The organism is Streptomyces sp. NPDC045431 (assembly GCF_040646655.1).
In the GTDB taxonomy this organism is placed as follows: Bacteria; Actinomycetota; Actinomycetes; order Streptomycetales; family Streptomycetaceae; genus Streptomyces.
Window position 1 is genome coordinate 1 of the sequence record NZ_JBEZAQ010000005.1, and the last position, 104,658, is coordinate 104,658.

Here is a 104,658-nt window from a genome sequence, read left to right on the forward strand (position 1 = left end):
GGACCATACGCGCCGGCCTGCGACTTGGCATACGCCGTGCCGAAGACCGCGTCGATGCCCATGACCTCACCCGTCGAGCGCATCTCCGGGCCCAGTACGGTGTCCACACCGCGGCCGTGCACGTCGCGGAAGCGCGACCACGGCATGACGGCCTCCTTGACGGAGATCGGCGCATCCAGCGGCAGGGTGCCGCCGTCGCCCTGCTTGGGCAGCAGGCCCTCGGCGCGCAGCTCGGCGATCGTGGCACCCAGCGAGATGCGGGCGGCGGCCTTCGCCAGCGGCACCGCGGTCGCCTTGGAGGTGAAGGGGACGGTGCGGGAGGCGCGGGGGTTGGCCTCCAGGACGTAGAGGATGTCGCCGGCCATCGCGAACTGGATGTTGATCAGGCCGCGGACGCCGACACCGCGGGCGATGGCCTCGGTGGAGGCGCGCAGGCGCTTGATGTCGTGCCCGCCCAGGGTGATCGGGGGCAGGGCGCACGCCGAGTCACCGGAGTGGATACCGGCCTCCTCGATGTGCTCCATCACGCCACCGAGGTAGAGCTCGGTGCCGTCGTAGAGCGCGTCGACGTCGATCTCGATCGCGTCATCGAGGAACCGGTCCACGAGGACGGGGTGGTCGGCGATCAGCACGGCGTGCTGTTGCAGGTAGGCGGCCAGCGACGGCTCGTCGTAGACGATCTGCATGCCACGCCCGCCCAGCACGTACGAGGGCCGGAGCATCACCGGGTAGCCGATGCCGGCGGCGATCCGCGCGGCGTCGTCGAAGGAGAACGCGGTGCCGTGCTTGGGCGCCGGCAGGCCCGCCTCGGCCAGCACGCGGCCGAAGGCGCCACGGTCCTCGGCGGCGTGGATCGCCTCCGGGGAGGTGCCCACGACCGGCACGCCGTTGTCCTTCAGCGCCTGGGCCAGGCCCAGCGGGGTCTGGCCGCCCAGCTGGACCACGACACCCGCGATCGGGCCGGCCTGCTGCTCGGCGTGGACGATCTCCAGCACGTCCTCGAGCGTCAGCGGCTCGAAGTACAGACGGTCGGAGGTGTCGTAGTCGGTCGAGACCGTCTCCGGGTTGCAGTTGACCATCACCGTCTCGTAGCCCGCCTCGCTCAGCGCGAAGGAGGCATGGACACAGGAGTAGTCGAACTCGATGCCCTGACCGATACGGTTCGGACCCGACCCCAGAATGATCACCGCCGGCTTCTCACGCGGCGCGACCTCACTCTCCTCGTCGTACGAGGAGTAGAAGTACGGCGTCTTCGCCGCGAACTCCGCCGCACACGTGTCGACCGTCTTGTAAACCGGGCGCACACCGAGCGCGTGACGGACCTCGCGGACGACGTCCTCCCGCAGGCCCCGGATCTCGGCGATCTGCGCGTCGGAGAAACCATGCCGCTTCGCGTACGCGAGCAACTCCGGGGTGAGATCGCGCGCAGCCGCCAGCTCGTCGGCAATCTCCTTGATCAGGAAGAGCTGGTCGACGAACCACGGGTCGATCTTCGTCGCGTCGAAGACCTCCTCCGGGGTCGCACCCGCGCGGATCGCCTGCATGACGGTGTTGATCCGGCCGTCGGTCGGGCGGACCGCCTCACGCAGCAGCTCGGCCTTGTCCCCGACCGGGCCGGTGAAGGTGAACTGGCTGCCCTTCTTCTCCAGCGAGCGCAGCGCCTTCTGCAGCGCCTCGGTGAAGTTACGGCCGATCGCCATCGCCTCACCGACCGACTTCATCGTCGTGGTCAGCGTGGAGTCGGCCGACGGGAACTTCTCGAACGCGAACCGCGGAGCCTTGACCACCACGTAGTCGAGCGTCGGCTCGAAGGAAGCAGGCGTCTTCTCCGTGATGTCGTTCGGGATCTCGTCCAGCGTGTAGCCCACCGCCAGCTTCGCCGCGATCTTCGCGATCGGGAAACCAGTCGCCTTCGAGGCGAGCGCGGAGGAGCGCGAGACGCGCGGGTTCATCTCGATGACGATGACCCGGCCGTCGACGGGGTTGACCGCGAACTGGATGTTGCAGCCGCCGGTGTCCACGCCGACCTCGCGGATGATCGCGATACCGACATCACGCAGGATCTGGTACTCACGGTCGGTCAGCGTCATCGCCGGGGCAACCGTGATCGAGTCACCGGTGTGCACACCCATCGGGTCGAAGTTCTCGATGGAGCAGACGACCACGACGTTGTCGTGCTTGTCGCGCATCAGCTCCAGCTCGTACTCCTTCCAGCCGAGGATCGACTCCTCCAGGAGCACCTCGGTGGTCGGCGACAGCGTCAGGCCCTGACCCGCGATGCGGCGCAGCTCCTCCTCGTCGTGGGCGAAGCCGGAACCGGCGCCGCCCATCGTGAACGACGGGCGCACAACCACCGGGTAGCCGCCGAGGACCTCGACGCCCTTGAGGACGTCATCCATGGAGTGGCAGATCACCGAACGGGCCGACTCACCGTGGCCGATCTTCCTACGGACCTCTTCCACCACCCCCTTGAACAGGTCGCGGTCCTCCCCCTTGTGGATGGCCTCCACCTTCGCACCGATCAACTCCACGCCGTACTGCGCCAGTACACCCGCCTCGTGCAGCGCGATCGCCGTGTTCAATGCCGTCTGGCCACCCAGCGTCGGCAACAGGGCATCCGGCCGCTCTTTGGCGATGATCTTTTCGACGAACTCGGGGGTGATCGGCTCGACGTACGTGGCGTCGGCGATCTCCGGGTCGGTCATGATCGTCGCCGGGTTGGAGTTCACCAGGATGACCCGCAGGCCCTCGGACTTCAGGACACGGCACGCCTGGGTGCCGGAGTAGTCGAACTCGGCGGCCTGGCCGATGACGATCGGGCCGGAGCCGATGACCAGGACGGACTGGATATCGGTGCGCTTAGGCACGCTCGGCCTCCATCAGGGATACGAAGCGGTCGAAGAGGTACGCGGCGTCGTGCGGGCCGGCGGCCGCCTCGGGGTGGTACTGGACACTGAAAGCCGGCTGGTCGAGCAGCTGCAGGCCCTCCACCACGTTGTCGTTCAGACACACGTGGGAGACCTCGGCCCGGCCGAAGGGGGTGTCGGACGGCTTGTCGAGCGGCGCGTCGACGGCGAAGCCGTGGTTGTGCGCGGTGACCTCGACCTTGCCGGTCGTACGGTCCTGCACGGGCTGGTTGATGCCGCGGTGGCCGTACTTCAGCTTGTACGTGCCGAAACCGAGCGCGCGGCCCAGGATCTGGTTGCCGAAGCAGATGCCGAACAGCGGCGTCCGGCGCTCCAGGACGGCCTGCATGAGGGCGACGGGGTGGTCGGCGGTGGCCGGGTCGCCGGGGCCGTTGGAGAAGAACACGCCGTCGGGGGCGACCGCGTACACGTCCTCGGCGGTGGCGGTCGCGGGCAGCACATGCACCTCGATGCCACGCTCGGCCATCCGATGCGGAGTCATGCCCTTGATGCCCAGGTCGATCGCGGCCACCGTGAACTTCTTCTCACCGATCGCCGGGACGACGTACGGCTCGCTGGTGGCGACCTCCGCCGACAGGTTGGCGCCCTTCATCTGCGGCTGCGCCTGCACCCTGGCCAGCATCTCCGCGTCGCCGCCGATCGCGTCACCGGAGAAGATCCCGACGCGCATCGCGCCGCGCTCACGCAGGTGGCGCGTCAGGGCGCGGGTGTCGATGCCGCTGATACCGACGACGCCCTGGGCGGCCAGCTCCTCGTCCAGCGTGCGCGTGGCGCGCCAGCTCGACGGAATACGGGCAGGGTCGCGGACCACGTAGCCGGAGACCCAGATCTTCTTCGACTCGGGGTCCTCGTCGTTGACACCGGTGTTGCCGACGTGCGGCGCGGTCATCACCACGACCTGCCGGTGATACGACGGGTCGGTCAAGGTCTCCTGGTAACCGGTCATGCCGGTGGAGAAGACGGCCTCGCCGAAAGTCTCCCCCACGGCCCCATAGGCACGGCCGCGGAAGGCGCGGCCGTCCTCCAGGACGAGTACGGCGCGAGAGCCCGCCGCCATCGCCGTGCCGCCGGTCATCGGTCCAGCCCGCAGGGCACGCGTGCTCCTCGCTCCGGGGTGCACTCCAGGCGGAACTGGGCCGCTGTCCTGAGAACGGCCTTCTCCACGTCCCCGCTCGATCCGCCGCGGAACCGGAACCGAGCGCCCACGTGTTCGTACCCGCCCACCCGCGGGACGACCTGCCCCACCGCCGGGATCACGGACGCGTACGGGCCCTCCTCGGGGGTCGGCGGTTCGGGGAGCTCCCACGCCGTGACGCGGCACGGGGCCGGGACGGGCGAGGGCACGAGCAGCCAGCCGCCCGTCGCCCAGTGGGCCGGTGCGGGAAGCTCCGGGCGGCGGCCGAGCTGGATGTCGGCGGCGGCGTGCATCAGGTCGATGCCGTGCACCTCCCGCCAGATGAACGGGATCTCGGCGCCGCCGACGCGGTAGCCGGCCTCCAGGAACCGGACGGAGGGCGAGCCGTCGGCGGACGTACCGACGAAGGCCTCCAGGTGGAAGACCCACGGTTCCGGGCCGAGCGCTCTCGCCACCCGGGCCGTGAAGGTGGAGAGCGGACCGAGGAGGTGGGGGTCGTCGACCTCGACGGAGCCGAGGGCCTCGCCCTGGGTGAAGTCCACGCAGGTGTTGACGTAACGGGAGGCTCGCCAGGGGCCGAGTTCCTCGCCGGTCCACAGGCCGTCGATGTGGAAGATCTGGTCGCCGCAGAACTCCTGCACCACGCGCGGTTCCGGCGGCGAGGTGCGCAGCAGCGGCAGGTCGGCCGGGGAGTCGAGGCGTACGACGCCCCGGCTCGCGGTGCCCTTGCGCGGCTTGACCACCACGGGCCAGCCGTGGCGCTCCGCGAAGGCCAGGACGGCCTCCTCGTCGGGGGCGTCGGCGAAGGAGGGGGCCGGTATGCCCGCCTCGGCGACCACCTGGTTCATGGTGAGCTTGTCGCGGAAGCGGGCCAGTGGGCCGGGGGTCTGGCCGGCGCAGCCGAGTCGTTCGCGTACGAGCGCGGCGGTGTCGAGGTCTCCTTCGTTGAGGGCCACGACCCGTTCGGGGGCGCCGAAGTGGGTGCGCAGGTCGGTCACGGCGTGCCAGACGGCGTCGATGTCGTCGGTGGCCGGGACCACGCGGGCGGCCGCGGCGCCGACGGGGACGGAGGGGAGGGCGAGTCGGGTGGTCACGTAGGTGACCCGGTGGGTGCGGTGGTCGAGGTAGTCGTCGTACCGGGCGTGCTGGTCGCGCCAGCGGTGGATGACGATGATGTGCCGGCTCATGCCCGCTCCGTCCCGGTGGCCGCCATGTCCCGGATCCGGCCCACCGCGAAGGTCGCCGAGACCACCGCGGCGCGGGCCGAGCCGAGCGCGCCCCGCGCCGCGTCGAGGTCGCCGTCGGGGAGCTGGCCCACGATGTCGGTCGCGCAGTCGATCAGGTGGAGCGCGGCGCGGGCGAGCGGCTCGTCACCGCTGTACCGCTCCTCGACGAGCCGGCGGACGGTGTTCAGCTGGGCGACGGGGTCCGGCAGGGAGCCCTCCGCCAGGACGGGGGAAGTGATCGTGTTCATGGTGATTCCATCCCAGGAGGCGTTCAGAGGGGGTGGGGAGGCGAGGAGCGGGACGCCGTCCCCGGCGGGCCGGGCGGCCGGCCGGGCGGCGGGACCTCGGCTCGGGGTCCCGCCGCCGCCCGGCAGGGCGAACCCGCAAGGCGAGTGGGGGGCGGGGGTGGGGGTGGGGGGAAACGGCGTCCGGCGGCAGGGGGTGGCGTCAGCTCGTCTTGAAGCGGATCCGGTCGTTGACGGCCTCGCACTTGGCGACCGCGTCGTCGGCGTCGCGCCCGGAGGCGATGACGTACCCGGAGACGCAGTCGGCGACGGTCAGCAGCGGGGGCACCGTCTCGCCGACGTCCTTGCCGATCACCGCCGCCACCTCGGTGTCCATGAACTCGTCCAGGTACGGCAGGAAGACGTAGAGCTTCTCGCCCTTGGGGACGCGGCGGATCTCGTCGGCCGCGTCGTCGTCGACCTCGATGGCGTCGATGGTGCCCGGCTCGGGGGTGAAGAACCGGACCGCCGCTCCGCCCAGCGGCTCGGGTGAGGTCTGCGGCAGTTCGTCGATGCCGAGCGGGACGGTGAGGAACATCCGGTTGAGGTTCAGCCCGAAGGCGCGGCGTACGAGCTCGGGCGCGCCGCTGCCGGCCAGCCGGGCGTGCGACTCGAGGACGCGCGGGCCCTTCGGGGTGAGGACGAACTCGCTGTGCGAGGGCCCCTCGGTGAGGCCGACGGCGTCCAGCAGCTTCGGGGTGAGGTCGCGGAGTTCGGCGAGCCACGGCAGGGCGTAGCGGCTGGGGGTGGAGACCTCCCACTCGACGTACCGGTCGTTCATGCGGTACTCGGAGTAGCCGATGGTGAGGTGGCGGCCCCCGTACGAGAAGGAGTCCACGCTGACGACGGGGCCGTCCAGGTACTCCTCGGCGATGACCTTGGAGATGCCGGCCTCGCGCAGTGCCTCCCAGGCCTTCCGGGCGTCCTCGGGACCGTCGACGGGGTGGATGTGGAGACTGGCCACGCCGTCCACCGGCTTGACGATGATGCGCTCGCCCACCTCGGCCCGGAACGCCGCGATCTCGTCGGCGCTGTTCACCATGCGGTAGCGCACGGGGCTGAGTCCGTGCCGGTCCAGGAGCTCCCGGGTGAGGGCCTTGTCCTTGAGGGCGCGGGCGGTGGCCTCGGTGACACCCGGCAGGCCGAGGGAGTCGACGACGAAGCCGGTGGACTCGGCGGCCGGTTCGGTGGTGGTGAGGACGCGGTCGAAGGGGCGCTCGTCGTGCAGCGGCTTCAGTACGTCGAGGATGGCCTGCCCGTCGTCGAGGGGGGCGTGCACGATGCGCTCGCAGTGCTGGGCCACGGCCACGTCATAGGCGCCCTCCTCGTGGACGAGGACGACGTCGATGCCGAGTTCCTTGGCGCCCGTGACCGGTGCCGGCCGGCCGCCGACGACTGCCACGCGGTACTTGCCCATGGGGTTCCCTTCGGGGGTGAGGTGAGCTGGACGATGGGTGGGGGGGGTGGGGCCGCTGCTCGCTCATGGGAGCTGGTGGTTGTCAGGCGGCGTAGCAGCGGCGCAGCCAGCGCGCGTTCGTGTGGGGGTGGGGCGTGAACGCCTTGCGGCGGTGCAGCACCCGGTGGTTGTCGAAGATCATGAAGTCGCCCGTCTCCAGCACCAGGTCGGCCGACGGGACGGTCTTCAGGGCGGCGGACCAGCGCTCCAGCGCGTCCTGCGCGGCGGGCGTGACGCCGGTCGTCGTCCCGCGGTCGTAGCGGGCGCGGTGGCGGCCGTCCGGCGCGGTCTCCAGGACGGCGGTCTTCACCAGCGGGCCGATGGCCTCGCCGTCGTTGGAGTCGGGTGCGCCGACCTGGAACTCCGGGGCCATGAGGCCGGCCAGGGTCTCGTCGTCGAGCCGTACGACCACGTCGTCGAGCGCCGCGATCTCGGTGGGTACCCGCTCCTCGTTGCGTATGGCGAAGAAGGTGAGGTAGGCCGGGGTGTACAGCCGGGGATCGGAGCCGGGCGGTCCGAACGGCTGGTGCGGATTGTCGGTGTGCCAGAAGAACTCCGAGTCGGCACCCCAGGAGCTGGTGGTTCCGGAGGCCGCCGGGTTGGGCACCACGTTGCGGATGAGCCGGCCGTCGTTCTCGTAGCTGACGGCGAACGGGGTGCATCCGAGGATCCGGATCAGCCCGAGGTGGATCGCGTTGGTGACGGCGAGTCCGGCCTCGTCGGCGAATCCGCTGACCGGCGTGGCCGGGAACTCCTGTGCCGGCAGGTTGGACAGGAGCAACGCGTGGGAGCCCGCCGCCGTGAACACCTGGATTCCCTGCAGGATGTCGCCGGGCAGATGGCGCCGCAGGGCGTACGCGCCGATGCCGCCGAGGATCGCGTCGTCGAGGTCGGAGTCCAGGCTGGTCTCCGACACCCGCGCCGAGATCTCCTTGGTCACCAGGTCCCGGGCACTGTCCTCGAGACGGTACCGGGCGAACTGGAGCAGGCTGGTCATCGTTGTCTCCGTTCAGTCGGTTGCACGCCTTGGTGCGCCACTCAGCGAGCCGGTGACGGGGTCGGCGGGTTCCAGTACGTGTCCGCGCGCCGTTCCCAGCGGCGGGCGAGGGGGTCGTTGACGACGCGGCTCAGCAGGCCGTAGGGCGTCACGACGAGGTAGTAGACGAGGAGGAGCAGGAAGGTGCGCATGAACGTTCCGTTTCTGTCGGCGGGCGGCGGGCGGGACTTTCCGGACACGGCCTAGTCCAGGGGGATTTCCTCGCGCCAGTCGGACGTCTCGGTCCACGCGGGCTGTTCGTGCTTCTCCAGCAGGAAGTTGCCGAGCGCCAGCATGTCGATGTTGGTGCGCATGAAGCAGGTGTAGGCCTCGTGGGGCGAGTTCACGATGGGTTCGCCGCGCACGTTGAAGGAGGTGTTGACCAGGACCGGGCAGCCCGTCAGGGACTTGAAGGCGGTCAGCAGCCGGTGGTAGGGCGGGTTGCTGTGCTCCGTCACCGTCTGCACGCGCGCCGAGTAGTCGACGTGGGTGACGGCGGGGATGGTGGAGCGCTGCACCTTGAGCAGGTCCAGCCCGGAGGCGCCGTGCTCCTGGGCCTCCAGCCGCTGGGCGGCGGCGACCTGGGAGACCACGAGCATGTACGGGCTCTCCTGCGGCAGGTCGAAGTAGTCCTTGGCGTCCTCGGCCAGCACGGCGGGGGCGAAGGGGCGGAACGACTCGCGGAACTTGATCTTCAGGTTCATCGCCGACTGCATGTCCGGGTTGCGCGGGTCGCCGATGATGGACCGGGCGCCGAGCGCCCGCGGGCCGAACTCCATGCGCCCCTGGAACCAGCCGACGATCTTGCCCTGGGCCAGCCCGTCCGCGACCTGCTCGGCCAGGCTTGCGCTGTCCAGCCGCCGGTGCGGGATGCCCCGCGACTCCAGGTACGCGGCGATCTCGTCGTCGTCGTACGCGGGGCCGAGCAGGGAGCCGCTCATCGCGTCGCGGCCGGTGCGCGGGTGGTCGCGCCGCACGCCCCGTTCCATGGCGACGGCCTGGGCCGCGCCGAGGGCGCCTCCGGCGTCGCCGGCGGCGGGCTGGATCCACACCTCGTCGAAGATTCCGGCGTCGATCACCTTGCCGTTGGCCACGCAGTTGAGCGCGACGCCGCCGGCCATGCAGAGCCTGGTCGCGCCGGTGCGCTCGCGCGCCGTCTTGGCGAGGCGGAGCACGGCCTTCTCGGTCACGGCCTGCACCGAGGCCGCCAGGTCGAACTCCCGCTCCGTGAGCGGACTTTCGGGGGCGCGCCGGGGGCCGCCGAAGAGCTTCTCGAAGCCGCGCCCGGTCATCACCTGACCGCGCAGGTACTCGAAGTAGCGCATGTCCAGGCGGAAGGACCCGTCCGGCTTGAGGTCGATGAGCTGGTCCTCGATGAGGTGCGCGTACCGCGGCTTGCCGTAGGGCGCCAGGCCCATGAGCTTGTACTCGCCGGAGTCGACCTTGAAGCCGCAGAAGTACGTGAACGCCGAGTACAGCAGCCCGAGCGAGTGCGGGAACCGCAGCTCCGCCACGGGCCGCAGCTCGGTGCCCCGGCCGTGCCACATCGTGGTCGTGGCCCATTCGCCGACGCCGTCGATGCACAGCACGGCCGCCGACTCGTAGGGGCTCGGGAAGAAGGCGGACACCGCGTGCGACTCGTGGTGGCGGCGTACGGAGACCTCCGGTACCCGGCCCCGGCGCAGCGCCGCGAGTTCGGCGCGCACGGTGTCGTCGGTGCGCAGCTTGCCGCCGCGGCCCAGCCAGGCGGGCAGGGTGTCGCGGAAGGAGGCGAAGCCGGTGGGCGCGGCGCCCGCGAAGGTCGCCATGACCCGCCGGAACTTCAGCCGGGGGTCCTCGTAGTAGGCGACGGTGGAGACGTCGTCCAGGCTCACGCCCTGCTCGTCGAGGCAGTACTCGACCGCCCGCGAGGGGAACGAGGAGTCGTGCCGACGCCTGGTGAAACGTTCCTCTTGGGCCGCTGCGACGGGCACGCCGTCGGCGATCAGCGCGGCCGCGCTGTCGTGGTAGAAGGCTGAGACTCCGAGAATCAGGTCAGACACCGCTGCATTCCTCCGCCTTGGGTCGGTGACCACGCCCGCGCGTGGCCGGGTGCGTCAGTACGTCGCCGCATCGCGGGCTCCCGGGGCGCCTCACCGGCGCCGGCCGGAGAGGCGGCTGCGGCGGGCGGCCAGCCGCGCGCCCATGCCGCTCGGCGGGTTGAGCGAGCGGTAGCCGACGCGGACGCGCTCCCACACGTCCGCCCTGCCACCGGGGCCGGGCGTGTCGGGCAGCGAGGCCAGCAGGGTGTCCACGGCATCGGCGGCCCAGGCGGAATGCCCGGTGGCGACGTTGTCGATGGTGTTGTGGATGTCCACGAAGCGGGTGCTGAAGCCGTACGACTTCAGCGCCAGCCGTGCCCTGCGGTACGTGCCGCCCACGCCCGACAACTCCATGGCCAGGTTGAGCCCCAGGACCTCCGGCAGGAAGGTCCGCGGGAAGCGGCCCACGCACAGCCAGTACACCGGCAGCTCCAGGGACTCCTCACGGAAGCCGGACCACCGCGCGAACGCGGCCGAAGCCGTCGGCGGCAGCTCCACGCCCATCTCCTTGAGCACGTCGCGGTAGATGAGCGGGTGGTTGAGGTGCGGCTCGCCGTTGCCGAGCTCGTCCCAGTACGTCTCGAAGAGGGAGTGCCCGATCGCGGACGACGCCTGCTCGTAGTCGGTGAACCCCTGGAGCCAGCTGCCGTCGATCAGGGTCAGCGGCGCCGTCTGCACGGTGTCGTCGACAACGGCCTCCCGGGACGGCAGCGGGATCGCCGCGTTCTCCTCGAACTCCGCTCCGTGCCGGTCGTGCTGGGCCTGCAGCCAGGGCCGCAGCCCTTCGTGTCCCCAGCGCTCGGGGAGCGGCATGTTCGTACGGTCCATGCCGTGCCGGGAGCGCGCGAGCCAGCCGGCCACGTACTCCATGGCCCAGGAGCGCAGCGCCGGGGTGTCGGTGCGGTTCATCAGCAGGTGGTACGCCTCGCGCAGGCCCGAGGGCGCGCGGCCCGGGGAACGGGCTCCCGCGCGCAGCGCGCCGGCGACGGCCGCCAGGGGTTCTGCGGTGCCGGGGGTGGCCGCCCGGGCCGGGGAGCTCTGCGGAGAGGTCACCGGTGCCGCGGGCGCGGCTCCGGCTGTGTCCGCCGCGTCGGCGGGCGGCTTGGCGGGGAGGGAGTCGATCCAGCGGCGCAGGACGACCAGGTCCTCCGGCGAGAAGACCCGGAACATCGGCCCCCGCTCCCCCACCAGCCCCCGGACGAGGGAACTGGCACCCGAGCGGCCGGGTTTGACCAGCTTGCTGCGCGCCAGGACGTCGAGCAGCGGCCCCGGGTCGGTCCGGCACTCCGCCAGCCAGGTGGCCAGCGACTTGCCCTCCAGCATGAACTGGTGGTGGTAGACGGCGCCTTCCCGGGACCGCAGGCGCATCAGCTCCGCCATGTCGAACGCGGGGTCCCCGGCCGCCACCAGCTCCGCATGCAGCGCCTCGGACCACTCGCGCAGGGCGGCCAGCGCCCAGTGGAAGCCCGCACGCACCGCGTCCGCGGCCCGGTCGCCCTCCTCCGCCAGCAGCTCGTCCACTGCGGTGCGGCACTGCTCGGCGGGTGACGGGCCCTCGGGGTCGCGCCGGTGGGCCGGATCGATGGCGTCCCAGTCCGCCTCCGCCGGCAGCGCCGCCCGGACCATCGCCAGGGCGGGCAGCAGCCCGACCGCACGCAGACACAGGTCGGCTCCGAGGATCTCCGCGCGGAAGTCGTCCGGCCGTCTGCTCATCGCCAGCAGCAGCGCCGGGAGGCGGAACGCGCCCTCCGTGATGCGCTGGTCGCCGGTGAGCCGCACCGCCGGTGCCGCGTTCTCCGCGAGCCGCAGCCTGCGCAGCAGTTCGAGGTACGCACTGCCCCGGGAGGCCGCCGGGTGGCCCGCGCCGACGTCGGCGGCGTACAGCGCGAGGATCCTCAGCACGAGGGGGGCGTCCGCGTTCCCGGGGGCGCTCAGCCACTGGAGCCAGGCGCCGGACATGAGGGACAGGGGGGCGCAGCCGAGGACGGCCCGCCGGACGAGCACCTGGCGGTGTCCTTCGGGGCGGTCGGCCGGCCGGGCCGGCGCCCCGCCGTGCCCACCCTCCGCGCCGCCGTCCTCGCCGTCCTCACCGAGGAGCGCCCGGAACCGCTCGCGCTCGGCGGACGCCCAGTCGGCGGCCTGGCGGAACAGCGCGTCGAGCGAGCCGTCGCCCGCCGGGGGTGCGGGGTGGTGGTGAAGCGCGGTGCGGACCTCTTCGACGAACCTGCCGTCGGGGAGGGACGCCTCCGGGTCCGCCGCGTACGCGTACACGGTGCGTGCGGAGCCACCGTCCTGCGGCAGCCCGTGCGGGCCTCCCGTCCGGTGGTGTGCGGACGGCGTCGCCGTGGCAGCTGCCTCTGGGCCTTGCATCGTTCCCCTCTCTCCCGCGTGGTCGAGCACCCGGGGCTGTGCGGTGCACGTCCGGTCAGAACATGGGGTAGATGGACGCGTCGTTCTTCGCCTTCCGCTTGCGCCCGAACAGCTTCGCGATGACTTTTCGCACGAACGACATGGCTGGATGCCCTCTCTTCTCTTCCGGTGCTGGTGCGTGGCCTTGGGCGTGGGACGTGGGGCCTCGGTGGGGGCTAGGGGGTGTCTTGCCGATCAGGCCCTAGGAGAGGCCGAGGGAGTCGGCGAGGAGGCCGGAGACGATCTCGGTACCGTGGTCGGTGAAGTGCGCGCGGTCCACGTACAGCCAGTCGTTCACCGTCACCGCCTCGGCGAGGACGGGGCTCATGTCGAGGAAGCGGACGTTCTGCGCTTCGCAGGCGGTGCGGAGCGCCTCGGCGTACCTGCGGCCGGACTCCATCGTGGCGATGTCGCCGTACAGCTCCCAGAAGTTGGAGACCTCGTCGAGCTCGCCGAAGACCGCCTTCTCCTCGGGTGATCCGGACTCCCGGACCCAGGTCGCGAGCGGCTGCAGTACGTAGGTGATCCGGGCGCCGGTCGGGGCCGCCAGCAGCTGCAGGGCGGCGAGGTGGCGGGTGGTCAGGTCGACGGCGTACTCGATCCGGTCCGCGAGAGGGGGCACCGTGTGGTGGTCGGTACCGTTCGCGCCGGGGCGCCGGCCGAAGCCGCGCTTCTGCTTGCGGTGCCGGACGCGCAGCTCCTCCATCTGGTCGAAGTACTCACCGCAGTTGAAGAACGCGCCGTGGTCGCCGCGCTGTGCGTCCGGCAGCCTGCTGAGCGCCAGGTCGTTCAGACCCGAGAAGACGACGATCTCCTCCACCTCGGGCAGCAGCTCCCGGTGCATCAGGAACAGCAGCAGTTCCTGCATCGAGTTGTGGCTGCGGCCGGCGAAATTGAGCCACGGGACCGACGGGGCGTACCGGGACCAGAGGCGCGACGCCATCGTGGCCGCGTCGCTGGTCGCGCCGATACCGAACGGCGTGGAACTGCCGGCCAGCAGCCGGACCGGGCCTTGGGGCGGGTTTTCCACCGAGCCCCGCGTGGTGGCACCGTGGGAGATCCTGAATCCCAGCCGATCGGTGTTCACCGTTGCGGAACGGTACCCCGCCCGATGGAAATACATCAGGTACGGCAGGTACCGGGTTTCCGCGCGGTCGTCGAAATCGTCGTACCGCAGCATTTGCGGTGTCAGGCGTTCACGCTGGGAGTTCACGGGTAGGACGCTCCTCGATTCCGTGCTCGTTCTTCCGATGCCGATGGATCAGCGGACCGCGGTGGAGTCGGTACCGGGCCGCCTGCGCGAGAGGGCGCACCACGAGGTGGTCGCTGTTCACGTGCTGCTCTCTTCGCATGCCGTCACGCGCCCCGTTCCCGCGCTCCGCACCCGGCTCCCGGCCCGCCGTACTCCTTGTGCCATACGCACGGGCGTTCCTCCGGTTTTCCCGCCTTTCCGGTCTCCGGCTTTTCCGGCCCCGAATTTCCGGCTCCGACTTTTCCGGTGCAGCCGATTCCTCTTTTCCGCCGGTGCCGGGATTCCGCTGGGGGCGTGCGTCGTTTCCGTACGACGAGAGTTTTGCCTGTTCTCGACTCCGACTGAACCGAGCCTCGAGGTCGGGAACGCGCAACGCGGGTTCCCGAAGGGGGGACACATGCGGCAAAGGCAGGTGACATCGGCATTTTGCGGGGCGGTCGCCGGGAGAGTCGGCCGCTGCACCGAGCGCGTGAACCAGCCGTGCCGGTGGCCGTGGCGGTGGCGGTGGCGGTGGGCGCGGAGGTGCCCCCGGCCGACGTACCGGTACCGGGCGCTTCCAACCGGTCGGCGAGGGTAGACGAGCTCGCATGGCACACACCGGACGGGTGCGGGAGACGCTCACCGCTGCTGTCCGGTCGTACGGATCCGGGACGAGCACCCCAGCCTGAAAGGGAGTAGGGAGTTATCTGATGGCACGGACAGTCGTGCGGGAGAGGACCGAGGGAGAGCCACCGGGGCGAACGGCGTGGGACCGGCCGCTGCTGTCGCCCGTGGGACGAGCCGTGGCCATGCTGCTGGCGTTCGTGGGGATGGTGGCGTTCGCGGTCCTGCTCGCACGCCTCACGTTGGAGCCCTCGGTCGCCTCGGAGTCACTGACCCACAGCAATCTGCGTCCGGGGGACTCCATCCGCGCGTACCTCGGGCAGCCGGACCTTCGGGACGCGGCCAAGCAGATCGGCGGCAACGTGCTGCTGGGCGTGCCGTTCGGCCTGCTGCTGCCGGTGCTGTTTCCCCGCGCCCGGGGGCTGGTTCGGGTGGCGGTGGTCACCGCCCTCGTGATGCTGCTGGTCGAACTGGTGCAGGGCGCCCTCATCACCGGGCGCGCCTTCGACATCGACGACGTCCTGCTCAACACCACGGGGGCGCTGCTCGGTTACCTGCTGCTGGGGCGACTGCTGGGGCGTGCCGTGCACCCTCGGCGCCGCCACTGGTGGCACCGTTTCACCGGGCGGCGGCACGCGGCCGCGGAGTGACGCACGGGACGAGAGCATGGGAAAGGGCCCCGTTGGTCGTGGAACCAGCGGGGCTTTCCTTCGCCGTCAGAGCCGACGGGCCGGGGCGAACAGGGTCAGGCCTCCCCCGGTCCCCTCACTCCTCAGCTCCGGCGACGACCTCCGCAGCCGCTCCGCGAGCGGGCCGCGCGCCAGGACCCGGTCCGGGAAGCGCGACGGCGTCTCCCCCTCGTACAGCACGGCCGAGTCCCAGTCCTCGGGGTCGCCTTCCCCCTCCCGGTCGACGATCACGGCGCGGGTCGGCACCGGAAGTGCCGTCGCCGCCGCGACCACCGCCGCCTCGACCGTGTCGGCCTGCTCGGGTGTGAGGCCGTCCAGCCACAGCGTCTGGATCTCGCAACCGAGCGGTTCATACGCGTACGCGTCCACCACGTCGACGTCGGCGGAGAACCACCAGTTCAGGGTGAGGGACGCGATGCGCAGGCCCAGCAGCCGGCCGAGTTCCTCCGGCCGCATGAGGACGCCCTCCCCCTCGACGTCGAGCACCACGGCCGCGCCGCGCACCGGGTGGACGAGCGCGATGCCGTGTGCCGCGAAGAGCTCCGTCTGCTCGGCGAAGACCGGTGTGGCCGCCGCCTCCCGGTACCACCGGATGAATCCGTCGGCCACTGCTCCGCTGGTCCCCTCCGGCGCACTGCCCCGGCCCTGCTGGTCGAACTGGTCGAACTGGTCGTCAGGACCTTAACGCACCGCACGTTCACCGCGATCGGCGCCCGGTCACCACGAGGTTGCCGTCCGGGGTGCGCCGGGCGAGGTCGCCGGTGCGGAAGTAGCCGTCGGCGGTGAAGGAGCGTGCGGTGTGGTCCGGCGCCCGGTAGTAGCCCCGCACGGTGTACGGACCGCGCGCGAGGAGCTCGCCGTACTCCCCGTCGGGTACGTCCTTGCCGTCGGCGTCGACGATGCGGATCTCGTCGTCGGGCGAGAGCGGGCGGCCCTGCGTGGTGAGCACGGTCTCGTCCGGGTCGGCGGGCCGGGTGAGGGTGAGCAGCCCCTCGGCCACGCCGAAGACCTGCTGCAGGCGGCAGCCCCATGTAGCGCCCCACCGTTCGGCGGTCTCCCGGCGCCCGGGGGTGACGCCGCCGATCTGTACGAGGCGCAGGCTGCTCACGTCGGCCCGGATCGCGGGAGGGACGTCGAGCCACGACCGGGCGGCTTCCGGCTCCAGCGACGTGAGGGTGACCCGCTCGCGTTCGATGGCCGCGAGGCATGCGGCGGGTTCCGGGTCCTCGACCAGGACGACCGTGCCGCCGACGGAGAGGGTGCCGAGGATGCCGGGGCAGCCGAAGGCGAAGTTCTCCGCGGCGGGCAGCGCGGCGAGGTACACGTCGTCCTCGGTGAGTGACACCAGTGCGGCGGCGGCCCGGGCCTGGTAGGCGTAGTCGTTGTGCGTGCGCGGAACGAGCCGGGGCGCCTCGCTCGTACCGCCGGAGAGCAGGAGGAACGCGACCTGGTCCGCGCTCTGCGCGAGCGGTGGCCCGGGTGGCGCCTCGACGGAGCTCAGGGGGAAGTAGTGGCAGCCCGACACATCGGTCGCGAGGCCGCCGTACGGGGACGGGCCGCCTGGCGCGTCCAGGGTGAACACCCTCCGCAGGAAAGGCCCTTGGGCCGCGATGTCCGCGGCCATCGCCCTGTGGTCGAATCCCCGGTACGTCGAGGGCCCGACGTACCCGACGGCCTCGGTGACACGCACGATGCGGGACACCTCGGGCGCGCGGTGGGAGACCGGGCAGAACACGGGGACCGCGCCGACGCGCATCAGCGCGAAGACGGTGACGACGAACTCGGGGACGTTCGGCAGCTGCACGACGACCCGCTGCCGGGGGCGGAGTCCGCGCAGCCGGAAGCCGGCGGCCATCCGGTCCACGCGCCGGTTCAGGTTGGCGTACGTGAGCCGGGTACCGTCCTGCACGAGCGCGGTCCGGGGCCCGTACTCCAGGGCCCAGCCGCGCAGCAGGTTGTCCAGCGTGTAGCCACGCCAGTGCCCGGCCGCCCAGTAGCGGTCGGCGAACTCCTCGGGCCAGGGCGCGCAGCCGTCGAGCATGGATCTCATTCGCGCCATCCAATCCGCCAACGCCCCTCCGGACAATGCGCTTTCCCGACCATGGGTGCCGCCTCCCCTCGGTGGAACGTCCAAGGTGCGGGGTGGCGTCGCCCGGGCGGCGCCTCGGCAGCGGGCCGTCGGGCAGCGCAGCGGTGTCGCGGAGGGGCGGGCCACGCGGGCCACGCGGGTCACGCGGGTCACGCGGGTCACGCGGGTCACGCGGGTCACGCGGTGGTCACGAGCCGCAGCAGCCGCCCGACGGAGCCTCTTCGGTCCGAGCCGGGGCGGAGACGGTGGTCGCGGCGCCGAGCTGGATGAGTTCCGGGGCGGGGGCGCAGCAGCCGTCGGCGTCGTCCCCCTGGGCGTCGGGCGCGTCGAAGAGTCCCGCTCCGCCGCACACGCCGGTCTCGGGCAGCGTGATTTCGACGCGGTCGGCGGCGTCGAGGTCGCCGGCGATGGCCGCGACGACGGAGCGGACCTGCTCGTAGCCGGTGAGCGCGAGGAACGTGGGCGCGCGCCCGTAGGACTTCATGCCGACGAGGTACACACCCTTCTCCGGGTGGGCCAGTTCGCGGTGGCCGTGCGGGTAGACGGTGCCGCAGGAGTGCTGGTTGGGGTCGATCAGCGGGGCCAGCTCCACCGGGGCCTGGAGGCGTTCGTCGAGGCGGAGGCGGATCTCGGAGAGGAAGGCCAGGTCGGGGCGGAAGCCGGTCAGCACGATCACCTCGTCGACCGGGTCGAGACGGCGGCCGTCCTCGGCCACGAGGACGAGCCGTGCGCCGTCGCGCTCGATCGCCTCGGTACGGAAGCCCGTGACCGCGTCCGCGTACCCCTGGTCGACGGCGGCCTTGGCGGCGAGGCCCAGAGCGCCGCGAGCGGGCAGCTGGTCGGCGGTGCCGCCGCCGAAGGTGGAGCCGGAGATGCCGCGGCGCAGGATCCACACCGCTTTCGTGCCCTTCCCGTCGCCGGTCTTGGCGAGGTCGGCGAGGGTGGCGAGCGCGGTGAAGGCGGAGGCTCCGGAGCCGATGACGGCGGTGCGCCTGCCGGCGTAGCGGGCGCGTACGGCCGGATCGTTCAGGTCGGGTACGCGGTAGGTGATGCGGTCGGCGGCGGCCCTCTCCCCGAGCGCGGGGAGACCCGACGCACCGGCGGGGCCGGGGGTCGTCCAGGTGCCGGAGGCGTCGATCACGGCGCGGGCGGTGATGCGGTCCTCGCGGCCGTCGGCGTACTCGACGTGGACGACGAACGGCTGGGTGTCGCGGTCGGCGTCGACGATCCGGTCGCGGCCGGCGCGGGAGACGCCGGTGACGGTGGCGCCGTAGCGGACGCGGTCGCCGAGGGCGTCGGCGAGCGGCTGGAGGTAGCGCTCGGCCCAGTCACCGCCGGTCGGGTACGTCGTGGGGTCGGGCTTCACCCAGCCGGTCGGGGCGAGCAGCTTCTCGGCCGAGGGGTCGGTGACCTCGCCCCAGGCGGAGAAGAGCCGCACGTGCGCCCAGGCGCGCACTGCCGCACCGGCGGCCGGGCCCGCTTCCAGGACGAGGGGCTCGATGCCGCGCTCGAGGAGCCGGGAGGCGGCGGCCAGACCGACGGGCCCAGCACCGATCACGAGGGTGGGCAGCTGTTCGGTGGCGGTGGCGGTCACGGCGGTTCCCCTTTGCTACTTCGACGTACGTCGATGTCCTGATGCCGCCAGGATGGCATCTGATTCGACACCCGTCAACATAGACATTCATCAAATTGAGCTGGATGGGGGAACCTTCGAGCGCGAGGACAGGCCGGAACACCGACCACCCGACCGGTACGTACGATCTCGCACTCACTCACCCAACTGGTTCGACGCGTGTCAACATAGACACATGTCGAATATCGAGGTGCTGCCCCTGCTCCAGCCCGAGGTCGAGCCCGCGGTCGAGCCGTGCTGCCCGCCGCTCACCGAGCGCCCGCTGACGGCCGAGGAAGCCGAGCACACTGCCGTCATGTTCAAGGCGCTGGGCGATCCGGTCCGTCTGCGGCTGTTCTCGGCCGTCGCCTCCCACGAGGGCGGCGAGGCGTGCGTGTGCGACATCTCCGACGTCGGCGTCTCCCAGCCGACCGTGTCCCACCACCTGAAGAAGCTCAAGGAGGCCGGGCTCCTCTCCTCCGAGCGGCGCGGCACCTGGGTCTACTACCGCGTCGAGCCCTCCGTACTCGCCGCCCTGGGGCAGCTGCTCACCAAGGCCGCCGCGGTCTGACATGCCCGCCCTCGACGTGTGACCGACCGGCCCGAGGCGCGGGTCCAGCACCCTGCGGCCGGTCTCAGGCGGCCTTCCTCCAGACCTTCATGCCCAGTTGCAGGAAGGCGGCTTCTCGTAGGGCCGTCTGCTTGACCTGGATCGTGAGCACCCCGATGTCGCCGGAGGCGTTCTTGACGCAGAGCTGGCTGCCGTCGTCCGCCGCCACGAGGGACCAGGTCCGGTAGTCGGAGCCGATGGCGCCGCTCAGGAGGTGACGGCAGACGTCGAGGGAGGCGGTCTTTCCGTTGAACAGCTGCACGAACACGCTGGTGTCGCTGCTCAGCGCGCAGTCGACGTCGCTCTCGCAGTCGAGGCGGATGTCCCCCTTACGGTCCTCGCGCAGCATCGGTTCCCGGAGACTCAGGGAGTTCTTCCCGTCCAGCCACGCGAGGGACAGCACGGCGGCTCCCGGCGCCGGGGAGGAGTCCGGGACGGGCTGCGGCCCCCGGGAGGAGCCGCCGCCCGTGGTCGGCACGGTGCTCGCAGGCGGCGCCGCGGACCGTGCGGGCTTTCTCGGCCCGGGTGTCGAGGCGGGGGTGTCCGCGGCCCGCTCGCGGAGGCCGAACCGGTCCCCGGCGAGCCACGTCAGGCCCGTCAGCAGCAGAGCGCCCGCCGTCACGGCCGCGCCCGCGATCAGTGCGGTACGCCGTCCGGGCGCCCCACCCCGTACGGGCCTCAGCGACCGCGTCGCGGCCTCGGTCGACGGAGCGGCGGGTGTGCGCACCGGGCCCGGAACGGTCGTCTCGGGCCCCGTGACCTCGCGCCACACGATCGGCCCGCCGCCCGCGTCGGCATCCGTGTCCAGTCGCCGCCGGCACCACTCGACGACCTCCGCCAACGTGGGCCGCTCCCCCGGGTCGGGCGCCAGGCACCGGGCGAACAGCGGGCGCAGCGGCGCGGGCAGCCGGGACAGATCGGGTTCCTCGTGCACGATCCGGTACAGCACGGCGGCCGCGACGCCATCCCCGTACAGCGGTTCGCCCAGCGCCGCGAAGGCCGCCGTCTGGGCCAGCGCGAAGACGTCGGTCGCCGGGGTGACAGCACCGGCGGTCGCCTGCTCGGGGGCCATGAAGTGGGGTGTGCCGACGGTGGTGCCGGTGGCGGTGTACGAGGAGAGGTCGGCGGCGGTCGCGATACCGAAGTCGATCACCCGTGGCCCGTCGGTGGCCAGCAGCACATTCGACGGCTTGAGGTCCCGGTGCACGATCCCCGCGGCGTGGATCGCCTGGAGCGCCTCGGCCACGCCGACCATCAGCCACAGCACGGCGGACACCGGCAGCGGACCGCGCCGGGCGACGGCCTCCGTCAGGGACGGCCCGGGCACGTACAACGTGGCGAGCCACGGGGGTACGCCGTCGGTGTCGGCGTCGACGAGTTCCGCGGTGTACGCGCCCCTGACCCGGCGGGCGGCCTCCACCTCCCGGCGGAACCGCCGCCGGAAGGCCGGGTCGTCGGCCAGTTCCGGCCGCACCACCTTGATCGCCACAGGGCGGCCGCCCCGGGTGTGCGACAAGTACACCCGGCCCATGCCCCCGGCGCCGAGCCGGGCCGCGAGGCGGTAACCGGCCACGACGGGAGGGTCGTCCGCCTGGAGCGGCTGGAACACCTCGGCGGTGCTGCTCATCGGACGGTCGCCCTCCCCCTGATCCCCGACCGGCCGACGGGCCGACCCCGGGACAGAAGCCTAGACGGGCCGCGTGGACCCGCTGACCTGGGATGCTCCGGCCGACCGGCGGACGTCCGGTGTGATCACTCCAGTGGTCGAGCCGGCAGTCGAGGCGACGGCAGAGGCGTACGCGCAGGATGCGTCGGGCATCACGGGCGCCGGGGCCGCTGGGGGACGGTGGGGGCCGGTGGGGCCCATCGGCGGTTGGGAGGCGGCGTGGACGAGATGCCGTAGTCCTTCTTGAGGTTCTCGGGGATGGCGTAGTGCATGACGCGCCCGCGTGTGAGGGTCGACAGCTCGAAGATGGTGGTGAGGTGACCGAGACGGTCCAAAGCCCAGGCGCCGAACGGGGAGCGGTCCTCGATGGTCTCCAGAACACCGAGGAGACGGGGAACGGCCTTGACGACGGTGTCCCAGCGCGTGCTGGGCACCCCCAGCCAGTCGGCACACGTATCCCCGATGAGGTAGCGGATGAGCGCGGAGACGATCGGGTCGAAGAGCGTGCCGGGCACGACCTCCTCGTAGAGGTCGATCAGCTGCCGGGTCAGGTGCACTCCCTCCTCGGAGGGCCCCATGTGCCGGATCATGTACAGGTCGAGGAACTGGCGGGCCTCGTCCAGGGATGGGGGGACGGCGTCCTGATCGACGCCGAGCATGGCGCCGACCACCCGCCAGGCGTAGTAGTAGGCGTCCGCACCCTCCATGGACATGTGGATGCCGAGGCGGTGCAGGCTGTCCAGGACGAGCAGTGAGAAGAACATCTGCCCGCCGATCATGTCCTCCTGGCAGATCGGCACCCCCGCCTCCGCGGTGTTCCACCGGTTCTCGCGCTTGAGGTGGTGGCGGATGGAGGCGTGCAGCAGGCGGACCTTCTGCGCGGCCGGAATGAAGCGGCTGCCGGCCTCGAAGGCGTCGGGCTGCATCAAGTAGACGGTGAACTGGCCCGTCTCCGCCATCCGCTTGGAGGGGTACTTCAGACCGTGAGTCGCCGAGAGGAGCTTGGCCACGTGGGGGACGACGTAGCAGGCGGGCATGGAGGCGAACGACAGGGCGGTGGAGATGTGCACATTGTTGTCGGCGAAGAAGAGGCGCGCCTTCTCCATCTCACCCCAGTCGACCCAGGCCGGCGGGGCGCTCGTGGCGTGAAGGTACTCACGCGCGACGTCGGGCAGGCCTTCCGGCAGTGGAGCGCCGACGGTGGAGACGTACCGCATCAGCGTGTTGAACTTCCCCACCTCCCCGCGTTCGAAGAGCGTGGCGACCGTGGCATCGGCCAGATCGTCGCCGGCCTGTCGCAGGGCGTTCATGGACGCTTCGGTGTAGGTCATGGCAGGGCTCCTTGATCTCCGTCAGGAACGGCGGACCGCTGCCGAGTGCGCCAGGGCGGTGAGAGCGGTGGCGGCGGGCGCGGGCAGGTTCAACTCGTCGAAGACGCGGAGAGCCTCCTCGACCCTCGCGTTGATCATGTTTTCGATGCGGTCAGGCGCCTTCAACCGGCGCATCACGTCGCGTACGGCCTCCACACCGTCCTCGTCGGGGTCGTCCGGGTCGTCCCGCCCGAGCAGGTGACGCAGCCGCTCGCGTTCGTCCTCCCCGGCGAGTCGCCAGGTCTCCGCGAGGAGGGCGGTGGGCCGATGGCCGCGTACGTCGTCGGCGCCGGCCTTTCCGGTGAGCACAGGGTCTCCGAACATGCCGAGCAGGTCGTCCCTCAGCTGGAACGCCTCCCCCAGCGGCACGCCGTACGCGGAGTAGCCCTCGCGCAGCCGCTCACCGGCCCCGGCGAGCGCGCCGCCGATCAGCAGTGGCTGCTCCACGGTGTACTTGGCCGTCTTGTAGCGGATGACCTTCAGCGATGCCGCCGTGTCGGGGGCCGCGCCCGTGTGCAGGATCTCCAGGCACTCCCCCGCGATGAGGTCCCTGGCCAGCGCCGCCCACAGGGGGCGGGCCCGGCCCAGGTAGGCGGCGGGCAGACCGCTGGTGATGAACAGCTGTCCGGCCAGCGACATCAGCAGATCCCCGACCAGCATGGCCAGTGACCGGGCGGCCCCGGCGGGCCGCGGATGGTGCTCCACAAGACCGCGCAGGGCCAGGTGCGCGGTCGGCCGGCCGTGCCGCAGCGGACTGTCGTCGATGAGGTCGTCGTGTACCACCGCGGCCGCGTGCACCAGCTCCATGGAGGCCGCCGCCCGCACCAGCGCGTCGCTGTCCGGCTGTCCCACCGCGCGCCAGCCCCAGTAACAGAACGCCGCCCGCAGCCGTTTGCCGGCCGCGACCGCCGCCTCCACCTCGTCGGCCACCGGGCCCAACGCCGGGTCGACCGCCGCGAGCCGGTCGGCCTCCTCCGCCACGAAACGCCGCAGCACCTCGTCGACACGCGCCTTGAACGCGCCCGGCTCCCACGACTCAGACGTCATCGTCGGCCCGCCGAGCCACCGCGTGCCGGGCGAGCACCTCGAGGTAGGCCGGAGGTGCAACCGCGTACCGGTCGAGGACCAGGCGCCCGCGCGCCATCAGGTCCCGCTCGGTCTCCGACGCCAGCTGAGAGGCGTCCGAACGTCTCAGCAGCCCCCTCACGGTGCCGAGTGCCGTTCCCAGTGCGCCCACCGCCACATCCGCCAACCCCGCGGCCAGCAGGACCGCCCGCCCGTCCCGTCCCCCACTCACTCCCGTATCCCGCGTCATGCCATCCCCTAGCCACACTGCGTCCGACGCCGTCACCGCGCTACGCGGAACAGCGTCGTGCCGAACCGGGCATCGGGGCAGGGGAACTCACCAACGAGTGATCATGTCGATCGGGCGTACGGCTCACCTGCGCGCGGCCCGGGTGTACGGCTCTGCGTCCGCATGCCAAGCAGCCCTGCCGTGACGCCCCGGACGCCTGGGGCCCGTTGGAAACGCTCCTGTGCGCCACCGGCGCGCAAGCGGTCTGCCCCCACATCACCTTCCCGCCGAAGCCGCTTTATCGACGAAGCGGCGGACGGCTCGGTAGCCGGCCTGGGCAGGGCTCTCGCGTTCTTTCCGGCCGTTCGGTCAGGGAGAGGGCACCTGTTGTTTGCCCGTTGTTTCGGGCACGGGTAGCTCTCGGGGCATGCGTGACTTAGTGCGGGAGCGGTACTACCGGCATCGTGCCCCGGTCTACGACGAGACCAGCTATCGCGGTGCCCCCGGGGTGAACGCCGGCCTGGACCGGGAAACCGCCGACATCGGGAAGCTTCTCGCCGCGCTGCCCGAAGGACGAGCTCTGGATGTGGCGTGCGGGACCGAGGTGTGGACCCGGTTCCTCCGCGGTCCGGTCGTCACCCTGGACCAGAGCGCGTCGGGGACGGCCAGCATCCTGAGGACGCGCCCGTCGGTCTCCAGGTGCACCGCGTTGTACGTGACCACGCGGCCGGCCGGTGAGAGTACGGTCACCGGCGCTTCGTGCGCGATGCGGCCCGAGGCGATGTCGACGACGGCGATCCCGCCGAGGCTGAAGACGCCGCCCCCGGCCAGGGGGTACTCCGTGATGCCCGTGCACACCATGTGGCCGCCGCCCGCGCTCACACAGGTCTGGTAGTCGACGAAGTGGCTCCTGTTCTCGGCCCGGTGCATGAGCTCGCCCTCGACCGTGAACGTGAGCACCCGCCGGGAACCCAGGTGACGGCGTGCAGCAGCCCACTGGGGCGATCGCGGACGATCCCGCCGATGTGGTCGTCGAACCGGAACGCCTCCCGTACCTCCAGGGTGTCGGGGTCCACCCGGTAGACGATGGAATGGGAGTCGGGCCGGTACTCCGCCGTCGGTACCCACAGGGATTCACCGTCGAAGTCGATACCACCGGGGTGGTACATCGTGCCCTCGCCCACGCCGACCCAGCCCACCTCCGCTCCACCGGCGTCCGTGACGAACACGTGGCCTTGCCCGCGGCCGGGAGTTCGGTCGTAACCGTCGACGGACTTGTCATGGAAGCGCGTGGCCTCGGTGATCTCCGCCATCGACACATACAGCCGGTGATCACGGCCACGCGTGACGCCTTGAGGGTGGTGAGCGGGAAAGGCCAACGGCACCTGCGCGGCCACCGTCCACGGTGTGTTCCGGGTGAGCTGCCGCACCGCCACGACGACGGCTTCATTCGAGTCGTCGCCCACACCCGTGGCCACTGCGGAATCAGAAAGGCTCATAATCCGGTGACCGAGACTTTGCCCGCTCCCGTAACGGGAGACGCTTCGCCCGTCCCCGCGGACGACGCAGCGCAGTCCGCGCTCTGCACCAAGAGGCGCATCCGCTTCGCCTTGAGCATTCTCGGCGAGCCGAGGCCGCCGTCCCGTGGATAGGCAACCACCAGCCGTCATGACGGCACTAGTTGAGCCTCAGTAACCATGCAACGAGCTCGTTAGCCGTCGAGGAGGAAGTACACCGCCATCACGGCGTGGAGGACGATCATGGCGCTGCAGCAGACGACCAGGACGGCGCCCGCGTAGGTGTTCACCAGGTGCGTGAACGGCGATGCCGGCACCAGCACGTCCGCCGGGTCCTCCGGGGGGTGGGCCACGGTGATCGTGGGGCCGGCCTCGCCGTGCACGAAGCCGCGGTACGTCCCGGTCGCGTCCGGGTAGATGTACGCCCCGCGGGACATCGTGGCCCGGGTGGCGGTCACCATGACGCCATGCCGGTACAGCCAGCGTTCCCGCCGCGCGCGGATCACCCCGTACAGGCCCATCCACAGGCCCAGCCAGGCGAAGCCGCCGACCGGGACCGTGAGGAGCACCAGGTCCCACCTGCCCAGCAAGCCGGCCACCACGCAGAGGACGACGAGCGCCAGCAGGTGCGACAGCGTGCCCCGCAGGATACGGCGGTGGAACCTGGTCCGCCAGGTGGGGGCGAGCGAGCGGACCACGGCGAACGGGGCTCCGTCGACGTCGTCGCTGTCCGTCCGGTTCGCCAGGATCGCGTTGACCCCGTCGGCGAAGGCGGTGGCCGCCGCCTCGTCCACGTCGTCGATGCGGTGCACGCGCGGCGTCGCCCCGGCCTTCGCCCGCAGTTCGATCAGGACCGAGCCGCCCTCGGCGCGTATCCGGCCCAGCCCATCGGGGGTGAAGGTGACCTGCTCGCGCGGGAGGTCGAGGACCAGTCCGAAGTCCTCGGCGGACAGGACGGCCCCGCCCCGGCCTCGGAGCACCGGGAGGGAGGAGATGGAGGTCGACATGGGCATGATCGTAGAGCGGGGTGCTGTCCCGGTCAGCCCCTCGGATCCCGACGCCGTCGGGCGCCGGGGTGTCGAGAAGGGCGGCGATGACGACCTTGGCGAAGGCGAGCGCCCCGCTCCCGTCGACATCGGCGAGCAACCGCACGACACCACGAGTTCAATCTCAGGGTGCGTGCGCGAAGGTCAGGGGGCCCATCGCCTTGTAGAGCGGTGCCTGTTCTACCGCCTCTCGGTAGACGGCGAGCAAGTCGTCATAGACGGCTTCCAGTTGGGCGTCGCTTCGTGCTGCCAGGGCGCAGCTATGGCGCCTGAAAATGTGCCATTTCGACAAGCACGGACCGGGCCCGGGCAAGGAGCTGGTGCCCGCGCAGCGTGGGGCGGCAGCCGTCGGGCAGCCGGAGGAACAGTGCCCCGCCGAGGCTCTCTTCGATTCGGCGCACCTGCGCGGTCAAGGTCGGCTGGGCCACTCCCAGTACGCGTGCCGCCTTGTGCAGGCTGCCGGCATCGGCAAGGCGGTCACCACGCGTAGATGCCGTATCTCCAGGTCCATGGGCGAGAGCAGGACGCCATTCAACATCCACCAAGAGGTTGGCGGCGAACCTGTCTCAGGTTCAACGGCGCCTTGCTACCTGATAGCACTGGCCTATCGGGCTTTAGCAGCCTCCCCAGCTGTCATTTCCGGGGCACATACTCGTCGCGCACGCACTCGGCTCGCCCCGAGTCAAAGTAGTGAGGAGACCCCCCACCATGCAGGTTCGCAAACTTCCCCTGCGCGCAGCCGCCTGCGGCGCCGGGCTTGCCGCAACGCTCGTCCTCGGCACCGTCGGTCAGGCCACGCTGCCCCCGCTCCCGTCGGCACGCCCACGCACACTGCCGCCGCGCACGCCCCCACCAGCGACCGGCAGTCCACCTCGCGGTACACGGCAACCGCCGCGTACACCGACTGGATACGGTCCGCGGCCTCCAACGGCTGCCCGGCACCCGGCACCGGGCACCGGGCACCGGGCAGGGGAACTGGCGCAGCCGCCTTGGTCCGGCACTGTGTCGTCGTCACAAGCCGTCAGGCAATCTAGTAACGCGAGTTGACATGCTCGCGCCACTCCTCTTGTTCCCCACTCTCGGGCCCCGCAGGGTCCGAGCCCCCACCCGAGAAAGGACAGTGATGGTGCACTACCTACGGTTAGGGATAGCCGGCGCCGCGGCGGGGGTACTCCTGACCGCGGTACCGGCGGCGCACGCCGCGTCCGCGGCCGAGCCCACCACGGCGAAGTACGTGGCCGCGCAGGTCACGCTCCGCTACGACGACAGCCGAGCGGGAGGCTGGGAGCAGGCGATCTCTGCCGGGGTCGCCGCATGGAACGGCAACGTCGGCAACGTCAAGCTGGTCAAGGCCGCCCCCGGCAGTCGGGCGGAAATCGTGATCGTGGCCACCACCGGCTGGCCGCAGGCCACGCTCGGACCGGTCCGGCCGGGCGGCCAGGTCCGGGTCGAACTCGGCAGCCAGGCCGTCGCCCAGGGCTACGACAAGACCCGCATCGTCGCCCACGAACTCGGCCACAACCTGGGCCTGCCGGACACCAAGCCCGGCCCCTGCTCGCAGCTGATGTCGGGCTCCAGCGCCGGTACGAGCTGCCGTAACGCAGTGCCCGACGCGGCCGAACGCCGGCGGGTCGAGAACGCGTACTCGGGCGGCGCCGCGGCACACACCCCGACCGACGGCCGCGTACTGGTGGACGCGCCCTAGTCGCTAAGGGACATCGCGACGTGACGATGCCTGACCGCAGCCATACCGCGGTCAGGCATCGTCACCTGCGCACGTGCGGCGGTGAGCCAACATCCCGCCGTGACCCTCACCTCTGCGAGGCACCGCGCGCCGCCATCGCGCACGCGGGACGATCCCTCGAAGGCGAAGGCGTACGGCGCCAACTCACCGGACCGGTCTTCCCACCTCGGCGACGGCAACAGCACCTGGCGCGTGGCCGACGCGGCCTGTGCACGGGACCTTCACCGTCTCACCCCGTGAGTGTCGACTACGCCAACAACCGCGGAACATCGGCTCGTTGTCATTGACGTGGACACATCTACGCGCGTCATCATCGGCGCATGCGAAACCCCTCACGGCTCACCCTGCCCCTCGCCGCCGCGCTGCTGTCCACCCTGTTCGTCGGACCGGCCACAGCCGCCGCACCCACCCCCACCCCCGCCGCCGTCTCCGCCCCCGCCGCCTCGGCGGTCGGCAGCATCTGCTACTCCCGCCTGCCCTCCCAGGCCCACGACACCCTCAATCTCATCGAGCGCGGCGGCCCCTACCCCTTCCCCCAGGACGGCACCGTCTTCCGCAACCGCGAAGGCATCCTGCCGAGCCGGACCACCGGCTACTACCACGAGTACACCATCATCACCCCCGGCTCCCAGACGCGCGGCGCCCGCCGCATCGTCACCGGCAACGCCCAGCAGGAGGACTACTACACCGCCGACCACTACGCGTCCTTCGACCTCGTCGACCACACCTGCTGACCACACCGTCATGCGCACCCTGTACGTGATCGAGGGCCACCGGGTCACCAGTCCGGCCGCCTTCTGGCGGGCCGTCGGCGAAGCCGTCAACGGACCCGGCGGCTACTTCGGCCACAACCGCGACGCGTTCGCCGACTGCCTCAGCGGCGGCCACGGCACCCCGGAGGACGGCGACTTCACCATCGAGTGGCGCGACCACGACCTCTCGCGCCGCACCCTCGGCCCTGCCTTCTTCGACGAGCTGGTGGAGATCATGGAGGAGCGGGCCCCTGGAGCGCTCCGGCTGCGCTGACCGCCAGGCCGTACGGACAGTCGGGGGCGCGGCAGGCAGTGCCCCGAACACCGCTTGCCCGTCCCTGCGGTATGCCCTCCAGCGTCTCCGCACGAGCCTGGCCCTCGCACCGCCCCCGTCCGGTCGCCAGTCTCAAGCGCATCATCGCCGCCAGCCTCATCGGCACGACCATCGAGTGGTACGACAACCCATCCGAGCAGAGCTACGACTTGCGGCTTTGCCGTCATTGACCGCCGGAAGTCAGCACCTGACCAGCACCGGAAAAGCGCCTGCTGAGGCGGGAACTGCAAGGACGTGAAGCCGGCGGCGAAGTGGTGCCGAAGGTGCAGTTTCCTTCGACCCGACAGCCTTGGCAGGAGCGGTGCCTCGATCCGGCCGTGGGCACGGCGATGCGCCCGGTGAGAGCGTGGGCCAGCCGACGCCGAACGGAGTCGTCGAGTTGAGCCGCGGTCCTCGACGCTGCCGGGGCCGGCGAGGCCGGCATGTTCTCGGCTACGACCCGCTCAGGTCGCCGTCCGCTGCCCCACGTGATGCCACTGGGCGGTCCGACGCCTCAGGATGTCCAGGACGGAGCGTACGAAGACCGCTTGTATGAAGGCGTCGTAGAGGAGTTCGGGGATCAGTGGCAGTGCGAGCAGGCGTGCGCGCCTGCCGTCGCGCCAGACCGTGAGGAGCCGTTCCAGGACGAACAGGGCGCCGACGGCGATCCACAGCGGATGCCAGCCCCAGGTGTTGGTGACGGCTGTGATCAGGACCAGGAGCAGGTACAGGGAGAAGGCGATGGTGCCGGCGCCGATGCCCACCTGCTGCCCCCAGTATCGCCAGGTGACCGACGTGAGGCCGTAGTGGCGCAGGTTCTCCAGCGCTCCACGCTGCCAACGCAGCCGCTGGCGCCACAAGTCCTTCCAGCTCGGCATGATCTCCGTGACGACCCGGCACTCGGGCGGCGAGACGAGATCCCATCGCAGGGTTTTCAGCGCGAGGGTGAGTTCGTTGTCCTCGGTGAGGGCCAAGGTGTCGTAGACGTGGCCCGGAGTACCGGGCAGGAGGTCGCCTCGTGCCTGCGCGACGTCCCGCAGCGCCCGCGCTCTGATGACTGAGGCCGTACCCGTGAGGACCATGACCCGGCCACCGCGGCGGGATATCTCGCGGCCGTAGCGGGTGTACTCATTGCGTTGGAACTGCCCCAGCACTCCCCCGCCCGGCGCTCCGTAGAAGACGCCGCCCACCGCGCCGAGCCGGTCCGAGCCCGCCAGGAGGCGCTCCGCCGTCGACAGGAACTCCGTGTCGATCACCGAGTCGGCATCCATGACCAGAACGGCGTCGTCGTCACCCAGCTCGGGCAGCAGCCGTGCGAGCGCCTGGTTCAGCGCGCCGGCCTTGCGCGCGCGGTTGTGCGCGGTCTCCCACACGTCCGCGCCCGCCACGCGGGCGACGTCGACGGTGTCGTCGGTGCTGTTGTCGCTGATGACCACGACACGGTCCGGCACTCGGTGCTGCGCTCGCAGTGAGTCGAGTGTTGCGGTGATCCCCGCCGCCTCGTTGTGGGCGGGAATGAGCGCGATCAGTGCCACGGGCCGGTCCTTCCGACGATCACTTGCCGTACGCGGCCGCAGGGCGGTGCGGCCGTACGGCCACCATGCGTGACGCGGGGGCGGCCATGCGTCCGGCCACGGAAGGCACGCGGCGCGCGGCATACAGCCGCCGGAGTACTCCGGCTTGTCATCCCCGGGCGGACGCGGCTCGGGCGGGCTACCGGGCACGGTGGTCCACGGTCCCGGAATACGGATAGAGGGAAGGTCATCGATGTACACAAGCGCTGCCGGCGCCTCCGGCGCCGGATTCACGGGTGCGCTCGCCACGACCGGGCTCCACGCGCTGACGTGGACGGTCGCCGCGTCGACTCTGCTGTTCGCCGCGCTGGCGCTGATGAAGATCCTGCCCCGGCGCCGCTGAGGCGGTCCCCGCGATGTACGAGACCCCTGCGGCCCGGTCAGGCGTCAGCGTGACCGGGCCGCAGGAGGCCGCTCTCGTACGCGATGACAACCAGCTGGGCACGGTCGCGGGCGGCCAGTTTGGTCAGGATGCGGCTGACGTGCGTCTTGGCGGTGAGCGGCGAAAGGTGCAGCATGGCGGCGATCTCGTCGTTGGAGTGGCCCCGGCCGACGAGGGCGAGAACCTCCCGTTCGCGGGGGCTGAGCAGGTCCAGCCCGACGGGCCCGGTGGGCGCGGCGGATTCGCGGTGGACGAATTTCTCGACGAGGTGACGGGTGCGCCGCGGCAACAGCAGGCTGTCCCCGGCGGCGACGGTCCGGATCGCCGAGAGCAATTCCCTGGGCTCGGTGTCCTTCATCATGAAGCCGCTCGCGCCCGCCTTGAGGGCGGTGAGCACGTAGTCGTCCTGCCCGAACGTCGTGAGGACCACGACCTTGGTGGCGGTCAGCGCCGGGTCCGCGCAGATCTCCCGGGTTGCTTCCAGCCCGTCCGTACCGGGCATGCGGATGTCCATCAGCACCACGTCGGGCGCCAGCGCGCGTGTCATGTCCACGGCTTGGCTGCCGTCGGCTGCCTCGCCGGCCACCTCCAGCCCCGGCTCCGATTCGATCAGGGACCGCAGGCCTCCGCGAATCAGGGCTTGGTCATCCGCCAGCAGTACCCGCACTGTCATGACGCCTCCGTCGGAATGCGCGCCGTCACCCGGAATCCCGGCGACAGCCGATCAACCCGCAGTCCCCCGCCGGCGGCCTCGACACGCTCGCGCATGCCCCGCAGGCCCAGGCCGCTGCCCCCGCCGGAGCCGCCCGTGCCCCGGCCGTCGTCCTCCACGCTCACCCGGAGCTCATGGTCCAGGAAATCCATGGACACCAGGACGCCGGTGCCGACCCCGGAGTGCTTGAGCGCGTTGGTCAGGGTCTCCTGCACGAGCCGGTAGACCGTCGTCCCGACGACCGTCGGCAGGGGCCGCACGTCTCCGCGCCGGACATGCTCGATCGTGAGTCCGGCGGCCCGCGCCCGCTCGATCAGGTCCGGGATCTCGCCGAGGCCGGGGACCGGGCCTCTCGGCGGCGCCTCGTCCTCGGCGGCACGGAGCAGCCCGAGGGTCGTGCGGATCTCCTCCAGAGCCGTGGCGCTGGTGGTCCGGATCATCTCCAGGGACTTCTCGGTGGTGGCCGGGTCCTTGTGCACCAAGTGGACGGCGACTCCGGCCTGCACGTTGATCACCGCGATGCTGTGGCCGATCACGTCGTGGAGCTCCTGGGCGATCCGCAGGCGCTCCTCGTCGACCCGGCGCCGCGCCTCGGCTTCCCGGGACTGCTCGGCCTTGCGGGCCCTCTCCTCCGCCATCTCCCTGAATTTCCGCTGGCTCTGTACCGCCACGCCGATCGCGGTGGCGGCCACGAACCAGCCCAGCTGGGTTCCGTTGCGCAGGGTGAAGGGCGGGATGTGCCTCACCAGCTGTACCTGCGTGAACACGGCGATCACCGCCACCAGGGTGCACATCGTCGAGACGCGGACGGACAGGCGCGCACCGATCGAGTACAGCGCGACCAGTACGGGTGCGCCCGCCGGAAACACCAGCTTGGTGACGTAGATGGAGGCGAGCGTGCCGGCTGTCGCGACCACGAAGGCGGTCGCGGGAAACCGGCGGCACAGCGGCAGCACCCCGCAGCTGACGGCCGCCGCGACGACCGCCGGCCACGTCGGCCCCTCGCCTTCGGTCAGTCCGGGGAGAAAGGCCACGAGTGCGAAGAGGCCCACTGTCGCCGGCCATGCCCTCAAGGCGCGTGCCATGTCCTGACCCTAAAAGAGGGTGGTGGCCTGAGCCACCGCTGCGCTTCGGGCAGGACCGGAGACGAAGCCGCGCACCCCGCTCACCATCGGAGTCGCCCATGCTCACCCTCCGCCACCAGAACGCCCGCACGGCAGGAATCGCCCTCGGAGCACTGCCCGGGTTCGACGCGGAAAGCTGCCCGTGGTGGAGGGTCACCGTACCGACCCGTAGGGCGGACGGGGCCACCGGCAACCAGACCTTCACCGTTCGTGGCCGCACCGCCCAGGCCGCTCTGGCACGCGCGGCCGTCCAGGCGAATGGGCCCGGCGCCCGGCGTCACCGCCGAGGCGCGTCGGTGGACATCGGGGCGGCCACCGCCGAGCAGATCCACACCGACTGGGAGCAGCTCGCGGCACAGGGGGGCTGGGCGTGAGGCTCGCCCACCGGCCGCCTTGCCCAGACGGTGGGCGCGCTTCGCGGGCCCTACCGCCTACCGTCTCCGCGCGCCGCTCGGCCGGTCGCTCGCTCGGTCTGGCCCCGGGCGGTGAACCCGGTGTACGACGCGTCCTTGACCTGCTGCGCAGGGAACTCGCGGAGGCGCTGACCCTCACGGGTTGCGCATGCCGCCCGACGAGGGCGGGGTATCACCTCGCATCAGGGTAGCTCTGCACGGACGGCGCGGGATCGTGAAGAATCGCGTACGACGACGCGGTGGGGGCGCTTTCAGGAGGTGCGGCACAGTGTCAGGTGGTGCTCAGCGGGTTCCCCCCGCCATGCGGCTCGTGGTGCAGGAGACGTACGGCCCCGCCGACCTGAGCGGGGACCGAATCTTCGCCGGAGGGTTCATCAACTTCGGCCATTGGGGAGCCATCGACCTGGCACTGCCGCTCGGCGAGGCGGAACGGATCCGCAGCCAGGAGGATCTCTACCGTCTTGTCCTGGACGCCCTCGGGCCACCGCGAGGAGGGAAAGGTCTGGAAGTGGGCTGCGGGCTCGGCATGGGATGCGCGGTGGCCCTGCGGGAACACGGCTTCGCCGCGATCACCGGTATGGACATTCATCCGGAGCAGCTGCGGCGGGCGCGCAGCGCGCATACCGATCTGCTTCGCGAGGAACCGGCACGGCTGCGGTTCGTCCAGGGGGCTGCGGAGAGCATGCCGTTCGAAGACGAGGAGTTCGACGCTGTCATCAGCGTGGAAGCCGCTCAGCACTTCCCGGATCTCGGCGCCTTCGCGGCCGAGACACGGAGGGTGCTGCGACCAGGTGGCCGGGTGGCTGTCGCCAGCTTCTTCACCGTGGACGACGCGCCCGGTCGGCCCGGGGAACTCGCGCGGCTGCTGGACACGTTCGCGAGCGGCCTGGACATCGCACGGCCGGTGCGGGCGCTCGCCGATGCGTTCCTGGAGGCCGGGTTCACGGATGTGGACGTGGAGTCGATCGGGCCGCATGTCTGGCCCGGGTGGGACCTCTGGCTCAGCCAGTGGTGGGCCCCGGGGACCTGGCCTCGGAACTTTCTGCGTGCCTACGAGCAACGGATCCTTGACTACTACCTCGTCACGGCAGGCTGATCGACGCCCACCCGCATGGGCGGCAACACGGCTGCACACGGCAGGCCCGGTGGAGCTGCACCGGGCCGCCGAGGCGGCCGGTACTGACCGGGGGTGGAACACCGGCGTGGAGCTGCCTGCCGGGTCACGCCCATCCGGCGGGCGAGTTCGGAGACCGTGGTGCCCTCCTCGTCGGGGGCGGCGAAGACAGCGGCCTGCCCTACGGTCACAGACTGCGCGCCCGCAGCCCGCATGCTGGCCAGCAACGCGTCCTCGAACCAGCGCTTGGCCTCCGTGAGCAACTGGGGCAGGTTCCGGGCGGGGGTGGTCATGGCTCCTCGTGGGATGGGGCTTCGAGCATAGCGACAGCGCGGGAGGGTGCTCTCCCGACGTATGTCAGGTACCTTGACGTTTATCGCTTCGCCTTGCCGGAGGTTTCCATGACCATGGAGTTCGCCCGTCGTTACCGCCCGGACTCACGCATACCCGCCGAGCCCGGAAAGCCCTACTTCATCGAGAAGGGCATGGGCGACCGCGCCCACCTGTTCACCGACCTGATCACCGTCTACGCCGGCGGCGAGCAGACCGAGAACACCTTCAACTTCTTCACTGTCGAGGGCCCCAAGGGCGATACCATCCCGGCCCATTCCCACGCCGACACCTACGAGGTCTTCTACATCACCGACGGCGCGGTGCGGATGTTCGTGGAAGACCTGGAGGGCGAGCAGTACGAGAAGCTGCTCACCGCCGGTGACTTCGGCTTCGTACCGAAGAACTGCCCGCACGCGTACCGCATCGAGCGTCACCACAGCCGGGTCGTCGGCGTGGCCGCCGGGCCGGGCGGCACGTTCGAGCGGTTCTTCGAGAATCTCGGCACCCCGACCGGGGAACTCGGCCTGCCGCGTGAGCCGTACGTGCCCGAGCCGCACAAGTTCGGGACCGTACCGCAGCAGTACGACGTGCGGTTCCTGCCCGGCCACCAGTGGCGCACCGGGAGCTGACCTCGGTGGCGTACGTCCACATGCTGCTGACCGGGGCACTGGTCGGCGCCCTGTACGCGGTGCTGCGGGTGAAGGCCCCCGCTCCCCCACTCGTCGCATTGTTCGGCCTGCTCGGCATGGTCGTCGGGCAGACCGCACTGGGAGCGCTGTGACCACCGCACGCCGGACCCGCCCGGTGGCAATCGCGCGCCGGGCCGTGATCTCCTTCGCCGCGGGGCTGGCAATGGGCGCCATGTGCTGGGCACTGAGGCTTACCGCGCCCGCACCTACCCTGCTCGGCCTGGCCGGACTGCTGGGTGTCGGTCTCGGCGAGCGTGCGGCCACGGCGCTCGGTACCCGACTGAACCGCCGCCGCACGCGTCCCGAAGCCCCGCAGCCCGACTGCGCCCAGCAGGCGGCTCCCCGAAACGCCCGCGTTCCATTGCGCCCTCATTGAGACACAAGGGCAGGATCGCGCTCACGCCGACGGCGCGACTGGATGGCCTCGATACCTTCACCCCCACCCGCAAACCGCAGCCCCGAAAGAGGCACCCATGCCGCGGACGCCCGACCTCGCCGCGTTCCTCGCCCCACCCGCCCCCGCACAGCTGCCACTTCCGCCCGCCGCACAGCCCGCCCCCGGCGTACGGCTGCTGCGCGGAGTCCCGTACGCCAACCGCGTGGGCGTGCGCCCTCTCGAACTCGATCTATGGATGCCCGACGAGCCGCCGGGCCCGCTGCCGGTCATCGTCTACATCCACGGCGGGGGCTGGCGCGCGGGCACACGTACGGACATGGGACCGCGCTTCCGCCACTGGAGCCCCAGCCCCTTCGCCCGCATCGCGCGGGCCGGGTTCGCCGTGGCGAGCCTCGACTACCGGCTCAGCGGCGAAGCCGTCTACCCGGCCCAGCTCGAGGACGTCACCGCCGCCCTCGCCTGGCTGAACGCCCGAGCCGACGAACTCGGCCTGGACACCGCCCGGACCGTCTGCTGGGGCGAATCCGCCGGCGCCCACCTCGCCGCCCTGCTCGCCCTCACCACCCCGGTCAGCGGCTGCATCGCCTGGTACGGGCCCACCGACCTGACCACCCTGCCACGCCACTCCCAGCCCGGCGCCTACGACGCCGCCGACCCCACCACCCGCGAGGCCCTGCTGATCGGGGCGCCGATCAGCGAGGCACCCGACCGCGCCCGCGCGGCCAGCCCGGTCGCCCACGTCACCGCCGGCGCGCCACCGTTCCTCATCCTCCACGGCACCGACGACACGCTCATCCCCCTCGCCCAGGGCGAGCAACTCGCCGCCGCCCTACGGGACACCGGCGGCCACGTCGACTTCCGGCCCGTCCCGGGCGCCGACCACGGGTGGGCGGGCCTGCCGGACGAGGACGTCGAGCGGCACTTCGCCGCCTCCGTGGACTTCGCCCGCACCTGCACCGCAGGCCCACGCGTACCCGCACGCCCGTAGCGAAAACCACTCGCCCGACCGAGCCCGGCGGTGGCCGCAGCCGGCTGCCGCGTCAACCGGGCGGCCGCTGCGGCGAAAGGTAAGGCGGCACGCCCTTCCGGCCGTCCACTCGTCGGTCCGCCGGTCACCGTGCCCGGCACGACCTCCAACCGGCTCCCCGGGTCCGGCCTCGAAGCCGTGATCCAGACCGCCGGGGCCACCGTGGTCGGCCACGCCTCCATCGGCGGGGCAGAGGCGTGGGGTCCAAGCCCGCCTTCCGCGCGGACGGCAAGCACATCGTGAAGGACGCGATCACCCCCTCCGGGAAGCGCTCTGCCGCATGCGCCCTCATCCCTGCGGTGGCCACGTCAGAGCCGGAGCAGGCGCTCGGCGTTGAGGTGACAGATCTTCGCGCGGTCGGTCTCGCTGATCGGTGCCGTCTCGATGAAGCGGACGGCGTCGCGGTTGCTTTCCAGGGGATAGTCGGTGGCGAACATGATGTGGTCGGCGCCGAGCGCCAGCAGGCTGCCGAGCAGAGGCGCGGGGGCGCACACTCCGCTGGTGGTGATCATCATGTTGTCGCGGATGTAGTCGGAGGGGCGGGGCTTGGCCAGGCTGATGCCGCGTCGGTCGAGGAAGTCCCAGCGGCTGTCCAGGCGCCACAGTATGCCGGGGAGCCCTTCCCCCATGTGTCCGAGGACGAGGGTGGCGGCGGGGAAGCGGTCGAAAACACCGCCGAAGAGGATGCGCAGGGCGTGGGTGGCGGTCTCCACGCCCCAGCTCCACATCGGCCCGATCAGCTCTTCGTGGCCGCGCAGGTTGTGCCACACGTCGTAGGAGTTCGCCGGGTGCAGGTAGATCGGCACACCGAGGGCCTCGGCGCGTTCCCACACCGGCCAGAACGTCGGAGCGTCCAGGTACTCACCGTGCGTGTGGCCGTTGATCAGCGCGCCGCGCAGTCCGAGTTGAGTGACCGCTCGTTCCAGCTCGGCCGCGGCACCGTCCGGGTCCTGCAGGGCGAGTGCCGCGAAGCCGGAGAAGCGGGTGGGGTGCTTGCCGATGATCTCGGCGAGGAAGTCGTTGGCCTGTGTCGCGCGCTTGGCGGCGAGGGCGGTGTCGGTCTCGGCCTGGATGCCCGGTGCGGTCAGGGACAGGACCTCCATGTCGATGCCGCACTCGTCCATCTGGGGCAGGCGTACATCGGTGAAGTCCAGCAAGTGCCGCATGGTCTCGTCCCATTGGGGCGGGTCGAACAAGGCGGCGGCGGGCAGGCTGTAGTGGGCCAGGGCGGAGGTGGTGAAGTGCTCTTCGATCGCGATTTTTCTCATGGCGGGTGTTACTCCCTCTGGTGCGCGGCAGGCTTCCGGTGAGGTGACGCCCGGCGGGAACAGACGAGACCCGGGCTTGAAGGCGTGGTGTGGCGGATGCGGGTTCAGCCTCCTGGGCCGCGCTCCGCGGAAGCGACGGGACCGATGGGTGCGGTCTGCCGGCGCGGGGCGCGGTGACCGGCGGGCCGGGCCGGGACGGCGATTGCCGCCGTGGCGCCGACGGCGGCGGTGGCGGCGAAGAAGTAGAAGTTCCATTCCAGGCCGAGCGAGGAGTCGAGGATGTGCCCGCCCAGCGAGGGGCCGGCGATGGCGCCGAGCCGGCCGACGGACAACGCCCAGCCGAGGGCCGGCACGCGCAGATGCGCCGGCATGCGGTCGATCAGGTAGGCGTTGACGAGCGCCTGGCACGCCAGCAGTCCGAAGCCGCATACGAGCAGGCACAGGTACAGCACCCAGGTGGCCGGGCTGCGGCTCATCACGAGCAGCCCGGCGGAGCCGGCGAGGAACGCGCCGGTCACCACGCGCTTGGGGCCGAGCCGGTCGGCGAGCACTCCTCCGGGCACCAGTCCCACGCCGGCGCCGATCCACGACAGACATGTCAGGGTCAGGGCAGAGCCGATGGAGAAGCCGCCGGTCTGCATGAGGGTCGGCAGCCACGTGCTGAAGCCGAAAATCAGCAGCAGACCGCAGAAGGCCATCACCCAGAACAGCAGCGTGGTGACGACCAGGGGCCGGGCAAGCAGCGGGCCGAGTCCGAGGAACCGGTCGGCCGGCTCGGAGACGGCGGGCGGTTGCGCAACCGGCAGGCCGAACCGGGCGGCGGTACGGACGGCTTCCTCAGCCCTGCCGGTACGCAGCAGGTACTGCGGGCTCTCGGGCAGGCGCAGGAAGGCCCACGGCACCACGGTGAGCAGGGCGGCCGCGCCGACGGCGTACAGCACCCGGAAGGAGACGTCAGGCAGCAGCCACGAGCCGAGAAGTGGTGCCCCGAGGGAGCCGGCGCAGGAGCCCGCCATGGTGATGGCGATGTTGCGGGCCCGTACGCGTGGTGCGGACATGTCTCCCACGACGGCTGTGAGCGTGGGCAGTACGACGCCGAGGCCGATCCCGGCGAGGAGGCGGGACGCGGCGAACACGCCGGGTCCGTCGGCCAGGGCGGAGCCGAGCATGCACAGGGAGAAGAACGACAGGCCGTTCAGGAGCAGGCGGCGGGTGCCCACGCGCCGGCCGGCGGCCCCGGCGACGCCGGCACCGACGAGCATGCCGACGGCGACGAGCGATCCGATGTCGCCGGCCTCTCCCTTGGACAGGTTCCAGCCGGGTTCATGGAGCAGGGCCGGCACGGTGGCCCCGTACACGGACAGGTCGTAGCCTTCGAACATCGCGATGAGAGCGGCCAGCAGGACGAACAGCCGTCGGTCCGCGGGGCGTTGTGGAAGGACCGGGGCCGGGCATCTTGGAGACGGCTTCGCTGTCATGGTGGCGATTCCTTTGGTCTCGGGACAGGTGCCGGAGGGGGACGCGGGAAGCACGTGCCCGGAGCCGAGCGACGGGGCGCCGTCACGATGCGGACCTCACCATGCGGACTTCACGGGTCCGAAGTCCGTTTCGATACGGTCCTTGGCATGCAGCAACGCATCGGCGAGCGCCTGCTCGCGTCCGGTGAAGCGTTGCGTCGGGGTGGGCACGCTGATGGCCGCGGCGCCCCAGGCCGCCGTGCGGATGGCGACGCCGGCCGCGGATATGCCGACGGTGTGCTCTTCGCGGTCGAAGGCGACGCCGGTACGGCGAATGACGTCGAGCTCGCGGTGCAGCGCGGGGCGGGTGGTGAGGGTGTGCGGCGTTTCGGCGGTGAGCCGGTTCGGTACGGCGTCCTCCAGCGCCGTCGCCGGGAGGGCGGCGAGGAGCGCCTTGCCCGGCGCGCAGCAGTGCAGGGGGAAACCGGCGCCGACCGCGCTGACCGCGCGCAGCCGGCGGTCGGCGATGACCTGGTCGACGAAGACCACCTGGTGGTCCTCAAGGACCGACAGGTCGACGGTTTCCTCGAGTTGGCGGGAGAGATCCTCCAGATAGGGACGCAGGTCGACGATCATGGCTGATCGCACCGAAGCGGCCATGCGGGGGATCTCCGGCCCCAGCCGGTACCGCCCGCGGGTGCCGGCCACGGTCACCAGTCCCTCCCCCTCCAGTGCACCGAGGATGCGGTGGACCGTGGACTTGGCGAGGCCGATCCGCTCGACCACCTCGGCCTGGGTCAGACCGGACGGGGCTGCCTGGAGCAGGCGCAGCACCTCCGCGGCCCGCGCAATGACCTGGATGCCGCCCGAAGTGGCCTCCCGCTTCGTCTCCTGCCCCACCGACTGGTCCGTCACCGGCATGACTGCTCCCTTCTCCCGTCGTTCTCCGGGGCCAGCCTGCCGTATCGCTTCGGGGGCGGTGAGCACGGGCCGCATGCCGGCCCACGCGGTGTGACGTGGGCGGGATCATGTCCGCTTGCCGACCCCGAACTGGGTCAGGTCGTGCCCCGAAGTGATCGTGCCGGGGTATGTCCTGCCCACGTCCCGGCGCCAGCGGTCGTCCGGGACGTCACGTGGATCGCCTGGGGTGAGGTGGCTGAGGACGACGTGGGGACGTCCGCGGACTTCGCCACACGCCCCACGTCCTGGGCGGTGGTATGGGCTTGCTCCATGTGGTCGCTGAAGCCCGGCCCGTAGCCCGTCTTGGTCTTCCGCGAACCAGTCGAGGTTGGTCGCTTCGTGGACCAGGATGTCGCTGTCCGCGGCCAGCCGGGAGACGTTGTCGGGGTGGTGGGCTCGGGTGGCACCGACGCGGAGACCGGATTCCGTGCGGTGGTCGAGGAGGCGCGGCTCGTGCACGCCGTCAGCCCGGCTGCGGCCATTCCGAACGCGCCGAGTGCGGCGCGACGGGGCCATGGTCCGCCGTGCGTACGGCCGGTGTTGTCCTGGGGCATGTCTGCTCCTGTGAGTACGAGCCGCTTGGTGAGTGGCGGCGCCACGGCGGGACGAGGACGGCAGAGCGCCCCGGGCGACGTGGCGCCGCGGCAGCCGGCGGTCAGGCAAGGGCCGGCAGACCGAGGAGCCGTTCGGTCTCCCCGACTCCGGCGACGGCCAGATCGAGATCGCGGGCGAGGGCGACCGCCCGGTCGACGAGGGGCAGGTTGCCGGGGGCGAGTTCGTCCTTGCGCAGGTGCAGGGCGTCCTCAAGACCGGCGCGGGCGTTGCCGCCGAGTGCCAGGCCCATCGCGGTGAGCGGCAGGTTGTGCCGTCCGATGGCGATGACCTGCCAGATCGCGCCGGACGGCAGTCGGCGGACCATGGAGAGGAGGTTGTCCGCCGTGGCGGCCATGCCGCCACGGACGCCGAGCACGAGGGAGAACTGCAGCGGCTCGACGAGCAGGCCGTCCTTCCACAGCCGCAGGCACGCCTCCAGGTGCCCCGTGTCGTAGATCTCCAGTTCGGGCTTGATCTCCAGTTCCCGCATGCGGGCCGCCAGCCGGCGAACGCCGCCGGGCGGATTGCGGAACTCGCCGTCACCGAAGCTCATCGAACAGGGGTTGAGGGTGGCCATGCGGGGCCGTAGCTCCACCAGCCGTTCCCGCTCCTCGAACGGCACGTCGAGCCCCACTCCCGTGGACAGCTGGATCAGGATCGGGCAGCGTTCGCGGATCAGGTCCATGGTCCTGCGCGCGATGTCCGGGTCGGCCGTCGGCCGCTGGTGCTCGTCACGCAGGTGGAGGTGGGCGACGGACGCGCCGGCCCGGTGGGCGTCGGCGACGGCGTCGGCGATCTCCTCCGGGGAGGTCGGCAGGTGGGGGTTGTCGGCCTTGGTGGCGATCGGCCCGGTGGGCGCGACGGTGATGACGACGCCCATGTCAGTCCTCCCCGGGCGGCAGCGCGATGATGACGAGCAGGGTGACGGGGCGCTTGGAGCGGTTCTCCACCGAACGGGTCTCGCCCTTGGTCAGGTGTACGGAGTCGTACCGCCGCAGCGTCTCCTCCCGGCCGTCGGCGGTGACCACCAGCTCGCCGTCGAGGACGACGTACACGGTCTCCTCCACCGTGGGCGCCACGTCCGCCGCTCCGCCGGGCAGGTAGTACGACAGTCCCGTCCAGAACCGTGCGGTCGGCCCGGCTTCGTGGCCCTGGAGCCGCAAACCGCCGACGCCGTGGTGCGACGGCGGCTGGTACGGCGGGGCTTGGTCGAGCCGGGTGACGCGCATGGGACTCATCCGCGCTCGCCCGTCTCGATCCGGTACCGGCCGGTGGGATCGACGATGGCGACCAGGCGGACGATGCAGCCGTCGCCTCCGGTCCAGCGCCAGGGGAACGTGGCGAAGGTGACCCGCTTGCCGGTGACCTTGTCCAGGTCACCGCCGACGTTCTCGAAGCCGATGATGCCCTTGGACAGGATGGCGCGGTGGCACGGCTCCCACTCGGGGAAGTCGTCGATGACCTTGCGGCCGGTCTCGGCCTCGTACTCCTCGCAGGCCCACGGCAGAAGACCGTTCGGGGAACCGGGGCCGTGCGGGCCGATGGCGGTGGCCAGCGGGTGGTCGAGCGCCTGGGTGTCAGTGCCGACGGCCTTGACGCCCTTGGCCACGAACCACTCTCCGGCCTCCTTGTAGAAGCCGGGCGAGTAGGCGTAGTAGTCGCTGTTGTCGCCGTACGTGTGATGCCAGCCGGTGTTGACGACGACGATGTCGCCGGGGCGGATCTCGGGAGTGGCCGCCTCCAGGTCGGCGGCGGTGACGATCTCCCACTTCTTCTTGGGGATCGACACGACCACACCCGTGCCGAAGAAGGAGCTGAGCGGTATCTCGTCGAGCAGCGGGGTGTTCTCCACGACGTGGCCGGGGGCGTCGATGTGCGTGCCCGAGTGCATCACGGTGGTGATCCGCTGGGTCAGCACGCGGGACTTGGACATGCTGTGCAGGCGCTCGATCTTCACGTCCTCGAAGTACGGCCAGCACGGCGTTCCGTGCCCCCACGGGTGGGAGAGGTCATAGAACTCCAGGCCCTGCTCGTTGGGGCCGAGGGGCCAGGTGAAAGAGGTCTCGGTCATGGGCGTTCACCTTTCTTGGTACGACGGCTCGGTCTGTCGGGTGATGTGCCGGGCCAGGCGTGCGGCTGCCCGCTCGCGGCTGCCCTCGGGCCAGCTGAGGAAGCCGCGGCCGCTCTTGGCGCCCAGGTCGCCCGCCGCCACCAGGTCGCTCAGCAGCGGAGACGGACTCGGGGAGTGGTTCAGGTCGGGCAGTACGGCCTCGTGGATGGCCAAGGTGAGGTCGAGCCCGACGTAGTCGGCGTTCTCCAACGGACCCATCGCGGCAAGACGTAGACCGATGGTGTTGCGTACCACCGTCTCGACCGTCTCCGCGGTGCACACTCCGTCCGCGACCAGCGCGATCGCCTCGCGCCACAGGGCGTGCTGGAGACGGTTGCCGACGAATCCCGGTACGTCCCGCTCGACGCGCACCGGCAGTTTGCCGAGGGACGTCAGCACAGCCGTGGTGCGCTCCATCGTCTCCTCGCTGGTGTGCTTGCCGCGGACGACCTCGACCACAGGGATCAGGCCGGGCGGGTTCCACCAGTGGGTGCCGACCACCCGCTCGGGGCGGGAGGTGCGTTCGGCGATGCTGCTCACCGGCAGTACGGAGGTGTTGCTTGCCAGCAGAGCGTCGGGCAACAGGCGGTCCAGTCGGGCGAACAGGTCCCGCTTGGCGTCCAGGTTCTCGGCGATGGCCTCGACGACGAGGCCGGCTCCCGTGACGGCTTCGGCCAGGTCGGTGCTGCCGTCGACGGCCCCGCCGAGTCCCCGCAGGGTGTCCGCCGCGCCGCGCAGGGCGTCGGCGTCGACATCGTGCAGACGTACGGGATGGCCCGCGCCCGCGAAGACCTCGGCTATGCCCCGGCCCATCAGTCCGGCGCCGACGACGGCCACGGTCAGCATGCGGTGTACCCGCCGTCGAGGTACAGCACCTGTCCGGTGACGAACGAGGAGGCGTCGCTGAGCAGGTAGATCAACGCCCCGGCGAAATCCTCCGGTTCGGCCAGCCGGCCCAGCGGGATACGGGCGAGCATGGCCTGACGGGTCGCGGTGGCCTTCTCGTCGTCCTCGTACATCCAGGCGGTCAGTTCCGAGCGGAACACCGTGGGAGCCAGCACGTTCACCCGGATCCCGGCACCGCCCCACTCGGCGGCGAGACTGCGGCCGAGCAGGTCGACCGCGGCCTTGGACGGACAGTACGCGGAGTACCCGGCGGCATGCCCCAGCCGGCCGCGGGTGGAGGAAACGAGCACCACGCTGCCCCCGCCGTCCTGGCCGAGCATGTGCCGCCCCGCCGCCTGGCACATCAGCCAGGAGCCGCGGACGTTCGCCGACTGGACGGCGTCGAAGTCCTCGACCTTCATCTCGGTGATCGGCGCGACGTGGTTCATGCCGGAGGCGACGAGCAGGCCGTGCGCGCCACCGTACGTGCGCACCGCCACCGACAGGATCGCCTCGGCATCGTCCGGTGTCTCCGGCCTGCGCCGGACGGTCACGACGGGCCCCGGCCCGTCCAGCTCCGCGGCCAGCGCGTCGAGCTTGTCGGCGTTGCCGCCGGCGAGGGTGAGACGAGCCCCAAGGGCGTTCAGGGCGCGTGCCGCCGCACTGCCGAGAGCGCCGGTGGCACCGGTGATGACAATCGAGCGCCCGTCAACCGTGAAGCGTGAGAGGGGAGAAGGAGTAGGAGCGAGTGCCACGAGAACCTCCTGGGTTCCGTGATGCGAATCAATCGTGCCGGAATGCGGTTCAACGTAGAGGCGGCTCAGGTCATCGTCAATGACCCGTGCGCGCTCTGTTGTTCATGGGGTCCGAGGTTCTCGACCCCCACTACGGACGTTTTGGCGTCTCGACGCGGCCGCGACCTTCTTGCACACTGACCGCCACGGCTTTTGACGAGTCGCACAGTCGGGAATCGGTGAGGGCGCCTTGAAAGACTCGCTCGCACGTGAGCCGCAGCGTCCGGGGCCCGTGCTGGGCCGCGCGCTGCAGATCCTCGGTGCGTTCAGCGCGAACTGCCCGGAGATGACGTTGAGCGAGCTGTCCCGGCGGTCCGGGCTGCCGGTGTCGACCGTGCACCGGATGCTCGGCGAGCTCATCGCCTGGGGGGCGCTGGAGCGCGGAGACAAGGGGTACTACCGCGTCGGCCTGCGGCTGTGGGAAGTCGCATCCCTTGCGCCGCGCGGACAGGGCCTGCGCGAGCGGGCCCTGCCGTTCCTGGAGGACCTCTCCCAGATCACCCGCGAGAACGTTCAGCTCGCGGTGCGCGAGGGTACAGAGGTCGTCTTCGTCGAGCGCATCGCGGGGTCCGGTGCGGTGCCCGTGCTGACGCGCGTGGGCGGGCGTTTCGCCCTCACGGCCACCGGCGTCGGGCTGGTGCTGCTCGCGCACGCCCCTGCCGAGGTGCAGGAGCAGGCGCTCGCCGGCTCCCTCGAGCGCTTCACGCCGAGCACGGTCACCGATCCGCGTGCGTTGCGGCGCATGCTGGCCGCGGCGCGGACCAATGGCTACGCGGTCAGCGACCGCCAGGTCACTATGGACGCCCTGTCGGTCGCCGCCCCGGTGCGCGGAAGCGGCGGTGCGGTGATCGCCGCCGTCTCTCTGGTGGTACGCCACGGCAGCACCTCCGCGCACGCGCTGGCCCGGCTCGTCTGTACCAGCGCCCGGGCGATCTCCCGCTCCATGATCACGCCGCAGATCTGAACCGCGCCGCTCCGCGCCTGATCCTCAGTACCGGCCCCCATGCCGCGTCGCCAAACCCCCGTCCGGGCCCTGATGCCCGTCCGCCACGGCGGCGCGGCACGCATTGCGCAGATGTTTCCCGGCATCCGGAAAGCCCCCTGGTGACCCGGCGGCGCCGACCCCACGATGGTCCGCACCGGTCGGTGCCCGGGCCCCGGTCCGCCGGGGCCGCACACGCCTGACGCGCGGAGTGCCGACGGCCACCACGCAGTCGACAACGGAGTGCTGCCATGGTTCTGCCACCCTCTTGCCCACTTCCCGGAATTCTGCGGTGACCGGCCCCTCCCTGCGCACCGCACTCGCCGAGGGGCCGATGAGCCGCTTCCAGTGGGGCGCGATCGCGGTGTGCGTACTGCTCAACCTGCTCGACGGCTTCGACGTACTCGTCATGGCCTTCACACACCGCAGACCCTCTACCTGGCCGTCAGCCTGATCTTCATCGCCGCCGCGGCCCTCCTTCTGCTGCTGCGTCCCGCCACGGCAGGGGACACAGAGCCCGCCGCGGCGGCCCCGGCCGCCGGCACCACGCACTGAACACCTCATTCCGAAGGAAACGATCATGACTGCTTTCGTACGTAATCAGTGGTACGTCGCCGCCTACGGCCGCGAGGTCCGGCGCGAGCTGCTCGGACGCACCGTACTGGGCGAGCCGATCCTGCTGTACCGCACGGAGGGCGGTCGGGCGGTGGCGATGTCGGAGCGCTGTGTGCACCGGCGCTTCCCGCTGTCGCAGGCGCCGAGCCGGCTGGAAGGCGACCGGGTGGTATGCGGCTACCACGGTTTCACCTACGGCGCCGACGGTGGCTGCGTCTTCGTGCCGGGCCAGCAGCGCATCCCGCGCACGGCGCGCCTGAAGACGTACCCGGTGGTCGAGCAGGACTCCTTCGTGTGGGTGTGGATCGGAGACCGCGAGCCCGCGGACACCCTGCCGCCCCGCGCTCCGTGGATGGACTCGACCGACTACACCGTCGTGTCGGGCATGGAGCCGATCGACGGCGACTACGGTCTGCTCGTCGACAACCTCATGGACCTGTCCCACGAGACGTACCTGCACGGCGGTTACATCGGCACCCCCGAGGTGGCCGAGACGCCCATCACCACCGAGGTCGACGACGCGGCCGGCATCGTCCACGTCAGCCGCCACATGGATGACGCGGAATGCCCTCCGTTCTACGCGAAGTCGACGGGCATCGAGGGCCGGATCACCCGCTGGCAGGACATCGAGTACCACGCGCCCTGTCTCTACTTGCTCCACTCGCGCATCGCACCCGTCGGCGCACCCGGGCCGAACCCGGACGGCAGCGACCCGCACGCCTTCCACGTGGAGGTCGTCTACGGCATCACCCCTTCAACGGAGAAGACTACGTACGACTTCTGGGCCGTGGCCCGCGACTTCGCCCTCGACGACCAGGACGTCACCGAATTCCTGCGCAGCAACAACCACACGGTGGTCATGCAGGACGTCGTGGCTCTCAACGTGCTGCAGAAGTCCCTGGACAGTGAGAAGGCCGGCTACCAGGAGCTGAGCATCAACATCGACACCGGCGGTCTCGCCGCCCGCCGCGTCCTCGCCCGCATGGCGCAGGCGGCGGCTGCGACGCAGGCCCAGGCGGTGTCCCGATGACCCCGCTCCACCCGCCCGTCCTCTCCGGCGGGGACGTCCACCGCGTCGACCTGACCCTGGTGCGCAAGGAGCCTCTCGCCGAGGGCGTTGTCCGGCTCAGCCTGGCCCACCCCCGCGGCGAGCGGCTGCCCGCATGGACCCCTGGCGCCCACGTCGACCTGCTGCTGGGCCCTGGCCTGGTACGGCAGTACTCGCTGTGCGGCGACCCGGGGGACTCCTCCCTGCTCCAGGTGGCCGTCCTGCGCGAGCCGGAGAGCCGGGGCGGCTCCCGCTACGTGCACGACACGCTGGCCGAGGGGGACACGGTCCGGGTGAGCGGCCCCCGCAACCACTTCCAGCTGGTCAACTCCCCCCGCTACCTGTTCATCGCCGGCGGCATCGGCATCACCCCGGTCCTGCCGATGATCGCCGCCGCCGAGCAGTGGGGCGCCGATTGGCGGCTGGTGTACGGCGGACGCAGACGCGCCACCATGGCCTTCGCCGGGCAGCTCACCAAGGACCACCCCGACCGGGTGGCACTGTGCCCGCAGGACGAGACCGGCCTCCTCGATCTGGACGGGCTGCTCGGCAGCCCCGCGCCCGGCACCGTCATCTACAGCTGCGGTCCCGAGCCCCTGCTCAACGCGGTGGAACGGCGGTGTGCCTCCTGGCCGGAAGGCACGCTCCACATTGAGCGGTTCGCGCCGAAGGGGCAGGAGGAGGACGCCTCTTCGACCTCCTTCGAGGTGGAACTCTCGCGGAGCGGTATCACCGTGACCGTCCCGCCGGACAAGACCGTCCTCCAGGCGGTCGAGGAGGCCGGCGTACCGGTCCTGTCCTCGTGCCAGGAGGGCACCTGTGGCACCTGCGAGACCGCGGTCCTCGGCGGCGCGGTGGACCACCGCGACTCCCTGCTCACCCCCGCCGAACAGGCCCGTAACGACACGATGTTCGTCTGCGTCTCGCGCGCCGCCTGCCCGCGCCTCGTCCTGGATCTGTGACTCGCCGACACCTCACGGGTGCGCTTCCGACCGGCTCCGCACCCTCCGAGCGCTACAGCCCCTTGCCGTCGGCCGCGATCCTGCACATCAGGCTGTCCAGGTGCGAGCGCATCACGGAGATCAAGTCGAAGGAACGCCCGCTGGCCAGCCACTGGAGCCGTAGTCCGGCGTCGAGTGCCGCGCACTCCCGGGCGATGCTCTCGTGGTTCAGGCCCGCCTTGAGTTCACCCGACTCGGCGCCGGCGCGCAGGCGGTCCGCGAGTTCCCGTACGCCCTTCTCCTGCCAGTGGGAGAAGAAGTCATGTGCCGGGTGGTCGGGAGCGGTGGCCTCAGCGCCCACCACGACGGCGAGTTCGAGGATCCCCGGCATGTTCAGTGATTCGGCGGTGTCTTCCAGGTGGCAGCGAAAGGCGTCCCGCACGGAGTCGGACACGCGTACCCACCGCTCGTCGAGCTGCTCGTGCCAGTACTGCACCACGGCCAGCAGGAGTTGCTGCTTGTCGCCGAAGTGATGGAGCAGCCCGGCGTCGGTGATTCCGGCATCCCGGGCAACGCGGGCCAGTGAGGTCTTGCGGTAACCGTCCCGGCCGAAGCGCAGCAGCGCGGCCTCAAGGATCTGGTTGCGCCTGGCCAGCCCTGTTGCGTAGCCGCCGCGCGGCCCCCGTGGTGTCGCCATACGGACAACCGTACTCGGTGCCCGCGCGCCGATCCCCAGAAGTGCGCTGCGGGCACTCGGCGTCCGATGCCCGAGGTCCGATGTGACCCAGGTCACTAATTAAACACCTAGTGATCACTAGGTATTGGCTTCATCATCGTCCGAAAGCGAGGGACCGTTTCGAGCCTGTGGCCGGATGTGAGCCCTGGGTGACGGCATGCCGTTCCGCGCACGAACCCGACCTTCCCCTGTTCGCGAAAGGAGCGGCTTCATGACACCGACGTCTGCGAGCCCCCCGCTCGACGCAGCATCGTCCGACGACACGGCGAGATGGACCCCGCGTCTGGTCGCCGTACTCATCGCGCTCATCTGGCCGACCCAGCTCCTGGCCGCCGCCGGCATTCTGGGGGCCAACGCCACCGCCAGCGTGGCGCAGAGCTTCCACACCACCCAGGTGGCCTGGTTCGGTCTGACCGTCGTCCTCGTCTCGACGCTGCTGACGCCGTTCGTGATGAAAATGGGTGACCGGTACGGCAAGAAGCGGCTCATGCTCGTGATGACCGGCCTCGGAGTGGTCGGAGACGTCATCGCCGCGATGGCGGGCAGTTTCTGGCTGCTGCTGGTCGGGCGGGCGATCGCCGGCTGTTACGGCCCGTTCGCCGCCCTGTCCTTCCCCGCCGTGCGGGACATTTTCCCACCCCGGCTGGTGAAACCGGCCAGCGCCATCCTGGGCAGCAGCGTCGGCCTGGTGGCCCTGGCAGCGCCGTTCCTGGCCGGCTGGCTGGTCGACAGCTGGGGCTACAAGGGCGTGATGTGGTTCCTCGCCGCGGCCTCCGTCGTCGGCTTCGCGCTGATCGCCGCTCTGGTGCCGCAGACCCCACGGCACGACTTCCGGCCCGGCTTCGACTGGCTCGGCGGTCTGGTCCTCGGCGGGGGCCTGACCTCGGTCGTCTACGCGGTCGGCCAGGGACAGAGCTGGGGGTGGGCCGACGCCAAAACCCTCGGCTGGCTCGCCGCCGGCCTGGCCGCACTGGTCGTCTTCCTCTTCGTGGAGCGCTCCAGCGCCCACCCGATTCTGGACCTGAAGGTGCTCCGCCGCCGCCCGGTCGCCCTGGTCCTCGTCACGGGAGGGCTCGCTCAGGCCGTCGCCTACACCATGCCGGCCATGGCGATCCTGCTTGCCCTCTACCCGCACATCCCCGGGGTCTCGGCCGGTCTCGGATGGACCGCACAGCACAACGCCGCAGTCAGCGTGAGCTGGAACGTGGTGATGTTCGGTACCGGAATGGTCGCCAGCCGCCTCCTGCGCGGGATCGATGCCCGCCTGCTCTGGTGGACAGGGCTGGCTCTGATGGCGGTCGGCTACGGCCTGGTGGGCTTCTTCCACGCGAACGAGACCGAACTCGTCCTCACCTCGTGCCTCGCCAACCTCGGCGCCGGTCTCGTCGTCGCAGTGGCTCCGGCGCTGGTCGTCGGCGTGGTGTCCAAGGACGAGCAGGGGCTGGGCAGCGGCATGCTCAACATGCTCGTCAACTTCTTCGGCGCCATCGTCACCGCCCTCTCGTTCGCCGCCCTCGCGACACACAGCACCGTCGTGGACGGCACCGCCTTCTACCAGGACGGCGGCTACGCCTGGCTCTTCTGGACCGGAGCGCTGCTCACCACGCTGACCCTGGCGATATCGCTCCTCATCCCCGCACTGAGGGACCCCGCGGAAACCGACGCCGCCCCCGCCGTCTGAGCGCCCTCCCGACCGAAGCCGCAGCCCCCCGACGACGAGAAAGTCAGACATGCCCCACACCTGGACTGCTCAGGTCATCACCCCCGCCTGGCCGGAAGAGCCGCCCGGTGACGAGGGCCGCCCCGCCGCGCTGCTGCGTGGTGTGTTCACCGTGAGCAGCCAGGTGAGACGGGCGGAGCTGCGGGTCACCGCCCTGGGGGTGTACGAGATGGAAGTCAACGGCACCGTGGTCGGTGACCACGTCCTGGCACCGGGCTGGACCAGCTACCACCACCGCCACCGCTACCAGACCTTCGACGTGACCACGCTGGTGCGGCCCGGCCCCAACGCCTGGGGCGCGCACCTCGCGGACGGCTGGTACCGGGGCCTGCTCGGATTCAACGGCGGCAACCGCGACATCTACGGCCCGCACACCGGACTGCTCGCCGAACTGACCATCGAGTACGCCGACGGCAGCCTCCAGACGGTCACGACCGGTCCCGGCTGGCGAGCGTCGGCCGGGCCGGTCACCGCCGCCGGCCTGTACGAGGGGGAGGCATACGATGCCCGCCGGGAGCTGCCGGGCTGGAGCGAACCGGGCTTCGACGACACACCCTGGCGACCGGTGCGCGTGGTGGACTTCGACACCTCGGTGCTCTTCCCGGCCGACAGCCCTCCGGTACGGCGCATCGAGTGCCTCACTCCGGTGGCCGTCACCACGTCGCCCGCCGGGCGCACCATCATGGACTTCGGACAGAACCTGGTCGGCAGACTCCGCGTCCGCGGCGAGGCGGGTCGCACAGTGACTCTGCGGCATGCCGAGGTGCTGGAGAACGGCGAGTTGTGCGTACGTCCGCTGCGCGGCGCCACGGCCACGGACCGCTACACCCTGCGCGGCGACACCGACGGCGAGCAGTGGGAGCCCCGCTTCACCTTCCACGGCTTCCGCTACGCCGAAATCGACAACTGGCCCGGCGAACTCGCCCCTGGTGACGTCACCGCTGTGGTCCTGCACAGCGACCTGCGCCGGACCGGCTGGTTCGAATCCTCCGACCCATCACTGAACCGGCTGCACGAGAACGTGGTGTGGGGGATGGGGGGCAACTTCCTCGACGTTCCCACGGACTGCCCCCAGCGCGACGAACGCCTCGGCTGGAGCGGCGACATCCAGGTCTTCGCCCCCACCGCCACGTTCCTCTACGACAGCCCGCCCCGGCCGCTGCACGAAGGGCAGCTCACCGTCGACGTCGCCGTCCCCCGGGGCACCGAAGCCACCATCGATCTGCCGGGCGCCGAGCCCACCCGAGCCGGGCCGGGCACCCACACCTTCCACACCCCCCACCGCACCACCGAGGAGCAGCAGTGACCCACCCGTACCAGGACCCCAGCCGCAGCGTCGAGGAGCGGGTGGCCGACCTGCTGCCCCGGATGACCCTGGACGAGAAGGCCGGGCTGCTCTTCCACCACGCGATAGGCATCGGAGCGAACCCCGCACCCGTCGGCCTCACCGCAGAGCAGATGATGTCCGGCCGGCTCATGTCGCACTTCAACCTGCTGGGCGCCGGCACCCCGCGCGAGATGGCCGAGCTCCACAACCGCCTGCAGGAGCAGGCCGCAGCCACCCGGCTGGGCATCCCGGTGACACTGTCCACCGACCCGCGCCACGCGTTCACCGACAATCCGGGTACCGCGATGATGGCCGGCCCGTTCTCCCAGTGGCCCGAGACCCTGGGCCTGGCCGCCGCCGATGACGTCGACCTGGTACGCCAGTACGGCGACACCGTGCGCCGCGAATACCTGGCCGTCGGGCTGCGCGTCGCCCTGCACCCACAGATCGACCTGGCCACCGAGCCGCGCTGGGCCCGTATCTCGGGCACTTTCGGAGAGGACGCCGACCTGACCTCCCGCATGGCCGCCGCGTACATCGACGGCCTGCGGGGGCCGGGCGGGCAGCTCGGCCGGGACAGCGTGGCCGCGATGGTCAAGCACTTCCCCGGCGGGGGCCCGCAGAAGGACGGCGAGGACCCGCATTTCCCCTACGGCAGGGAGCAGGTCTACCCGGGCGGCTTCTTCGACTACCACCTCAAGCCGTTCAGGGCGGCCATCGCCGCCGGGGCCACGCAGGTGATGCCGTACTACGGCATGCCGGTCGGCACCACGTACGAAGAGGTCGGATTCGGCTTCAACCACGGCATCATCACCGGGCTGTTGCGCGAGGAGCTGGGCTTCGACGGCATCGTCTGCACCGACTGGGGACTGCTCAACGACGGACCGATCATGGGCGAGATGCATGCCGCCCGCGCCTGGGGCGTGGAACACCTCACGCCCGAGGAGCGGGCGCTGAAGGTGCTGCACGCAGGCGCCGACCAGATCGGCGGCGAAGCCTGCCCCGAGCTGATCACCGGCCTGGTCCGCAACGGACGGCTGGCGGAATCCCGTCTCGACGCCTCCGTCGCCCGCCTGCTGGCCGAGAAATTCCGCCTCGGCCTGTTCGACGACCGCCGCTACGTCGACCCGGACGCCGCCGAGGAGATCGTCGGCCGCGCCGACTTCCGTACCGCCGGCGAGGCCGCCCAGCGCCGCTCACTGACGCTGCTGGAGAACCGCGCCGACGTACTGCCCCTGACCGGCCGCCCCCGACTGTACGTGGAGGGCCTCGACCCGGCCGTGGCCGCCGAGTACACGGACATCGTCACCGACCCCCGCCACGCCGATCTCGCGATGCTGCGCCTGAACACCCCCTACGAGCCTCGCCAGGGCGTGTTCGAGTCCTTCTTCCACGCCGGCCGGCTCGACTTCGGCCAAGACCGCCTCAAGCAGATCCTCGCCCTGCTCGACACGGTGCCCACCATCGTTGCCATCCACCTCGAACGGCCCGCCGTCATCCCCGAAATCGCCGACCGCTGCGCCGCCCTGCTCGCCGCCTACGGCGCCGGTGACCGGGCGCTGCTCGACGTCCTGTTCGGCCGAGCCGCCCCGCAGGGAACGCTGCCCTTCCATCTGCCCAGGTCCATGGCCGAGGTCGAGGCCGGTCGTCCCGATGTCCCGCAGGAGAGCCCCGATCCGCTCTATCCCTTCGGGCACGGACTGCGGTACGCCACCGAAACCGCAGCCGGAACACACCCCTGAACGACAAGGAGCATCGTATGAACAGATGACCACCGCCGGCGGATGCGCGGGCCCGGCTCCGTCGACCGCTTCGCCCGCTACTGCGAGGCCGTCCTCCCCATCCTGGCCGAGGGCGTCTCCTACGTGTGCACCGTCAACGAGCCCAAACCTCGCGGCGGTGACCGCCCAACTCCGGCCCCGATCCCCGGGGAGTGTGCGAACGCCTTGGCGACGGTGGCAGAGCGGCCGCGGGCCTCGTTTGCGGCTTCGTGCAGGTACCGCAAGCACCCCGGGCAGATGACGGCCCAGCCCAGTTACGGGCAACTGGAGGCGGCGGCCCGGGAGCACGCCTGGCGATACGGCCGCAGCCTGCGCTCCGTTCTGCGCAATCACGAGCTGTAGGTTCCGCAGCTCCGTGAGCATTTCCGCGTGATCACGAGCAGCGGTAACCCTCAGTAGCGGTTACGCCTGCCGTCGGATTGCGCCTGGCGGCCTGCCCGGGATGTGACCGCCTGGTGCAGTCGTTCGGCAGCGCGGCGCAGGTAGGCGATGACCTGGGGGTCCGCGTCGAGGGTGTAATCGGCGGCGTCGAGGGCGGCGAGGTGCTGGGCGATGCCGGGCAGGTAGTTGCCGGAGCAGTCGACGGTGCAGGAGTTCCCGTCGAGGGACGTGACACGGTCGGGCAGGGCTCCGGTGCGGCGGCGGACGGTCTCGGCGGGGGCCTGGACGGTGGCGACGGCGCGGTAGCGGGCCGGCGCGGTGGCGATCTTCGTGGCGACGTAGGCGGCCGGGTCGCCACCGGGGATGGGGCGGGGCGTGAAGCGGTGCCGGAGAGGCGTGGGGGCGGTGACGCGGTCGAGGCGGTAGATGCGCCAGTCGTCCTTGCCGGTGTCGTGGGCGAGGAGGTACCACGCGCCGCCGGAGGAGACGAGGTGGTGGGGTTCGACGCGGCGGGGGGCCGCGGTGGTGGCTCCGCGGGTGGTGTAGTCGAAGGCGATCATCTCGTGGTCGCGGCAGGCGACGGCGAGCAGGGCGAGCAGTTCGGGATCGATGCGCGGACCGCGGCTTTCCCAGTCGATGGCGGCGGTGGTCTGCTGCAGGGCGGCGAGCTGGGTGCGCAGCCGGGTGGGCAGGACTTGTTCGAGTTTGGCCAGGGCGCGCAGTGCGGTTTCTTCCATGCCGGTGAGGTGGCCGGCGGCGGTGCGCAGGGCGACGGCGGTGGCGGTGGCCTCGTCGTCGTCGAGGAGGAGGGGCGGCATGGCGGTGCCGGAGGCGAGCCGGTAGCCGCCGGCGTGGCCGGTGGTGCCTTCGACGGGGTAGCCCAGCTCGCGCAGGCGGTCGATGTCGCGGCGCACAGTGCGGCCGGTGACGCCGAGCCGGTCGGCGAGCTCGGCGCCCGACCACTCGCGGCGGGTCTGCAGCAGGGACAGCAGCCGGAGCATCCGGGCGGGAAGGTCACTCGTCATGCATCCAGAATGCCCGTCTTTACGGACATGGTTTGTCCTAAAAGCCCTCTAACGTGAAGGGCATGCACCAGAACCAAACCCCTCAAAACACCTTGAATGTGGCTGATCCGCGCCGGTGGGGGGCGCTGGTCGTGGTGCTGATCGCCTCGTTCATGGATGCGGTCGACGCGCCGGCTCGGCGTCGGGTCTGCCCAACACCACCACCCAGCTCGGCCAGACCGTCGGTGCCGCCCTGTCCTCGGTGGCCTTCTTCGGCCACCTGGGCCACGGCACCCCCGCCGACCAGGGCAGGAGCCGGCCCCCGCCTCCTTAACGCAGGCGTGTCACCCGGATGGCCCTGTACGGCGGCCGGGCCACCGGGCGCCGTACAGGCTCGAGCAGGACTTCTGATCACCCCGCGCTCGTCACTCCAAGCACTCATAAGGGATCTTCGATGAGTTTCATGTCTCCCGGCCAGGTCGTCTGGTTCGAAATCGGCACCGCCGGCCCCGAGACGGTCACCGGCTTCTACGGCCCGCTGCTGGGCTGGAGCTTCGAAGTCGACCCCGACTCCTCCGTCGACGGCCGCACCTACACCCGTATCCTCGCCCCCGGCGCGCCGTGGCCGATGGGTGCGATCCAGCAGGGCGACACCGACGACGAGGTGGTCAACCTGTCGATCCTCTCCGCGGACGTTCACGCGGACGTGGACAGGCTCACCGCGCTCGGCGCCACGGTCGTGGTGCCGGCCACGCAGGTGGCGGACGTGACCGTCTTCGCCCGCCTGGCCGATCCGCGCGGCAATCTGTTCTCCCTGTTCTCCCGGTCCACCTCGCAGCGGTTCGAGGAGCGGATCGCCGGTACGGAGGAGTACATGGAGCAGGCCGCCTTCACCCCGAAGCCGGGGTCAATGGGCTGGTTCGAGATCGGCACCACCGACCTGAAGGCGACCACCGACTTCTACACCGCCGCGTTCGGCTGGCGCATCGAGAAGGACGACACCGCCGGCGGCAAGCCGTACTTCAACATCTTCGGCCCCGGTGCCCCGTGGCCGTCTGGCGGCCTTTGGGACCACAGCGGCAACAACACCGAAGGGGCCGGCACCGATTACGTGATGCCCTGTTTTCTGGCCACCGACGTCGCCGCCACCACCGAAGCGGCACGGCAGAGGGGCGCCCGAGTGGAACTCGGTCCGGATTCCAATCCGGACGGCACGGTCTACGCCCGCTTGACCGACCCCCACGGACGGCACTTCGGGCTGTTCTCCCCGCCCGCCCCGTCCGCCGGCGCCTGATCCCCGGGCCGGGGCAGCGGGCTGGGCAAGCGCCCCGCGCCACCCGGCCCTCCGGTGCCGACTGCACGATCCGCGGCCCCGATACGCCGGGCCGCGGGCACAAGGAAAGGAAACCCCTCCCCATGAACACCACCACCCACAACACCGGCACCCTCGACGGCTCGGTCCTCTCGCATGCGATCTGGGCCGATGACGGGCGCCGGCTCGCCGAGTTCTACGCCGCGGCGCTGGGCAACAGCGTCGGAGAGCCCTACCCCGACGAGCACGGCAACGCGGTTGCCTACCCCGTCACCGTCGGCAACACGGCCTACATCTTCTACACCTCGGCCTCCTTCACCGCGCCCGACTGGCCGGGGCAGGACCTGCCCTTCCACATGGACCTGGCGGTCCCCGACGTGGCCGCCGCCGAGAAGCGGCTGCTGGAACTCGGAGCGACCAAACCGGACTTCCAGCCCGGCGGGGAGCACTGGACGGTCCTGCTGGACCCCTCCGGCCAGCCGGTGTGCATCAGCCAGGCCCAGCCCTCCTGAACCCAAACAAACGACAACTTCTCCAAGCCCGTTGCCTGCGGGCTTGACCACCTCGCTGTCATCCGAAAGGCAATACTGATGAAGATCGCGCTGTTGGGGACCGGTTTCGGACAGGCGCACGCCGCCGTCTACGCCACCCGCGGCGACGTGGACGTGGTGATGTTCGGCCGCGACGCGGACAAGACCGCCAAGGTGGCCGACCAGTTCGGCTTCGCCTCCTCAACCGACATGGACGCCGCCTTCGAGGACGACTCCTTCGACCTGGTGGACATCTGCCTCCCGACCCGGCTGCACGCCCAGTATGTTCTCCGCGCGCTGGGAGCGGGCAGGCACGTGCTGGTCGAACTGCCACTCGCGGACGATCTCGATGACGCGAAGCGGGTCGCCGAGGCCGCCGCGCGCAGCGACAAGCACGTGTTCGTAGACATGTTCGAGCGGTTCATCCCCGCCAACCAGGCCCTGTTCGACGCGGTACGCGAGAACACCTACGGCCGCCTGGAGCAGCTCACCTTGTGGAACCTGACCGCGCACCTGTGGCCGGGTGCCTCGCTGGGGCTGAAGGTGCTGCCGCTGGAGGCGATGCACAGCGACATGGACATCATCACCCACACCCTCGGCCTGCCGCGGAACCTCACCGTGACCACCGTGGCGCGCGACGAGGACTCCGGGGCGATCGACGCGACCTTCCACTTCGACGGCGCGGCGGCCCGCAGCTCCGTCTCCTCCCTGATGCCCAAGGCGTGGGGAGCCCGCGGCGGATACACCGCCTCCTTCGAGCGCGGGGTGCTGGACGCCTCGTCCACGATGGGCTTCGACGGCAAGCCGACCGGCACGCTCACCGCCTACACCGCCGACGGCGCCCGCCACCTCGAACTGCCGCCCGCCGACCAGTACACGGCCATGATCGGCCACGTCATGGACGTCCTTGCCGGCAAGGCCGAGAACCGGATCGCCCCCGACAGCGTGCTCGACGCTCTCCAGCTCACCCTCGACCTCGACCGGAAGGTCAACGGCCCGCGCTGAACCACCCCCGGGCCGGGGGAGAACCGCTGCGGCAGTCTCCCGGCCCGGGGACTCGGCCCACACGGCCTGCCCGACGCACCACCGAGTTCTGAACACCGTCACCGACATCGCGCCGATCATGCGGTTGCTGTTCTCCCGCCTCGGCAAGGTCGACCAGTGGAGTGCGACGGTCCAGATCTACTCCCACCCTGTCTGGCAGGAGGACCTCGTGCCCTGGATAGGGGACAGCGGCGAACTCGGCCGCGCCCTCCAGCGCGAACCGATCCCCTACGCCGCCACGCTCATCAGCACCACCACCGGCCGGCTGATCGCTGCCGGGGCCGCGTTCCTGGCCGGGTGGCTCCCGCTGCTTGCCCTCCTGGGCCCGTACGCGGCCACCTTCGCGGTCATCGTGCCCGGTGCGTTCCTCACCGTCGTGGTCGCCTGCGCCTACGTCACCACCGACGCCCTCACCCCCGCGGGCCGTACGAGCGAGGCGTACGCGTGGCTGATCCTGTCGATCGGTGCCGGCCAGTCCGCCGTCACCGCCCTCGCCGAGCACCCCTTCGCCGCCACCGCACTCCCCGCCGCCGACGCGGCGTTCACACTCACCGTCCTGCTCGCCGCGCGCCCGCACCGGACGTTTGTGCTGGGCTGCGTTTAAGGGCTGTCCCCGTAGTGAGGTTGGCCAGGATTCGGCCACGGAGGCTTCCACGAGCTGCACTCACTGCTTCGGGTGACCTCTGGCCAAGGCTGGTTGATCGCAGTTCGACTCGTAACCCCAGGTGCTCATCATGTGTGCACCTTGATGATGTCGGTGATGAGGTGCCGGGTGTGGTCCGGACTGAGTGCCTGGGCCTGCAAGTGGGCGTACATCACGTTGTATTGCTGCACATCGGACGGCTTTTCCAGGTAAAGGTCGCTGGTGAATCTCTCCAGGTACACCACTTCCTGGCGGCTGTCGGGGAACCGCAGGAGGGAGAACTGTCCCGTCAGGCCCGGGTGCGCGCCGGCGGCGTGGGGGAGAACCTGTACGGCGATATGCGGCTCGGTGCTCAGTGCGTGCAGATGCTCCAGTTGCTCGCGCATGATCTCGCGGCTGCCGACGACGCGCCGCAGGGCCGACTCATCCAGGACGACCCACAGACGAAGGCGACAGGCGGGGTCATAGATCCGGTGCTGCCGGCGAAGCCGCACCTTCAGACGCGCGGCGGCCTGCTCGACAGCGAGGTGGGGGATCGCTTCCTCGATGACCGCGGCCGCATAGGCGGGAGTCTGCAGCAGGCCGGGGATCACCATGGACTCATAGGTATGGATGGAGGCGGCCTCCGTCTCCAGGCCGACATACACGCTGTAAGGGATGTCGCCGTAGGCGTACCACCAGCCCTGCCGGCTCGACTCCCTGGCCAGTGCCATCAGGGAGTCGACGACATGCTGGTCGGTGACACCGTAGAGATTGCACAGGTCCCGCACATCGCGGGGGCTGACGGCACGGCGACCGGTCTCCATGTGGCTGACCTTGGCCTGGGAAACCAGCAGGTGCGCCGCCACCTGCGTGCCGGTCAGACCGCTGGCCTTACGGAGCCGGCGCAGCTCCGCTCCCAGCCGTCGTCTCCTGACGGTGGGGTTGTTGTTCACCGCCACGGGCGATGTACCTCCGACTCCAAACCACTGCGTACGCCGGCAGGTTGGCATGGCGCACCCGATGTTGATCACACGCCGTGCCGCCGGATCCGGTGACGGCGAAAGCGGACTGTGACCCTGTAATTTGCCGCTCGGTGATACCCCGGGCAGACCGCAAAGCCACAGATGCCCATCGGCGAGAACCCCGCGCACGCCCGGCGTCCGGCGCGGGCCCTCCGCGAGTTGTGGCCTACCCAACGACCCACCGCCTACCACACGGCCCAGCGTCCGATCTGCAACACCATGTTGAGCTCTACGCAGCGTAGTCAGCACCAAACCAGCACGGGAGTCAGTACGGCACCCCCAAACCGTGCCCGAAGAGCGCAAGGCGGACAGCCTCTTCGGCGGCCTCATTGAGGCCGCCGCGTGAGCCCGGCATCGCCCCATGGTGACCACGCGCACTCCCTGACCAAGAACTATGGTGTTCCACCACATACGCCTCTGACCTGCATATTTCTACGGTGTGGTGACACGCAAACGTCCCCGTCGAACGCCAGGAAGTGGTGCCGATGTCCTCCCCCGCGACCGCTCCACCAGCCCCGTCCAGTCTCAAGCGCATCGTCGCCGCCAGCCTCATCGGCACGACCATCGAGTGGTACGACTTCTTCCTGTACGGGTCCGCCGCCGCGCTCGTGTTCAACAAGCTGTTCTTCCCCGACTCCGACCCGCTCGTCGGCACGCTCCTGTCGTTCCTGACGTACGCCGTCGGGTTCGCCGCGCGGCCGCTCGGGGCCCTCGTGTTCGGGCACTACGGGGACCGGCTCGGGCGGAAGAAGCTGCTCGTGCTGAGTCTGCTGCTGATGGGCGGGGCGACCTTCGCCATCGGGCTGCTGCCGACGCACGCCACCATCGGGTCGGCCGCGCCGGTGCTGCTCACCGTGTTGCGGCTGGTGCAGGGGTTCGCGCTCGGAGGTGAGTGGGGCGGAGCCGTGCTGCTGGTGTCGGAGCACGGGGACGCCCAGCGGCGCGGGTTCTGGGCGTCGTGGCCGCAGACCGGGGCGCCGGCCGGGCAGTTGCTGGCGACCGGGGTGCTGTCCGCGCTCACGGCGCTGCTGTCGGACGCCGCCTTCACCTCATGGGGCTGGCGCATCCCGTTCCTGCTCTCCGGTGTGCTGGTGATCGTCGGTCTGTGGATCCGGCTGTCCGTCGACGAATCACCCGTCTTCAAGGCCGCGTTGGCCCATGCCGAGGCCCGCAGGGAGGAGTCCGGGCAGCTGGAGAAGATGCCTCTCGTCGCCGTGCTGCGGCACCACTGGCGCGATGTGCTGGTGGCGATGGGCGCCCGGATGGCGGAGAACATCAGCTACTACGTGATCACCGCCTTCATCCTGGTGTACGCGACGACGTCGGCCGGGATGAGCAAGCAGACCGCCCTCAACGCCGTACTCCTCGCCTCCGTCGTGCACTTCGCCGTGATCCCCGCCTGGGGTGCGCTGTCGGACCGCGTCGGGCGGCGGCCGGTGTACCTGATCGGCGCGGTCGGCGTGGGGCTGTGGATGTTCCCGTTCTTCGCCCTCATCGACAGCGGCAGCTCCGGCGGTCTGCTGCTCGCCGTGACCGTCGGGCTCGTCCTGCACGGGGCGATGTACGCGCCGCAGGCGGCGTTCTTCTCGGAGATGTTCGCGACGCGGATGCGGTACTCGGGCGCATCCATCGGCGCGCAGTTCTCCTCGGTGGCCGCGGGTGCGCCCGCGCCGCTCATCGCGACGGCGCTGCTCGCCGACTACGGCAGCTCCACGCCGATCGCGCTGTACGTCATCGCCGCGGCGCTGCTGACCGTGGTCGCCATCGGGTGCGCCCGGGAGACCCGCAGCCGGGACCTGGCCGAGGGGGACGAGGCGGACGAGGTCGCCGAGGTGGCCGACGACGCCCCGGGGCGCGCCACCGCGGACCGCTGAGGCACGGACGGGACCGACGGGGACCGACGGCCGGCCGCACCCGCGGCCGGCCATTTCGGTGGCCGGCCGTTTCGGTGGCCGGTCGTTTCGGTTGGTGACGGCCGTGTCAGTGAGTGACCGCGGCCGACATCGAGTGGAGCCGCAGCGCCAGCTGGATCTCCAGCGCACGGGGCGGGGACTGCCAGTCCGGGCCGAGGAGGCAGCCGATCCGGTCGAGGCGCTGCGCCACCGTGTTGACGTGGACGTGGAGCGCGTCCTTCGTGCGGGCCGGGCTCATCCCGCTGGCGAAGTACGCGCCGAGGGTGCGGACCAGGTCGGTGCCGCGGCGCCGGTCGTACGCGATGACCTGGCCGATCGTGCGGGTGACGAACCCGGCGATGTCACGCGTATCGGCGAGCAGCAGCCCCAGGAAGCCGAGGTCCTGCGCCGCGGCGCCCTCTCCGGAGCGGCCGAGCAGCCGCAGGGCCTCCAGGCAGCGGCGGGCCTCGGCGTACGCGGCGGATATCGCGCCCGGCCGGGTGGCGGGCGCGTCGACGGGTGAGGAGGCGCCGACGGTGACCGGTTCGCGGAGGGTCCCGCCGAGGTGCCTGGCCACCTGCCGGGCGAGGTCGGCGGCGGTGTCGTCGGGGCCGAGCGGCAGCAGCAGGACCGTGCCGCCGTCCCGCGCGGAGGCCAGTCCGTGCCGGGTCGCGGCCAGGTGCGAGGCGGCCGACCACAGGCGCTGCCGGTCGGCGCCGTCCCGTTCCACGCTGCCGGGCGCGGGCCGGTCGATCCGGGCGGCCAGCACCGCGTGCGGGGCGTCGAAGTCGGTACGCAGGCGGGCGGCGCGCTCCTTGAGCAGCCGCCGGTCGCGGTCGGGCGCGTCCAGCAGGTCGTCGAGGAGTTCGCCGCGTACCCGCTGTTCCGCCTCGCCGGCCGAGCGGCGGGCGAGCAGCAGCAGGGAGGTGACCATCGCGGCCCGTTCCAGGGTGCGCCGGTCGACCGGGTCGAGGTGCGGGTGGCCGTGCACGACGAGCGCGCCGAACACCTCGCCGCCCGCCGAGACGGCCGCCACCCAGTCGTCGCCGTGCCGTACGGCGTGGCCGTCGCCGTGCGCCGCCGGGAGCGGGCCTTCGGTGAACTCGACGGTTCCGCCCAGAACTTCGGCGAGAGCGGCGGCGACGTCCTGCACTCCGCCGCCGCGCAGCACCAGCTCGGTGAGCCGGTCGTGGACGTCCGAGGCGCGTTCGATCACGCCGCTGTGGGCACGGATGATCGCGTTGGCCCGCTCCAGCTCGGCCAGCGCGGTACGGGTCTCGGCGAGGAGGTTGGCGGTGTCGATGGCGACGGCGGCGTGGGCGGCGAACGAGCCGAGCAGGGCGATCTGTTCGCGCTCGAAGACCCGGGCCCGGCGGTCCGCGGCGAACAGCACGCCGATGACCTGGCTGCCCAGCATCAGCGGCACGCCCAGGATGGCGACGAGCCCTTCGTCCCGCACTCCGGAGTCGATGGCACGGGTGTGGCGGAACCGGTCGTCGTCGAAGTAGCTCTCCGTCACGTACGGGCGGGCGGTCTGGGCCACGAGCCCGCCGAGGCCCTCCCCCATGCCGAGGCGTAGTTGCTGGAAGCGCGCGGACACCGAACCCTCGGTGACGCGCATGTAGGTGTCCCCGGCGGCCGGGTCGTTGAGGCTCAGGTAGGCGACCTCGGTGCCGAGCAGGGACCGAGCGCGCTGCACGATGGCCCGCAGCACCGCGTCGAGGTCGCGCAGCCCGGCGAGGTCGTGCGCGGTCTCGAACAGCGCGGACAGCTCGGCCTCCCGGCGCCGCCGGCCCTCCAGCTCCGCGCGCACGCGCAGCGCGAGCCGCTTGGCCCGCTCCAACGCGGCCAGCGCCTCGGGGTCCGCCCCGTCGGCGCGGGCGAGCAGCACAGGGCGGTCGTAGGCCTCCCCGGCCGCGCCACGGGCGAGGAGCTCCAAGTAGGCGAGCTGCGCGGGCTCGCCGAGTCGCTCGGGGTGATGAGGCTGATGGCGCTGGCCGGGCTGGTCGGGCTGGTCGTCGGACATGGTCACAGGATTCCTGCCGTACGGGTGAGCGCACCAGCCCTGTGGACAACCCCGGGGCGCGGCGCGGGGCTCAGTGCGCGGTCCAGCCGCCGTCGAGGACGAGTGAGGTGCCGGTGACGAAGGAGGCCTGTGGTGCGCAGAGATACGCGACGGCCTCGGCGACCTCCTCGGGTTCGATGAGCCGCTTGAGCGCCGAGTCCTTCAGCAGTACGTCGGCGAGGACGCGCTCGCGCGGGATGCCGTGCGCGGCGGCCTGGTCGGCGATCTGCGCCTCGACGAGCGGGGTGCGCACATAGCCGGGGCTGACGCAGTTGGAGGTGACTCCGTGCGGGGCGCCTTCCAGGGCGGCGGTCTTGGAGAGCCCCTCCAGGCCGTGCTTGGCCGCCACATAAGCCGACTTGTAGGCGGAGGCGCGCAGCCCGTGGACGGAGGAGATGTTGACGATGCGGCCCCACCCCTGCCCGTACATGTGCGGCAGCGCGCCCCTGATCAGGCGGAAGGGTGCTTCCAGCATCACGGTGAGGACGGTGTGGAAGACGTCCGGCGGGAAGTCCTCCAACGGGCTCACGCGCTGCAGCCCGGCGTTGTTGACCAGGATGTCGGTGCCGGCGGCGGCCTCTTCGGCGGCGTCGAGGTCGGTGAGGTCCAGGAGGTGCGGGGCGACCGCGCCGGGCAGGCCGGGCGTCGCATCGGCCAGCGCGGCCAGCGCGGCGAGGCCGTCGGCGTCCCGGTCGACGGCCCTGACCTTGGCCCCGGCGGCCGCCAGCCGGAGCGCGCACGCCCGGCCGATGCCGCCCGCGGCGCCGGTGACGAGTGCGGTGCGGCCGCCGAGGTCGAGGGGGGTGACGAGGGGGTGGGGTGCGGTCATGCTCGGCACCCTATGAAGCCGGAAGTCAGCGACGTATGTGGTCCGGCTCCACACTTCGCTTTACAAAGCCGTGGTGGCGAACCATGTGGGGTCGTCCGTGAGGGCCTGCTTGATCCGGAACAGTTCTCCCTCCCGCAGTGCCGGCAGCGCGTCGAGCGGGAACCAGCCCACCTCCAGCGACTCGTCGTCGTTGACGCGCGCCTCCCCGCCGACGGCCCGGCAGCGGAAGGTCGTGTCCATGAACTGGCACTGGTCGCCGTTGGGGTACGTCACCGGCTCCCGCTGCGCCTCCACCAGGACGACCCGCTCCACCACGCACTCCACGGCGGTCTCCTCGTACACCTCCCGTACGGCGGCGACGGCCGGCTGCTCCCCCGGCTCCGGGATCCCCCCGATCAGCGACCACCGGTGGTTGTCCGCCCGTCTGGCCAGCAGGACCCGTCCCAGGTCGTCGAGGACGACGGCGGTGACGCCCGGCAGGAAGAGCAGCTGGTGGCCGGCGGTGGCCCGCAGGGCCAGGATGAAGTCAGGGGTTGCCATGCCCCTGACCTTAGGCCCATGCCCCGGGCCTCAGGCCGCGGCCGAACGGCGGATACGCCGTGCCCGGGCGGCGGCCCAGCCGAGCCCGGCTGCGGCGATCGCCACCAGGGCGGCCTCCGGGAGGGTGCCGAGGCGGGTGGCGGGGGTCAGGGAGGACCGCAGCGGCACCTCGGCGACCAGGGCGTCCGGGGTGAACATCCGGGACTCCCGGACGATGGTCCCGTCCGGCCGGATGATCGCGCTGACGCCGCTGGTGACGGGCACGACCACCGCGCGGCTGTGCTCGACGGCCCGTACGCGCGACATGGCGAGCTGCTGGTAGGTCATCTCGCTGCGCCCGAAGGTGGCGTTGTTGCTGGGCACGCTGATGAGCCGGGCGCCGTGCGTGACGGTGTCCCGTACCGCCCAGTCGAACGCCGCCTCGTAGCAGGTCGCCAGCCCCACCCGGGTCCCCGCGAGGTCGAAGACACCGACCTCGTGGCCCGGCCCGAAGTCCCGGCTGACGCGGTCGACGTCGCTGTTGAAGATCCGCACGAAGGACCGCATGGGGATGTACTCGCCGAACGGCTGCACATGCCTCTTGTCGTACGTGTCGACCGGGCCGCGCCGCGGGTCCCACGCGATGAGCGTGTTGCGCAGCGGCCCGGTCTCGGGCGTGAGGACGGCGCCGACGACGACGGGGACGCCGATGGCCTTGGCGGCGCGGTCGATCGCGTCGTGGGCGTCGCCGTTGCGGTACGGGTCGAGGTCGGAGGAGTTCTCCGGCCACAGGACGAAGTCCGGCTTGGCGGCCTTGCCGGCCGCGACGTCCGCGGCGAGCTGCTCGGTGCGGTGGACGTGGTTGTCGAGGACCTGGCGGCGCTGGGCGTTGAAGTCCAGGCCCAGGCGCGGCACGTTGCCCTGCACGGCGGCGACGGTCGCGGTACCGTCCTCGGCCGCGTCGGAGACGAGCGGCTGCGCGGCGAGGGCCGAGGTGACGGGGACGAGTACGGAGAGCATGGCCGCGGCGAGCGGACCGCGCGGCAGGGCGCCGGTGCTCCGGTAGGCGCGCAGGGCGCGGGCCGCCTCGTAGAGGCCGAAACCGCACAGGGCGACGGCGAAGCCGAGGACGGGCGTACCACCGACGGCGGCGAGCGGCAGGAACAGGCCGTCCGCCTGGCCGAAGGCGATCTTCCCCCAGGGGAAGCCGCCGAAGGGGACGCGCGCGCGTGCCGCCTCGCCCAGGACCCACACGGCGGCGGCGAACACCGGCCACGCGGGGAGCCGCGAGACGGCGGCGGTCAGCAGGCCGACGGCCGCCAGGAAGAGCGATTCGACGGCGACGAGCGCGAGCCAGGGCGCAGCGCCGACCTCCTCGCCCGTCCACACCAGGAGCGGGAGGAGGAAGCCCAGTCCGGCGAGGTAGCCGAGACCGAAGCCGGCCCTCAGGCGCCGGCCGCGCAGCGCCCATCCGAGCAGGGCGAACCCGGGCACGGCGAGCCACCACAGGGGGCGGGGCGGGAAGCTGAGGTACAGCAGGACGCCGGAGAGCGCCGCCGCCCCGGTTCTCGGCAGCCGCCGCAGGAGCCGGATGCTCCGCCGCTCCTCGGCGGCCGCGGGCGGAGGTGCGTCGTCGACGGGGGTCATGGTGGCGCTCACGAGCGGAGTCTACGGCGGCGCCCCGGAGGGACGGGAAACCGGTCCGGGCCGCCCCCCTCGCCACCTCACCGCCTCCCGCACCGTCCCTCTCACCGCCTGCCTCATCGTTTCTGCACAGGCTCTCCACATCTCGGTCCCTGTGCCCTACGGTGAGCAGCGGACCCCTCTCACCAGGGGGCCCGTCACTTTCGGGGGGTTGACGGGGATGTTTGCCATGTCGAAGCCGGTCGCGGACCGGTACCGGGGGACGGTCGTGCACCAGGTGGCCTCGAACCAGGTCGCCGCGCACCGGATGGTCTCGAAGCGGGCCGTCTCGAAGCGAGTGGTCCCGGTACGTATCGCGGACCCGGCTCCGGAGCACGTCGCGGACGGCGCTCCAGGAAGCGTGTCCGAGCAGGTCGGAGGCGTGTCCGAGCAGGTCGCGGAGGTCCGCAGGGGCTCGGACGTCGTCGGTGCCGCCCTGCTCGGTGCCTGCGCCGCCGCGGCGCTGATCAGCGCGGCCGGGCGGGACGCGCGCCCCGAGGGGGTGCTGCTCGCGGTGCTCGCCGTCGCGGCGGGGTATGCGTGCGGCCGGATCGCCGGGGCGCTGCTGCCGGTGGCCGCCGCCGCGGGTGCGGCGCTGGGCGCCGTGGGCCTGGTCCTCGCGACGTGGCCCGCGCTGCCGGGCGCGACGGCCGTCGGCCCGGTTCCGCCCGCGAGCACCGGCGCGTACGCCGCGCTGACGGCGCTGGCCGTGGGCTTCGCCTGCTGCGCCGCCGCGGCGGCCCGGCGCCCGGTACCCCGCCTGGTCCTGCGGCTGCTGGCCCTGGGGGTGGCCTGCGCCGCCTTCGCGCTGGGGTCGGTGGCCGGAGGCGTCGCGGGGCTGCTGGTGCTGCTGTGCTCGCTGGCGGCGGTACGGATACGGAGGCGGCTGCCCGCGCTGGCGGCGCTGGCCGTGGCCGCGGGGCTGCTCGCCGGGATGCCGTGGGCGGTGGCCGCCGGCGCCGTTCCGGCAGGGCCGGCCGCCTCCGTGGAGGGCCCGCTCACCTCGTACCGGACGCAGGTGTGGCGCGACGCGGTCGGTGTCGCCCGGACGGATCCGCTCTTGGGGGTGGGGCCGGGCCGTTTCGGCGCTCTGAGCGCGACGGCCCAGCAGTCGCCGCGCTCGGACGGCAAGCCGCACTCCGCGCCGCTCCAGCAGGCGGCCGAGCAGGGGCTGGTCGGCGTGGTCCTGCTGGCGGCGCTGTGCGGCTGGCTGCTGTACGGCCTATGGCGCTCGCCCCGCCCGACGCCGGTCGCCCTGTCCGCCGCCGCCGCGCTCACGGCGCTGGCCGCCTTCGCGGCCGTCGGCAGCGCGCTGAGCTTCACCCCGGTGACGACGGCCGCCGGCCTGCTGGCCGGCCTGGCGACGGCGCACGCCCCGGCGACGGTACCGAGGGGCTCCAGCGTCAGAGGTTCTCAGGGTGGTCCTCGCGGCGGCTCTCACGCCGGCTCTCCCGGTGGTGGAGGGGCAGGCGGCGGCGGATGAAGCGGACCGCGCCCTCCGCGTCGTCGACCGTCACCGTGAAGCTGCGTCCGTCCCCCAGGGTGAGGACCAGCGCCTCGCCCCGGCGCACCACCACGGCCGTGCCCTTCTCCGGGCGCCAGCGGTAGCCCCAGCCGCCCCACTGGCGCGGGGTGACGGACGGGGCGAATTCGGCGCACACCACGTGCTTCAGCGGGATGCGGCGGCGCGGCAGGCCCATGTGGCCGCAGCGCACTTCGAGGGCTTCGTGGTCGACGGTGAGCTCGACGTGGACGAAGGCGAGCGTCCCGAAGAGCACCAGCAGGCCGGCCGCGACACAGCCGATCACCGCCATCAGCAGGGCCGCGACGCCCGAGGTCCACGGGGATTCGACGGCCAGCTCGACGCCGAGGGCCACGCAGGCCGCGCCCGCGGCGGCGAGGAGCCACTGGCCGCGGTTGGTCGCGCGCCCCGTCCAGACCTCGGACACCGGGTCCGTCGGAGGGGACGGCTCGCTGCGGGGGTGGTCCCTCATGCGTAGCAGCGTACTGACGTTCCGCGTTCGCGGCCCCTCGACGGGCGCCCCTCGGAGCCCCCGGGCGGCTCGGCGGTGCCTCAGCGAGCGGGCGTGACGGCGGCCAGTACGCGGCCTTCGGCGTACGTGAGCGCCGCCTCCGGCAGCTCGGAGGGGCGGCCGCTGAGCAGCACCTCCAGGGAGGTGCTGGGCGTGGCGGTCGGGTCCGGGTCGGCTCCGATCCGGCGCAGCGCCTGGGCGGCGACCGCGTCGGCGGAGCCGTACAGGGCGACGGGCGGCAGGCCGGCCGGCTGGACGGCGGCGCGGATGCGCTCGGCGAGCAGTTCGTAATGGGTGCAGCCCAGGACGACGGCCCTTACGTCGTCGGGCGTGAGGGCGGCCGCCGCCGCGATGGCCCGGTCGATGGCGTCCTCGTCGGCGTGCTGCACGGCGTCGGCGAGCCCGGGGCACGGCACCTCCGTGACGTCGACGGAGTCGGCGAAGTCGCGGATGAGCCCGCGCTGATAGGGGCTGCCGGTGGTGGCGGGGGTCGCCCAGATCGCCACCGGGCCTCCGCCGGCCGCGGCGGGCTTGATGGCGGGGACGGTTCCGATGACGGGGATCCCGGGCTCCAGCTCGGCGCGCAGCGCCGGCAGGGCGTGCACGGAGGCGGTGTTGCAGGCCACGATGAGCGCGTCCGGCCGGTGCGCGGCGGCCGCCCGGGCGACGGCGAGCGCGTGCTCCATGAGGTAGTCCGGCGTGTGCGGTCCCCAGGGCATCCCGTCGGGGTCCGAGGAGAGGACCAGATCCGCGTCCGGCCGCAGCCGACGCACGGCGGCCGCCGCCGGCAGCAGGCCGATTCCGGAGTCCATGAGCGCGATCTTCACCCGGTCACCCTAGCCGACGGCCCTTGCGCTCCCGTCGTTGTGGGGCAGACTGCGACGAATGAGCACCATTGCGTGGATCGCGCTGGGGTCGTTGGCGGCATGGGGCTGGCTGTTGCTCGGGCAGGGCTTCTTCTGGCGGACGGATCAGCGCCTGCCCCGCCGCGAGGACCCCGCCCGCTGGCCGTCCGTCGCCGTCGTGGTGCCGGCCCGGGACGAGGCCGAGGTGCTCCCGGTGAGCCTGCCCTCGCTCCTGGTCCAGGACTACCCGGGACCCGCGTGGATCGTCCTCGTCGACGACGGCAGCAAGGACGGTACGGGCGACCTCGCCCGCGCGCTGTCCGTACGGTACGGGGGGCTGCCGCTGACGGTGGCGTCACCGGGTCCGCCGGAGGCCGGCTGGACCGGGAAGCTGTGGGCCGTGCGGCACGGCATCGCGGTGGCACGCGCGAGCGAGGCGTGGCCGGCGCCCGAGTACCTGCTGCTGACGGACGCGGACATCGCGCACGAGCCCGACAGCCTCCGCGAGCTGGTGGCCGCGGCCACCACGCAGTCCGTCGACCTCGTCTCACAGATGGCCCGGCTGCGGGTGGCGAGCGGCTGGGAGCGGCTGGTGGTGCCGGCGTTCGTCTACTTCTTCGCGCAGCTCTATCCCTTCCGCCGGGTCAACAAGGACGGTGCGCGGACGGCCGCCGCGGCGGGGGGCTGCGTACTGCTGCGTACGGAGACGGCGGACCGGGCGCGTGTGCCGGAGTCGATCCGGCACGCGGTCATCGACGACGTGTCACTGGCGCGTGCGGTGCGGAGGGCGGGCGGCCGGCTGTGGCTGGGGCTCGCCGAACGGGTGGACAGCATCCGCCCGTACCCGGGGTTGGGCAGCCTGTGGCGGATGGTGTCGCGCAGCGCGTACGCCCAGCTCCGGCACAACCCGCTGCTCCTGGCCGGCACGGTGGGCGGGCTGCTGCTGGTGTACGCGGCGCCGCCCGCCGCGCTCGCCGCGGGGCTGTTCGGGGGCGACACCGCGGCCGGGCTGCTGGGCGCCGGCGCGTGGGCGGTGATGACGGGTACGTACATCCCGATGCTCCGCTACTACCGCCAGTCGCTGTGGTCGGCCTTCCTGCTGCCGTTCACGGCGCTGCTCTATCTGTGTATGACGGTCGATTCGGCGGTGCAGCACTACCGGGGGCGCGGGGCGTCCTGGAAGGGCCGCACCTATCCGCGTCCGCGGACGGGACATTCGCGCGCCTAATCATGGACATGCCCACCCGCGCGTGCACTCCCCCGTTTCCGCCCTGTCCGCCGCCCCGAACCCTGGACTACCCCGGGAGTTTTATGTACCAACCAACGAAACCAAGGGCGGTGGGCCACCGGTAAACCCCTGCTCAGCATGGGCTTTACCAGAACAGGCGCCCCTTTTCCCCACGTTCGATCGCATTGGGTCCCGGTGGGCGCTCAGTACACGTAAAACAACCCTCTTACCGGGCTCCCCAGTAAGCACATCGTGGGCTTAACTTATGTGCCATGACCTCCCCCCGTTCCTACGGCGGCGCTTACTACGGCGTGCCGTCGTTCCCGGACACCCCCATCTACGACTCCCTGGTCGCAGAGCGGGGCACGCCTCAGATCGCCCCGATCCGAGTGCCCGCCGCGTACGACACCGGCAGCAGCCACCTGCCGGCCCTTCCCTCGGCGCTGCCCGCCCTCCCGGCAGCCCCCTCCCAGCCCGGTCCTTCCTACGGCGGCTCCTACGGTTACCCGCAACCGCAGTCGCAGCCGTACCCGCAGCCCGTCCAGGCGCAGACGCCGCAGCCCACGCCGCTGCACCAGGCGCCCGCGCCGTACATCCCCCAGCAGGCGACGGCGCCGCGCGGCTACCCCGCGCCGCAGGCCGCCCCGTACGCGCGGCCGGTCGCCACCGGCTACGAGGCGATGCGCCCGGCGGCGCCGCGCCCCGCTCCGGTGCCCGTCCAGCCCGCTCCGTACGACGACCCGTACAACCGCCCCTACCAGGGCGGGGGCTACTGACCGACCCGGCGCCCGGAGCGACTGGCAGGATGAGGCCATGCCCACTCCTGTACTGCGCTCCCTGCACATCCACCCGGTCAAGTCACTCGGCGGTTGCACCCCCGCCGAGGCGGTGGTGGAGCCGTGGGGGCTCGCCGGGGACCGCCGCTGGATGCTGATCGACACCTCGGGGAAGGCGGTCACCCAACGCCGTCACGCACGGCTGGCGTTGGCCCGGGCCGAGCGGCTCGCGGACGGGGCGCTCCAGCTGTCCGCCCCGGGGTGCGAGCCGCTCACCGTCGCCATACCGTCCGGGTCGGCGGGAACGGTCACCACGGACGTCTTCGGCACGAAGGTGGAGGCCGTACCGGCCGGCCCCACCGCCGACGCGTGGTTCGGCGGCTACCTCGGCGACGAGGTGCGGCTGACGTACATGGACGAGCCCGCGCACCGCCGCCCCATCGACCCGGACTACGCGCTGCCCGGCGAGACGGTCAGCTTCGCCGACGGCTACCCCCTGCTGGTCGCCACCACCGCCTCGCTGGACGCCCTCAACTCGCTCATCGCGCAAGGCGACCACCCGGACGAGGGCCCTCTGCCCATGGAGCGTTTCCGGCCGAACGTCGTCGTCGACGGCACCGAGGCCTGGGACGAGGACCACTGGACGCGGATCGCGATCGGCGAGGTCTCCTTCCGCGTCGCCAAGCCGTGCGGCCGCTGCATCGTGACCACCACCGACCAGCGCACGGCACAGCGCGGCAAGGAGCCGCTGCGCACCCTCGCCCGGCACCGCCTCTTCGGCAAGCGGATGGTCTTCGGTCAGAACCTCGTCCCGGAGAGCACCGGCACCCTCCGTACCGGGGACCGGGTGCAGATCCTGGAGCGCAGCTAGGGGCAACGCCGGGGCCAGCGACCGCGCCGGCCCGAAGAGGCCGGAACGGTGCGCATGGGCGGTGGTGTCACGGGAACCCGGGAGGTCCGTACGCGCGTTGACGGACACGGAAAGGGGGTGCTGGCCCGTTGCACACCGTCCTCGGGCTCTGGCGCTGGCGGCACAACCCCCTGCGCCGGACCACCGATCTCGCGGAGGCGTGGACCGCCTTCGCCGCCCTGCTGCTGATCTGTCTGGTCGCTCCCGCCGTGGGCTGGGCCTCCAGCGCGGCGACCGAAGCCTCCCTCCAGCGGACGGCGCGGATCCAACACGAACAGCGCCACCCGGTCACGGCCGAGGTGATGGGCCCCGCCCGGGGGTACGAGGGGTCACCGCGCGCCCCGGAGGCATCCGCCGAGCACCGGCTGCGCGAGCCGGTGGCGGCGCGCTGGACCGCGCAGGACGGCACGGTACGGACCGGGATCGTGACGGCCGCCCGGCACACCGTGGAGCCGGGCGACACCCTGCGTATCTGGGTCGACGACCGGGGCCGCCCGGTGGACCGACCGATGGACGCGGACACGGTCCGCGACCACGCCGTACTGGCCGGCATCGGTGTCGCGGTCGGGTTCGCCGGCCTGGTGGAAGTGGCCCGCAGAGCCGTCGTCGGGCAGCTGACGCGGCGGCGGTACGCGCGCCTGGACCAGGAGTGGGCCAGGACGGGCCCGGACTGGGGCAGGACGGGCGCGGACAGCTGAAGGGCACGAAGAGCCGCCCAGGGGAACCTCAAGCGGCCGGGAGCGGCCGAGCGCAGCCGAGTGCGACCGGGCCCCGGCCGGGCACCGCGCGGGCGACGCCGAGCCGCCCGACCGGTCAACTCGCCCTCGCCACGCGCGCTACGGTGGTGCGACCGTTTCGCAGCGACGCACGACGAGGTGGGGGGCTCAGCAGCACCATGGCACAGGGCACGGTCCAGGTGACGCACACCGGCACATCGCGGTGGCGGCGCCGCACGGGCGAGTACGCCTCCCTCGCCGCGGCCCTGGAGGCCGCCGCGGACGGCGACGTCCTGACCATCGCCCCCGGTACGTACCGGGAGAACCTGGTCCTGCGCCGCGCGGTCACCCTGCGCGGCGCCGACGGCGCGTCCGGCTCCGTGCGGATCGCCCCGGCCGACGGCGTACCGCTGACCGTACGGGCCTCCGCGACCGTGCAGGACCTCCAGGTGGAGGGCCAGGACAGCTCGGCGCCCGCCCTGCTCATCGAGGACGGTACGCCGGAGCTCTCGGACCTGCGGATCGTGACCCGTTCGGCCTCGGGGGTCGAGGTGCGCGGCGCCGCGCGGCCCACCGTACGGCGCTGCACCGTCGACAACCCGGCGGGCGTCGGCATCGGCGTACTGGACGGCGCGGGCGGCGTGTTCGAGGAGTGCGAGGTGGTCGCGGCCGGGCAGGCGGGCGTCTCGGTACGCGGCGGCGCACACCCGCGCCTGGAGCGGTGCCGGATCCACCACGCCTCCGGCGCGGGCGTGTCCGTGACCGGAGAGGGCAGCGGCCTGGAGGCGATCGGCTGCGAGGTGTACGAGATCAGGGGCAGCGGCGTCCAGGTGACCGCGCGGGCCATCGCGCACCTGACGGACTCCTCGGTCCACCGCACCACGGCCGACGGCATCACCCTGGACACGGACGCCGCGCTCACCCTCTCCGACTGCGACATCCACGACGTCCCGGAGAACGCCGTCGACCTCCGGTCGCGCGCCGTGCTGACGCTGACCCGCTCGACGGTGCGGCGGTTCGGCCGCAACGGCCTGTCCGTGTGGGACCCGGGCACCCGCGTGGACGCCAACCAGTGCGAGATCCACGACAGCACCGGCGACTACCCGGCGGTGTGGGTCTCCGACGGCGCGGCCGCCGTCCTCGACGGGTGCCGTGTGCGCGACGTACCGGACGCCCTCTTCGTCCTCGACCGCGGCTCGCGCGTGGACGTCGTCGACAGCGACCTGTCGCAGGTGCGCAACACGGCGGTCTCGGTCAGCGACGGCGCCATCGCGCAGCTGGACGACTGCCGCATCCGGGAGGCGTCGACCGGCGCCTGGTTCCGGGACCACGGCAGCGGCGGCACGCTCAGCGGCTGCACCATCGACGCCGTGCAGACCGGGGTCATCGTCACCAAGGGCGCCGATCCGACGGTCGAGCGGTGCACGGTCACCTCCCCCGCCGAGGCGGGTTTCTACGTCTCGGCGGAGGGCCGCGGCACCTTCCACGGCTGCCGGGTGACGGGCAGCGGAGGGTACGGCTTCCACGTCATGGACGGCTGCCGTACGACGCTGCGCCGGTGCCGTACGGAGCGGTGTGCGCGCGGAGGGTACGAGTCCGGCGAGGACGGCCCCGTCATGGAGGAGTGCACGAGCGACGAGAGCGGCGTCGTCCGCACGGCACCGGAGGGCGCCGCGCACGGCACCCTGCGGACGGCGGCGCAGGCGCCCGCGGGCGGTCTGCTCGGCACGGTACCGGCGCAGCTCCCCGCCCTTACGGAACGGGCCCCGGCCCCCGTCGCGGCGGCGGTCGTCCCGGTGACGCCCGACCCGCCCGTACGGGGCGCGCAGGACGTCCTCGGCGAACTGGACGCGCTGGTGGGGCTCGACAGCGTCAAGCGGGAGGTCCGCACCCTCATCAACATGATCGAGGTCGGCAGGAAGCGGCAGGAGGCGGGGCTCAAGGCCGCCTCCGCACGCCGCCATCTGGTCTTCACCGGCTCCCCCGGCACGGGCAAGACCACGGTCGCCCGCCTGTACGGCGAGATCCTGGCCTCCCTCGGGGTGCTGGAGCGCGGTCATCTCGTCGAGGTGTCGCGGGTGGACCTGGTGGGCGAGCACATCGGTTCCACCGCGATCCGCACCCAGGAGGCGTTCGACCGGGCGCGGGGCGGGGTGCTCTTCATCGACGAGGCGTACGCGCTCTCCCCCGAGGACTCGGGGCGGGACTTCGGGCGCGAGGCGATCGACACCCTGGTGAAGCTGATGGAGGACCACCGGGACGCGGTCGTGGTGATCGTGGCCGGGTACACCGCCGAGATGGAGCGGTTCCTCACCGTCAACCCCGGAGTGGCGTCCCGGTTCTCACGGACGATCACCTTCCAGGACTACGAGCCCGACGAGCTGGTGCGGATCGTCGGGCAGCAGGCCGAGGAGCACGAGTACCGCCTGGGCGCGGGCACGGGTGAGGCGCTGCTGAAGTACTTCACGGAGCTGCCGAAGGGACCCGCCTTCGGTAACGGCCGTACCGCGCGGCAGACGTTCGAGTCGATGGTCGAGCGGCACGCGGGCCGGGTCGCGGCGCTCGCCGAGACGAGCACCGACGACCTGACCCTGCTCTATCCGGAGGACATCCCGGACATGCCCTGAGCCTCGTCCGCGCGCTGCTGCGGCACGGGCAGCGGCAGTGCGGGCGGGAGCCGGTCGAGCAGGATGGCGCGCTCCTTGGCGAAGACGGGGTCCGCCCGGTAGTCGCCGTGGCCCAGGACCGGCTCGGGCAGCGGGTGTTCGGGGGTGCGGCCGTACACGACCGGGTCGCGCAGCGCCTTGTGGTCGACCTCCGGCTTGTCGCCCTCGGCGGGGAGTTTCACCGGGCCGCCGATCGGGTCGGTACGGCGCCACAGGTTGCGCCAGCAGTGCACCTCGCGGTGGAGGGCGGCCAGCGGGACCGGACCGAAGTAGGCCGGGAACCACCGTCCGTACAGCCGCTCCAGGGGGGATCCGTACGTGAGCAGGGCGACGCGGCGGCGGGTCCCCGCCGGGAGCTGCCAGACGGCCGCCGCCGCGAGCACGCTGCCCTGGGAGTGGCCGGAGATGACCAGGCGCCCGCCGGTGCGGCCGGTCCAGGACGACATCCGCCAGGCCAGGTCCGGGACGGCCCGCTCGGCGTAGCAGGGCGGCGCGAACGGATGGGCGGCGCGCGGCCAGAAGGTACCGACGTCCCACAGGATGCCGATGGTGCGCCGCGCGGAGGCGTCCCGATAGGCGCGCCGGCCCCAGGTGACGAACAGTATGAAGCCGAACCCGATCAGCCAGGAGCCGAGCGCCTGCGCGGCCTCGGCCACGCTCTCGACGAGGGGGTGCGTCCCCGCGAAGGCCTTGCCGGGCACCGTTCCGCTCGCGCGCGACCCGACGAGGGCGACCGCGCCGAGCAGCAGGGTGGCACCGGAGAGGATGCCGACGATGCCGGGCGCCGAGTCGGTGAGCGCCGCCCCCGCGCGGACGGCGGCGATGCGCCGGGTACGGACGGGGTCGGGTTTCTCGCCCTCGTACTCCGCCTCCACCACGGGGCCGAGACGGCGGGCGGTGAGCGCGGTGCGGACGGCGAGGACGAGCGCGGGGATCAGCAGCAGGAGCAGCAGCACGGGGATGACCGAGGCCTGCCAGCTGAGCAGCACCGGCGGGCCCACGATGGGGCCCTTTCCGGTGCCGGGGGTGGCGGGACCGTCGAGCCAGTCGGCGACGCGCTGCGCGATCCCGCCGCTCATCACGCCGCCGAGCGCGCACGCGAGCATGGCGACGGTGGGGCCGCCGAGCCCGTACAGGACAGTACGCGTGTGCGGGGCGCGGCGGTGGAGCCGCAGGGCGACGGCGGCGAGGGCCAGGACGAGGACGCCCTGGGCGAGGGTGATGACGCTGAAGGCCAGGTCTCCGGGGAGGGTGCGCGCGGAGCGCCAGGCGGGGCGGGACCAGGCGGCGTACGCCATCGCGAGGGCGAGCAGGGCGAGGGAGGAGCCGGGCAGCCAGCTGACGAGGGCGCGGTCGAGCCGGTTGTCCAGCCGCTTCTCACTGCGCCCGCGGCGGCACACCACCCATGTCACGACCACCGCGCCGAGCAGCAGGGCGCCTTCCAGGGCCCAGCCGAGCGCCTCGCGCGTGGTGCTCGCCGCGCCGCGGTCGTAGCGGGCCGCCGCGCCGCCGACGGCGGCGGCGATGGTGAGGAACCCGGCGGCGGTGTGGGCGGCGCGCAGACGGGCGACGAGGCGGCGTCCGTACCAGAAGCCGGGGCGGCCGAGGGCGGGGCGCGGCTGCCGGTCGGCCGCCGTGCCGTCGCCGTCCTGCTCGCCGCGGGGCGGGCGTTGGGCTTCGTACGCGCTCCAGGTGCGGTTGGACAGGTACCACAGGAGTCCGACGAGCGCGGCGGGGACCAGTGCGGCGAGCGCGAGGCGGCGGCCGGGCTGCGACCACCAGCCGCCGCCCGTGACGGAGAGGAAGCCGAGCCAGGACCGTCCGTCGGCGCAGCGGGCGGAGCCCGCGCACTGCCAGGCCGTCAGGTCCAGCGCGACCTCGCAGGCGGCGGCGGTGAGCAGCACGGTGAGGCTGAGCGCGACGAGCCGTACGAGCACGCCGTAGAGCCGGACGGCGGCGGCCCGCCCTTCGGCCGGGGGGCGCATCCAGTGCGCGAGGTTGACCACCATGAACGGCAGGAGCAGCAGCCACAGGGCGCGCGATCCGTTGCCGGAGGTGAGGTTGCACCAGCAGTACGCCTCCTGGACCGGGCCGTGGCGGAAGCGTTCGGGCTCCTTCTCGGCGTCCCGGTCGGCGGTGCGGCGGAAGATGGCGGCGGTGTTGTCTCCGGTCACCCGTACGGTACGGGGGTCGTCGAGCATCTCCTCGGGCGTGGTGCCGCCGACGCCGTGGACGAGGAGTTCGAGCGCGGCTCCGGGGCCGGCGGGCTCCGTGGTGGCTGGGTGCACTTCGGCGGCTCGCTCTCTCTGCGGGGCGGAGTGGGCGGGATGGAAAGGGGCGGAGGGGGATGGGGCGGAGGGGGGCGGGGCGAGATGGGCACGGGACGGGGGCTGAGTGGGGGCGCTTGACAAGAATCGTCCATGGGCGCGGCGATGTGTACGGCTCATTCACGCAATCTCCCCGCCGTACCGCGCCGCGCGGCGCGTGGCAGGATGAGGGATCCCTGGCGAGCGTGTCGACGACGTGGAAGGACCGGCCCCTGCGGTGAGCGACAACCAGAACCTCCTCGCGGAGCAGCGGCGCGCCTTGATCCTGGACGAGGTGCGGCGGCGCGGCGGTGTGCGGGTCAACGAACTCACCCGCAGGCTCAACGTGTCGGACATGACGGTCCGCCGCGATCTGGACGCGCTGGCCCGTCAGGGCGTCGTCGCGAAGGTGCACGGCGGGGCGGTGCCGGTGGCCGAGGCCAGCACGCACGAGCCGGGCTTCGAGGCCAAGTCGGCGCTGGAGCGGAGCGCGAAGGAGGACATCGCGCGGGCGGCCGCCGCGATGGTGGCGCCGGGCAGCGCGATCGCCCTGTCGGGCGGGACCACGACGTACGTGCTGGCGCAGCACCTGCTGGAGGTGCCGGACCTGACGGTGGTGACCAACTCGGTGCGGGTGGCGGACGTGTTCCACGCGGCGCAGGGCACGGCGTCGGGCGCCGGAGCGCCCCGGCCGGGCGCGGCGACGGTGGTGCTCACCGGCGGGGTCCGTACGCCGTCGGACTCGCTGGTCGGGCCGGTGGCCGATCAGGCCATCCGTTCGCTCCACTTCGACGTGCTGTTCCTCGGGGTGCACGGCATCTCGGTGGAGGGGGGCCTGTCCACGCCGAACCTCGCGGAGGCGGAGACCAACCGTCGTCTCGTCCGTTCCGCACGGCGGGTGGTGGTGGTCGCCGACCACACCAAGTGGGGCACGGTGGGGTTGAGTTCCTTCGCGCGCCTGGACGAGGTCGACCATCTGGTGACGGACGCGGGCCTGTCGGCCGAGGCGCGGGCGGAGATGGCGGAACACCTGCCGGGCCTGATCGTGGCGGGCGGGGACACCGGCGACACCGGCCCGGACAGGGGCGCGGACACGGGCGCCGTCCCCGACGAGGACTGATCCGAGGGTGGCCGTTTTCCGGATCGAGCGATGGGCGCCGCTGGACGCCGCCGAGGCGTGGCGGCGGGTGACGGACTGGCCGGCGCACGGAGCCCGCGTGCCGTTGACCCGGGTGGCCCCGGTGCCGGACGGGCCGACGCGGAGGGGCGGCCGGATCAACGCGCGTACCGGGATCGGACGGTTCGGCTTCGACGACCCGATGGAGGTCGTGCGCTGGGAGCCTCCGGCCCCCGGCCGGACGGTGGGCGTGTGCCGCCTGGAGAAGCGCGGACGGGTGGTCACCGGGTGGGCGGAGATCGCCGTCCACGCGACCACGGACGGCCGCACGCGTGTGACCTGGACCGAGGAGCTGCGCGTACGGGGCCTGCCGCGCGCCTGCGACGGGCTGCTGGCGCGCGCCGGGCGGCTGGTCTTCGGACGCACCCTGGCCGGGCTGCTCGAAGCCCGCTGAGCGGACGGTGCCCAGGGCCCTTCGGCGTCTACTCGGGCCAGGATCCGCTGCGCAGGAACTCGTCGATGGCGGCGCTGTACGGGGCGATGTCCAGGCCCTGTTCGGCCAGCCAGTCGTCGGAGTAGTACTTGTCCAGATAGCGCTCGCCGGGGTCGCAGATGAGCGTGACGACGCTGCCGGTGCGGCCTTGCGCCACCATCTCGGCGACGATCTTCAACGCGCTCCAGAGGCCCGTTCCGGTGGAGCCGCCCGCCTTGCGGCCGATGGCGTTCTCCAGTGCCCGTACGGCGGCGACGCTCGCCGCGTCCGGCACCTTCATCATCCGGTCGATGGCGCCGGGGACGAAGCTCGGCTCCATCCGGGGGCGGCCGATGCCCTCGATGCGGGAGCCGCAGTCACTGGCGGCCTGCGCGTTGCCGGTGGTCCACCCTTCGAAGAAGCAGGAGTTCTCCGGGTCGGGGACGCAGATGCGGGTGTCGTACTGCATGTAGCGCACGTAGCGGGCGATGGTCGCCGACGTGCCGCCCGTGCCCGCCGTGGCGACGATCCACGCCGGTTCCGGATAGCGCTCCAGGCGCAGCTGCTGGTAGATCGACTCCGCGATGTTGTTGTTGCCGCGCCAGTCGGTGGCGCGCTCCGCGTACGTGAACTGGTCCATGTAGTGGCCGCCGGTCCGGGCGGCGAGGGCCGCCGCCTCCTCGTACATCATGCGCGAGTCGTCGACGAAGTGGCACTGGGCGCCCTGGAATTCGATGAGCCGGATCTTCTCGGGGCTGGTGGTGCGCGGCATGACGGCGATGAACGGCACGCCGACGAGGCTCGCGAAGTACGCCTCGGAGACGGCCGTCGAGCCGCTGGACGCCTCGATGAGGGGCTTGTCGGGGCGGATCCAGCCGTTGCACAGCCCGTAGAGGAAGAGCGAACGCGCCAGGCGGTGCTTGAGGCTGCCGGTGGGGTGGGTGGACTCGTCCTTCAGGTAGAGGTCGATCCCCCAGCGCTCGGGCAGCGGGAAGCGCAGCAGATGCGTGTCGGCGGACCGGGTGGCGTCGGCCTGGACCTTGCGTACGGCGTCCTTGAGCCATGCGCGGTAGTCCGGGTCACTCCGGTCCACGTCGATGGTGGGCGCCGGTCGGTTCGTCCCGGCGGCCCCTGTCGTCCCGGCCTGCTCACCAGTGCCCACGCGTTGCGCTCCTCAACTGTCTCCACTGCCGTCTCTCTGTGAACATACCCCCCTCACCTGCGCAAACGTTCACTTTGATGCTCCATAGGACCGGCTTGGGGAACCGCCGGCCGACGCGCCCTGGTGTACACGCGGGTACTTGTGCAGACTGACCGGACCGACAAGCCGCACGAAGGGGGCGGGACAGTCATGGCTGGGCCTGATTTCAGTGCCACGGGCGTACGGATCGAGCGGTGGCCGCGTTCGCTGACGACGGCGGGCGAGGTCCTGATCGAGGACGGCAGGCTGGCGCTGCTCACCAGCTGCGGGCGGGTGATCGACAGTGCGCCGGTGCGCGCGGTCCGGGCGGGCAGGCCGTGGTTCGCGGGGCGCGGTGACGCGACCGTGGCGACGCTCAACGGCCACCGCTACCGGCTGACGATGGGACGGCGCGGCCGCGGCCCGGGCGGGCCCACGAATATGGCCGGGTGCTTCCTGGAGGCGGTCCGCACGGCGGGCACGGCGAAGGACCGAGCCGAGGGCCGTGCCGAGGGCCGTGCCAAGGACCGGGCAAAGGACCGCGCCGGGTAACGAGCCGGGGACCGAGCCGGCCGTTGAGCGGGCGATTGAGCCAAGGACGTTGCAGGAACCGAACCGTGATCGGTGGCCGCGAGTTGCACAACGGTCACCGCTGGTTCACGCTGGTTTGACATCACTACTCAGGGTGCACCGGCGGTGACGCTGCGATCCAGCCCGCCGGACCGAACAGCCAGCCATCTACTGGATCCGATCTCCGTCTTCTTCCGGACCTCATTTCGGGGAGTCGCAGCCGTGATCAGCCAGGCAAGCAGGCAGTGCACGGTAGAGCTCCAAGCCCTGCCGTCGCGGATCGGACAGGTCCGCAGAATCGTGTCGGCGCAACTGCGCTACTGGAATCTCGACAGTCTGATCGAGAAAGCCGCACTCGGTGTCACCGAGCTGCTGACCAACGTCCACCAGCACGCCCAACCGGACAAGGTGTGCACCGTCGAGCTCGAGCTGCTGCTCGACCGGCTGACGGTCTCGGTCCATGACCACGACCCCCGCCTCCCGACGGTCCTGACTCTCAACCCCGCCGACCCGCTCCCGACTTCGGGGCGCGGGCTGGCCCTGATAGAGGCGTTCAGCGAGAGCTGGGGCGCGCGGCCGCAGGGCGACTCCGGCAAAGTCGTCTGGTTCACCCTTCCGGCGCCCTCGGCCACTCCCCTGCCGCCGATCCCTTCGCTCCCGGTGTACGGGGCGGCCGGCGGCGCGCCGTTCACGGAACCGGTCCCCTTCGAAACGGTCGAGGCCGTGCGCGAACGCCCCCCGGCCGACCGGTCGCCCGCCGTGGCGGGCTGACGGGGCGACACCCGGCCGGTGCATGCCTGTACGGCGGCGAGGGCCCCCTCGTCGCCGTACAGGCATACGCTCGCGTCTGTACCTACTGTTATGTACAGTACGATCATGAGCACTCACGACCGGCTGATCGAGGCGACGCGGGACCTGCTGTGGGAGCGGGGTTACGTCGGCACGAGCCCCAAGGCCATCCAGCAGCGGGCGGAGGCGGGCCAGGGCAGCATGTACCACCACTTCACCGGGAAGCCCGCCCTGGCGCTCGCGGCCATCCGCCGTACCGCCGGGGAGATGCGCGCCGCCGCCGAGTCGGCCCTGGGCGGCGGCGGATCGGCGTACGCGCGGATCGAGGCCTATCTGCGGCGGGAGCGCGACGTCCTGCGCGGCTGCCCGGTCGGACGGCTGACGATGGATCCGGACGTCATCGCCGACGAGGAGCTGCGCGCACCGGTCGAGGAGACCCTGGCCTGGCTGTGCGACCGGCTCGCCGGGATCGTCCAGGAGGGGCTCGACAGCGGGGAGTTCACCGGGCCGCTGGACCCGCGGGACACGGCGGCGGCCATCGTGGCGACCGTCCAGGGCGGCTACGTACTGGCCCGCGCGTCAGGCTCCCCCGCCCCCTTCGACACCGCCGTGAACGGCCTGCTCACGCTGCTCACCGCCGCCCGCAGCGCCCGTACCGCCGCCTGAGGAGACCCGCACCGTGCATGCCATGCAGTACGAGATCACCCTGCCCGCCGACTACGACATGGACATCATCCGCCGACGGGTCGCGACGAAGGGGCACCTCCTCGACGACTTCCCCGGGCTGGGCCTGAAGGCCTACCTGATACGGGAGCGCGCCGACGGCTCCCCCGTGAACCAGTACGCCCCCTTCTACCTGTGGACGGCGCCCGAGGGCATGAACGCCTTCCTCTGGGGCCCCGGTTTCCAGGGCATCGTCCGGGACTTCGGCCGCCCGCGGGTGCAGCACTGGACGGGCCTTTCGTACGAGGAGGGGCCCGCCGCCTCGTCGGCACCGCGTTCCCTGACGCGCCGCCGGGTGCGTACGGACGAGCGCGAGAGCCCCGCCGACACCGTGGCCCGGGCCCTGGAGGAGCACCGGTCACACGCCCGCACGCAGGGCGCGGTGGCCGCCGCCCTCGCCGTGGACCCGCACCACTGGGAGCTGCTCCACGTCACGTTCTGGGCCGGGGACGCGCCACAGCCGACGGACGGCGACGTGTACCGCGTCCTGCACCTGTCGGCACCGGAACGGCACCGGCTGCGCCGGGGACGGCAGTGGTGAGGGCGCCGCGCGGCGGCGGTTCCCCGAGGACGTCTTAGGGAGCCTCCACCGCCGCCGCGGGGCGGCCGAGCGTGGCGAGCGGGTCGTCGAGGACCGGCTGCCACGCCAACTCCGCCGCTCCCACCAGGCTGTTGTGGTCCAGGGTGCAGCCCAGGATGGGCACCACGCCGCTGCGGCCCCACAGGCTGCGGTCGGCGACCACCGCGCGGAGCCGTTCCGGGTCGGCCGCGAGGAGCTCGCGGTGGAGCCCGCCGAGGATGATCCGGTCGGGGTTGAGGATGTTGACCAGGCCGGCCAGGCCGAGGCCGAGGCGGTCGATGAGCTCCTCGGTGGCGGCCCGTACGGCCGGGTCGCCGCCCTCCGTACGGAGCAGGTCGCGGGCCTGCTGGAGCAGGGACACCTCGGGTCCCGGGTCGCGCCGTGCGGCGGTGAGGAAGGCGAGCGGATCGGTCTCGACGTCGAGGCAGCCGCGGCTGCCGCAGTGGCAGGGGCGCCCGCCCTCGGGGTGGACGGTGAGGTGACCGACCTCCAGGGCGAGGCCCGAACTGCCCGTGTGCAGGCGCCCGTCCAGGACCAGGGCCCCGCCGACGCCGCGGTGGCCGGTGGCGACGCAGAGCAGGTGCTGGGCGCCGCGGCCCGCACCGTGGCGGTGTTCGGCGAGGGCGGCCAGGTTGACGTCGTTGCCGGCGAAGGCGGGGCCCTCGATGCCCGCCTCGCGCACCTGTGCGGCGAAGATGTCGCGGACGGGTGCCCCGGCCGGCCAGGCGACGTGCAGCGGGTTGAGGGCGGTCCCTTCCGGTTCGGCGACCGCGGACGGGACGGCGAGCCCGGCGCCCACGCAGCGGCGCCCGCTCTCGCGCAGCAGCCGGGCGCCCTCCTCGACGACGGCCGCGAGCACCTGGGCCGGATCGGCCGTGACGGTCACGCAGCCGGGGGCGGTGGCCACGATGCGGCCGCCGAGGCCCACGAGCGCGGCGCGGAAGCCGTCGGCGTGGACCTGCGCGGCGAGGGCGACGGGGCCGTTCTCGTCGACGATGAGCCGGTGCGAGGGACGGCCCTGGGAGCCGGCGGCCGCGCCGGGGCGGGAGTCGACGCGGATCAGCCCGAGCGCTTCGAGTTCGGCGGCGACGGCGCCGGCGGTGGCCCGGGTGACGCCGAGCTCGGCGGTGAGCACGGCGCGGGTGGGCGCCCGACCGGTGTGCACCAGTTCGAGCGCGGGGCCGAGTGCGCTGCGGCCCCTGTCCAGCCGTGATCGGGTCATGGTCGCCTTGCCGTTCATGGGGGCGAGTCTCCCATGATCCAGCATGCGGACGGTCGGCCCGGTCTTGTCCAGTGCCGGTCCGCACACCGCCGCCCGCACGGTTCCGCGCACTGTTTCGGCCGGTCGTGGACGGGTACTGCGGGTGGCTGACGCACGCTGCGCGGGCGGCGCGAGGCGGGAGGTCCCATGTCACGCTCCGACACCAAGGCGGTGGTACGGGCGCTGCTCGACGAGCGGGCGCGCACGTACGCGGAGGAGGCCGGGATCCACCTGAAGGACACCCCGCAGCCGCTGTACCGGCTGCTGGTGCTGGCCCATCTGCTGAGTGCCCGCATCCGCGCCGACATCGCGGTCGCGGCGGCTCGCGCCCTGTTCGCCGCCGGGATGAAGGACGCGCGGCACATGCGCGACGCCACCTGGCAGCAGCGGGTGGACGCGCTCGGAGAAGGCGGCTACCGCCGGTACGACGAGCGGACGGCCACCCAGCTGGGGCAGGTCGCCGAGCTCGTCCTCGACGCGTACGGCGGTGATCTGCGCCGGATGCGCGAGAAGGCGGGCGGCGACCTGGACCGGTTGCGCGCGCTGCTGCAGGAGGCGCCGGGCATCGGCCCGGCGGGGGCGGACATCTTCCTGCGGGAGGTGCAGGGCGTCTGGCCGGAAGTGGCGCCCTACCTGGACGGCAGGACGCTGGACGGCGCGAAGCGGCTGGGCCTGCCGGCGGACCGCGAGGAGCTGGCCGGCCTGGTCGGAGAGGCGGATCTGCCGGCTTTCGCCGCCGCGCTGGTGCGCGCCGCGCTGGACAAGGACGTCGTCGAGGGCGTCCGCGAGACAGTCAACGAGACCTGACCTAGGGAGGTCCGGATGAGCACCGCCGACCGCGGCGAACTTCCGCTGCCCGACTACGACCAGTTGCCCGTCGGAGCACTGGAGCACCGCATCCGGGCGCTCAGCGGCGAGCAGATCGACCAGCTGGTGCACTACGAGCACGCGCACGCCGACCGCCCCATGGTCGTCCAGGTCCTGACAGCCCGCAAGCACCAGCTGGAGCAGGGGGCGACCCCGTCCGGCGGTGATCCGGGCGCGTTCCAGCCCGAACATCCGGGCAAGGCCCAGGCCGGCTCGCCGGTCTCGCCCTCGGGCTCGCCGCAGCCGATCCACCCGCCGCCGCACGGCACGCCGTTCCAGTCCGGCAAGCCGAAGGGGAACATGGAACGGCCCTGAGGCCGTGAAACCGACCCTGAAGGCCGCGGAACCGACCCTGAGGTCGCGGAACGACGCTGAGGCCGCGGAACGACGCCGCGGCGCGAGCCGCCCGGACCGGCATGGTTGTACGCCGGTCCGGGCGGCCCCTATGCTCACTTTGTGCCGCACCTAAACAAACTACGGACGGCCGTTCCGGGGGAATCAGGCGGAGACACCGCCGCACGCTCCCTGATCCGCCTCCGCACCGCCCTGACCTTGTTCTTCGCCCTCGACGGCTTCCTCTTCGCCGGCTGGGTGGTCCGCATCCCCGCGATCAAGGAGCAGACCGGCTCCTCCCCGAGCGACCTCGGGCTCGCCCTGCTGGGCGTGTCGGCCGGCGCCGTCCTGACCATGACCCTCACCGGCCGGCTGTGCCGCCGCTTCGGCGCCCACCCCGTCACGGTCGCGGCCGGTGTCCTGCTTTCGCTGAGCATCGCGCTGCCGCCGCTGACCCACTCGGCGCTCGCCCTCGGCCTGGTGCTGCTGGTCTTCGGCACCGCGTACGGCGGCATCAACGTGGCGATGAACAGCGCCGCCGTCGAGCTGGTCGCCGCGCTGCGCCGCCCGGTGATGCCGAGCTTCCACGCCGCCTTCAGCCTCGGCGGCATGCTCGGCGCCGGGCTCGGCGGGCTCGTCGCGGGTGGCCTCGCGCCGCGCACGCACCTGCTGGCCCTCACGGCCATCGGGCTCCTGGTGACCGCCGCGGCCGGTTCCGTGCTGTTGCGCCACCCGTGCCCCGCACCGGCGGAGGCGCTGCCCGCCGACGGGCCCGCACCACGGCGCATGGACGGCCGGACACGCGGCCTGGTCACGGTCTTCGGGCTGATCGCGCTGTGCACGGCGTACGGGGAGGGCGCGATGGCCGACTGGAGCGCGCTCCACCTGGAGCAGGACCTGCACGCCCATCCGGGCGCGGCGGCCGCCGGATACTCCCTCTTCGCGCTCGCCATGACCGCCGGGCGCCTCTCCGGTACGGCCCTGCTGCAGCGGCTCGGCCAGACCCGGACGCTGGTGGCGGGCGGGGCGGCCGCAGCAGCCGGGATGCTGCTGGGCGCGCTCGCGCCGACGGTGTGGCTCGCGCTGCTGGGCTTCGCGGTCACGGGGCTCGGCCTGGCGAACATCTTCCCCGTCGCGGTGGCGCGCGCGGGCGCGCTGGCCGGCGCCGGCGGCGTGGCCGCCGCGTCCACGCTCGGTTACGGCGGCATGCTGCTGGGGCCGCCGGCGATCGGGTTCCTGGCCGACTGGTTCTCGCTGCCGCTCGCGCTGACGACGGTGGCGATGCTGGCCGCCGGGGCGGCGCTGATCGGGTACGCGGTGCGCGACGCGTCGGCGCGGGAAACTCCCGGGCCGGGCGTTCGTGGTCGCTGACACAATCCCCGCATGGAGATCACCGAGTACCTCGAAACCCTGGCCCGCGACGGCCGGTTGATGGCCGAGGCCGCCGAGAAGGCGGGCCCCGACGCGCCCGTGCCGCCCTGTCCCGGATGGCGCGTACGGGACGCGCTGCGGCACACCGGCGTGGTGCACCGCTGGGCCACCGCGTTCGTCGTGGAGGGGCACACCGCCTTCCAGCCCATGGGCGATGAGCCCGACCTGGACGGCGAGGAGCTCGTGGCGTGGTTCCGCGAGGGCCACGGGCTCCTCGTGCGGGCGCTGTCGGACGCGCCCGACTCCCTGGAGTGCTGGACCTTCCTGCCCGGGGCGTCCTCGGCGCGCGGCTTCTGGTCGCGGCGCCAGGCGCACGAGACGGCCGTCCACCGGGTGGACGTCCAGGCGGCGCTCGGCGACGCGGCGCCCGGCCCGGTGGACCCGGTGTTCGCCGCCGACGGGATCGACGAGCTGCTGTGCGGCTTCCACGCGCGGGAGAAGAGCCGGGTGCGTACACCGGAACCGGCCGTCCTGCGCGTACGGGCGACGGACACCGGCGATGTGTGGACCGTACGCCTGTCGGCGCAGCCGTCGCGGGCGACGCGGGGCGACGACGGGGGCGCGGCCGACTGCGAGCTGAGCGGCCCGGCGGAGCGGCTGTACCTGACCCTGTGGAACCGGCTGCCGCAGAGCGCCGTGACCGTCACGGGCGACGAGCGCCTGGCGCGGCTGTGGCGGGAGACCTCCGCCGTCGTCTGACGGCCGGAGCGCTCAGGCCCGGCAGGCGGGCCCCTCGGAGGCACCGGGCTGCCCCGCGGCCAGCGCCCGGCCGAGCACCGCACGCTGCAGGGGCAGCACCTCGGCGTGCCGGGCGCGGCCCAGGTCCGTCAGGGCGACCTCGACTCCGCGCCGGTCCTGGCTGCACATGCCGCGCGTGACGAGGCCCTCCTTCTCCAGGCGGGCGACGAGCCGGGACAGCGCGCTCTGGCTGAGGTGCACGCGGGACGCGAGCTCCTGAACGCGGTAGGAGGAGCCGGCCCCCTCGGCCGCGGCGTCGGCCAGGGCGTCGAGAACCTCGAAGTCGCTGGCGCCGAGGCCGTAGGGGTGCAGCTCGCGGTCGAGCTCGCACGTGGTACGGGCGTGCAGGGCACGCACGCCGTGCCACTGCTCCACGAGCGCGCGCTCGGAGTTCGTCGCAGCCATGGGCCCACGTTAGCAAGAGGTCACCTTTCGTTGCAACGGAATTAAATGCACTTGCATTCAATGCAAGCGCATGGAACTGTGCTCCGCATGACCTCTCCGCTCACCGCTTCGTCCCCCGCGCCTCAGGAGCGCTGGACCCCGCGGCTGTGGGGCACCCTGCTGGTGCTCTGCGCCGCGATGTTCCTCGACGCCCTCGACGTCTCCATGGTCGGCGTCGCCCTGCCGTCGATCGGCGCCGACCTGGGCCTGTCCACCGCCACCCTGCAGTGGATCGTCAGCGGCTACATCCTCGGCTACGGAGGCCTGCTCCTCCTGGGCGGCCGGGCCGCCGACCTCCTCGGTCGCCGCCGCGTCTTCCTGATAGCGCTGGCCGTCTTCGCGCTCGCCTCGCTGCTCGGCGGTCTCGTCGACTCCGGCCCGCTGCTGATCGCCAGCCGCTTCATCAAGGGCCTCAGCGCCGCGTTCACCGCGCCCGCCGGACTCTCGATCATCACCACCACCTTCAAGGAGGGGCCGCAGCGCAACCGGGCCCTGTCCATCTACACGACCTGCGCCGCCACCGGTTTCTCCATGGGCCTGGTGCTGTCGGGCCTGCTCACCGAGCTGAGCTGGCGCTGGACGATGCTGCTGCCCGCGCCGATCGCCCTCGTCGCCCTCGTCGTCGGCCTGCGGATGATCCCGCACAGCGACCGCGAGGACACCCGCGGCGGCTACGACCTGCCGGGCGCCGTCACCGGCACGGCCGCGATGCTGCTCCTGGTCTTCACCGTCGTCGAGGCGCCCGAGGCGGGCTGGGCGTCCGCCCGCACGCTGCTGTCGTTCCTGGCGGCCGCCGTCCTGCTCGCCGCCTTCGTGGCCATCGAGCGGCGCACCGCGAGCCCGCTGCTGCGGCTCGGCGTGCTGCGCTCCGGCTCGCAGCTGCGGGCCCAGCTCGGCGCGGCCACGTTCTTCGGCTCGTACGTCGCCTTCCAGTTCATCGTGACGCAATACATGCAGGGGCTGCTCGGCTGGAGCGCGCTGCAGACCGCGCTCGCCTTCCTGCCGGCCGGCCTGCTGGTGGCGCTCTCCTCCACCAAGGTCGGTGACGTGGTGGACCGGTTCGGTACGCCGCGGGTGATCGCGACCGGCTTCGCGCTGCTCGTCGCCTCGTACGCCATCTTCCTCCAGGTCGACCTCACCCCCCGGTACGCGGCCGTCGTCCTGCCGTCGATGCTGCTGCTGGGCGCGGCGTGCGCGCTGACCTTCCCGTCGCTCAACATCCAGGCGACGAACGGCGTGGACGACGACGAGCAGGGCATGGTCTCCGGTCTGCTGAACACCTCCGTCCAGGTGGGCGGCGCCGTCTTCCTCGCCGTGGTGACGGCCGTGATCACGGCCGGCGGCGCCGAGGGCGGCTCCCGGCAGGCGGTTCTCGACAGCTTCCGGCCCGGACTGGTGGTGGTCACCGCCATCGCGGCCGTGGGCCTGCTCATCACCCTGACCGGTCTGCGCCGCGGTCGTACGCCGCAGCCGTCGGTCGTGATCGCCAAGTCGGCGACGCCGGCGAGCCCGGAAGCGGTGGAGGCCGCGGAAACCGCCGCCGTACGGAACTGACGCCACGACAGGGGCGCGCGGCCGGTGGGCAATCCTCTTGCCCACCGGCCGCGCGCTTGTGAGACTGCCGGTCATGGGGACCAGGACGCAGGCACAACGCGACGCCATGACCGTCGAGATCGGCTACGCCCTGCTGACCGGCGTCTTCGTCGCGGCAGGGCTCTTCTGCCTGGTGGCGGCCCCGGTGATCGCCTTCGACCTGGACGGCGGCGCCGAGCGCTCGGTGCTGGTCGCGGCCGCCGGCACCGCCTGCCTGGGGTTCGTGGCCCGCGTCGTACACGTGCTGTGGCGGTTCGGCGGCGGGCGGCCGAGCGGCCCGGAGGCGTAGGCCGGTACGCCGCGTCACACCGTCACGCGACGGCCTCGCTCAGGCCGGCGCGGCGGTGCAGTCGGCGCAGCGGAGCCGGTGCCCACCGGTTAGCGCGGCCCGCCAGGCGCATGGAGACCGGTAGCAGCACCACCCGGATCAGGGTCGCGTCCACCAGGATCGCCAGCGCCGTGCCGACGCCCAGCTCCTTGAGGAAGACGACACCTCCGGTCGCGTACGCCGCGAAGCTCAGCGCCAGGATGCCCGCGGCCGCCGTGATCAGCGGGGCGCTGCGCCGGATGCCCGCGACCACCGCGCGCTCGGTGTCGCCGGTGCGCTCGTACTCCTCCTTGATCCGGGCCGGCATGAGCACCTCGTAGTCCATGGACAGCCCGTACACGACGCAGAACATCAGCACCGGAATGCTCGGCTCGATCGAACCGGTCGGGGTGAAGCCGAGCAGGTCGGCGAAGTGGCCGTCCTGGAAGACGTACACCAGGCAGCCGGACATCACCGACAGGCTGAGCAGGTTCAGCACCGTGGCCTTGGCGGGCAGCAGCAGGCTGCCGGTCATGAGGAAGAGGATCACGAAGGTCGCGACGAGGATCAGCGCGATGACGACGGGCAGCCTGTCCAGGAGGGTGGTGCGGAAGTCGGTCGTCTCGGCCGGGTAGCCGCCGACGAGCACACCGGGCGGTCCAGCCACCGCCCGCACCCGCTCCACGAGCGCCGGGACGTCGCCGTACATGGCCTCCTGGGTGGGGACGACGCCGATCCGTACGGCCCCGCCGTTCGGGGCGTGCTCCGGCGGGTCGACCTGGAAGACGCCGGGGACGCGGGCGAGTTCGGCGGCGTACACGGTGAGCTCCGCGGGCGTGGCCGGGCCGTCCACGACGACCTGGAGGACGTCGGTGGGCTCGGCGGCGTACGTGCGGTGGATCGCCTCGGAGGTCGTACGGGACGGCGTCCCCTCGGGCAGCGTGCGCTCGTCCGGCTGGCCGAAGCACAGGCCGAGGACCGGGGAGGCGGCGAGGAGGAGGACGCCGAGGACGGCGGCACCGCTCAGGACGGGCTTGCGCATGGCGCGCAGGGCGACGCGGTGCCAGAGCCCCGTCCGGGCGGACGGCGGGCGCTCCATGCGGTGGCCCCAGCGGGCCAGGGCGGCGGGCAGGACGACGACCACTCCGGCCACCGCCGTCAGGACGACGAGGACGCCGGCGTACGCGAAGGAGGAGAGGAAGAAGAAGGGGAAGACCAGCAGCGCGGAGAGCGAGACCGCGACGGTGACGCCGCTGAAGATGACCGTGCGGCCCGCGGGGCAGCCCCGCCCTGCGCGCCGAAGACGGCGGCAGCGCGCTGATCCTCGCCCGCCTCGAAGGCAGCGCCACCGCCACCCGCGCCGAACTCGCCACCCTCTCACCCCGCCTGGCCCGCACCACCCCGAACCTCACCGTGCAGGTCGGCGGCCAGGAGGAGATCTCCCGGCAGGTCGGCGAGCAGGCCCGGCGGGACGTCCTCACCGCCGAGGCGCTCGTCCTGCCCGCCGTCCTGCTCCTCCTCGTCCTGGTCTACCGGCGCACCGCCGCCGCCCTGGCCACGGTCGCGGTCGGCCTGCTGTCGGTCGTCGGCACGCTCGCCGGGCTGCGCGCCCTGGCACAGGTCACGCCCGTCTCCACCTTCGCCGCCAACATCGCGCTGGTCCTCGGGCTCGGCCTCGGCATCGACTACGGCCTCTTCGTCATCAACCGCTACCGCGAGGAGCGCGCCGCCGGACGCGACCAGCAGGACGCCGTCCGCGCCACCGCCGGCCGTCCCAGTACGAGTCGACGTCCGTGACCATCGGGTGGCGGGCGATCTCGGCGGCGAGCGCGCGGGCCTCGCCGACGGCCGCGGGCGCGTCGACATCGCCACCGCGGGCGGTGACGAGGAGGGCGAGGTTGGGATTGCCGGTGGCGAACTCCGCGCGCAGGATCCCGGCGGCGGCGACGGACTCGGTGCCGGGCGCGTCCCAGCGGGCCAGTTGGAGGTCGGCCTGGGCACCCGCGCCGTAGGCGGCGAGACCGGCGAAGAGGAGGACGGCGGCGAACAGGACGGCGCGGCTGCGGCGTACGGCGAGACGGCCGAGGCGTGTCAGGGGGCCCGAGGGGTGCGGGGGTTGTTCCTTCATAGTGCGCTGGGCCCGCCGAAGCAGCGGTCCGTGCTCGCCGTGCTGCTCCGCCAGGACGGCAGGGCGATGTCGTACGGGGCGCTCGTCGAGGCCGTGTGGGGCGCCGAAGGCCCCGCACACGTACGGAACCTGGTGCAGAAGTACGTCTCCGGGCTGCGGCGCGCCCTCGGGGGCGGGGCCGGTGGGCCGGAGCTCACCTGGACCGGGAGCGGGTACCGGCTCAGCGGCGCGCGGATCGACGACGTGGCGGAGCGGCGCGCCCTGGTCGACGCGGCGATCGCGGCACGGGAAGCCGGGGACCGGGGGCGTGCGGACGCACTCGTGGGGCGGGCCGAGGGGGTGTGGCGCGGCGAGTACGCCGAGAGGTTGTCGGGTCCGTATCTGGAGGCCGAGCGGCGGCGCTGGGCGGAGAAGCGGCTGCTGGTGCTGGAGGCGCGGCTGGAGTCCGAGATCGAGCGGGGGCGCGCGTACGAGTGCGTCCACGAGCTGGTCCGCCAGGTCGCGGCGCACCCCCTGCGGGAGGGGCTGACCACCCTGCTGATGCTGGCCCTCTACCGCGCCGGGCGCTCCACCGACGCACTCCTCGCGTACGAGGACGCGCGGCGGCATCGCCGAGTCCATCGGCGCGGACCCGGGCCCGGCGCTGCGCGATCTGCACCAGCGGATCCTGCGCCAGGACCCGGCGCTCCTGCCGGCCGGCGGCACGGGCTCCGGCGGCACGCGTCGCTCCGGCGACGCGGCGGCCGCGTAGGCACGGCGGGCTGGGCCCGGCGTGGGGCGGAGGCCCGACCGGCCGGGGTCTCGCCGCTCCGGACGCGCCGCGCGGTGCGCGCGGGCGTAGCGATGGCCTTCGTCGGGAAGGCCGGGAAGACTCTCGCGCCCACGAGCGCGACCGGACACGCCCCCCTGTGGGGCGGACGGGGTCAGGTCAGGTTCAGCCCGCCGTCGAGAACGATCACCTCGCCCGTCAGGTACGAGCCGGCGATCAGCGACGCCACCAGCTCGGCCACGTCGGCGGGCCGCGCCGGGCGGCGCATGGGCGCGCGCTCCCGCCACAGTTCGTGCGCCTGCGCCCAGTCCTTCGTCATCGGCGTGTCCACCAGCCCCGGCGCGACCGCGTTGACCCGCACCTCGGGGCCGAGCGCGGCCGCGAGCAGCCGGGTCACGTGGTTGAGCGCGGCCTTGCTCGCCGCGTACGGCACCGACGCGCCCTTGGGGCGCACCCCGGCGTGGCTGGTGATGTTCACGATGCTGCCTCCCCCGGGAGACCTGCGCAGCGCCGGAAGTGCCGCCGTGCACAGCACCCAGGGCGCGATCAGGTTGACCTCCAGCAGGTGCCGCCAGTCGGCCGGTGTCGCCGCGGCGAGGTCGTCGTGCGGGATCCGCCGGCTGATGCCCGCGTTGTTCACGAGGACGTCCAGCCGCCCGTACCGGCCGAGCGCCGCCTCGACCAGCCCCCGGGCCTCCTCCTCCACCGCCAGGTCCGCCTGTACGTACGTCCCGCCGAGCTCCGCTGCCAGCGCCTCCCCGGCCTCCGCGCTGTGTCGCGAGTGCACGACGACCCGCATCCCGTCCATGGCCAGCCGCCGCGCGATGGCCTGACCGATGCCCGACGTGGACCCGGTGACCAGGGCGACGCGCGCATCCGCTTGTTCGAGCCTCATGCCGACGGATCATGTCACGGCGGCCGTCGCGCCCCGCCCGTCGCGAGAACGGAGCCCACGCGACAGCCCCGTCGCGTCAGCCCCCGTCCCGTCAGCTCCCGTCCCGTCACCCCTCGATGCGGCGGTCCAGGGCGTCCAGGGCGCGGCGCGCCACCCCGTGGGAGCGGATGATGCCGGCCAGCGTCGTCACACCGCGGGTGATGTCCGCGAAGGCGTGCCACGCCGGACGGAAGCCGGTGATCGCCGCGTGCAGCAGACCGGGGCGGCGCTCGAACAGCGTCAGCATCCGCCGGCCGACCGCCATCTCCACGCCGAGGCCCGACTTGATGGCGAACGCGTAGTTCAGCGCCTGCCGCCGCGCGTCCACCGCGTCGTGGGACTCGGCGATCCGCACCGCCCACTCCCCCGCGAGCCGCCCGGAGCGCAGCGCGTACGAGATGCCCTCGCGGGTCCACGGCTCCAGCAGCCCGGCCGCGTCGCCGCACACGAGCACCCGGCCCCGCGACAGCGGCGAGTCGTCGCTGCGGCAGCGGGTCAGGTGGCCCGAGGAGAGGGCCGGTTCGAAGCCGGCGAGCCCGAGGCGGGCGATGAAGTCCTCCAGGTACCGCTTGGTCGCGCCGCCCTCGCCGCGCGCCGAGATCACACCCACCGTGAGGGTGTCGCCCTTGGGGAACACCCAGCCGTAGCTGCCGGGCATCGGACCCCAGTCGATGAGCACCCGCCCCGCCCAGTCCTCCGCGACCGTCGGCGGCACCGGGATCTCGGCCTCCAGCCCCAGGTCGACCTGGTCGAGCTTCACGCCCACGTGGGCTCCTATGCGGCTGGCGCTGCCGTCCGCTCCGACGACCGCCCGCGCGAGCACGACCTCGCCGTCGGCCAGGACAACGGCGACCGTGCGCCGGTCCGGCACGGCGGTGCCGTGCTGCTCGACGCGCGAAACCGTGGCACCCGTACGCAGCTCGGCGCCCGCCTTCTGGGCGTGCTCGACGAGCGCGGCGTCGAACTCCGGGCGGTTGACCAGCCCGAACAGCATGCGCCTGGAGCGGCGCGTCCGCGTGAAACGGCCGTTCATCGAGAACGACACGGCGTGCACCCGGTCCTGGAGCGGCAGCTCGAAGCCGGGTGGCAGCGCGTCGCGCGAGGGGCCGATGATGCCGCCGCCGCACGTCTTGTAGCGGGGCAGCTCCGCCTTCTCCAGGAGCAGCACCCGGCGGCCCGCGACGGCCGCCGCATAGGCCGCGGAGGCCCCGGCCGGCCCCGCCCCGACCACGACGACATCCCACACCGGCGCGGAGTGCTCGTTACCGGCGTCTGCGTTCTCGCTGCTCACGATGTGCTTCTGCTCCTGTCCCGACGTCCGGCCGATCCCGGCCCGTGCCCATGATCTCGATCGCATCCTACGGCTCGGGCCCACGCCACCCCCTGTGGGAGGATCGGTCGTGCGTTCGCCCGTACATGCAACGGTCACCACCGTCAGTCCAACGTCGCACCTACCAGGAGCGTGCCCATGTCCGCCAGCACCACCGACCCGACCGCCGCGCCGATCGCCGAGACCGTCGCCTCCCTCATGCCCCGCGCCAAGGCGGAGCTCGCGGAGCTGGTGGCGTTCCAGTCGGTGGCGGACCCGGCGCAGTTCCCGCCGAGCGAGTGCGAGGCCGCGGCGGCCTGGGTGGCGGACGCCCTGCGCGCGGAGGACTTCCGGGACGTGGCCGTCCTGGACACCCCGGACGGTTCGCAGGCGGTGTACGGGTACCTGCCCGGTCCGGCGGGCGCGCCGACGGTCCTGCTGTACGCGCACTACGACGTGCAGCCGCCGCTGGACCTGGCCGGCTGGGTCACTCCGCCGTTCGAGCTGACCGAGCGCGAGGACGGCCGCTGGTACGGCCGCGGCGCCGCGGACTGCAAGGGCGGCGTGATCATGCACCTGCTCGCGCTGCGCGCCCTCAAGGCGAACGGCGGGATACCGGTCGGCGTCAAGGTCGTCGTCGAGGGCTCGGAGGAGCAGGGCACGGGGGGCCTGGAGCGGTACGCCGAGGAGCACCCGGAGCTGCTGGCGGCGGACGCGATCGTGATCGGTGACGCGGGGAACTTCCGCGCCGGTCTGCCCACCGTGACGGCGTCGCTGCGCGGGATGACGATGCTGCGCGTCCAGGTGGACACGCTGGAGGGCAACCTGCACTCGGGGCTGTTCGGCGGGGCCGCGCCGGACGCGCTGGCCGCCCTCATCCGCGTCCTGGACTCGCTGCGCGCCGAGGACGGTTCGACGACGGTGGACGGGCTGGCGGCGGACGGCCGGTGGGAGGGGCTCCGGTACCCGGAGGAGGACTTCCGCAAGGACGCGAAGGTGCTCGACGGGGTGGACCTGATCGGTCACGACGCGGTCGGCGACCGCCTGTGGGCGCGCCCGGCCGTGACGGTCATGGGCATCGACTGCCCGCCCGTGGTCGGGGCCACGCCGTCCGTGCACGCCTCCGCGCGGGCGCAGATCAGCCTGCGGGTGCCGCCGGGCCAGGACGCCGCGGAGGCGACGAAGCTGCTGGCGGCGCACGTGGAGGCGCACACGCCGTGGGGGGCGCGGGTGTCGGTGGAGCAGGTGGGGCAGGGGCAGCCGTTCCAGGCGGACATCACGAGCCCGGCGTACACCTCCATGGCGGAGGCGCTGCGGGCGGCCTACCCGGGTCAGGAGATGCAGGCGGCGGGCATGGGCGGCTCCATCCCGCTGTGCAACACGCTGGCCGCGCTCTACCCGGAGGCGGAGATCCTGCTCATCGGGTTGAGCGAGCCGGAGGCGCAGATCCACGCGGTGAACGAGAGCGTGTCGCCCGAGGAGCTGGAGCGGATGTCGGTCGCGGAGGCGTGCTTCCTGGTCAACTACGCCCGCTCCCGACGCGGCTGAGCCGGCCCGGTCGGCCGCGAGCGGAATCCGCGCACCGCGGAAGGCCGGGGCGCGGGCCCGGATCGTGCACACGCCGGGCCGTACGCCCGGCTCGACCGCGGTCCATCGCCGCGCCACGGCGGCGGTGCCGTGCGCGGCGGCCTGGACGGCCTGAGCCGTACCGGCGAAGCAGCGCCCGCCCGCCCGTCCGGGTCCGCCGCTCAGCCCACCGGGATGCCCGCCTCGAGGTTCAGCACGGTGCCGCGTTCGCGGGCGCGCAGGGCCCAGCGGAGGCGTTCGTACCGGACCGGGGGCAGCAGGTCCGAGGCCTCCTCCTCGGTGACGAAGCGCCAGCCGCGCAGCTCGGCTCCGGGCAGCAGGACGCCGGCGGCCTGGGCCCCGGTGAGGCGGCCGCCGTCGAAGAGGAGGCGCAGGCCGCCGTAGCCGGGCGGGCGGGGCGGTTCCCAGTCGACGAGCAGCAGTTTCGGTACGGCGTCGAGTTCGAGCCCTATCTCCTCGGTGACCTCCCGCATGCCGGCCCGGGCCGGGGGCTCGCCCGGCTCCACGACCCCGCCGGGGAACTCCCAGCCGGGCTTGTAGGTGGGGTCGACGAGCAGCACGCGGTCCTGTTCGTCGAAGAGCAGTACCCCGGCCGCGAGCGTCTCCCCGGTCGGCTCCGGCGTCTGCACGATCTCGCACGCGCCGACCGCCTCCCCGCGCACCGCCTCGGCGATCGCCGCGGCCGTCTCGTACGGAGTGAGGCTGCTGTTGTCGACGGCGTACGCGTCCGAGCCCAGCCAGCCGCCGAGTGCGGAGCGGTAGGGCTCGATATGGGCGTACGCCCACTGCCGTACGCGCTCGTTGCCGTCCGGGTCGCCGTCGAACTCCCGGCGCTCGGCGATACGCCTGCGCAGGATCGTTTCGTCCTGTGTCAGTACGACGTGGTGTACGGCGATACGACGGGAGGCGAGCCCGCCGAAGATCTCGTCGCGGTACTCCTGTCGCAGCAGGGTCATGGGTACCACCAGCACCCCGCCGACCTCCGCGAGCAGCGCGGCCGCGGCGTCGACGACCAGCCGCCGCCACATGGGCAGGTCCTGGTAGTCGGTCACCTCCGCGAGACGCTTCTGCGGCAGCAGCCGGCCCAGCGCCCCGCCGATGACCTCGGGGTCGTACAAGGTGCTGTTCGGGATCAGATCGATCAGTTCGCGCGCGGTACTGGTCTTGCCCGCACTGAACGCACCGTTGATCCAGACGATCACGGCTCCCCCTCCTCCGTAGCCCCCAGTGGCTTTGCCCGCACCACACTGCCATGGAAACCCGCGGGCGGACAGACCGGCGTAGACAGTGTCTACGCCGGTCTGGTAGACATCGTCTATGACGGAGACGACCTCAGGGCTGCGGGCCCGCTTGATCGAGACCGGCGTCGACCTGCTGAACAGGGAGGGGATCCCCTCCCTGACGCTGCGTGAGATCGCCCGGCGGGCGGGGGTGTCGCACGGCGCACCGCGCCGCTACTTCCCGACCCACCTGGCCCTGCTCTCGGCCATCGCCCAGGAGGGCTTCGCCGAACTGGCCGAGAAGGTGGGGGCGACCCTCAGCGCCGACGGGGCGGCGGCTGCCGCGCCTCGGGAGCGGCTCCTGGCCCTGGGGCGCGTGTACCTGGACTTCGCGCGGACCCACCCCGGCATGTTCGAGCTGATGTTCCGCCACGACCTGCTGGAGAGCGGCGAGCTGGGTCTGCGCGAGACGACGCTCCCCCTCTTCGACGTACTCGTGGACCTGGTCGGCCGCGCACACCCCCGGAAGGAACCGGCGCCGACGGTCGTCGCGGGCGCGCTGTGGGCGAACCTGCACGGCATCGCGCAGTTGTGGCGCTGGGGCAGCCTGCCCCTCGCGACCGGCTGCGACGACGTGGAGCCGCTGCTGCGCGCCGCGCTCGACGCGCATCTGGGCACGGAGCCGGGACCGGAAACGGCACCGATGACGGGGCCGGAGGGCCGGTGAACGCGCGACGCCCGCAACGGCTGATCCTCACGGGCAGCGTCGCCGGGGCGGCGATCGTCGCCCTGGACGGAACCGTGCTGACCGTCGCCCAGCCCACCATGGGGCGCGACCTGCACGCCTCCTTCACCGAGGTGCAGTGGACCAGCACCGGCTACCTCATCGCCGTGGCGAGCCTGCTGGTGTTCGCCGGACGGCTCGGCGACCGGTACGGCCACCGGCGGCTCTTCGCCGTGGGGATCCTCGGCTTCGGCGCGGCCTCGGCGGGCATCGGTCTCGCGCCCGGCGTGCGCTGGGTGATCGCCCTGCGGGTCGTCCAGGGCGTCTTCGGCGCGCTGCTGCAACCGGCCACCCTGGGCATGCTGCGCGCGGCCTACCCGCCCGACCGGATCGGCCGGCCGCTCGCGCTGCGGACGGCTGCGATCGGCCTGGCGGCCGCGGCGGGGCCGGTGGTAGGAGGGGTGCTGACCACGCAGTTCGGGTGGCGGGCCGTGTTCCTCCTCAACGTCGTCCCGGCGGTCGCGATCGGCGTGGCGGCGCTCACGGTGCGCCTGCCGGAGCACGCGCCCCGGCGCGCGGTGGGGCTCGATCTGCCCGGCGCGTGCCTGCTGGCCCTCACGCTGGTGAGCCTGGTGCACACCCTCGTCGGCATCCCGGCGGCCGGCTGGACGGCGACGACGGCACTGGGGTTCGTCGCGGCGGCGGCCTGCGGCGGCGCGTTCCTCGTGCACGAACGGCGTACGGCGAACCCGCTGCTGCCGCCGGAGGTCCTCGGGTCGGCGACGGTGGCCACGGCGCTCGCCGTCCTGCTGGCGGCGTCGGCGTCGCTGTTCGGCGCGCTGTTCGTCGGCACGTACCTCCTCCAGGAGGTCCTGGCCATGGACCCGCTGGGCAGCGGCCTCACGGCACTGCCCCTGGCCGTGATGATGGTCCTGAGCGCGGCGGTCGCGGACCGGCTGATGCGCCGCCTCGGGCCGCGCCGGTCGACCGTGTCGGCGATGGCGCTGCTCACCCTCGGGGCCCTGGCGCTGTCCTGGCTCGCCGTCAGCGGAACGGAATCCGGTTACGCGGCCGGTGGCGGCTTCCTGCTCCTGGGCGCCGGCTTCGGCACGGTCATGGTCACCGCCACCGGCGTCCTCGTACGCCATGCACCGGTCGAGTACGCCGGGGTGGCGGGCGGGTTGCAGCAGACGGCGATGAACGTCGGGCCCGCGCTCGGCGTCGCCGTGGCGACCACGGTGATGGCCCTGACCGCGCCGGGCGGCAAGGGCGGCGGCGGCGCGCCGCAGTCGGTGTGGGCGGCCGAGGGCTTCACCACCGCGATCGGCGTGACGCTCGCGTTCCTCGCGGCCGTCGCCGCGGCCGGGGCGCTGTGCGCGACGGCGCTGCCCGCGCGCGGGAGCGCGAGCGGGAGCGCGAGCGGGAGCGCGAGCGGGAGCGACGGGCCGAGTCGCGGAGGCCGGACCGACAGCGGTGCCGCCGGCCGCGCCGAGGGCCGTACCGACAGCCGTGCCGACAGCGGTGCGAGCGTCGGCTGCGGCGCCGAGCGACGGTGAACCGCCCTACGGGCAGCTGGGCGTGGGGTTCATTTCCGCGACGCTGTCGAGCGGGATGTCGATGCTCCGGCCCTGGGTCTGGACGCGGACGCGGCCGTCGCCGCTTCCGGAGGCCAGCGTTCCGCAGAAGGTCCCGGCCGGCGTCGTCACCCGCAGCAGCTGCCCGGCCGGTGCCGCGGGCGCGGGCGCGGGCCACCACGAGGTGGCCGCTGCCGTGGCGACCAGTACGACGGCCACGAAGGTGAGGGTCAGCCCGGCGCGCAGCCGACGAGCCGCCCGCTCCTGCGCCTGCGCCGCCGGTCCGTCCGGTCCCGCGGCCCCCTGCGTCACCCCGGGCTCCGGCAGCGGGCCCGGCAGCGGCCACGCCACGCGAGCCACCAGGCAGGTCGCCCAGCACGCCACGGCGAGCGCCACCAAGACCAGGACGCCCGCCGCCTCCTCGATGGCGCGCGGCGCCGCCGACGCGCCACCGCCGCCGCTCTTGAGCGCCCCGCAGATACCGATGAATCCGAAGACCGCGAGCTGGACGGCGTGCCAGCCACGCGCGGAGGTCTGCAGGTCGCTCATGCCACGAATGTTACTGTCTGTGGCGATATCGGCACCTGGTGTCATGAGTAGCTCGCCCTTCGACGGGCGGTTCGACGGGAGCGCACGTGAAGATCGCCTGCGTCGGCGGAGGGCCCGCCGGTCTCTACTTCGCCATCCTCATGAAAGGCCACGACGCGTCCCATGACATCACCGTCCACGAACGCAATTCGGCAGGCTCGACGTACGGCTGGGGCGTGACCTACTGGCCCGGGCTGCTCGACAAGCTGTACGCGCACGACCCCGAGTCCGCCCGTGCCATCGCCGAGCACTCGGTCCGCTGGAGCGGCGGCGTCGCGCACATCCGCGACGAGACCACGGCGCACCACGGCGACGAGGGCTTCGGCATCGGCCGCCGCCGGCTGCTCGGCGTGCTCGCCGAGCGCGCCCGGGACCTGGGCGTGCGGCTGGAGTTCGGGCACGGGGTGACGGACGCCGGGGCGGACGGGCTGCCCGAGGCCGACCTGATCGTCGCCGCCGACGGCGTGCGCAGCGCGCTGCGCGACCGCCACGCCGGCCACTTCGGCACCGAGGTGGCCGTGGGGCGCAACATGTACGTCTGGCTCGGCACCACCAAGGTCTTCGACGCCTTCACCTTCACCTTCGTGGAGACCGCGCACGGCTGGATCTGGTGCTACGCCTACGGCTACGGCGAGGACCGCAGCACCTGCGTCGTCGAGTGCTCGCCCGAGACCTGGCGGGGCCTCGGCCTGGACCGGGCGGGCCACGCCGAGGGGCTGGCGCTGCTGGAGGAACTGTTCGCGAAACCGCTGGACGGTCACCGGCTGATCGGCCGGGCGCACCCCGACGGCAGCGCGCAGTGGCTGAACTTCCGCACCGTCACGAACCGGACGTGGTACCACGACAACGTCGTCCTGGTCGGCGACGCCGCCCACACCACGCACTACTCCATCGGCGCGGGCACCACGCTGGCGCTGGAGGACGCGATGGCGCTGGCGGGAGCGCTGCACGCGTCACCCGCGCTCCAACCGGCCCTCGCCCGCTACGAGCGGGAGCGGCAGGCGGCCCTCCTCCCCGTCCGCAGCGCCGCCCGGTACAGCGCGCAGTGGTACGAGAGCCTGACGCGGTACGTGAACCTGACGCCGCCGCAGATGTTCGCGCTGCTGGGCCAGCGGCACTCGCCGCTCCTCCCGCACGTCCCGCCCCAGCTGTACTACCGGCTCGACCGGGCGGCCGAGCGACTGGAGGCGCTGCGCAGGCTCAAGCGATGGCTGGGGCCGAGGGTCGCGGGCACCTTGCAGGCCGCTCGCTCGCGCTAAAGCGTGTTGCAGAAGGCTGTCTTCGGGCATTTTCCCTGTATGGGTGGGGTGCTGAGGGCTGAGCCGTTGTGGGTGGAGACGTTCACGGGGGCTGCGGACGCGGCAGTTCGAGCGACTGCTGAAGGTGGTCCGGGAACGGGGTGGGAACGGTCCTGGCGGTGGCCGGCCGTGGTGCCTGCCGTTGGCCGACCGGGTGCTGCTCGTCGCGGTGTACTACCGCACGAACCTCACCATGCGGCAGCTCGCGCCGCTGTTCGGTGTCTCGCCGGCGACGGTGTGCCGGGCCATCCAGCGGCTGCGGCCGCTCCTGGCGCAAACGCCCCAGCCGGGCACTCCTGCCAGGCGAGGAAGAGGACAACGCCGAGCACCGACGGGCCCGGGCCCGAGTCGGGCACGCCTTCGCCCGCATGAAGCACTAGCAAGATCCTCCGCGACTGCCGACAGCGCGGCAACGGGCTCCATCACGCCGTCCAAGCCGTCGCCCACATGCACAACCTCGCCCTCGCAGCATGAGCAGACCCGCCACAAACTCCGCTCTGACCTGCCCGAACACGGCCTTCTGCAACGCGCTTTAGGACGCAGCGGGCGAACTCTGCCCCTTGCGGGGCCCTTGCCCGTCTCTCGCCGATTGCGTGACCGCGTCGAGGTGGGCGAAGACGACGGTGTTCTCCCTGTACCGCTTCTTCTCATGGTCGTAACTCCCCCCACAGGTGATCAGCCGTAGCTGGGCGTCGGCGGTGTCGGAGTAGACACGTTCGTCAGGGAAGTCGTCCTGCGGGAAGCTCTCGATGGTGTCGACGACAAAGGTCGCGGTGGTGCCATCTTTGCGGCTGATGGCGACTCGGTTGCCTGGCTGCACTGTGCTGAGCCGGGCGAAAACAGCCGGGGAGGTCTTGGTGTCGAGGTGTCCGGCGACGATGGCGGTGCCGAGCTGGCCAGGGGAGACACCGGCAGCGAACCAGCCCACCAGGTTCACATCGTCGTCCGGTGGTGCTTCCAGTCGCCCTGACGGTTCGATGGACAGGTCGGTGAATGGCGCGTCAACGCCGATCGCGGGGATCCGCAGCCGTGTCGGTACCGAGCGGGGCAAGGACAGCGGGGTCTGTTTCCCGACACTCGCTCTGGGTGGCTGGGTAGGTGCCGCCGCCTGGCGGACCGGCGCGGGGACGGACGGCGCGCTCACAGGTTCGGCCCAGCTGAGCACGACCACCACGAGTACCAGCGGCCACAGCAGCATCGGCACGACGCGGCGGGACGCCTGTACGCCCCGCAATGCCTTTCGTACCGATGCTGGACGGATCCTCACCACCGACAGCCACCTTCTTCGACGCACGATCCGAGGCCTGAGCCTTTCCGTGTCGCGAGCGTGGGACCGCAGTGCCCGCGTGCGAGGGCAGCCGCGGTCCCACGTCTTCACTTCCGGCTATCGCGACCTTCAGGCCGCGTCACCGCCGCTCACGCTCCGGCGCCGGACCATGTAGGCGCCGACACCCAGGCCGCCCAGAAGCACCAGCCCTCCGGCCGCCATCGAGCCCGAGGAGGCAAGGCCCCCGCCGCCGGCGTGCACGCCACCACGCGGCTTGTCCTGCTCGTCCTTCTTCTCGTGGTCCTTCTTCGAGCCGTCGTCCTTCTTCGAGCCGTCGTCCTCCTTCGACGACTTGTGCTCCTTGTCCCAGTCGTC

97 protein-coding genes and 6 pseudogenes are annotated in these 104,658 nt (G+C 72.2%); 51 read left to right on the top strand and 52 right to left on the bottom strand.

The genetic code is table 11. From position 1 onward, the window contains the following. From carB to AB0A69_RS13670, 10 genes are all read right to left on the bottom strand, one after another. Positions 1 to 2,867: carbamoyl-phosphate synthase large subunit (gene carB / locus AB0A69_RS13625; RefSeq protein ID WP_361419839.1), on the bottom strand; the 2,867-nt coding region annotated here is incomplete at its 3' end. Next, positions 2,860 to 4,002 carry a glutamine-hydrolyzing carbamoyl-phosphate synthase small subunit gene (gene carA, locus AB0A69_RS13630; protein WP_361419842.1) on the bottom strand — a complete coding sequence of 381 codons (1,143 nt, stop codon included), beginning with the start codon at positions 4,000 to 4,002 and terminating at the stop codon, positions 2,860 to 2,862. The genes carA and carB, both read right to left, overlap by 8 nt. Then, positions 3,999 to 5,249 carry a biotin carboxylase gene (locus tag AB0A69_RS13635; RefSeq protein ID WP_361419845.1) on the bottom strand — a complete coding sequence of 417 codons (1,251 nt, stop codon included), beginning with the start codon at positions 5,247 to 5,249 and terminating at the stop codon, positions 3,999 to 4,001. Before AB0A69_RS13635 ends, carA begins: the two co-directional genes overlap by 4 nt. Next, positions 5,246 to 5,536, bottom strand: coding sequence for a hypothetical protein (locus AB0A69_RS13640; RefSeq protein WP_361419848.1), 291 nt, complete (start codon positions 5,534 to 5,536; stop codon positions 5,246 to 5,248). Before AB0A69_RS13640 ends, AB0A69_RS13635 begins: the two co-directional genes overlap by 4 nt. Before the next feature lie 199 nt (positions 5,537 to 5,735). Then, entirely contained in the window at positions 5,736 to 6,989 is a 1,254-nt protein-coding gene (locus AB0A69_RS13645; RefSeq protein WP_361419850.1) for an ATP-grasp domain-containing protein, read from the bottom strand. A gap of 82 nt (positions 6,990 to 7,071) precedes the next feature. Beyond that, positions 7,072 to 8,025 (bottom strand): TauD/TfdA family dioxygenase, encoded by a 954-nt coding sequence (locus AB0A69_RS13650; protein ID WP_361419853.1) that lies wholly within the window; start codon positions 8,023 to 8,025, stop codon positions 7,072 to 7,074. A gap of 41 nt (positions 8,026 to 8,066) precedes the next feature. Further along, positions 8,067 to 8,216, bottom strand: a complete 150-nt coding sequence (locus tag AB0A69_RS13655) for a hypothetical protein (protein WP_361419856.1) — start codon at positions 8,214 to 8,216, stop codon at positions 8,067 to 8,069. Between the two features lie 51 nt (positions 8,217 to 8,267). Continuing rightward, the gene (locus tag AB0A69_RS13660) at positions 8,268 to 10,106 is read right to left on the bottom strand and encodes a carbamoyltransferase (RefSeq protein WP_361419859.1); all 1,839 of its coding nucleotides are present in this window, start codon (positions 10,104 to 10,106) and stop codon (positions 8,268 to 8,270) included. A 90-nt stretch (positions 10,107 to 10,196) separates the two neighbouring features. Then, positions 10,197 to 12,515: an iron-containing redox enzyme family protein gene (locus tag AB0A69_RS13665; RefSeq protein WP_361419862.1), complete on the bottom strand. Its 2,319-nt coding sequence runs from the start codon at positions 12,513 to 12,515 to the stop codon at positions 10,197 to 10,199. A 241-nt stretch (positions 12,516 to 12,756) separates the two neighbouring features. Beyond that, entirely contained in the window at positions 12,757 to 13,641 is an 885-nt protein-coding gene (locus AB0A69_RS13670) for an Inducer of phenazine A (protein WP_361419865.1), read from the bottom strand. Positions 13,642 to 14,495: 854 nt separating this feature from the next. Between AB0A69_RS13670 and AB0A69_RS13675 the strand changes: the two genes are divergently transcribed. Next, on the top strand, positions 14,496 to 15,059 hold the full coding sequence (locus tag AB0A69_RS13675; RefSeq protein WP_361419868.1) for a VanZ family protein: 564 nt from the start codon (positions 14,496 to 14,498) through the stop codon (positions 15,057 to 15,059). A gap of 66 nt (positions 15,060 to 15,125) precedes the next feature. Here AB0A69_RS13675 and AB0A69_RS13680 read toward each other — a convergent pair whose 3' ends face one another. The 3 genes from AB0A69_RS13680 to AB0A69_RS13690 all read right to left on the bottom strand — a co-directional run bounded on the left by AB0A69_RS13680 (position 15,126) and on the right by AB0A69_RS13690 (position 18,781). Further along, positions 15,126 to 15,707: a hypothetical protein gene (locus AB0A69_RS13680; protein ID WP_361419871.1), complete on the bottom strand. Its 582-nt coding sequence runs from the start codon at positions 15,705 to 15,707 to the stop codon at positions 15,126 to 15,128. 88 nt (positions 15,708 to 15,795) lie between these two features. Next, entirely contained in the window at positions 15,796 to 17,148 is a 1,353-nt protein-coding gene (locus tag AB0A69_RS13685) for an AMP-binding protein (protein WP_361419874.1), read from the bottom strand. A 226-nt stretch (positions 17,149 to 17,374) separates the two neighbouring features. Beyond that, positions 17,375 to 18,781 carry an NAD(P)-binding domain-containing protein gene (locus AB0A69_RS13690; protein WP_361419877.1) on the bottom strand — a complete coding sequence of 469 codons (1,407 nt, stop codon included), beginning with the start codon at positions 18,779 to 18,781 and terminating at the stop codon, positions 17,375 to 17,377. 214 nt (positions 18,782 to 18,995) lie between these two features. On the opposite strand from AB0A69_RS13690, the gene AB0A69_RS13695 reads away from it, so the two are divergent. Beyond that, positions 18,996 to 19,370, top strand: a complete 375-nt coding sequence (locus AB0A69_RS13695; protein WP_361419880.1) for a metalloregulator ArsR/SmtB family transcription factor — start codon at positions 18,996 to 18,998, stop codon at positions 19,368 to 19,370. A gap of 64 nt (positions 19,371 to 19,434) precedes the next feature. On the opposite strand, the gene AB0A69_RS13700 is transcribed toward AB0A69_RS13695, so the two are convergent. From AB0A69_RS13700 to AB0A69_RS13735, 8 genes and pseudogenes are all read right to left on the bottom strand, one after another. Further along, a complete protein-coding gene (locus AB0A69_RS13700; protein WP_361419883.1) occupies positions 19,435 to 21,036 on the bottom strand; it encodes a protein kinase in 1,602 nt (533 codons plus the stop codon). 191 nt (positions 21,037 to 21,227) lie between these two features. Further along, the gene (locus AB0A69_RS13705) at positions 21,228 to 22,406 is read right to left on the bottom strand and encodes an oxygenase MpaB family protein (protein WP_361419886.1); all 1,179 of its coding nucleotides are present in this window, start codon (positions 22,404 to 22,406) and stop codon (positions 21,228 to 21,230) included. 21 nt (positions 22,407 to 22,427) lie between these two features. Beyond that, positions 22,428 to 23,492: a polyprenyl synthetase family protein gene (locus tag AB0A69_RS13710; protein WP_361419889.1), complete on the bottom strand. Its 1,065-nt coding sequence runs from the start codon at positions 23,490 to 23,492 to the stop codon at positions 22,428 to 22,430. Beyond that, complete coding sequence (locus AB0A69_RS13715) at positions 23,482 to 23,760, bottom strand: polyprenyl synthetase (protein WP_361419892.1); 279 nt, start codon at positions 23,758 to 23,760, stop codon at positions 23,482 to 23,484. Before AB0A69_RS13715 ends, AB0A69_RS13710 begins: the two co-directional genes overlap by 11 nt. 468 nt (positions 23,761 to 24,228) lie before the next feature. Beyond that, positions 24,229 to 24,699: a DUF6454 family protein gene (locus tag AB0A69_RS13720; protein WP_361419895.1), complete on the bottom strand. Its 471-nt coding sequence runs from the start codon at positions 24,697 to 24,699 to the stop codon at positions 24,229 to 24,231. Then, positions 24,618 to 25,409, bottom strand: coding sequence for a DUF6454 family protein (locus tag AB0A69_RS13725; protein ID WP_361419898.1), 792 nt, complete (start codon positions 25,407 to 25,409; stop codon positions 24,618 to 24,620). Before AB0A69_RS13725 ends, AB0A69_RS13720 begins: the two co-directional genes overlap by 82 nt. A gap of 41 nt (positions 25,410 to 25,450) precedes the next feature. Continuing rightward, positions 25,451 to 26,263 (bottom strand): hypothetical protein, encoded by an 813-nt coding sequence (locus AB0A69_RS13730; protein WP_361419901.1) that lies wholly within the window; start codon positions 26,261 to 26,263, stop codon positions 25,451 to 25,453. A gap of 320 nt (positions 26,264 to 26,583) precedes the next feature. After that, a pseudogene (locus AB0A69_RS13735) lies at positions 26,584 to 26,813 on the bottom strand (LysR family transcriptional regulator); the annotation flags it as partial. A 612-nt stretch (positions 26,814 to 27,425) separates the two neighbouring features. Here AB0A69_RS13735 and AB0A69_RS13740 point away from each other — a divergent pair. From AB0A69_RS13740 to AB0A69_RS13750, 3 genes are all read left to right on the top strand, one after another. Then, positions 27,426 to 28,007 (top strand): snapalysin family zinc-dependent metalloprotease, encoded by a 582-nt coding sequence (locus tag AB0A69_RS13740; RefSeq protein ID WP_361419904.1) that lies wholly within the window; start codon positions 27,426 to 27,428, stop codon positions 28,005 to 28,007. A 359-nt stretch (positions 28,008 to 28,366) separates the two neighbouring features. After that, positions 28,367 to 28,780 (top strand): ribonuclease domain-containing protein, encoded by a 414-nt coding sequence (locus AB0A69_RS13745; protein ID WP_361419907.1) that lies wholly within the window; start codon positions 28,367 to 28,369, stop codon positions 28,778 to 28,780. A 10-nt stretch (positions 28,781 to 28,790) separates the two neighbouring features. Then, positions 28,791 to 29,072 carry a barstar family protein gene (locus tag AB0A69_RS13750; protein WP_361419910.1) on the top strand — a complete coding sequence of 94 codons (282 nt, stop codon included), beginning with the start codon at positions 28,791 to 28,793 and terminating at the stop codon, positions 29,070 to 29,072. 503 nt (positions 29,073 to 29,575) lie between these two features. On the opposite strand, the gene AB0A69_RS13755 is transcribed toward AB0A69_RS13750, so the two are convergent. Further along, positions 29,576 to 30,646, bottom strand: coding sequence for a glycosyltransferase family 2 protein (locus AB0A69_RS13755; RefSeq protein WP_361419913.1), 1,071 nt, complete (start codon positions 30,644 to 30,646; stop codon positions 29,576 to 29,578). A 232-nt stretch (positions 30,647 to 30,878) separates the two neighbouring features. Between AB0A69_RS13755 and AB0A69_RS13760 the strand changes: the two genes are divergently transcribed. After that, on the top strand, positions 30,879 to 31,028 hold the full coding sequence (locus AB0A69_RS13760; protein ID WP_361419916.1) for a hypothetical protein: 150 nt from the start codon (positions 30,879 to 30,881) through the stop codon (positions 31,026 to 31,028). 37 nt (positions 31,029 to 31,065) lie between these two features. Here the strand turns inward: AB0A69_RS13760 and AB0A69_RS13765 are convergent, their stop codons facing one another. Further along, the gene (locus AB0A69_RS13765) at positions 31,066 to 31,740 is read right to left on the bottom strand and encodes a response regulator transcription factor (RefSeq protein WP_361419919.1); all 675 of its coding nucleotides are present in this window, start codon (positions 31,738 to 31,740) and stop codon (positions 31,066 to 31,068) included. Then, positions 31,737 to 32,864, bottom strand: coding sequence for a histidine kinase (locus tag AB0A69_RS13770; RefSeq protein WP_361419922.1), 1,128 nt, complete (start codon positions 32,862 to 32,864; stop codon positions 31,737 to 31,739). The genes AB0A69_RS13765 and AB0A69_RS13770 overlap by 4 nt, the downstream gene beginning before the upstream one ends. 98 nt (positions 32,865 to 32,962) lie before the next feature. Between AB0A69_RS13770 and AB0A69_RS13775 the strand changes: the two genes are divergently transcribed. The 7 genes and pseudogenes from AB0A69_RS13775 to AB0A69_RS13805 all read left to right on the top strand — a co-directional run. Continuing rightward, on the top strand, positions 32,963 to 33,277 hold the full coding sequence (locus AB0A69_RS13775; protein WP_361419925.1) for a hypothetical protein: 315 nt from the start codon (positions 32,963 to 32,965) through the stop codon (positions 33,275 to 33,277). Between the two features lie 340 nt (positions 33,278 to 33,617). After that, complete coding sequence (locus AB0A69_RS13780) at positions 33,618 to 34,412, top strand: methyltransferase domain-containing protein (protein ID WP_361419928.1); 795 nt, start codon at positions 33,618 to 33,620, stop codon at positions 34,410 to 34,412. 419 nt (positions 34,413 to 34,831) lie between these two features. After that, positions 34,832 to 35,392 carry a quercetin 2,3-dioxygenase gene (locus AB0A69_RS13785; protein WP_361419931.1) on the top strand — a complete coding sequence of 187 codons (561 nt, stop codon included), beginning with the start codon at positions 34,832 to 34,834 and terminating at the stop codon, positions 35,390 to 35,392. A gap of 5 nt (positions 35,393 to 35,397) precedes the next feature. Beyond that, a complete protein-coding gene (locus tag AB0A69_RS13790; RefSeq protein WP_361419934.1) occupies positions 35,398 to 35,544 on the top strand; it encodes a DUF1427 family protein in 147 nt (48 codons plus the stop codon). A gap of 44 nt (positions 35,545 to 35,588) precedes the next feature. After that, positions 35,589 to 35,828 carry a DUF1427 family protein gene (locus tag AB0A69_RS13795; protein ID WP_361420781.1) on the top strand — a complete coding sequence of 80 codons (240 nt, stop codon included), beginning with the start codon at positions 35,589 to 35,591 and terminating at the stop codon, positions 35,826 to 35,828. Positions 35,829 to 35,925: 97 nt separating this feature from the next. Next, positions 35,926 to 36,837 carry an alpha/beta hydrolase gene (locus tag AB0A69_RS13800; protein ID WP_361419937.1) on the top strand — a complete coding sequence of 304 codons (912 nt, stop codon included), beginning with the start codon at positions 35,926 to 35,928 and terminating at the stop codon, positions 36,835 to 36,837. A 108-nt stretch (positions 36,838 to 36,945) separates the two neighbouring features. Next, positions 36,946 to 37,074: pseudogene (locus AB0A69_RS13805) on the top strand (3-oxoadipyl-CoA thiolase); the annotation flags it as partial. A gap of 110 nt (positions 37,075 to 37,184) precedes the next feature. Here the strand turns inward: AB0A69_RS13805 and AB0A69_RS13810 are convergent. The 8 genes from AB0A69_RS13810 to AB0A69_RS13845 form a co-directional block, all read right to left on the bottom strand. Further along, positions 37,185 to 38,144, bottom strand: coding sequence for an amidohydrolase family protein (locus AB0A69_RS13810; protein WP_361419940.1), 960 nt, complete (start codon positions 38,142 to 38,144; stop codon positions 37,185 to 37,187). Between the two features lie 104 nt (positions 38,145 to 38,248). Next, a complete protein-coding gene (locus tag AB0A69_RS13815; protein WP_361419943.1) occupies positions 38,249 to 39,622 on the bottom strand; it encodes an MFS transporter in 1,374 nt (457 codons plus the stop codon). 96 nt (positions 39,623 to 39,718) lie between these two features. Beyond that, complete coding sequence (locus AB0A69_RS13820; RefSeq protein ID WP_361419945.1) at positions 39,719 to 40,522, bottom strand: IclR family transcriptional regulator; 804 nt, start codon at positions 40,520 to 40,522, stop codon at positions 39,719 to 39,721. Positions 40,523 to 41,216: 694 nt separating this feature from the next. Further along, positions 41,217 to 42,035, bottom strand: a complete 819-nt coding sequence (locus AB0A69_RS13825) for a 3-keto-5-aminohexanoate cleavage protein (RefSeq protein WP_361419948.1) — start codon at positions 42,033 to 42,035, stop codon at positions 41,217 to 41,219. 1 nt (position 42,036) lies between these two features. After that, complete coding sequence (locus tag AB0A69_RS13830; RefSeq protein WP_361419951.1) at positions 42,037 to 42,384, bottom strand: cupin domain-containing protein; 348 nt, start codon at positions 42,382 to 42,384, stop codon at positions 42,037 to 42,039. A gap of 5 nt (positions 42,385 to 42,389) precedes the next feature. After that, entirely contained in the window at positions 42,390 to 43,226 is an 837-nt protein-coding gene (locus AB0A69_RS13835; RefSeq protein ID WP_361419955.1) for a cyclase family protein, read from the bottom strand. Between the two features lie 6 nt (positions 43,227 to 43,232). Further along, positions 43,233 to 44,111, bottom strand: a complete 879-nt coding sequence (locus AB0A69_RS13840) for a 3-hydroxyacyl-CoA dehydrogenase family protein (RefSeq protein WP_361419958.1) — start codon at positions 44,109 to 44,111, stop codon at positions 43,233 to 43,235. Continuing rightward, positions 44,105 to 44,905 (bottom strand): SDR family oxidoreductase, encoded by an 801-nt coding sequence (locus tag AB0A69_RS13845; protein WP_361419961.1) that lies wholly within the window; start codon positions 44,903 to 44,905, stop codon positions 44,105 to 44,107. Before AB0A69_RS13845 ends, AB0A69_RS13840 begins: the two co-directional genes overlap by 7 nt. Positions 44,906 to 45,134: 229 nt before the next feature. On the opposite strand from AB0A69_RS13845, the gene AB0A69_RS13850 reads away from it, so the two are divergent. The 4 genes from AB0A69_RS13850 (at position 45,135) to AB0A69_RS13865 (ending at position 48,551) form a co-directional block, all read left to right on the top strand. After that, the gene (locus tag AB0A69_RS13850; protein ID WP_361419964.1) at positions 45,135 to 45,908 is read left to right on the top strand and encodes an IclR family transcriptional regulator; all 774 of its coding nucleotides are present in this window, start codon (positions 45,135 to 45,137) and stop codon (positions 45,906 to 45,908) included. 310 nt (positions 45,909 to 46,218) lie between these two features. After that, positions 46,219 to 46,380, top strand: coding sequence for a hypothetical protein (locus AB0A69_RS13855; RefSeq protein ID WP_361419967.1), 162 nt, complete (start codon positions 46,219 to 46,221; stop codon positions 46,378 to 46,380). 126 nt (positions 46,381 to 46,506) lie between these two features. Beyond that, on the top strand, positions 46,507 to 47,571 hold the full coding sequence (locus AB0A69_RS13860; RefSeq protein WP_361419970.1) for an aromatic ring-hydroxylating dioxygenase subunit alpha: 1,065 nt from the start codon (positions 46,507 to 46,509) through the stop codon (positions 47,569 to 47,571). Then, positions 47,568 to 48,551 (top strand): PDR/VanB family oxidoreductase, encoded by a 984-nt coding sequence (locus AB0A69_RS13865; protein WP_361419973.1) that lies wholly within the window; start codon positions 47,568 to 47,570, stop codon positions 48,549 to 48,551. The genes AB0A69_RS13860 and AB0A69_RS13865 overlap by 4 nt, the downstream gene beginning before the upstream one ends. Before the next feature lie 52 nt (positions 48,552 to 48,603). On the opposite strand, the gene AB0A69_RS13870 is transcribed toward AB0A69_RS13865, so the two are convergent. Then, positions 48,604 to 49,227: a TetR/AcrR family transcriptional regulator gene (locus AB0A69_RS13870; protein ID WP_361419976.1), complete on the bottom strand. Its 624-nt coding sequence runs from the start codon at positions 49,225 to 49,227 to the stop codon at positions 48,604 to 48,606. 250 nt (positions 49,228 to 49,477) lie between these two features. Between AB0A69_RS13870 and AB0A69_RS13875 the strand changes: the two genes are divergently transcribed. From AB0A69_RS13875 to AB0A69_RS13890, 4 genes and pseudogenes are all read left to right on the top strand, one after another. Then, positions 49,478 to 50,947: an MFS transporter gene (locus AB0A69_RS13875; protein ID WP_361419979.1), complete on the top strand. Its 1,470-nt coding sequence runs from the start codon at positions 49,478 to 49,480 to the stop codon at positions 50,945 to 50,947. 49 nt (positions 50,948 to 50,996) lie between these two features. Continuing rightward, a complete protein-coding gene (locus AB0A69_RS13880) occupies positions 50,997 to 52,292 on the top strand; it encodes a family 78 glycoside hydrolase catalytic domain (protein WP_361419982.1) in 1,296 nt (431 codons plus the stop codon). Further along, positions 52,289 to 54,055, top strand: coding sequence for a glycoside hydrolase family 3 N-terminal domain-containing protein (locus AB0A69_RS13885; protein WP_361419984.1), 1,767 nt, complete (start codon positions 52,289 to 52,291; stop codon positions 54,053 to 54,055). Before AB0A69_RS13880 ends, AB0A69_RS13885 begins: the two co-directional genes overlap by 4 nt. A gap of 252 nt (positions 54,056 to 54,307) precedes the next feature. Next, a pseudogene (locus tag AB0A69_RS13890) lies at positions 54,308 to 54,436 on the top strand (glycosyltransferase); the annotation flags it as partial. A gap of 50 nt (positions 54,437 to 54,486) precedes the next feature. On the opposite strand, the gene AB0A69_RS13895 reads toward AB0A69_RS13890, so the two are convergent. Then, positions 54,487 to 55,500, bottom strand: coding sequence for a transcriptional regulator (locus AB0A69_RS13895; protein ID WP_361419987.1), 1,014 nt, complete (start codon positions 55,498 to 55,500; stop codon positions 54,487 to 54,489). Between the two features lie 433 nt (positions 55,501 to 55,933). Between AB0A69_RS13895 and AB0A69_RS13900 the strand changes: the two genes are divergently transcribed. The 4 genes from AB0A69_RS13900 to AB0A69_RS13915 all read left to right on the top strand — a co-directional run bounded on the left by AB0A69_RS13900 (position 55,934) and on the right by AB0A69_RS13915 (position 58,969). Beyond that, positions 55,934 to 56,773 carry a VOC family protein gene (locus AB0A69_RS13900; protein ID WP_361419990.1) on the top strand — a complete coding sequence of 280 codons (840 nt, stop codon included), beginning with the start codon at positions 55,934 to 55,936 and terminating at the stop codon, positions 56,771 to 56,773. Positions 56,774 to 56,895: 122 nt separating this feature from the next. Next, positions 56,896 to 57,303, top strand: coding sequence for a VOC family protein (locus tag AB0A69_RS13905; protein WP_361419993.1), 408 nt, complete (start codon positions 56,896 to 56,898; stop codon positions 57,301 to 57,303). Positions 57,304 to 57,381: 78 nt separating this feature from the next. After that, the gene (locus AB0A69_RS13910) at positions 57,382 to 58,326 is read left to right on the top strand and encodes a Gfo/Idh/MocA family oxidoreductase (protein ID WP_361419996.1); all 945 of its coding nucleotides are present in this window, start codon (positions 57,382 to 57,384) and stop codon (positions 58,324 to 58,326) included. A 118-nt stretch (positions 58,327 to 58,444) separates the two neighbouring features. Then, entirely contained in the window at positions 58,445 to 58,969 is a 525-nt protein-coding gene (locus tag AB0A69_RS13915) for a hypothetical protein (RefSeq protein WP_361419999.1), read from the top strand. Positions 58,970 to 59,097: 128 nt separating this feature from the next. Here the strand turns inward: AB0A69_RS13915 and AB0A69_RS13920 are convergent, their stop codons facing one another. Further along, a complete protein-coding gene (locus tag AB0A69_RS13920; RefSeq protein ID WP_361420002.1) occupies positions 59,098 to 59,949 on the bottom strand; it encodes a helix-turn-helix transcriptional regulator in 852 nt (283 codons plus the stop codon). Between the two features lie 548 nt (positions 59,950 to 60,497). On the opposite strand from AB0A69_RS13920, the gene AB0A69_RS13925 reads away from it, so the two are divergent. Beyond that, on the top strand, positions 60,498 to 61,886 hold the full coding sequence (locus tag AB0A69_RS13925) for an MFS transporter (RefSeq protein WP_361420005.1): 1,389 nt from the start codon (positions 60,498 to 60,500) through the stop codon (positions 61,884 to 61,886). Positions 61,887 to 61,992: 106 nt separating this feature from the next. Here the strand turns inward: AB0A69_RS13925 and AB0A69_RS13930 are convergent, their stop codons facing one another. The 4 genes from AB0A69_RS13930 to lnt all read right to left on the bottom strand — a co-directional run bounded on the left by AB0A69_RS13930 (position 61,993) and on the right by lnt (position 66,976). Further along, complete coding sequence (locus AB0A69_RS13930; RefSeq protein WP_361420008.1) at positions 61,993 to 63,930, bottom strand: GAF domain-containing protein; 1,938 nt, start codon at positions 63,928 to 63,930, stop codon at positions 61,993 to 61,995. Positions 63,931 to 64,000: 70 nt separating this feature from the next. After that, positions 64,001 to 64,798: a 3-hydroxybutyrate dehydrogenase gene (locus AB0A69_RS13935; RefSeq protein ID WP_361420011.1), complete on the bottom strand. Its 798-nt coding sequence runs from the start codon at positions 64,796 to 64,798 to the stop codon at positions 64,001 to 64,003. Positions 64,799 to 64,858: 60 nt separating this feature from the next. Next, complete coding sequence (locus AB0A69_RS13940; RefSeq protein WP_361420014.1) at positions 64,859 to 65,338, bottom strand: NUDIX domain-containing protein; 480 nt, start codon at positions 65,336 to 65,338, stop codon at positions 64,859 to 64,861. A 30-nt stretch (positions 65,339 to 65,368) separates the two neighbouring features. Next, entirely contained in the window at positions 65,369 to 66,976 is a 1,608-nt protein-coding gene (gene lnt, locus AB0A69_RS13945) for an apolipoprotein N-acyltransferase (protein WP_361420016.1), read from the bottom strand. Between the two features lie 214 nt (positions 66,977 to 67,190). Between lnt and AB0A69_RS13950 the strand changes: the two genes are divergently transcribed. Continuing rightward, on the top strand, positions 67,191 to 68,483 hold the full coding sequence (locus AB0A69_RS13950) for an O-antigen ligase family protein (protein ID WP_361420019.1): 1,293 nt from the start codon (positions 67,191 to 67,193) through the stop codon (positions 68,481 to 68,483). On the opposite strand, the gene AB0A69_RS13955 is transcribed toward AB0A69_RS13950, so the two are convergent. Then, positions 68,404 to 68,994, bottom strand: a complete 591-nt coding sequence (locus AB0A69_RS13955; protein ID WP_361420022.1) for a hypothetical protein — start codon at positions 68,992 to 68,994, stop codon at positions 68,404 to 68,406. The genes AB0A69_RS13950 and AB0A69_RS13955 overlap by 80 nt on opposite strands. Positions 68,995 to 69,074: 80 nt before the next feature. After that, complete coding sequence (locus AB0A69_RS13960; protein WP_361420025.1) at positions 69,075 to 69,860, bottom strand: aspartate/glutamate racemase family protein; 786 nt, start codon at positions 69,858 to 69,860, stop codon at positions 69,075 to 69,077. Between the two features lie 58 nt (positions 69,861 to 69,918). On the opposite strand from AB0A69_RS13960, the gene AB0A69_RS13965 reads away from it, so the two are divergent. The 5 genes from AB0A69_RS13965 to AB0A69_RS13985 all read left to right on the top strand — a co-directional run bounded on the left by AB0A69_RS13965 (position 69,919) and on the right by AB0A69_RS13985 (position 76,135). Continuing rightward, positions 69,919 to 71,106 (top strand): glycosyltransferase, encoded by a 1,188-nt coding sequence (locus AB0A69_RS13965; RefSeq protein WP_361420028.1) that lies wholly within the window; start codon positions 69,919 to 69,921, stop codon positions 71,104 to 71,106. Between the two features lie 272 nt (positions 71,107 to 71,378). Beyond that, positions 71,379 to 71,882, top strand: a complete 504-nt coding sequence (locus AB0A69_RS13970; protein WP_361420031.1) for a DUF6643 family protein — start codon at positions 71,379 to 71,381, stop codon at positions 71,880 to 71,882. A 37-nt stretch (positions 71,883 to 71,919) separates the two neighbouring features. Continuing rightward, the gene (locus AB0A69_RS13975; RefSeq protein WP_361420034.1) at positions 71,920 to 72,753 is read left to right on the top strand and encodes an MOSC N-terminal beta barrel domain-containing protein; all 834 of its coding nucleotides are present in this window, start codon (positions 71,920 to 71,922) and stop codon (positions 72,751 to 72,753) included. 128 nt (positions 72,754 to 72,881) lie between these two features. Then, the gene (locus AB0A69_RS13980; RefSeq protein WP_361420037.1) at positions 72,882 to 73,490 is read left to right on the top strand and encodes a hypothetical protein; all 609 of its coding nucleotides are present in this window, start codon (positions 72,882 to 72,884) and stop codon (positions 73,488 to 73,490) included. A 197-nt stretch (positions 73,491 to 73,687) separates the two neighbouring features. After that, positions 73,688 to 76,135: a right-handed parallel beta-helix repeat-containing protein gene (locus AB0A69_RS13985; RefSeq protein ID WP_361420040.1), complete on the top strand. Its 2,448-nt coding sequence runs from the start codon at positions 73,688 to 73,690 to the stop codon at positions 76,133 to 76,135. On the opposite strand, the gene AB0A69_RS13990 is transcribed toward AB0A69_RS13985, so the two are convergent. Continuing rightward, on the bottom strand, positions 76,105 to 78,462 hold the full coding sequence (locus AB0A69_RS13990) for a hypothetical protein (RefSeq protein ID WP_361420043.1): 2,358 nt from the start codon (positions 78,460 to 78,462) through the stop codon (positions 76,105 to 76,107). The two genes, AB0A69_RS13985 and AB0A69_RS13990, sit on opposite strands and share 31 nt — an antisense overlap. A 256-nt stretch (positions 78,463 to 78,718) precedes the next feature. Between AB0A69_RS13990 and AB0A69_RS13995 the strand changes: the two genes are divergently transcribed. Together AB0A69_RS13995 and AB0A69_RS14000 are read left to right on the top strand one after the other, a co-directional pair. Then, positions 78,719 to 79,600: a DeoR/GlpR family DNA-binding transcription regulator gene (locus tag AB0A69_RS13995; RefSeq protein ID WP_361420045.1), complete on the top strand. Its 882-nt coding sequence runs from the start codon at positions 78,719 to 78,721 to the stop codon at positions 79,598 to 79,600. A 7-nt stretch (positions 79,601 to 79,607) separates the two neighbouring features. After that, a complete protein-coding gene (locus tag AB0A69_RS14000; protein ID WP_361420048.1) occupies positions 79,608 to 80,051 on the top strand; it encodes an SRPBCC family protein in 444 nt (147 codons plus the stop codon). Between the two features lie 28 nt (positions 80,052 to 80,079). On the opposite strand, the gene AB0A69_RS14005 is transcribed toward AB0A69_RS14000, so the two are convergent. Beyond that, positions 80,080 to 81,231 (bottom strand): PLP-dependent cysteine synthase family protein, encoded by a 1,152-nt coding sequence (locus AB0A69_RS14005; RefSeq protein WP_361420051.1) that lies wholly within the window; start codon positions 81,229 to 81,231, stop codon positions 80,080 to 80,082. Positions 81,232 to 81,420: 189 nt separating this feature from the next. On the opposite strand from AB0A69_RS14005, the gene AB0A69_RS14010 reads away from it, so the two are divergent. From AB0A69_RS14010 to AB0A69_RS14025, 4 genes are all read left to right on the top strand, one after another. Beyond that, the gene (locus AB0A69_RS14010; RefSeq protein WP_361420054.1) at positions 81,421 to 81,801 is read left to right on the top strand and encodes a hypothetical protein; all 381 of its coding nucleotides are present in this window, start codon (positions 81,421 to 81,423) and stop codon (positions 81,799 to 81,801) included. A gap of 240 nt (positions 81,802 to 82,041) precedes the next feature. Then, positions 82,042 to 82,590, top strand: a complete 549-nt coding sequence (locus AB0A69_RS14015; protein ID WP_361420057.1) for an ATP-binding protein — start codon at positions 82,042 to 82,044, stop codon at positions 82,588 to 82,590. 90 nt (positions 82,591 to 82,680) lie between these two features. Beyond that, positions 82,681 to 83,274, top strand: coding sequence for a TetR/AcrR family transcriptional regulator (locus AB0A69_RS14020; RefSeq protein WP_361420060.1), 594 nt, complete (start codon positions 82,681 to 82,683; stop codon positions 83,272 to 83,274). A gap of 13 nt (positions 83,275 to 83,287) precedes the next feature. Continuing rightward, positions 83,288 to 83,872: a DUF4865 family protein gene (locus tag AB0A69_RS14025; RefSeq protein ID WP_361420063.1), complete on the top strand. Its 585-nt coding sequence runs from the start codon at positions 83,288 to 83,290 to the stop codon at positions 83,870 to 83,872. 34 nt (positions 83,873 to 83,906) lie between these two features. Here the strand turns inward: AB0A69_RS14025 and AB0A69_RS14030 are convergent, their stop codons facing one another. Then, positions 83,907 to 85,151, bottom strand: coding sequence for an ROK family protein (locus AB0A69_RS14030; protein WP_361420066.1), 1,245 nt, complete (start codon positions 85,149 to 85,151; stop codon positions 83,907 to 83,909). 168 nt (positions 85,152 to 85,319) lie between these two features. On the opposite strand from AB0A69_RS14030, the gene AB0A69_RS14035 reads away from it, so the two are divergent. The 4 genes from AB0A69_RS14035 to AB0A69_RS14050 all read left to right on the top strand — a co-directional run bounded on the left by AB0A69_RS14035 (position 85,320) and on the right by AB0A69_RS14050 (position 88,502). After that, entirely contained in the window at positions 85,320 to 85,979 is a 660-nt protein-coding gene (locus AB0A69_RS14035) for an endonuclease (protein WP_361420069.1), read from the top strand. A 15-nt stretch (positions 85,980 to 85,994) separates the two neighbouring features. Next, on the top strand, positions 85,995 to 86,354 hold the full coding sequence (locus AB0A69_RS14040) for a hypothetical protein (RefSeq protein WP_355360653.1): 360 nt from the start codon (positions 85,995 to 85,997) through the stop codon (positions 86,352 to 86,354). A 141-nt stretch (positions 86,355 to 86,495) separates the two neighbouring features. Then, positions 86,496 to 87,743 carry an MFS transporter gene (locus tag AB0A69_RS14045; protein WP_361420072.1) on the top strand — a complete coding sequence of 416 codons (1,248 nt, stop codon included), beginning with the start codon at positions 86,496 to 86,498 and terminating at the stop codon, positions 87,741 to 87,743. A gap of 12 nt (positions 87,744 to 87,755) precedes the next feature. Then, a complete protein-coding gene (locus AB0A69_RS14050; protein WP_361420075.1) occupies positions 87,756 to 88,502 on the top strand; it encodes a maleylpyruvate isomerase family mycothiol-dependent enzyme in 747 nt (248 codons plus the stop codon). A 12-nt stretch (positions 88,503 to 88,514) separates the two neighbouring features. On the opposite strand, the gene AB0A69_RS14055 is transcribed toward AB0A69_RS14050, so the two are convergent. After that, complete coding sequence (locus AB0A69_RS14055) at positions 88,515 to 88,946, bottom strand: MarR family transcriptional regulator (RefSeq protein ID WP_361420078.1); 432 nt, start codon at positions 88,944 to 88,946, stop codon at positions 88,515 to 88,517. An 87-nt stretch (positions 88,947 to 89,033) separates the two neighbouring features. On the opposite strand from AB0A69_RS14055, the gene AB0A69_RS14060 reads away from it, so the two are divergent. Together AB0A69_RS14060 and AB0A69_RS14065 are read left to right on the top strand one after the other, a co-directional pair. After that, positions 89,034 to 90,539, top strand: a complete 1,506-nt coding sequence (locus AB0A69_RS14060; RefSeq protein ID WP_361420081.1) for an MFS transporter — start codon at positions 89,034 to 89,036, stop codon at positions 90,537 to 90,539. Between the two features lie 73 nt (positions 90,540 to 90,612). Then, positions 90,613 to 90,867, top strand: a complete 255-nt coding sequence (locus AB0A69_RS14065) for a DUF6332 family protein (RefSeq protein ID WP_361420084.1) — start codon at positions 90,613 to 90,615, stop codon at positions 90,865 to 90,867. A 22-nt stretch (positions 90,868 to 90,889) separates the two neighbouring features. Here AB0A69_RS14065 and AB0A69_RS14070 read toward each other — a convergent pair whose 3' ends face one another. Next, positions 90,890 to 92,266, bottom strand: a complete 1,377-nt coding sequence (locus AB0A69_RS14070) for an MMPL family transporter (RefSeq protein WP_361420087.1) — start codon at positions 92,264 to 92,266, stop codon at positions 90,890 to 90,892. Here AB0A69_RS14070 and AB0A69_RS14075 point away from each other — a divergent pair. Both AB0A69_RS14075 and AB0A69_RS14080 read left to right on the top strand, forming a co-directional pair. Further along, positions 92,206 to 92,682, top strand: a complete 477-nt coding sequence (locus AB0A69_RS14075) for an MMPL family transporter (RefSeq protein ID WP_361420784.1) — start codon at positions 92,206 to 92,208, stop codon at positions 92,680 to 92,682. The two genes, AB0A69_RS14070 and AB0A69_RS14075, sit on opposite strands and share 61 nt — an antisense overlap. Before the next feature lie 397 nt (positions 92,683 to 93,079). Then, positions 93,080 to 93,562: pseudogene (locus AB0A69_RS14080) on the top strand (BTAD domain-containing putative transcriptional regulator); the annotation flags it as partial. A gap of 374 nt (positions 93,563 to 93,936) precedes the next feature. Here the strand turns inward: AB0A69_RS14080 and AB0A69_RS14085 are convergent. Continuing rightward, entirely contained in the window at positions 93,937 to 94,677 is a 741-nt protein-coding gene (locus AB0A69_RS14085) for an SDR family oxidoreductase (RefSeq protein WP_361420090.1), read from the bottom strand. A 106-nt stretch (positions 94,678 to 94,783) separates the two neighbouring features. Then, on the bottom strand, positions 94,784 to 96,007 hold the full coding sequence (locus AB0A69_RS14090) for a geranylgeranyl reductase family protein (RefSeq protein WP_361420093.1): 1,224 nt from the start codon (positions 96,005 to 96,007) through the stop codon (positions 94,784 to 94,786). Between the two features lie 177 nt (positions 96,008 to 96,184). Between AB0A69_RS14090 and AB0A69_RS14095 the strand changes: the two genes are divergently transcribed. Beyond that, positions 96,185 to 97,573 carry a dipeptidase gene (locus AB0A69_RS14095; RefSeq protein WP_361420096.1) on the top strand — a complete coding sequence of 463 codons (1,389 nt, stop codon included), beginning with the start codon at positions 96,185 to 96,187 and terminating at the stop codon, positions 97,571 to 97,573. A 200-nt stretch (positions 97,574 to 97,773) separates the two neighbouring features. On the opposite strand, the gene AB0A69_RS14100 is transcribed toward AB0A69_RS14095, so the two are convergent. Further along, positions 97,774 to 98,814 carry an NUDIX domain-containing protein gene (locus AB0A69_RS14100; RefSeq protein ID WP_361420099.1) on the bottom strand — a complete coding sequence of 347 codons (1,041 nt, stop codon included), beginning with the start codon at positions 98,812 to 98,814 and terminating at the stop codon, positions 97,774 to 97,776. Positions 98,815 to 98,929: 115 nt separating this feature from the next. Here AB0A69_RS14100 and AB0A69_RS14105 point away from each other — a divergent pair, with 115 nt between their 5' ends. Further along, positions 98,930 to 99,559 carry a TetR/AcrR family transcriptional regulator gene (locus AB0A69_RS14105; protein ID WP_361420102.1) on the top strand — a complete coding sequence of 210 codons (630 nt, stop codon included), beginning with the start codon at positions 98,930 to 98,932 and terminating at the stop codon, positions 99,557 to 99,559. Continuing rightward, positions 99,556 to 101,112 carry an MFS transporter gene (locus tag AB0A69_RS14110; RefSeq protein WP_361420105.1) on the top strand — a complete coding sequence of 519 codons (1,557 nt, stop codon included), beginning with the start codon at positions 99,556 to 99,558 and terminating at the stop codon, positions 101,110 to 101,112. The genes AB0A69_RS14105 and AB0A69_RS14110 overlap by 4 nt, the downstream gene beginning before the upstream one ends. A 6-nt stretch (positions 101,113 to 101,118) precedes the next feature. On the opposite strand, the gene AB0A69_RS14115 is transcribed toward AB0A69_RS14110, so the two are convergent. After that, complete coding sequence (locus AB0A69_RS14115; protein WP_361420108.1) at positions 101,119 to 101,679, bottom strand: hypothetical protein; 561 nt, start codon at positions 101,677 to 101,679, stop codon at positions 101,119 to 101,121. Between the two features lie 86 nt (positions 101,680 to 101,765). Here AB0A69_RS14115 and AB0A69_RS14120 point away from each other — a divergent pair, with 86 nt between their 5' ends. Both AB0A69_RS14120 and AB0A69_RS14125 read left to right on the top strand, forming a co-directional pair. Then, entirely contained in the window at positions 101,766 to 102,977 is a 1,212-nt protein-coding gene (locus AB0A69_RS14120; RefSeq protein WP_361420111.1) for an FAD-dependent monooxygenase, read from the top strand. A 39-nt stretch (positions 102,978 to 103,016) separates the two neighbouring features. Then, positions 103,017 to 103,490: pseudogene (locus AB0A69_RS14125) on the top strand (transposase family protein). Positions 103,491 to 103,548: 58 nt separating this feature from the next. Here the strand turns inward: AB0A69_RS14125 and AB0A69_RS14130 are convergent. Then, the gene (locus tag AB0A69_RS14130; RefSeq protein WP_361420114.1) at positions 103,549 to 104,220 is read right to left on the bottom strand and encodes a class F sortase; all 672 of its coding nucleotides are present in this window, start codon (positions 104,218 to 104,220) and stop codon (positions 103,549 to 103,551) included. Positions 104,221 to 104,412: 192 nt separating this feature from the next. Further along, positions 104,413 to 104,658 (bottom strand): annotated as a pseudogene (locus tag AB0A69_RS14135) (hypothetical protein); the annotation flags it as partial.

Coding starts and splice junctions, on each gene's coding strand:
- carA (WP_361419842.1), bottom strand. CDS start 4,002: ATGACCGGCGGCACGGCGATGGCGGCGGGCTCTCGCGCCGTACTCGTC.
- AB0A69_RS13635 (WP_361419845.1), bottom strand. CDS start 5,249: ATGAGCCGGCACATCATCGTCATCCACCGCTGGCGCGACCAGCACGCC.
- AB0A69_RS13640 (WP_361419848.1), bottom strand. CDS start 5,536: ATGAACACGATCACTTCCCCCGTCCTGGCGGAGGGCTCCCTGCCGGAC.
- AB0A69_RS13645 (WP_361419850.1), bottom strand. CDS start 6,989: ATGGGCAAGTACCGCGTGGCAGTCGTCGGCGGCCGGCCGGCACCGGTC.
- AB0A69_RS13650 (WP_361419853.1), bottom strand. CDS start 8,025: ATGACCAGCCTGCTCCAGTTCGCCCGGTACCGTCTCGAGGACAGTGCC.
- AB0A69_RS13655 (WP_361419856.1), bottom strand. CDS start 8,216: ATGCGCACCTTCCTGCTCCTCCTCGTCTACTACCTCGTCGTGACGCCC.
- AB0A69_RS13665 (WP_361419862.1), bottom strand. CDS start 12,515: ATGCAAGGCCCAGAGGCAGCTGCCACGGCGACGCCGTCCGCACACCAC.
- AB0A69_RS13675 (WP_361419868.1), top strand. CDS start 14,496: ATGGCACGGACAGTCGTGCGGGAGAGGACCGAGGGAGAGCCACCGGGG.
- AB0A69_RS13685 (WP_361419874.1), bottom strand. CDS start 17,148: ATGAGATCCATGCTCGACGGCTGCGCGCCCTGGCCCGAGGAGTTCGCC.
- AB0A69_RS13695 (WP_361419880.1), top strand. CDS start 18,996: ATGTCGAATATCGAGGTGCTGCCCCTGCTCCAGCCCGAGGTCGAGCCC.
- AB0A69_RS13700 (WP_361419883.1), bottom strand. CDS start 21,036: ATGAGCAGCACCGCCGAGGTGTTCCAGCCGCTCCAGGCGGACGACCCT.
- AB0A69_RS13705 (WP_361419886.1), bottom strand. CDS start 22,406: ATGACCTACACCGAAGCGTCCATGAACGCCCTGCGACAGGCCGGCGAC.
- AB0A69_RS13710 (WP_361419889.1), bottom strand. CDS start 23,492: ATGACGTCTGAGTCGTGGGAGCCGGGCGCGTTCAAGGCGCGTGTCGAC.
- AB0A69_RS13715 (WP_361419892.1), bottom strand. CDS start 23,760: ATGACGCGGGATACGGGAGTGAGTGGGGGACGGGACGGGCGGGCGGTC.
- AB0A69_RS13725 (WP_361419898.1), bottom strand. CDS start 25,409: ATGACGGCTGGTGGTTGCCTATCCACGGGACGGCGGCCTCGGCTCGCC.
- AB0A69_RS13730 (WP_361419901.1), bottom strand. CDS start 26,263: ATGTCGACCTCCATCTCCTCCCTCCCGGTGCTCCGAGGCCGGGGCGGG.
- AB0A69_RS13740 (WP_361419904.1), top strand. CDS start 27,426: ATGGTGCACTACCTACGGTTAGGGATAGCCGGCGCCGCGGCGGGGGTA.
- AB0A69_RS13745 (WP_361419907.1), top strand. CDS start 28,367: ATGCGAAACCCCTCACGGCTCACCCTGCCCCTCGCCGCCGCGCTGCTG.
- AB0A69_RS13750 (WP_361419910.1), top strand. CDS start 28,791: ATGCGCACCCTGTACGTGATCGAGGGCCACCGGGTCACCAGTCCGGCC.
- AB0A69_RS13760 (WP_361419916.1), top strand. CDS start 30,879: ATGTACACAAGCGCTGCCGGCGCCTCCGGCGCCGGATTCACGGGTGCG.
- AB0A69_RS13765 (WP_361419919.1), bottom strand. CDS start 31,740: ATGACAGTGCGGGTACTGCTGGCGGATGACCAAGCCCTGATTCGCGGA.
- AB0A69_RS13770 (WP_361419922.1), bottom strand. CDS start 32,864: ATGGCACGCGCCTTGAGGGCATGGCCGGCGACAGTGGGCCTCTTCGCA.
- AB0A69_RS13775 (WP_361419925.1), top strand. CDS start 32,963: ATGCTCACCCTCCGCCACCAGAACGCCCGCACGGCAGGAATCGCCCTC.
- AB0A69_RS13780 (WP_361419928.1), top strand. CDS start 33,618: ATGCGGCTCGTGGTGCAGGAGACGTACGGCCCCGCCGACCTGAGCGGG.
- AB0A69_RS13785 (WP_361419931.1), top strand. CDS start 34,832: ATGACCATGGAGTTCGCCCGTCGTTACCGCCCGGACTCACGCATACCC.
- AB0A69_RS13800 (WP_361419937.1), top strand. CDS start 35,926: ATGCCGCGGACGCCCGACCTCGCCGCGTTCCTCGCCCCACCCGCCCCC.
- AB0A69_RS13810 (WP_361419940.1), bottom strand. CDS start 38,144: ATGAGAAAAATCGCGATCGAAGAGCACTTCACCACCTCCGCCCTGGCC.
- AB0A69_RS13815 (WP_361419943.1), bottom strand. CDS start 39,622: ATGACAGCGAAGCCGTCTCCAAGATGCCCGGCCCCGGTCCTTCCACAA.
- AB0A69_RS13820 (WP_361419945.1), bottom strand. CDS start 40,522: ATGCCGGTGACGGACCAGTCGGTGGGGCAGGAGACGAAGCGGGAGGCC.
- AB0A69_RS13825 (WP_361419948.1), bottom strand. CDS start 42,035: ATGGGCGTCGTCATCACCGTCGCGCCCACCGGGCCGATCGCCACCAAG.
- AB0A69_RS13830 (WP_361419951.1), bottom strand. CDS start 42,384: ATGCGCGTCACCCGGCTCGACCAAGCCCCGCCGTACCAGCCGCCGTCG.
- AB0A69_RS13835 (WP_361419955.1), bottom strand. CDS start 43,226: ATGACCGAGACCTCTTTCACCTGGCCCCTCGGCCCCAACGAGCAGGGC.
- AB0A69_RS13840 (WP_361419958.1), bottom strand. CDS start 44,111: ATGCTGACCGTGGCCGTCGTCGGCGCCGGACTGATGGGCCGGGGCATA.
- AB0A69_RS13860 (WP_361419970.1), top strand. CDS start 46,507: ATGACTGCTTTCGTACGTAATCAGTGGTACGTCGCCGCCTACGGCCGC.
- AB0A69_RS13865 (WP_361419973.1), top strand. CDS start 47,568: ATGACCCCGCTCCACCCGCCCGTCCTCTCCGGCGGGGACGTCCACCGC.
- AB0A69_RS13870 (WP_361419976.1), bottom strand. CDS start 49,227: ATGGCGACACCACGGGGGCCGCGCGGCGGCTACGCAACAGGGCTGGCC.
- AB0A69_RS13875 (WP_361419979.1), top strand. CDS start 49,478: ATGACACCGACGTCTGCGAGCCCCCCGCTCGACGCAGCATCGTCCGAC.
- AB0A69_RS13880 (WP_361419982.1), top strand. CDS start 50,997: ATGCCCCACACCTGGACTGCTCAGGTCATCACCCCCGCCTGGCCGGAA.
- AB0A69_RS13895 (WP_361419987.1), bottom strand. CDS start 55,500: ATGACGAGTGACCTTCCCGCCCGGATGCTCCGGCTGCTGTCCCTGCTG.
- AB0A69_RS13900 (WP_361419990.1), top strand. CDS start 55,934: ATGAGTTTCATGTCTCCCGGCCAGGTCGTCTGGTTCGAAATCGGCACC.
- AB0A69_RS13905 (WP_361419993.1), top strand. CDS start 56,896: ATGAACACCACCACCCACAACACCGGCACCCTCGACGGCTCGGTCCTC.
- AB0A69_RS13910 (WP_361419996.1), top strand. CDS start 57,382: ATGAAGATCGCGCTGTTGGGGACCGGTTTCGGACAGGCGCACGCCGCC.
- AB0A69_RS13915 (WP_361419999.1), top strand. CDS start 58,445: ATGCGGTTGCTGTTCTCCCGCCTCGGCAAGGTCGACCAGTGGAGTGCG.
- AB0A69_RS13925 (WP_361420005.1), top strand. CDS start 60,498: ATGTCCTCCCCCGCGACCGCTCCACCAGCCCCGTCCAGTCTCAAGCGC.
- AB0A69_RS13930 (WP_361420008.1), bottom strand. CDS start 63,930: ATGTCCGACGACCAGCCCGACCAGCCCGGCCAGCGCCATCAGCCTCAT.
- AB0A69_RS13935 (WP_361420011.1), bottom strand. CDS start 64,798: ATGACCGCACCCCACCCCCTCGTCACCCCCCTCGACCTCGGCGGCCGC.
- AB0A69_RS13940 (WP_361420014.1), bottom strand. CDS start 65,338: ATGGCAACCCCTGACTTCATCCTGGCCCTGCGGGCCACCGCCGGCCAC.
- AB0A69_RS13950 (WP_361420019.1), top strand. CDS start 67,191: ATGTCGAAGCCGGTCGCGGACCGGTACCGGGGGACGGTCGTGCACCAG.
- AB0A69_RS13955 (WP_361420022.1), bottom strand. CDS start 68,994: ATGAGGGACCACCCCCGCAGCGAGCCGTCCCCTCCGACGGACCCGGTG.
- AB0A69_RS13965 (WP_361420028.1), top strand. CDS start 69,919: ATGAGCACCATTGCGTGGATCGCGCTGGGGTCGTTGGCGGCATGGGGC.
- AB0A69_RS13970 (WP_361420031.1), top strand. CDS start 71,379: ATGACCTCCCCCCGTTCCTACGGCGGCGCTTACTACGGCGTGCCGTCG.
- AB0A69_RS13975 (WP_361420034.1), top strand. CDS start 71,920: ATGCCCACTCCTGTACTGCGCTCCCTGCACATCCACCCGGTCAAGTCA.
- AB0A69_RS13985 (WP_361420040.1), top strand. CDS start 73,688: ATGGCACAGGGCACGGTCCAGGTGACGCACACCGGCACATCGCGGTGG.
- AB0A69_RS14010 (WP_361420054.1), top strand. CDS start 81,421: ATGGCTGGGCCTGATTTCAGTGCCACGGGCGTACGGATCGAGCGGTGG.
- AB0A69_RS14020 (WP_361420060.1), top strand. CDS start 82,681: ATGTACAGTACGATCATGAGCACTCACGACCGGCTGATCGAGGCGACG.
- AB0A69_RS14030 (WP_361420066.1), bottom strand. CDS start 85,151: ATGAACGGCAAGGCGACCATGACCCGATCACGGCTGGACAGGGGCCGC.
- AB0A69_RS14035 (WP_361420069.1), top strand. CDS start 85,320: ATGTCACGCTCCGACACCAAGGCGGTGGTACGGGCGCTGCTCGACGAG.
- AB0A69_RS14040 (WP_355360653.1), top strand. CDS start 85,995: ATGAGCACCGCCGACCGCGGCGAACTTCCGCTGCCCGACTACGACCAG.
- AB0A69_RS14050 (WP_361420075.1), top strand. CDS start 87,756: ATGGAGATCACCGAGTACCTCGAAACCCTGGCCCGCGACGGCCGGTTG.
- AB0A69_RS14055 (WP_361420078.1), bottom strand. CDS start 88,946: ATGGCTGCGACGAACTCCGAGCGCGCGCTCGTGGAGCAGTGGCACGGC.
- AB0A69_RS14060 (WP_361420081.1), top strand. CDS start 89,034: ATGACCTCTCCGCTCACCGCTTCGTCCCCCGCGCCTCAGGAGCGCTGG.
- AB0A69_RS14065 (WP_361420084.1), top strand. CDS start 90,613: ATGGGGACCAGGACGCAGGCACAACGCGACGCCATGACCGTCGAGATC.
- AB0A69_RS14085 (WP_361420090.1), bottom strand. CDS start 94,677: ATGAGGCTCGAACAAGCGGATGCGCGCGTCGCCCTGGTCACCGGGTCC.
- AB0A69_RS14095 (WP_361420096.1), top strand. CDS start 96,185: ATGTCCGCCAGCACCACCGACCCGACCGCCGCGCCGATCGCCGAGACC.
- AB0A69_RS14105 (WP_361420102.1), top strand. CDS start 98,930: ATGACGGAGACGACCTCAGGGCTGCGGGCCCGCTTGATCGAGACCGGC.
- AB0A69_RS14115 (WP_361420108.1), bottom strand. CDS start 101,679: ATGAGCGACCTGCAGACCTCCGCGCGTGGCTGGCACGCCGTCCAGCTC.